This window comes from Lysinibacillus xylanilyticus (genome assembly GCF_001183605.1).
In the GTDB taxonomy this organism is placed as follows: domain Bacteria; phylum Bacillota; class Bacilli; order Bacillales_A; family Planococcaceae; genus Lysinibacillus; species Lysinibacillus xylanilyticus.
Genome location: NZ_LFXJ01000010.1, coordinates 634,386 through 728,312, shown reverse-complemented (window position 1 = coordinate 728,312; position 93,927 = coordinate 634,386). Strand labels below are relative to the sequence as shown.

General features: G+C 38.4%; 88 protein-coding genes and 1 pseudogene (1 of these 89 cut by a window edge). 8 read left to right on the top strand and 81 right to left on the bottom strand.

Going from position 1 to position 93,927, the window contains the following annotated elements; all coding sequences use genetic code 11:
• From ACZ11_RS20920 to ACZ11_RS20730, 39 genes and pseudogenes are all read right to left on the bottom strand, one after another.
• Window positions 1-722, bottom strand: a 722-nt coding sequence (locus ACZ11_RS20920; RefSeq protein ID WP_049668750.1) for an Hpt domain-containing protein, incomplete at its 3' end; no start/stop codon positions are given.
• A gap of 14 nt (window positions 723-736) precedes the next feature.
• On the bottom strand, window positions 737-1,891 hold the full coding sequence (locus ACZ11_RS20915) for a protein-glutamate methylesterase/protein-glutamine glutaminase (protein WP_082172855.1): 1,155 nt from the start codon (window positions 1,889-1,891) through the stop codon (window positions 737-739).
• Entirely contained in the window at window positions 1,892-2,767 is an 876-nt protein-coding gene (locus tag ACZ11_RS20910) for a MinD/ParA family protein (RefSeq protein WP_049668458.1), read from the bottom strand.
• A complete protein-coding gene (flhF, locus tag ACZ11_RS20905) occupies window positions 2,764-3,960 on the bottom strand; it encodes a flagellar biosynthesis protein FlhF (protein WP_049668457.1) in 1,197 nt (398 codons plus the stop codon). The genes ACZ11_RS20910 and flhF overlap by 4 nt, the downstream gene beginning before the upstream one ends.
• Window positions 3,957-5,990, bottom strand: coding sequence for a flagellar biosynthesis protein FlhA (gene flhA, locus ACZ11_RS20900; protein ID WP_049668456.1), 2,034 nt, complete (start codon window positions 5,988-5,990; stop codon window positions 3,957-3,959). The genes flhF and flhA overlap by 4 nt, the downstream gene beginning before the upstream one ends.
• A 23-nt stretch (window positions 5,991-6,013) precedes the next feature.
• Window positions 6,014-7,102: a flagellar biosynthesis protein FlhB gene (flhB, locus tag ACZ11_RS20895; RefSeq protein ID WP_049668455.1), complete on the bottom strand. Its 1,089-nt coding sequence runs from the start codon at window positions 7,100-7,102 to the stop codon at window positions 6,014-6,016.
• Between the two features lies 1 nt (window position 7,103).
• Complete coding sequence (gene fliR / locus ACZ11_RS20890) at window positions 7,104-7,880, bottom strand: flagellar biosynthetic protein FliR (RefSeq protein WP_049668454.1); 777 nt, start codon at window positions 7,878-7,880, stop codon at window positions 7,104-7,106.
• A gap of 4 nt (window positions 7,881-7,884) precedes the next feature.
• On the bottom strand, window positions 7,885-8,154 hold the full coding sequence (gene fliQ / locus ACZ11_RS20885) for a flagellar biosynthesis protein FliQ (RefSeq protein ID WP_049668453.1): 270 nt from the start codon (window positions 8,152-8,154) through the stop codon (window positions 7,885-7,887).
• 13 nt (window positions 8,155-8,167) lie between these two features.
• Entirely contained in the window at window positions 8,168-8,833 is a 666-nt protein-coding gene (gene fliP, locus ACZ11_RS20880; protein WP_049668452.1) for a flagellar type III secretion system pore protein FliP, read from the bottom strand.
• Window positions 8,830-9,504, bottom strand: a complete 675-nt coding sequence (locus ACZ11_RS20875) for a flagellar biosynthetic protein FliO (RefSeq protein ID WP_049668451.1) — start codon at window positions 9,502-9,504, stop codon at window positions 8,830-8,832. Before ACZ11_RS20875 ends, fliP begins: the two co-directional genes overlap by 4 nt.
• 4 nt (window positions 9,505-9,508) lie before the next feature.
• Window positions 9,509-9,871, bottom strand: a complete 363-nt coding sequence (locus tag ACZ11_RS20870; protein WP_049668450.1) for a response regulator — start codon at window positions 9,869-9,871, stop codon at window positions 9,509-9,511.
• A 21-nt stretch (window positions 9,872-9,892) separates the two neighbouring features.
• Window positions 9,893-11,131: pseudogene (gene fliY / locus ACZ11_RS20865) on the bottom strand (flagellar motor switch phosphatase FliY).
• Window positions 11,124-12,119 carry a flagellar motor switch protein FliM gene (fliM, locus tag ACZ11_RS20860; RefSeq protein ID WP_049668449.1) on the bottom strand — a complete coding sequence of 332 codons (996 nt, stop codon included), beginning with the start codon at window positions 12,117-12,119 and terminating at the stop codon, window positions 11,124-11,126. The pseudogene fliY and the gene fliM overlap by 8 nt, the downstream one beginning before the upstream one ends.
• Before the next feature lie 34 nt (window positions 12,120-12,153).
• Window positions 12,154-12,582: a flagellar basal body-associated protein FliL gene (gene fliL, locus ACZ11_RS20855; protein WP_049668448.1), complete on the bottom strand. Its 429-nt coding sequence runs from the start codon at window positions 12,580-12,582 to the stop codon at window positions 12,154-12,156.
• Complete coding sequence (locus ACZ11_RS20850) at window positions 12,572-12,793, bottom strand: flagellar FlbD family protein (RefSeq protein WP_049668748.1); 222 nt, start codon at window positions 12,791-12,793, stop codon at window positions 12,572-12,574. Before ACZ11_RS20850 ends, fliL begins: the two co-directional genes overlap by 11 nt.
• A 157-nt stretch (window positions 12,794-12,950) precedes the next feature.
• Window positions 12,951-13,919: a flagellar basal body rod protein FlgG gene (gene flgG, locus ACZ11_RS20845; RefSeq protein ID WP_049668447.1), complete on the bottom strand. Its 969-nt coding sequence runs from the start codon at window positions 13,917-13,919 to the stop codon at window positions 12,951-12,953.
• Between the two features lie 77 nt (window positions 13,920-13,996).
• Window positions 13,997-14,368: a TIGR02530 family flagellar biosynthesis protein gene (locus ACZ11_RS20840; protein WP_049668446.1), complete on the bottom strand. Its 372-nt coding sequence runs from the start codon at window positions 14,366-14,368 to the stop codon at window positions 13,997-13,999.
• A gap of 15 nt (window positions 14,369-14,383) precedes the next feature.
• On the bottom strand, window positions 14,384-15,085 hold the full coding sequence (gene flgD, locus ACZ11_RS20835) for a flagellar hook assembly protein FlgD (protein ID WP_049668445.1): 702 nt from the start codon (window positions 15,083-15,085) through the stop codon (window positions 14,384-14,386).
• A gap of 2 nt (window positions 15,086-15,087) precedes the next feature.
• The gene (locus ACZ11_RS20830) at window positions 15,088-16,359 is read right to left on the bottom strand and encodes a flagellar hook-length control protein FliK (protein WP_049668444.1); all 1,272 of its coding nucleotides are present in this window, start codon (window positions 16,357-16,359) and stop codon (window positions 15,088-15,090) included.
• Between the two features lie 24 nt (window positions 16,360-16,383).
• Complete coding sequence (locus tag ACZ11_RS20825; protein WP_049668443.1) at window positions 16,384-16,992, bottom strand: MotE family protein; 609 nt, start codon at window positions 16,990-16,992, stop codon at window positions 16,384-16,386.
• Between the two features lie 4 nt (window positions 16,993-16,996).
• Window positions 16,997-17,446, bottom strand: a complete 450-nt coding sequence (gene fliJ, locus ACZ11_RS20820; RefSeq protein WP_049668442.1) for a flagellar export protein FliJ — start codon at window positions 17,444-17,446, stop codon at window positions 16,997-16,999.
• Window position 17,447: 1 nt separating this feature from the next.
• Window positions 17,448-18,773 (bottom strand): flagellar protein export ATPase FliI, encoded by a 1,326-nt coding sequence (gene fliI / locus ACZ11_RS20815; RefSeq protein WP_049668441.1) that lies wholly within the window; start codon window positions 18,771-18,773, stop codon window positions 17,448-17,450.
• Between the two features lie 5 nt (window positions 18,774-18,778).
• Window positions 18,779-19,567, bottom strand: a complete 789-nt coding sequence (gene fliH, locus ACZ11_RS20810) for a flagellar assembly protein FliH (RefSeq protein ID WP_049668440.1) — start codon at window positions 19,565-19,567, stop codon at window positions 18,779-18,781.
• Window positions 19,560-20,573: a flagellar motor switch protein FliG gene (gene fliG / locus ACZ11_RS20805; protein WP_049668439.1), complete on the bottom strand. Its 1,014-nt coding sequence runs from the start codon at window positions 20,571-20,573 to the stop codon at window positions 19,560-19,562. Before fliG ends, fliH begins: the two co-directional genes overlap by 8 nt.
• Window positions 20,574-20,588: 15 nt before the next feature.
• Window positions 20,589-22,181, bottom strand: coding sequence for a flagellar basal-body MS-ring/collar protein FliF (gene fliF / locus ACZ11_RS20800; RefSeq protein ID WP_049668438.1), 1,593 nt, complete (start codon window positions 22,179-22,181; stop codon window positions 20,589-20,591).
• A gap of 356 nt (window positions 22,182-22,537) precedes the next feature.
• Window positions 22,538-22,843, bottom strand: a complete 306-nt coding sequence (gene fliE, locus ACZ11_RS20795) for a flagellar hook-basal body complex protein FliE (protein WP_049668437.1) — start codon at window positions 22,841-22,843, stop codon at window positions 22,538-22,540.
• Between the two features lie 23 nt (window positions 22,844-22,866).
• Window positions 22,867-23,328, bottom strand: coding sequence for a flagellar basal body rod protein FlgC (gene flgC / locus ACZ11_RS20790; RefSeq protein ID WP_049668436.1), 462 nt, complete (start codon window positions 23,326-23,328; stop codon window positions 22,867-22,869).
• Window positions 23,329-23,331: 3 nt separating this feature from the next.
• A complete protein-coding gene (gene flgB, locus ACZ11_RS20785; RefSeq protein ID WP_049668435.1) occupies window positions 23,332-23,724 on the bottom strand; it encodes a flagellar basal body rod protein FlgB in 393 nt (130 codons plus the stop codon).
• Window positions 23,725-25,131: 1,407 nt separating this feature from the next.
• Entirely contained in the window at window positions 25,132-25,911 is a 780-nt protein-coding gene (gene codY / locus ACZ11_RS20780) for a GTP-sensing pleiotropic transcriptional regulator CodY (RefSeq protein WP_049668434.1), read from the bottom strand.
• An 86-nt stretch (window positions 25,912-25,997) separates the two neighbouring features.
• A complete protein-coding gene (gene hslU, locus ACZ11_RS20775) occupies window positions 25,998-27,395 on the bottom strand; it encodes an ATP-dependent protease ATPase subunit HslU (RefSeq protein WP_049668433.1) in 1,398 nt (465 codons plus the stop codon).
• Window positions 27,395-27,940, bottom strand: a complete 546-nt coding sequence (gene hslV / locus ACZ11_RS20770) for an ATP-dependent protease subunit HslV (RefSeq protein WP_049668432.1) — start codon at window positions 27,938-27,940, stop codon at window positions 27,395-27,397. The genes hslU and hslV overlap by 1 nt, the downstream gene beginning before the upstream one ends.
• Before the next feature lie 20 nt (window positions 27,941-27,960).
• Window positions 27,961-28,860, bottom strand: coding sequence for a tyrosine recombinase XerC (gene xerC, locus ACZ11_RS20765; protein ID WP_049668431.1), 900 nt, complete (start codon window positions 28,858-28,860; stop codon window positions 27,961-27,963).
• Window positions 28,861-29,281: 421 nt separating this feature from the next.
• Window positions 29,282-30,595: an FADH(2)-oxidizing methylenetetrahydrofolate--tRNA-(uracil(54)-C(5))-methyltransferase TrmFO gene (gene trmFO, locus ACZ11_RS20760; RefSeq protein ID WP_049668430.1), complete on the bottom strand. Its 1,314-nt coding sequence runs from the start codon at window positions 30,593-30,595 to the stop codon at window positions 29,282-29,284.
• 18 nt (window positions 30,596-30,613) lie between these two features.
• Window positions 30,614-32,692 (bottom strand): type I DNA topoisomerase, encoded by a 2,079-nt coding sequence (gene topA / locus ACZ11_RS20755; RefSeq protein WP_049668429.1) that lies wholly within the window; start codon window positions 32,690-32,692, stop codon window positions 30,614-30,616.
• Between the two features lie 91 nt (window positions 32,693-32,783).
• Window positions 32,784-33,680, bottom strand: a complete 897-nt coding sequence (gene dprA / locus ACZ11_RS20750) for a DNA-processing protein DprA (RefSeq protein WP_049668428.1) — start codon at window positions 33,678-33,680, stop codon at window positions 32,784-32,786.
• 191 nt (window positions 33,681-33,871) lie between these two features.
• Complete coding sequence (gene sucD / locus ACZ11_RS20745) at window positions 33,872-34,774, bottom strand: succinate--CoA ligase subunit alpha (protein WP_049668427.1); 903 nt, start codon at window positions 34,772-34,774, stop codon at window positions 33,872-33,874.
• 17 nt (window positions 34,775-34,791) lie between these two features.
• Window positions 34,792-35,952, bottom strand: coding sequence for an ADP-forming succinate--CoA ligase subunit beta (gene sucC / locus ACZ11_RS20740; RefSeq protein ID WP_049668426.1), 1,161 nt, complete (start codon window positions 35,950-35,952; stop codon window positions 34,792-34,794).
• Window positions 35,953-36,120: 168 nt separating this feature from the next.
• Entirely contained in the window at window positions 36,121-36,417 is a 297-nt protein-coding gene (locus ACZ11_RS20735) for an EscU/YscU/HrcU family type III secretion system export apparatus switch protein (RefSeq protein WP_049668425.1), read from the bottom strand.
• Window positions 36,414-38,309 (bottom strand): hypothetical protein, encoded by a 1,896-nt coding sequence (locus tag ACZ11_RS20730; RefSeq protein ID WP_049668424.1) that lies wholly within the window; start codon window positions 38,307-38,309, stop codon window positions 36,414-36,416. The genes ACZ11_RS20735 and ACZ11_RS20730 overlap by 4 nt, the downstream gene beginning before the upstream one ends.
• 158 nt (window positions 38,310-38,467) lie before the next feature.
• Here ACZ11_RS20730 and ACZ11_RS20725 point away from each other — a divergent pair, with 158 nt between their 5' ends.
• A complete protein-coding gene (locus ACZ11_RS20725; protein ID WP_049668423.1) occupies window positions 38,468-38,677 on the top strand; it encodes a hypothetical protein in 210 nt (69 codons plus the stop codon).
• Between the two features lie 53 nt (window positions 38,678-38,730).
• Here ACZ11_RS20725 and ACZ11_RS20720 read toward each other — a convergent pair whose 3' ends face one another.
• The 19 genes from ACZ11_RS20720 to recG form a co-directional block, all read right to left on the bottom strand.
• Window positions 38,731-39,489 carry a ribonuclease HII gene (locus ACZ11_RS20720; protein ID WP_049668422.1) on the bottom strand — a complete coding sequence of 253 codons (759 nt, stop codon included), beginning with the start codon at window positions 39,487-39,489 and terminating at the stop codon, window positions 38,731-38,733.
• 470 nt (window positions 39,490-39,959) lie between these two features.
• On the bottom strand, window positions 39,960-40,832 hold the full coding sequence (ylqF, locus tag ACZ11_RS20715) for a ribosome biogenesis GTPase YlqF (protein WP_049668421.1): 873 nt from the start codon (window positions 40,830-40,832) through the stop codon (window positions 39,960-39,962).
• Window positions 40,833-40,888: 56 nt separating this feature from the next.
• A complete protein-coding gene (gene lepB / locus ACZ11_RS20710; protein ID WP_049668420.1) occupies window positions 40,889-41,452 on the bottom strand; it encodes a signal peptidase I in 564 nt (187 codons plus the stop codon).
• Window positions 41,453-41,558: 106 nt separating this feature from the next.
• Complete coding sequence (gene rplS, locus ACZ11_RS20705) at window positions 41,559-41,903, bottom strand: 50S ribosomal protein L19 (RefSeq protein ID WP_049668419.1); 345 nt, start codon at window positions 41,901-41,903, stop codon at window positions 41,559-41,561.
• Between the two features lie 116 nt (window positions 41,904-42,019).
• Window positions 42,020-42,757, bottom strand: a complete 738-nt coding sequence (gene trmD / locus ACZ11_RS20700; RefSeq protein ID WP_049668747.1) for a tRNA (guanosine(37)-N1)-methyltransferase TrmD — start codon at window positions 42,755-42,757, stop codon at window positions 42,020-42,022.
• The gene (gene rimM, locus ACZ11_RS20695) at window positions 42,757-43,272 is read right to left on the bottom strand and encodes a ribosome maturation factor RimM (RefSeq protein ID WP_049668418.1); all 516 of its coding nucleotides are present in this window, start codon (window positions 43,270-43,272) and stop codon (window positions 42,757-42,759) included. Before rimM ends, trmD begins: the two co-directional genes overlap by 1 nt.
• Window positions 43,273-44,190: 918 nt before the next feature.
• Window positions 44,191-44,424 (bottom strand): KH domain-containing protein, encoded by a 234-nt coding sequence (locus tag ACZ11_RS20690; protein ID WP_004269410.1) that lies wholly within the window; start codon window positions 44,422-44,424, stop codon window positions 44,191-44,193.
• A gap of 15 nt (window positions 44,425-44,439) precedes the next feature.
• Window positions 44,440-44,712: a 30S ribosomal protein S16 gene (gene rpsP / locus ACZ11_RS20685; protein WP_049668417.1), complete on the bottom strand. Its 273-nt coding sequence runs from the start codon at window positions 44,710-44,712 to the stop codon at window positions 44,440-44,442.
• A 94-nt stretch (window positions 44,713-44,806) separates the two neighbouring features.
• Window positions 44,807-46,165 carry a signal recognition particle protein gene (gene ffh, locus ACZ11_RS20680; protein WP_049668416.1) on the bottom strand — a complete coding sequence of 453 codons (1,359 nt, stop codon included), beginning with the start codon at window positions 46,163-46,165 and terminating at the stop codon, window positions 44,807-44,809.
• Window positions 46,166-46,177: 12 nt separating this feature from the next.
• Window positions 46,178-46,513: a putative DNA-binding protein gene (locus tag ACZ11_RS20675; protein ID WP_049668415.1), complete on the bottom strand. Its 336-nt coding sequence runs from the start codon at window positions 46,511-46,513 to the stop codon at window positions 46,178-46,180.
• Between the two features lie 191 nt (window positions 46,514-46,704).
• Window positions 46,705-47,982, bottom strand: a complete 1,278-nt coding sequence (gene ftsY, locus ACZ11_RS20670) for a signal recognition particle-docking protein FtsY (RefSeq protein WP_049668414.1) — start codon at window positions 47,980-47,982, stop codon at window positions 46,705-46,707.
• A complete protein-coding gene (smc, locus tag ACZ11_RS20665) occupies window positions 47,979-51,560 on the bottom strand; it encodes a chromosome segregation protein SMC (RefSeq protein WP_049668413.1) in 3,582 nt (1,193 codons plus the stop codon). Before smc ends, ftsY begins: the two co-directional genes overlap by 4 nt.
• A gap of 3 nt (window positions 51,561-51,563) precedes the next feature.
• Window positions 51,564-52,328, bottom strand: coding sequence for a ribonuclease III (gene rnc, locus ACZ11_RS20660; RefSeq protein WP_049668412.1), 765 nt, complete (start codon window positions 52,326-52,328; stop codon window positions 51,564-51,566).
• A 554-nt stretch (window positions 52,329-52,882) separates the two neighbouring features.
• Entirely contained in the window at window positions 52,883-53,119 is a 237-nt protein-coding gene (acpP, locus tag ACZ11_RS20655; protein WP_008181678.1) for an acyl carrier protein, read from the bottom strand.
• Between the two features lie 58 nt (window positions 53,120-53,177).
• Window positions 53,178-53,924: a 3-oxoacyl-[acyl-carrier-protein] reductase gene (gene fabG / locus ACZ11_RS20650; protein WP_049668411.1), complete on the bottom strand. Its 747-nt coding sequence runs from the start codon at window positions 53,922-53,924 to the stop codon at window positions 53,178-53,180.
• The gene (gene fabD / locus ACZ11_RS20645; protein WP_049668410.1) at window positions 53,917-54,870 is read right to left on the bottom strand and encodes an ACP S-malonyltransferase; all 954 of its coding nucleotides are present in this window, start codon (window positions 54,868-54,870) and stop codon (window positions 53,917-53,919) included. Before fabD ends, fabG begins: the two co-directional genes overlap by 8 nt.
• Window positions 54,871-55,252: 382 nt before the next feature.
• Entirely contained in the window at window positions 55,253-56,245 is a 993-nt protein-coding gene (gene plsX, locus ACZ11_RS20640) for a phosphate acyltransferase PlsX (protein WP_049668409.1), read from the bottom strand.
• Window positions 56,242-56,820, bottom strand: a complete 579-nt coding sequence (gene fapR, locus ACZ11_RS20635) for a transcription factor FapR (protein ID WP_049668746.1) — start codon at window positions 56,818-56,820, stop codon at window positions 56,242-56,244. The genes plsX and fapR overlap by 4 nt, the downstream gene beginning before the upstream one ends.
• A gap of 130 nt (window positions 56,821-56,950) precedes the next feature.
• Window positions 56,951-58,996, bottom strand: coding sequence for an ATP-dependent DNA helicase RecG (recG, locus tag ACZ11_RS20630; RefSeq protein ID WP_049668408.1), 2,046 nt, complete (start codon window positions 58,994-58,996; stop codon window positions 56,951-56,953).
• A gap of 608 nt (window positions 58,997-59,604) precedes the next feature.
• Between recG and ACZ11_RS20625 the strand changes: the two genes are divergently transcribed.
• Window positions 59,605-59,880 (top strand): transporter, encoded by a 276-nt coding sequence (locus ACZ11_RS20625; protein ID WP_236690915.1) that lies wholly within the window; start codon window positions 59,605-59,607, stop codon window positions 59,878-59,880.
• Window positions 59,881-60,183: 303 nt separating this feature from the next.
• Here ACZ11_RS20625 and sdaAA read toward each other — a convergent pair whose 3' ends face one another.
• The 8 genes from sdaAA to ACZ11_RS20585 form a co-directional block, all read right to left on the bottom strand.
• A complete protein-coding gene (gene sdaAA, locus ACZ11_RS20620) occupies window positions 60,184-61,095 on the bottom strand; it encodes an L-serine ammonia-lyase, iron-sulfur-dependent, subunit alpha (protein WP_049668407.1) in 912 nt (303 codons plus the stop codon).
• A 14-nt stretch (window positions 61,096-61,109) separates the two neighbouring features.
• Window positions 61,110-61,772 carry an L-serine ammonia-lyase, iron-sulfur-dependent subunit beta gene (sdaAB, locus tag ACZ11_RS20615; protein WP_049668406.1) on the bottom strand — a complete coding sequence of 221 codons (663 nt, stop codon included), beginning with the start codon at window positions 61,770-61,772 and terminating at the stop codon, window positions 61,110-61,112.
• Window positions 61,773-62,121: 349 nt separating this feature from the next.
• Window positions 62,122-63,771, bottom strand: a complete 1,650-nt coding sequence (locus ACZ11_RS20610) for a DAK2 domain-containing protein (RefSeq protein ID WP_049668405.1) — start codon at window positions 63,769-63,771, stop codon at window positions 62,122-62,124.
• Window positions 63,772-63,789: 18 nt separating this feature from the next.
• On the bottom strand, window positions 63,790-64,152 hold the full coding sequence (locus tag ACZ11_RS20605; protein ID WP_049668404.1) for an Asp23/Gls24 family envelope stress response protein: 363 nt from the start codon (window positions 64,150-64,152) through the stop codon (window positions 63,790-63,792).
• Between the two features lie 587 nt (window positions 64,153-64,739).
• Window positions 64,740-66,344, bottom strand: coding sequence for a M20/M25/M40 family metallo-hydrolase (locus ACZ11_RS20600; protein WP_049668403.1), 1,605 nt, complete (start codon window positions 66,342-66,344; stop codon window positions 64,740-64,742).
• Between the two features lie 42 nt (window positions 66,345-66,386).
• Window positions 66,387-67,820 (bottom strand): amino acid permease, encoded by a 1,434-nt coding sequence (locus ACZ11_RS20595; protein ID WP_049668402.1) that lies wholly within the window; start codon window positions 67,818-67,820, stop codon window positions 66,387-66,389.
• Window positions 67,821-67,984: 164 nt separating this feature from the next.
• On the bottom strand, window positions 67,985-68,746 hold the full coding sequence (locus ACZ11_RS20590) for a dimethylarginine dimethylaminohydrolase family protein (RefSeq protein ID WP_049668401.1): 762 nt from the start codon (window positions 68,744-68,746) through the stop codon (window positions 67,985-67,987).
• A gap of 16 nt (window positions 68,747-68,762) precedes the next feature.
• Window positions 68,763-69,635: a dimethylarginine dimethylaminohydrolase family protein gene (locus tag ACZ11_RS20585; RefSeq protein ID WP_049668400.1), complete on the bottom strand. Its 873-nt coding sequence runs from the start codon at window positions 69,633-69,635 to the stop codon at window positions 68,763-68,765.
• A 218-nt stretch (window positions 69,636-69,853) separates the two neighbouring features.
• Here ACZ11_RS20585 and ACZ11_RS20580 point away from each other — a divergent pair, with 218 nt between their 5' ends.
• Window positions 69,854-70,594: an IclR family transcriptional regulator gene (locus tag ACZ11_RS20580; protein ID WP_049668399.1), complete on the top strand. Its 741-nt coding sequence runs from the start codon at window positions 69,854-69,856 to the stop codon at window positions 70,592-70,594.
• 213 nt (window positions 70,595-70,807) lie between these two features.
• On the top strand, window positions 70,808-70,996 hold the full coding sequence (rpmB, locus tag ACZ11_RS20575) for a 50S ribosomal protein L28 (RefSeq protein WP_049668398.1): 189 nt from the start codon (window positions 70,808-70,810) through the stop codon (window positions 70,994-70,996).
• A gap of 655 nt (window positions 70,997-71,651) precedes the next feature.
• Here the strand turns inward: rpmB and spoVM are convergent.
• The 15 genes from spoVM to ACZ11_RS20505 all read right to left on the bottom strand — a co-directional run bounded on the left by spoVM (window position 71,652) and on the right by ACZ11_RS20505 (window position 86,665).
• Window positions 71,652-71,753, bottom strand: a complete 102-nt coding sequence (gene spoVM, locus ACZ11_RS26020) for a stage V sporulation protein SpoVM (protein ID WP_100544041.1) — start codon at window positions 71,751-71,753, stop codon at window positions 71,652-71,654.
• A gap of 18 nt (window positions 71,754-71,771) precedes the next feature.
• On the bottom strand, window positions 71,772-72,425 hold the full coding sequence (locus tag ACZ11_RS20570; protein WP_049668397.1) for a thiamine diphosphokinase: 654 nt from the start codon (window positions 72,423-72,425) through the stop codon (window positions 71,772-71,774).
• Window positions 72,422-73,090, bottom strand: coding sequence for a ribulose-phosphate 3-epimerase (gene rpe / locus ACZ11_RS20565; RefSeq protein ID WP_049668396.1), 669 nt, complete (start codon window positions 73,088-73,090; stop codon window positions 72,422-72,424). The genes ACZ11_RS20570 and rpe overlap by 4 nt, the downstream gene beginning before the upstream one ends.
• 2 nt (window positions 73,091-73,092) lie before the next feature.
• On the bottom strand, window positions 73,093-73,977 hold the full coding sequence (gene rsgA / locus ACZ11_RS20560) for a ribosome small subunit-dependent GTPase A (protein WP_049668395.1): 885 nt from the start codon (window positions 73,975-73,977) through the stop codon (window positions 73,093-73,095).
• Window positions 73,978-73,988: 11 nt separating this feature from the next.
• Window positions 73,989-75,974: a Stk1 family PASTA domain-containing Ser/Thr kinase gene (gene pknB, locus ACZ11_RS20555; RefSeq protein ID WP_049668394.1), complete on the bottom strand. Its 1,986-nt coding sequence runs from the start codon at window positions 75,972-75,974 to the stop codon at window positions 73,989-73,991.
• A 2-nt stretch (window positions 75,975-75,976) separates the two neighbouring features.
• On the bottom strand, window positions 75,977-76,726 hold the full coding sequence (locus ACZ11_RS20550; RefSeq protein ID WP_049668393.1) for a Stp1/IreP family PP2C-type Ser/Thr phosphatase: 750 nt from the start codon (window positions 76,724-76,726) through the stop codon (window positions 75,977-75,979).
• Window positions 76,727-76,732: 6 nt separating this feature from the next.
• Window positions 76,733-77,875 carry a 23S rRNA (adenine(2503)-C(2))-methyltransferase RlmN gene (gene rlmN / locus ACZ11_RS20545; RefSeq protein ID WP_049668392.1) on the bottom strand — a complete coding sequence of 381 codons (1,143 nt, stop codon included), beginning with the start codon at window positions 77,873-77,875 and terminating at the stop codon, window positions 76,733-76,735.
• The gene (gene rsmB / locus ACZ11_RS20540) at window positions 77,875-79,236 is read right to left on the bottom strand and encodes a 16S rRNA (cytosine(967)-C(5))-methyltransferase RsmB (RefSeq protein ID WP_049668391.1); all 1,362 of its coding nucleotides are present in this window, start codon (window positions 79,234-79,236) and stop codon (window positions 77,875-77,877) included. Before rsmB ends, rlmN begins: the two co-directional genes overlap by 1 nt.
• Entirely contained in the window at window positions 79,233-80,174 is a 942-nt protein-coding gene (gene fmt / locus ACZ11_RS20535; protein WP_049668390.1) for a methionyl-tRNA formyltransferase, read from the bottom strand. The genes rsmB and fmt overlap by 4 nt, the downstream gene beginning before the upstream one ends.
• Window position 80,175: 1 nt before the next feature.
• Entirely contained in the window at window positions 80,176-80,670 is a 495-nt protein-coding gene (gene def / locus ACZ11_RS20530) for a peptide deformylase (RefSeq protein ID WP_049668389.1), read from the bottom strand.
• A gap of 488 nt (window positions 80,671-81,158) precedes the next feature.
• Window positions 81,159-83,573: a primosomal protein N' gene (gene priA, locus ACZ11_RS20525; RefSeq protein WP_049668388.1), complete on the bottom strand. Its 2,415-nt coding sequence runs from the start codon at window positions 83,571-83,573 to the stop codon at window positions 81,159-81,161.
• Window positions 83,570-84,580 carry a bifunctional phosphopantothenoylcysteine decarboxylase/phosphopantothenate--cysteine ligase CoaBC gene (gene coaBC, locus ACZ11_RS20520; RefSeq protein WP_049668387.1) on the bottom strand — a complete coding sequence of 337 codons (1,011 nt, stop codon included), beginning with the start codon at window positions 84,578-84,580 and terminating at the stop codon, window positions 83,570-83,572. The genes priA and coaBC overlap by 4 nt, the downstream gene beginning before the upstream one ends.
• Before the next feature lie 316 nt (window positions 84,581-84,896).
• A complete protein-coding gene (gene rpoZ, locus ACZ11_RS20515; RefSeq protein WP_049668386.1) occupies window positions 84,897-85,124 on the bottom strand; it encodes a DNA-directed RNA polymerase subunit omega in 228 nt (75 codons plus the stop codon).
• A gap of 4 nt (window positions 85,125-85,128) precedes the next feature.
• The gene (gene gmk / locus ACZ11_RS20510; RefSeq protein WP_049668385.1) at window positions 85,129-85,746 is read right to left on the bottom strand and encodes a guanylate kinase; all 618 of its coding nucleotides are present in this window, start codon (window positions 85,744-85,746) and stop codon (window positions 85,129-85,131) included.
• A gap of 43 nt (window positions 85,747-85,789) precedes the next feature.
• Window positions 85,790-86,665: a YicC/YloC family endoribonuclease gene (locus ACZ11_RS20505; RefSeq protein ID WP_049668384.1), complete on the bottom strand. Its 876-nt coding sequence runs from the start codon at window positions 86,663-86,665 to the stop codon at window positions 85,790-85,792.
• A gap of 449 nt (window positions 86,666-87,114) precedes the next feature.
• Here ACZ11_RS20505 and ACZ11_RS20500 point away from each other — a divergent pair, with 449 nt between their 5' ends.
• The 4 genes from ACZ11_RS20500 to ACZ11_RS20485 form a co-directional block, all read left to right on the top strand.
• Window positions 87,115-88,812 carry an Rqc2 family fibronectin-binding protein gene (locus ACZ11_RS20500; RefSeq protein ID WP_049668383.1) on the top strand — a complete coding sequence of 566 codons (1,698 nt, stop codon included), beginning with the start codon at window positions 87,115-87,117 and terminating at the stop codon, window positions 88,810-88,812.
• A 426-nt stretch (window positions 88,813-89,238) separates the two neighbouring features.
• Complete coding sequence (locus ACZ11_RS20495) at window positions 89,239-90,924, top strand: methyl-accepting chemotaxis protein (protein ID WP_049668382.1); 1,686 nt, start codon at window positions 89,239-89,241, stop codon at window positions 90,922-90,924.
• A 980-nt stretch (window positions 90,925-91,904) separates the two neighbouring features.
• Window positions 91,905-93,557: a peptide ABC transporter substrate-binding protein gene (locus tag ACZ11_RS20490; RefSeq protein ID WP_049668381.1), complete on the top strand. Its 1,653-nt coding sequence runs from the start codon at window positions 91,905-91,907 to the stop codon at window positions 93,555-93,557.
• Between the two features lie 139 nt (window positions 93,558-93,696).
• On the top strand, window positions 93,697-93,927 hold the 5' portion of the coding sequence (locus ACZ11_RS20485; protein WP_049668380.1) for an ABC transporter permease. Its footprint extends 702 nt past the window's final position; only the first 231 of its 933 coding nucleotides appear in the window; the start codon lies at window positions 93,697-93,699; the stop codon falls past the right edge of the window.

Here is a 93,927-nt window from a genome sequence, read left to right as displayed (position 1 = left end):
ACTTCTGAAACTTTCATAATTTTTTTCTGCATATCTTCAGCAGATTCTTTTGTTACGAAAGCTACGTAAAATTGTTGATCGAACTGTTCGTCTTCAAGCTTTTCTACAGATGGATTTGATTTAATAACATCTCCATATTTCTCTAAAATCTCAAACACCATAAATACTCGTGCTGCTTTTAAAAGACAGTCCTCACGTAATTTCACTGAAATTTCGAATGCATTGAAACCTTGTTCAGCAGATTGTGAAATAACTGTTTGTTCAAAACCGTCATACTCTAACATACTTGCTACAGCAGCAACTGGTGTCTCAGTAGTTGCTACTACTTCAGGAATCGCATACTCACCTAATTCAATACGCTTTAATTGAGCAACAGTTGAAGATACATCACGTTTTCCATCTCCGCCATTCGCAATGTCCATCACCATTTCTTCTAGATGGTCTACAGACTCGAAGACAACATCTAGAATTTCAGGAGATACATGGATTTTCTCATTTCGGATCGCATCCAACACATTTTCCATTTTATGAGTTAAATCTGCTAAATCTTCAAAGCCCATTGTCGCAGACATACCTTTTAATGTATGTGCAGAGCGGAAAATTTCTCCAACAATCGCCAAATCGTCTGGATTTTTTTCTAGTTCTAATAAATGTTCACTACACGCTTGTAAATGGTCTTTACTTTCTTCAATAAACATTTCTAAATATTGATTGACTTCCATAAGAGGACACCCCTTTAAGGCAAATATTTCATTATTGTTTGTGCAATTTCATCTACATCTGCTACTTCATCGACAAGCTGGGTTTCCACCGCTGCTTTCGGCATACCATACACTATGCAAGTTTCAGCTGACTCAGCAATTGCAATCACATTACCAGTACTTTTTAGTGCTTTTAGTCCGTTTGTGCCATCATGGCCCATACCTGTCATAATCACTGCCACTTTATCAAAATCTTTAAATTGGCTCACATCTTCAAACATCACATCTACTGAAGGGCGATGTCCAGATCTAGGTGGTTCATTATTATCAAGGACTATGCCAAAGGAGGTACCTACTTTTCTAAGTTTTAAATGATACCCACCAGGTGCAATATACGCCACTCCATTTTGGAGAATATCTCCTTGCTCAGCTTCCTTTACGGTAATCTCACTCAATTGGTCCAAACGAGTAGCTAGAGATTTTGTAAATCCTGCTGGCATATGCTGGACTATTAAAATCGGTGCTTGAATTGATTTTGGGATTTTTGTTATTACTTCTTGTAATGCTCTAGGTCCGCCAGTGGAAGTCCCAATCAGTACAATTTTCCGACCTACATTATTCCATTCCACATGTGGCTTTGATAATTCTGCCCTTGTAGGGAAAGCATTGACAGGAGGAGTCACCCTGCCTTCACTAAATGATTCTCTTCTAATGGTACTCGCTATTAATGTATGTTCTTGTTGTCTTCTACTACCAGAAGGTTTCTTTAATTTTGAAATAGATACCAATGATGCTTGTTCAACCTTGTGGACAAGTTCGGTTTGGATTTTATGTAAATCAAGAGAAATTGTTCCGCTCGGCTTCGCGACAAAATCTACTGCCCCAAGTTCAATTGCTGACAAGGCATTTTCTGCTCCTCGTTGAGTTGTACTAGAGAGCATAACAACAGGTACTGGACATATAGTCATAATTTCTTTTAAAGCATCAAGCCCATTCATTTCAGGCATCTCAATATCCATTGTCACAACTGTTGGCTTCAATGATTGAATCTTTTTTATCGCATCTTTCCCATTTCGTGCTGTTCCAACTACTTCAACCTTCGAGTTGCCAACAAAAAAGTCACTAATTAGCTTTCTCATAAAAGCAGAATCATCAACAACTAATAGCTTGCTTTTATGTAAAAAGTCCAATTAATCACGTCCTTTCGAAAAAATATTTCTTAATTTAGTTAAGAATTTACCCGCTGACTGATCATGTGCATGGACTTCCTCCGCACGTTGTTCCATAAAACGCGCCACTATAAGATGAAGTGTCTTTGTAATAAGTGCGTCTGGATAGGCAAGTGAAAAAGGCACTTGTTCACGCACAGCCTTACGCACAACAGAATCTTCAGGCAATGAGCCTAATACCGTAACCTCTTTGTCCAAAAAACGTTTCATCGTACGCTTTAGTCGTTCATTGGTTTCCATTCCTTCTTCTTTACTATAAGCTCGATTACAGAGTATATAAAATTGCTTGTCTGCATCTCTCGTATGAATATATTTCATCATTGAATATGCATCTGTTATAGAAGTTGGCTCTGCTGTTGATAGAACAATGATTTCATCTATAGAAGCTAGTAAATCTAAAGACCAGCTAGTGGCTCCTGCTCCCATATCAAATAAGATGTAATCAAAGCTTTTTTGAAGCTGCTCAAATGCATGAATGAGTCGTTCAAACAGTACCTCTGACCATTCTAAGACGCCCGACATACCAGACCCACCTGAAATATACTTTAAATTGTAAGGTCCTTCAAATATTACCTCATCTAGCAACTTATTTCCTTCTAAGTAATCTTTTAAACTATAAGAAACATTTTTTCCAATTAAAATATTGATATTGCCCATACCAATATCCATATCAACGATGACAACTTTTTTCCCTTTATTGGCCAATGTAGTTGCAAAATTCGTCGTGAAGTTACTTTTACCAACCCCACCTTTACCGCTTACAACCGCAATTGCCCTACCTAATTCTCCCTGCTGGTTCAACATTTTCAAGCGTAATGTTTCAGCTTGGTCTCTCATTTTTCTTCACCTTGGAAAAATAAATTTAGTACTGCTTCTAGATCAGCTTCCTCAATATCTTCTGGTACTTCTTGACCATTCGTATAGTAAGCAAGTCCTTTATTATATTTAATCATTAAATTAATCATTGTGCCAATAGAATTTGTTTCATCCATCTTTGTAAAAATGAATTTTTCAATTGGTAGTTGCTTAAATTGCTCTACAATGTTTGCCATATCCTTTTCTTTCGTTGTCAAAGCAAGTACTAAGAAAGACTCAGCTTGTTCATCAAATTTTATGAGACGCTGTAAATCGTCTACATATTTTACCTCTTTATAATTGCGGCCTGCTGTATCTATAAACACTAAATCTAAATGGGCCAATCGATGGATTGCTTGTTCAAAATCTGTTGCATTATAGGCAATTTCGACAGGAGCTTGTAACAGTCCAGCATACGTTTTTAATTGCTCAATTGCGGCAATACGGTAAGTATCGGTCGTGATAAATCCTATTTTTTTCTTTTTTTCTAAAACTGCTCTAGCTGCCATTTTAGCAATTGTCGTAGTCTTTCCGACACCTGTTGGACCTAAAACATTTATATATTTTTTTTCATAGGATAAGCCCCCAACTGGGAGATTCTCTAGATCTTTGCGCAATAAATTTTTCGTAACCATCTTACATTGAGAAAAATTGATTTCCGACGCCTCTTTGAAATGAGTAAAAAGCTCATCACCAATCGTTGTGATGAGCTCCTCACTAAGCTCCTGCTGTCTTAAGTATTCAATGAAGGGTAAGAGTTCATCGGGATATTGATCTTGGATAGTCTTCTTATGCATAGAATGCATTAAAGATTTTAAATCTGCAATTTCCTTCCTCAAATCTTCAGAAATACTAGTTTCCTCATGTAAGGGCGCATCATTCTGCGGCTGTACTTGGTGCATTTTAGCTTGCACAGCATTCGTAATCTCTTGTAACCTTACATTTTCTTTTTTAGCTGTTGTTATAGGTAAAGCTGCAGGAGTTGGAGCCACATTACTCGGCTCCATTGAGTCAATCCCTGCAACAACCTCAAAGCTTTTCTTTTTAATGATTCCAAAAAACTTTTTTGTAACTACTACTTTTGAATTCAAAATGACAGCGTCCTCACCTAATTCAGCACGTACATGCTTCATCGCTTCTGGTATGGAGGATGCATAATATTTTTTCATTTTCATTCAACATTCACCACCCCAACACTTTGAATTTCAACCGTAGCATCAAGTTCATTGTATGATAGAACTGGTATTTGCGGGAAATAACGCTCCGTTAGTTGACGTAAATACATACGAACTGCTGGAGAGCATAAGATAATAGCAGATTGTTCCATAAAGGAAACGCGTTCTACTTCAGCAGCAATGATTTCTAAGATAGTTTGAGAATCTTGTGGGTCCATCGCTAAGTAATTTCCGTGATCAGTTTGTTGAATACTATCAGCAATCATTTTCTCTACTTTACCCGAAACAGTTATAACTTTTAACGACGAGCTGTCTCCTACGTATTGAGAAGTAATCTGACGTGCCAATGATTGACGTACATATTCAGTTAGTATATCGGTATCGCTCGTTAACTTTGCATAGTCTGCTAGAGTCTCAAAAATAATTGGTAAGTTTCGAACTGAAACATTTTCTCGTAGGAGTTTACCCAATACTTTTTGAATTTCCCCAGTCGATAACGGTGTAGGCGTCAACTCTTCGACTAAAATTGGATGTGTTTCACGTAAATGATCAATTAACTGCTTCGTCTCTTGACGTCCAAGTAATTCATAAGCATTTGCACGAATCATTTCCGTTAAGTGAGTCGACACAACGCTCGGTGGGTCAACAACTGTGTAGCCGAACATTTCGGCATCCTCTTTAACTTGCTCAGTAATCCATTTTGCAGGTAGGCCAAATGACGGTTCAACTGTATCAATTCCATCGATGGAATCATCATCTCCTGGACTCATTGCTAAATAATGATCAAGTAGAAGTTCACCTCGTGCCATTTCATTACCCTTTATTTTAATTCGATATTCATTTGGTTGTAATTGAATATTATCGCGAATACGGACAACCGGAATGACAATCCCTAATTCTAATGCTAGCTGTCGACGTATCATAATGACTCGATCTAATAAATCGCCGCCTTGAGCAGCATCTACTAATGGTATTAAACCATAGCCAAACTCAAACTCGATTGGGTCCACATTTAATAAATTCACAACGTTTTCAGGGCTCTTCATGCCGTCTGTTGCGACTTCTTCCTCGATTTCAAGTAATTCTTCTTCATCTTCTGGTTTCTTACGATCCATCATATAAGCACCAGCAATTAGTGAACCACCAATTGGAATTGTTATCCATAAAGGTATAGGTGTGAAAAATCCAAGTAAAAGTATTGTTCCACCAGCTACATAAAGCAGTTTCGCTTGAGCAAAAAGCTGCCCTGTAATATCTTCTCCGAGACTTCCCTTAGAAGATGCACGTGTTACGACAATCCCTGTCGCTGTAGAAATAAGTAGCGCAGGAATTTGTGAGACAATACCATCTCCGACTGTTAACTTAGAAAAATGGTTTGCTGCATCTGCAAATGAAAGACCCATCTGCGCAACACCGATGATGATACCAAATAATAAGTTGATAATAACCATGACCATTGAGGCAATGGCATCCCCTTTTACGAATTTTGTGGCACCATCCATCGCTCCGTAGAAGTCCGCTTCACCCGCTACTTTATCGCGTCGTTCACGTGCTTCCCGTTCAGAAATAACTCCTGCATTTAAGTCAGCATCAATACTCATTTGTTTACCGGGCATCGCATCAAGTGTAAAACGTGCTGCTACTTCTGCTACACGCTCCGCTCCTTTTGTAATAACGATAAACTGAATTAACACAAGAATTAAGAATACAACTAAACCAACTAGTACATTCCCGCCGACTACAAAGTCACCAAATGTTTCAACAACTGCACCAGCATCACCTTTTGCTAAAATGGCACGTGTTGTAGAAACGCTTAGTCCGAGTCGGAACAAAGTTAACAATAAAATAACTGAGGGAAAGATAGAAAAGTCTAACGCTTCCTTCATACTCATTGCTGTTAACAATACTATTAATCCTAATGTAATATTAATGACGATTAAGAAACTTAACATCCACGGAGGAAGAGGGATGATGAGCATCGCAACGATTAAAATAACCGCACCTAATACCCCTATATCGCGAACTTTCATTTGTGTCCCTCCTACAAAAAGCTTTAAATTTTCCGCTTAATTCGATAAACATAAGCAAGCACTTCTGCTATTGCTTTGAAAAACTCTTCTGGTACTTGATCACCGATTTCTACTTGATCGTACATTGCTCGTGCTAATGGCCTGTTTTCAACCATAATCACATCATGTTCTTTCGCAATCAGTTTAATTTTTTGAGCGATAAAGTCTGTACCCTTGGCAACAATGCGTGGGGCATCCATACTTCCCTCATCATACTTGAGGGCAATCGCATAGTGAGTTGGGTTTGTTATAACAACGTCGGCGTTAGGAATCTCTGACATCATTCGGCGCATCGCCATTTCGCGTTGGCGTTGCTTGATTTTCGATTTTATCAGCGGATCGCCCTCACTATTTTTATATTCATCTTTAATATCTTGCTTAGACATTTTAAGATTTTTTTCGTAATCATGTTTTTGATACATCCAGTCTAAAAGGGATACACAAAGTAAGACGAGAGAAGCAGCAATCCCCATGATACCGACCAGCTTACCCACTGTAATAAGAGTTATCCATGGGCTTTTAAAAGATAACGACAAAACTTCTGGCAAATTCGTCCAAACTATAATTGTCGTAACGCCACCGATGAAGCCAATCTTTAATACTGACTTTAGAAGCTCTATAATGGCTTTAACAGAAAATATTTTTTTCAACCCTTTTATCGGGTCCATTTTTTTTAAATCAAACTTCATCGGCTCTAATGTAAATAGAAAACCGAACTGTAGAAAGTTACCTACCAATGCTCCGACAAACGCAATTCCCATAATTGGAACAATGATGAAAGCCATTTGCGCTAACGTTTCTGTAAATAAGCGCATCACACTATCAATTGTTAGTGTTTCTACGCGTATGTTATGAATAAAAGTTTGCCTGAAAAAAGCTAAAAGATCGTCACGCAGTGAACCTGCAAAGAAGAATAAAAAGATAAATACCATGAGCATAACAATCGCACTGGAAATATCCTGACTTTTGACGACCTGACCTTTTTTTCGAGCATCTTGTCGTTTTTTGGGCGTCGCCTTTTCCGTTTTTTCTCCCGCAAAATACTGTAAATCTAGATCCAGCAGTAGCAACATTTTACCCACCACCTAAAATAGCCATTAAATCACGCATCGCATAAATCATGATTGTAATAAGCTTTTGTATCACCTGAACCATTACAGCCATCATTGTGAATAACACTAGAAAACTAACACCGATTTTAATAGGAAAACCAACAACAAAAATATTTAATTGTGGTACAGTTTTCGCTGTGATTCCTAGTGCCAAGTCGACTAAAAATAAAGTTGCTATAACAGGAGCAGCCATTTGAAAGGCAATCGCAAAAACAGCCGTAAATGTTGTGATAATAAACTCTATATAATTGGCATTTGCGAAATTAGGGAATCCTTGATCCATCGGTAAGAATTGATAACTATAATAAATTCCATCGAGAATCATATGATGTCCATTGATAGCTAGTAGAAATAATAATGCTAGCGTATTAAAAAATTGTCCTATTAAAGGACTTTGTGCACCTGTTTGCGGGTCAATAATATTGGCGATGGCAAAACCCATTTGAAAATCTATAAAGCTTCCGGCAATTTGAATTGCCGACATGATGATATAAGCAACTAGACCGAGTAACAGTCCAATGAGCGCTTCTTTCATCACTAAAAGTATGTAATCACCATTAAATACAAATGGTTCGACGTCAATTGTGTAATACATCATCCAAGCTAAAACTAACGCGAGAGTTATTTTAACCTGTGGCGGAATCGTTCTGTACGAGAAAAAAGGCACAGTGACAAAAAATGCCGATACGCGCACAAGCACTAATAAGAAAACCGTAAAATGCGGGATTAATTCATTCATCTACTCACCCTATATAACGCGTTAAATTCTCAAAAATGTCTCTCGCATAGCTAGTCACTTGTGATAACATCCAAGGACCGAAAAATACGATGGCTGCAAATACAGCGACGATTTTTGGAACGAATGCTAAAGTTTGCTCTTGGATCGATGTTGTTGCCTGAAAAATACTTACCGCTAAACCAGTGATTAAAGCAACTAATAGTAGCGGACCGCTTGTTAGAAGGATAATCATAATGGCACGCTCTGCAATTGAAATAACCAATTCACCTGTCATACTGTATCATCCCCTAAAAACTTTGTAGTAATGATTTCATCACAAGATACCAGCCATCAACGAGTACAAATAATAAAATCTTAAACGGCAATGAAATCATAACCGGTGGTAACATCATCATCCCCATCGACATTAGAGTACTTGCAACAATCATGTCGATTACTAGGAATGGAATAAAAATCATAAAGCCAATTTGGAACGCTGTTTTAATCTCACTCAATGCGAAAGCAGGTACGAGCATTGTAAGAGGAATTTCTTCTACAGATGCTGGCTTTTCTGCTTTATTGTAGGTTAAAAATAAATCAAGATCCTTTTGCCTTGTATGCTTACTCATAAACTCTTTAAACGGCACACTAGCACGATCATATGCTTCTTCAATTCCAATTTCCTCAGAAAACAACGGCTGCAATGCCTCTTTATTGACCTCTTGAAATGTCGGGGCCATGATAAAGAAAGTTAAGAACAAGGCAAGGCCCACAATGACCTGGTTCGGTGGCATTTGCTGTGTCGCCAACGCCGTACGGACAAACGATAACACTATAACTATTCGTGTAAACGATGTCATCAATATTAAAATACTTGGTGCCAATGATAAAACTGTTAACATTAAAAGGAGTTTAATAGAAGTTGAGACATTTGTCGGATCGCTGTTGGAAAAAGTATTGATTACATCATTCATTTATCTTTATTCTCCTTTTGCTTCCATTTCTCCAGTTCTTCACTGCGCACCTGTTTAATTTCGGAAATCTTTTTTTCAAATTGCACACCAAAGGATTCTTGTTTTTGCTGTGCTGATAAACTCTCATTATTTTTTCTCTTAAACTTAGATAATACTTCTGCAATATACGGTGATGTTGCTGCAAGTTCTTGTCGTTCATTATATAGTGCTAAAAGTGTTGCAACTTCGTCAGGATCAGTAATTTCACGTAATAGTTGGACATCCTCACCGACACCAACTAAATAGAGTGTTTTCCCTACTTGTAATAGTTGTACCGACTTTTGAGCACCTAACGATAAACCGCCTAAATTTTGTACTAATTGATTACGTTGAAAGTTCAAATTTCTTTTATTTAAAAACTTCATTAATCCATAAAATAAAGCTACAACAAAAATAAGCGCCAAAACCATTTTTATGTATTCCCACGCAGATATGTCTCCAGCCGCTTGTACATCTGAATCTTTCTTAGCAGCTGGAGTACTATCTTCTTTACAATCTCCATTATTGATGCAGTCGCTTACAAAATTTGTGTTAGATTCTGCATACACAGGAGTCGTTGTAGGGTACAAAAACAGGAAGGATACAAGAAATGCGAAAATCATCGTAAGACGAAATGATTTTAACATTTGCATTCAATCAACCTAAAGCTTTTTGAATCGCTTCAATTACACGATCAGCTTGGAATGGTTTAACAATAAAGTCTTTCGCACCAGCTTGAATTGCATCGATTACCATAGCTTGTTGTCCCATTGCAGAACACATGATTACAGTTGCATTTGGATCTGAACCTTTAATTGCTTTAAGAGCAGCAATACCGTCCATTTCTGGCATCGTAATATCCATTGTTACTAAATCTGGCTTTAATTCGTTGTACTTTTCAACAGCCTGTAAACCATCAGCAGCCTCTCCAACAACTTCAAATCCATTTTTCGATAAAATATCCTTGATCATCATGCGCATGAATGCGGCATCGTCTACAATCAAAATTCTTTTAGACATGGTTAACTCCTCCAATTGAAACTATCTTAAATTATTTAAACGCTCTGCTTGACTTAAAACATCCGTAATGCGGACACCGAAGTTTTCATCAATAACAACGACTTCACCTTTAGCGATTAAACGACTATTAACTAAAATATCAACTGGTTCACCAGCTAACTTATCTAGTTCAATAATCGAACCACTTGATAGTTCTAAAATCTCTTTTACAGAACGCTTTGTACGTCCTAACTATACAGTAACTTGCAATGGAATATCAAGTAGCATATTTAAATTTCTAGCTTCAGATTGCGAGATAACATTTGTATCAAAACTAGCAAACTGTGCTTGTTGAACATTGACCGGTTGAATAGGTCTTGTTGCTTGAGGAATCTGTTGTTGCTCTTGATACACTGGTTGCTGCACCGGCGCTGCCTGCTGTTGATATACCGGCTGCGCAGGCGGTGGTGTTACAGGTGCTTGTGGTTGCATGAACGCTTCTGGTTGTACAGGCGACGGTGCTACTGGCGCTTCAGGTGCTATTGTTGCAGCCACAGGTTCCTCGATTGATTCTGTTTCTCCTAGTAGAGATTTTACAATGTTTTGACTAAATTTCAGCGGTAATAATTGCATTAGATTCGAATCAATTAAATTACCAATTTTCAATCTGAAGGATACTTTTACGAGTAAATCATCTTCAGGAATATTTTCTCTTCCTTCGTTTTTAGAAATATTCATTAAATCAATAGAAGGTGGAGAAATATCCACTTTTTTATTAAATACTGTCGACATTGAAGTAGCCGCTGAGCCCATCATTTGATTCATAGCTTCTTGCACGGCACTTAGCTGAATTTCACCTAAATCTGGTTTCGGATTTAAGCCATCTCCACCTAACATTAAATCAGCAATAATCGCTGCATCTGATTGCTTAATAACAAGTAAATTCATACCTGTTAGCCCGATTGTATATTCAACCTGTACGGCTACATAAGGATGAGGAAATTCCTCTTCTAATTTATTTCGGTTAATCATTGAAATACTTGGGGTAGTAATATCTACTTTTTGACCTAATAAGGCTGAAAGCGCCGTGGCAGAGCTACCAAAAGATATATTTCCTACCTCACCTAACGCATCTTGCGCAAACGAATCGAGGTAATCCTCTACTTTTAAATCATTAATTTCCTCATTTGTAGAAGCTTCAGTGCCGCTGTTTTTATCTTCCAACGTTTCGCCCCTTAATAACGCTTCAATTTCTTCTTGGGAGAGCATTTCATCACTCATCTTCGTCTCCTCCTTTCAAAGGGTCGATAATCTGGATTGCTAATTTTTTGCCTTGCTTTCCTGGTTGAACAGTAAATTTCGGTAATGTCCCTACTTTTAACAGTAGTGGATCTTCAATTTTTTGTTCTAATTGAATAACATCACCAACTTGCATTGTGAGGAAGTCCTCAATGGTAATGTCTGTAATACCTAGTTCAACGGAAACAGGTAATTGTGCTTGTTTCACACGTGTTTCAAGCATTTTTGTTTGCTCTGGAGACATCTCTTTTGTATTAGTCTGCATCCAGTAACGGACAGAAAGATTTGGAACAATTGGCTCCAATACAACATGCGGAATACAAATATTAATCATACCGCTTGTCTCACCGATGATCGTATTCAAGGAAATAACGACAACCGTTTCATTTGGTGAAATCATTTGTAAAAACTGAGGATTGACCTCAAGTTCTACTAAAATCGGATCAATTTCCGCCACATTTTCCCATGCCTCGCGTAAATTGTCGAATGAACGTTCAAAAAGGTTTGTCATAATTTTAGTTTCAATTTCTGTTAAATTATCAACATTACTATGACTCGCCCCACTACCGCCCATTAAACGATCTAACATCGAGTAGGCAATGTTTGGGTTTATTTCCATCAATATATTACCATCTAATGGCGGCACTTCAAACACATTAATGAGTGTCATATTCGGAATCGAACGTACAAACTCTTCAAATGGTATTTGGTCCACTGATGCAACAGTAATCTGCACATAGCTTCTAAGCTGTGCAGAAAAGAAGGTTGTCAGTAATCGTGCAAAATTTTCATGTATTCGGGTCAAACTTCGGATTTGATCTTTCGAGAAACGCAACGCTCGTTTAAAGTCATACACTTTAACCTTGCGACCCTCGTCCTCTTTTTTCATGTCATCAGCTGACATTTCCCCAGTTGATATAGCGGAAAGCAGCGCATCTATCTCTGATTGAGATAACACATCTCCTGCCATTTGCCCACCTCCATTTCAAGCAGTTTCTTTATTATTATGTTGTGATGAAGGAGGTAAGATAAATTTCCTGAACTTCTCCCTCTTGCATCAATTCATTTAATCGTGTTTTTAATGCTTTTTGGAAAATTTGTTTACCTTGTTTACCTTCTAAATCTTTTTGCTCCATTTCAGAAAGCTCTTGAATAACGATGTTTTTCACTTGGAAATCACGCTTCGTTAACTCAGCAGCCGCATCTTTATTCGTTGTTTGAATTTTTAACGACAAACGTACAACTTTGTTATCAGCTAAATTTGTTGTAATTTCCGGAATTTCAACAGAAGCTTCTACAATTTCATCAATGGTTGGCTCAAGAGACTTTGCCGGCTTATTAAATTGGTTAAACAATACAAAGCAAATTCCACCGATAAGTATAATTGCTACTAGTACGATGATAATCATCGTTAACACTTTGTTATTCTTCATCTTCTTCACCTCGTAGATGCGGGTTTGATAGTATTTGTATATTTTTATAAAAGGCTGTTACCTTTTGTCGCACCTCATCTTCACTCTGTAAAACAATGATTTTGGTTCCAGTCGTTAATGTAATGGTCGTATCTGGAAAAGATTCGACCGTTTCTATGTATAAAGCATTCAATGTAAATGCTTTGCCATTTAAACGTGTTAGTTCAATCATTGAAATAGGGCCGGGTCTAGCACGAGAGCCGGCCCGACCCTCCCTCATATGAAATTATGTTTTTAGTTTTGAGCACTTCGTAATCTTAAGTGGTATTTTCTTTACCTGTATGATCATATTAAGAATATATCTCATACTAAAATCTACTTATTAAAACCTAGCGTTTTAAATTTACAAGCTCTTGAAGAATTTCATCAGAAGTTGTGATAATACGTGTATTTGCTTGGAAACCACGTTGCGCCACAATCATCTCAGTAAATTCTTCAGATAAGTCAACGTTAGACATTTCTACCTTTCCTGCAGCAATACTACCCATACCTGCCACAGTACCTACTTGTGCATAAGCTACGCCTGAGTTTGTTGTTTGTTGATAGTAATTGCCGCCAACTTTAGCAAGACCACCAGCATTCGGGAATTTAGCCATAATCAATTGACCAGCCCACTGTAAATCACCATTTAAATCTATATAATTAACCGTACCATCAGCTCCAATGCTTACTTCTTTAGCTGTTGGCGGAATACGAATAGGTCCTACAGTACCATCAGCAGGTGTTAACTCTCCAGCATCATCAAATAAATTAGCACCTTCATCACCAGATGCTTTTGGTCCATCTGCCGCTAAAATACCTGTATCATCCTTCTCGATAACAAGTTCGTCTCCAGCTGTAATACCTACCAAATATTTACCATCACCATTTACTAAGTAGCCATTATTGTCCATGTAGAAAATACCGTTACGAGTAAATAACGTGTTATTGAAACCTTCTTCATCAATAAATCCAGAAGTTTCGTCTGGAGCGCCATTGGCATCAGCCACCATAAAGAAGCCTTCACCTTCAATACCTAAATCTAATCCACGTCCTGTTTGCTGTAAAGATCCGCCACCATGGATAGTATCGATAGTAGCTAATTGTGAACCTAAACCTACTTGTTGTGGGTTTACACCCCCACGCGTCGCTGTAGACCCAGTTGCGCCTGCCTGTGTTTGAGACATTAAATCTTTAAAATTAACACGCCCCTTTTTAAAACCAACTGTATTAACGTTAGCAATATTATTACCAATAACGTCTAACTTTGTTTGGAAGTTTTTAAGACCTGAAATACCTGAATACATAGAACGTAACATAATGTCGTTCTCCCTTCATTTATATTGTGTGCCTCTATCAATCAGCACACATAGGCTTCCTTTCAAAGGTCCAGCCCTTATAGCACTATTGTGCCGTCAATATTTGTAAATATTTGTTGTTTTGCTTCCGTGCGATCCATTGCTGTAATGACAGTTGCGTTTTTAGCACTGACAATTAGAGCTGCTTGATCCATCAAGACTAATGGTTGTTTTACACCTTTTGAGTGTGCTTCAAATACCTTGTCCGATACAGCCTGCCATTCTTGTTCAGATATCGCTATCTTACGCTCCATAATACGTTCATGGGCATGCTTACTCACTTTTAACTCTTGTTGATTGGTAGCCTCCTGTAAATGAGCTTTAAACGATTGCTGTGATTTTATTGGCGTAGGTTGTGTCTGGCGAATAGATGGATGCAATGGTACACGATGTATTGAAAACTTATCCATCTTTTTTCTCCACCTTTATTCGCTTATTACGGTAAAATCTTTATCTGTTAATTTTTTGTCATTGTCTAAGACATAATGAGTTACGCCATCTTTAGTTGTTACAGAAACGATACGTCCTTGTAATTCTTTCTCGCCGTCCATATACGTAACATTTTTACCAATTAGTTTGCTTGCTTGTACAAGTGGAGATTCTGATTCTGTTACTACATTATCACTCGAACCGCCTAAAATAGCTGAAATATTACCAGGAGTTAATTCCTTACCATCAGCTAGTACAAACACCGCATCACCGTCTACAAACTTCACAGATTTAATTGTGCCTGTTCCTTCATTAATAACAGGTTTGCCTTTTTCATCTAGCTTATCTGTTAGCTCATGCCATTTTACTTCCTTACCAACAAATGATGTATAATTCATAAGCTGTGTTTGCTGCTGTGAGGCAAGTAATGATTCCACCGCTTTTGTCATATTTTGCATTTGTTCTAAAGAAGAGAATTGTGCCATTTGAGAAATGAATTCTCGGTCGTCCATTGGATTTGTTGGATCTTGGTGTTGTAGTTGAGTAATTAATAATTTTAAGAAAGCATCCTTTCCAAGATCACTATTACCCGTCTGCTTCGTTGGCTTCTTATAATTGGAATAATAAAGTTCATCCGTTACATTTGTATTTACTGGTTTTGTATTTACTGGTTTTGTATTAGTCGTTGCATCTGCCATCTTTACACCTCCTCATTTATTAAATAGTCACTAAATGATTTACCTTCATCGTCCTCGTCGCTTTTTTGCTCTTGCTCTTCTTGCTGTTGTTGCTTGAAGAAATTATTGAAGAAGCTTTGGTCGCGTTGTTGGCGATCTGCGTCTTGCAATGATTGAGCAATATCGAGTCGATCAACTTGAATATTTTGCTGTACAAAGGCTTGCTTTAATTGATGTGCCTGACTATCAAGTAATTCACGTCCATGAGCTGTTGAAGCTAATAGACGGGCTGTGAGGACACCGTCATTTTGCACAAGCTCGATACGTATTGTTCCTAGATTTTCCGGATACAATTTCAAAGATAAGCGTGTAATACCTTGTGCATTCGAGATTTGGGCTCTATTGATGATTGCTTGCATCTCTTTCAAAAATGCCTCAGACTGCGCTGGTTTTGCAGCTGGCAGTGTCACTTGGAACGTGTCTGCTTTTGTTTGGACTGTATTAGAAGTCACCATTTCATTAGCACTTGTGTCTGTCTGCTTTGTAACCTGAACTTGTTGAACTACTTTCTGGAAGCCTTGCAACGGAAGCGTTACTGTTGTTTTAGTTGTTACTTGCTGTTCAGATAGAGTTGTTTCTACTTGTGTTTGAATCGTTGTCAAAAGACTTTTTATGTCAGTTAGTAAGTTTTCTTGTGATGCTATTAAGTCCGTTTTTTGCCCAACTAATTGTGCTAACTTTAACACTTGAAGTAATGGCGCTGCTTCCTTTGGAGTCACTTGCCCTTCGCCTTGTAAAGCTGCTACGATTTGCGTTTGAAGCATTGGTGCCTGAGCGTCTACTATTGCTAAAAGCTCCCATACATCTTTTGCTTCTTTATCTTCTCCTAGCAACTGTTGTACTAATTGTTGAAGTTGCTCGGTATCAATCCCCAATGCATCCATTAGGTTATCAAGATTTAACATTTCATCTATTGCAACAGCTTTGCCTTCATCACCAATTTGAAGCATTAACAAGCCATCGTCGTGTGGAATACCTAGTACATCTAGTACGTCTTCTATAGAATCAGCATTTAAGACTGCTTCTAAATCAGAGGTATCTTTTGCGTCTGTTGACTGTGTAGGCTGCTTTGTTTGATTTGAAGATGAAATAACTTTTCCAAAAACAAAACCAAATGTAGCCGAATTTGCTTTGTTCAACGTTCCATTTTCTTTAACATTTGAAGCGCCTGATGTTGAAGGTTTTGTAGCCGCTGTTTTAGTCTTAGACATCATTTGCATCATTGCCACATCCATTTTTTCACCTCCTTTCAGATTTCCTTATTGTTTAGCCATCATTTCTGTATATTTTGCTGCATCTTGTGGATCCATTTTTTCTAAAATTGCAGCCAATTTATCTGGTTTTAAGTTTGTTAAAATACGAAGAGCTTCAGTATCGCTCATTTTAATAAGAACTGGCGCTGCTGCTTTAGGGGACATTTTATCAAATGTTTTTAAAATATCATTAAAGTCACGCTTTACGTCACTTTGCTCCCTATTTAATTTTTCAACTTCAAATTTTAGCTGTTCATTTTCTGTCGTTATCTTTTCTTTTTCAGTTGTTGCCGTATCCATCTTCTTTTGAAGCTGTACGATTTCTGCTTCTTTTTCTTTTATTTCGGCCTGTAAATTTACAACCTTTGAATCATTATTAACTACAGCTTCTTTTGCTTGTTGTTCTTCTGAAGGAACGAATGGTAAGCTTTGAACTGCCTTCTTCCCTAAATCAAAGACATTCGTATTCATAAGGGTTGCAACAACAAGTAGTACTGCCGCTACAAACATGATAGGTATTACAAACCAAGTAAAAAACTTACGAAGGCCACCTGATTTACGTTTAGGCAGTTGTTCTTCTAATTCTGCTTTAAGTCGATTGTCTGTTTTTGCCATGAAATCACCTGATTTCTCTCTTGTTATATGTAAGTGATGAAATCTCATCTAAAAAAATGCTTTCGATACGATCCTGTTCCTGCTGAAATACTTTAAAATCTTTTTCTCGCATTTTTTCAAATTTACGTACTTCCAAGTTTTTTTCTAATAATTTTTCTTCGTGCCAATTCATTTTTGCACGAGCTTGAACCACTTTCTGCTGTACATCAGCAATTGTTTTTTCGAGGCTATCAATAAATCGTGCATAGTGATGAACTTCCTCTATTGATGAACCTACAGCTAAACGTTCCTGCTGAAACTCTATTAAATCTTCTTTCTTTTTTAACAACTCAAATAGCTTAGTTGCTATTTCTTCAAAAGAACGTACAGATTCTTTATAGGCAATTTCTGTTTCATTTTTTTCCTGCTCTCGAATGGTTAACACTTTTTCAAAACGATATATATAGCTTACCATCCTATTTTCCACCACCGTTCGATAATGAAATTAATTCATTCTTACTTTCCTCAAGGGTTACCTTATCTAAATAGCCCTGCTTTAAATAAGCGGTAATGAGAGGTTCATAGTAAATGGCTTCATCAATTTCCTTCGATGTTCCTGTCTTATAGGCACCGATATTAATTAAATCCTCTGACTTGTCATATGTATAATAGAGCTCTCTTAATCGTTCTGCAGCCTTTTTGTGCTCTGGCTCTGCCACATGATTCATCAAACGGCTGACACTTTTTAATACATTAATAGCTGGATATTGACCTTTATTGGCAAGGTTTCGATCAAGGACTATATGTCCATCTAAAATCCCTCGCACCGTATCTGCTATTGGCTCATTCATATCATCACCATCTACTAACACTGTATAAAAGGCAGTAATAGAGCCTTTCTCATTAGTACCTGTGCGTTCTAATAGTTTAGGTAAAATTGCAAATACAGATGGTGTATATCCTTTTTGAGCTGGTGGTTCACCTGTCGCAAGACCGATTTCACGTTGCGCCATAGCAATACGAGTCACAGAATCCATCATCAACATGACATTTAAGCCGCGATTTCTAAAATATTCGGCAATTGCTGTTGCGGTAAAGGCCCCTTTAATTCGCATTAGTGCAGGCTGATCAGAAGTAGCAGCTACTACTATTGATCGACTTAAACCCTCTGGTCCTAAATCACGTTCTATAAACTCACGTACCTCACGACCACGTTCTCCAATTAGCGCGATTACGTTTAAATCCGCTTGGGTATTTCGAGCAATCATACCGAGCAATGTACTTTTCCCGACCCCAGAACCAGCGAAAATACCAACACGTTGTCCATTCCCCACTGTTAGCATGCCATCAATTGCTTTAACACCTACTTCAAGTCTTTCATTAATAGGTGGGCGCGTTAGTGGATTGGGTGGGTCCTGCTCTGTCGGAACTGTCATTAATCCTTTCGGTAATACAGTTCCATCTATTGGATTTCCCATAGAATCAAGTACTTTACCGATTAGCTCAGGGCCCACTTTTACCTCAAGTGGCGCCCCTGTCCCTTCGACTAGGCAGCCAATTGATATTTCTCTAAGAGAAGTAAAAGGCATTAAGACGACAATTTCATCTTTGAAGCCTACAACCTCTGCTAAGATGATTTGATGGCCGTTTTTAGAAGTTTCCACATGAATTTTACAGACATCACCAATGGAACTATCTGGACCTTGTGACTCAATCATCAAGCCGACAACTCTAGTTACTCTACCAAATTTTTTAAAGGTTGGTATTTGAGGAATTTGTTCGATTAATTGAGCCGTTTTCATCTAGATCATTCCTTACTTTCTAATATTTCATGTAGCTTCAATCTTAGTTCGTTCAATTGCTCATCAATACTTACAACGATACGGCCATGATTTGTTTCAATAAAACAATCTGTTTCATTTTCTAACTCCTCATTTACAAAAATCATAAACGGTACGTCAGTTGGGAACATTTCAGCTAGTTCATCACGATTAGCAGTAATTAAAGCGTAGTAGGTAGGCGAAACGTAAATTTTTATTTCTTTCATTTCTCTCGCTTCTTTAAGTCCTCTACGAACAATCGAAACAAATAATTCGTTATCTCGCTCTAAAGATGCATCAATTATTCGTTCTGCAGCAGTTAAGCCTAGCTCTAAAATAACGGATTCCTGATCTTCAATATATTTTCGAGCATTTTCCCTCGCATGAATGATTATTTCATTGGCCGTTTGAAGAGATTGTGCCATCGCTTCATTAGCTTTGTTCATCCCATCCTCATAGCCTTGACCAAATCCTTCATCATAAGCTTCTTGCACTCGATTAGGTCGTTCTTCTTCCCAACCTTGCTTTAAATGTTCTATTTCTTGAAAGAACATTTGCTTTTCTTCTTCAAAAGCCTCACGTTCAGCCTGTAAAATAGCTCTAGCCTCTGCAAGCAAACGTTCGCGCTCTTCTAGTACTTCTTCAATAGTAATTTGTTTTTGAGGTAGAATTTCTCCATCTACTATATCTTGCATCTCAAACATGTCACGAATTTGAATCTTTTTGACATGATCGCCATTGGACTGTGTGTATACAGAACGGATGATTCTAGACAATGACGTCATCTCCTCCACCACGTGCAATAATAATCTCACCAGCATCCTCTAAGCGACGAATAACCGCAACAATTCGAGATTGCGCTTCTTCTACATCACGCAAACGTACAGGTCCCATAATTTCCATTTCTTCTTTAAATGTCTCAGCCATACGTTGTGACATATTGCGGAAAATAATATCTTTTACTTCTTCACTTGAAACTTTCATTGAAAGCAGTAAGTCTTCATTTTCACAATCACGAATAACACGTTGAATTGAGCGGTTGTCGAGCGTAACAATATCCTCGAATACAAACATACGTTTTTTGATTTCTTCTGCAAGCTCTGGATCTTGGATTTCGAGTGCATCGAGAATCGTTTTTTCCGTTTGTCGGTCTACACCATTTAACACTTCAACAACTGCGTCAATGCCACCCGTTTCCGTGTAATCCTGTGTAACAGTTGATGATAATTTACGCTCTAAAACAGATTCAATTTCACTAATAACTTCTGGTGAAGTTGATTCCATTACGGCTATACGTTTAGCAATATCAGCTTGTACTTCTTGTGGTAATGAAGATAAAATAACACCCGCTTGCCCTGCCTCTAAATAAGAGAGAATAAGGGCAATTGTTTGTGGATGTTCATTTTGAATAAAGTTAAAAATTTGTGATGGATCAGCTCTACGTGCAAAGTCGAATGGACGCACTTGTAAAGAAGATGTTAGACGATTAATAATTGTTTGCGCCTGTTCTACACCAAGTGCTTTTTCCAATACTGTCTTCGCGTAACCAATACCACCCTGTGTAATATAATCTTGAGCAAGTGCAATATTGTGGAATTCTTCAATAATTTCCTCTTTAACATTTGCTTCTACTTTTTTCACGCTTGAAATCTCTAATGTTAAACGTTCAATTTCTTCTTCTGTTAAGTGTTTATAGACAGAAGCTGAAACCTCAGGCCCTAATGAAATTAACAAGAGAGCGGCCTTTTGTTTTCCGGTTAATTCCTTATCTTTCTTGGACACAGCCTAACCTCCTAGTTAGTCTTCCGCAATCCAACTACGCAGTAACTTCGCAAAATCGTCTGGCTTTTCTTTTGCCATTTTTTCAAGCTGCTTACGACGCATTGTAGCTTCCGTTTCAATTTCTTCATTTATATCTTCAATCATTAGTTCTTCTTGTTCATCTAGGATACTAAGTTCTTCTTCTTCCTGCGCACGTTTACGTGAACGGATAATGAAGAATGCAAGCAATAATATTACAGCTAGTAATATTCCGCCGATTACCCAAACCCACCATGGAATAACAGATTTTTCGCTAGCTGTCTCTGTCGCTTTACCATTTAAAGGATGCACTGATACAGCTACTTTTTCATCGATTTGATCTTGAGTAAGTTCAGCTGCAACATCTTTAGAAATCGTCGTACGAACAATAGTACTTAAAATTTTCTGGATATCCTCTTGGACCCCATTTGGTAACGTTCCCGCGTCAGTGGCTGTCGGTGGTTCAACAATTACTTGGATACCCATATCTTGAATTTTATATGGTGCCTCTTGAATTTCTTTGTTTATACGGTTTACTTCATTATTAATTGTCTCTTCAGTTTTTTCGTAATCCCCATTACCATTTGCACCTTCGTTATACGTTGTGAAGTTATCTGTCGTCGTTTCAGCTTCAGGTGTACCAGTAGCTGCAGCTCCTGTACCAGAGTATTGCTCTGAAATACGTTGAGCACTTATAGCTATTCCTGCCATATTCTCTACATCAACCGGCGTAACTAGTTTTTCTTCACGATTTTCTTTTTTGAAATCGACGTCAGTTGTCACAGAGACTACTACTTTGTCTTGTCCCATAAGTGTACCTAGCATACTTTGAACTTGTCGTTGTAGGTCACGCTCAATCAATTTCTTCGCTTGTAACTGACCTTCTGCTGTCGTTGTTGAAGTTCCATCAGTAGTCGCTGCATGTAGATCAAAGTAATCTGAAAATTGGTTAGAAATAACAATATTATCCGTACTTAAATTCGGAACACTTTTTGACACTAAATTGTACATAGTGGCAATTTGTTGTTCTGTAAATTTATAGCCAGGATCAGTATTCAAAACAATAGATGCTGTCGCTGCTTCTTTAACATCCTTTAAGAAAACTCCCTCTTCCGGAATGTTGATCATTACCTTTGCATCTTTTACACCATCTAGATTTTTAATGAGCTTTGCAATTTCTGTTTCAGTCGCTGCTTTTTTCAATAGATTAAACTCATTATCTGTCATACCAAACCCAGAGCTATTTGCAAAAGAGTAATCAATCGATCCTGATTGCGGATATCCTTCCGATGCCAACTGCACTAACAATGAATCTACTTGGTCTTCAGGTACTGAAATCGATGTCCCACCTGGTTCAATTTCATACTTTACACCTTGAGTGTCTAGTGCTTCCTTCACTTGTCCGATTTCTCTTGTCGATAAATCCTTATAAAGTGGTACATATGTAGTTTTTGTAGCAAAAATTGTAATAACGGTAGCAAGCGCTATAATCCCTAATACTGAACCAATCATCACAATTTTTTGTTTTTTACTGCGACTTGTCCAAAATTGGCTGGTGTCGTTTTTTATTTTCGTCAATCGTTCATTCATTATGAATCCTCCGGTTATAGTGAATAACCTATCCATCTAATAATTCGCGAAAACAGTGATATCCCATAACATTTAATCATTATCATCACCATAACAGTTTGATTTCCGTTTCGATTAGGTTTTTTCCTAGGAGCGTCCGATGAGCCACTTGGGACAATCCGGATGTTGGTCACGAAGGCATCACCACAAGACGTGATGCTATTAACCTTCGTTCCCTACTGTCTCGCTCCAGTTTATTATCTGTAACGTAATCCCTAAGGAATCGTCTATCCTCCACATCAATCATTCATTAAAAAAACTTTAAATTATAGGATATATTCTTTACTTCAATAGTGAATGCATCACTTGAAATAAAGTTAGACACTCATTCGCATTATTTCTTGGTAAGCTTCAATCACCTTATTGCGAACTTCAATTGTTGCATTTAATGTAATGCTCGCTTTTTGTGATGCAATCATCACTTCGTGCAACTCTACATCTCCACCATTAATTAACTTTTGAGTAAGATTATCAGAAGTAATTTGTTGATCATTAACTTTTGATATTGCTTCTTTTAACGAGTTCGCAAAGCTCTGTTGTGCTTCATAAGGTGTCGTATTAAGTTTATTTGTTTCATTTACAACCTGAGTAGGTGTCATTTGTGAAACGGACGAAATTGTCATTATGTATCTTCCTTTCTTCTTATTTATCTTCCAATCTCTAAAGCCTTTGTCAGCATGGATTTATTTGCATTCAATACAGTTACGTTTGCCTCGTATGAACGAGTGGCTGACATTAAATCTACCATTTCTTTTAATGGATCTACATTCGGCATATTTACATAGCCCTCTGCATTCGCATCGGGATGAGTTGGATCATACACAAGTTTGAAAGGTGTTTCTGTATCTTCTTTTATTTGTGTAACTTTTACACCGTTACCAACGCCACTTTTTGCGTTTTTACCAAGTGCGACATTAAAGTACTTTGAAAACTGTCCCTCTTGCGCTGTAAATGTCACAGACTTTCTACGGTATGGTTCCCACTCCCCATTCACTTGTCTAGCACGCGTTGTATCCGTATTTGCCATATTCGAAGAAATGACATCCATTCGCAAACGCTGTGCTGTTAAAGCTGAGGCAGTGGTATTCATTCCATGAAAAATAGACATTTATTACTTACCTCCTTTAATAACAGTATTTAATGTATTTAACTTACCGTTCATACGTTCAATTAATGCGTTGTAATAAATTTGATTTTCCGCTAGTTTCGCCTGTTCAGCATCCATATCCACGGCATTACCGTTATTTCGATAACGTAAGCCATCAACATTATTCACACCAGGTGTTGATTGTCGAATCTCGAAATCATAATGTCTACTATCAGTACGATATGCCGAAATTGACATTTGTTGTTCTTTCTCCAACATATCCTTAAAACTTACATTTTTCGCCTTATAATTCGGCGTATCGACATTCGCAATGTTATTAGCGATTGTTTTATGATTCAAAGTTGCATAGGAAAGTCCGTTTTCCAGGCTACTAATAGTTCCTCCAAACAAATCCAAAACATTCACCTCATTTATGTATTTCATTTTTTATCCAATATCACAATTGTAATTAATATGATACGTAGTGTCTATTGTCTTTTGTCACTTTCTAGTAGTGAATACGACCTATTTTTATTTACAAATAACCAGGACAATACTTCCGCACCCCTTACTACGACAGGCTTCACGGAGCACGACATATATCTAGTCAATTTACACTATTTCGACAGTGTTTACGGTTATAGAATTGAATTTCCCCCTTTTTTTAACAAAATAACGGTAGACACAATGTCTATATTAGAGTTCCTTTTTACTATTTAAGTACAAGTTGGTAATATTACACAAAATTCAGAATAGTAGTTCTATACTGGCTTATAAGTAACCAATGGAGTATTTGTTTTTTTCACTTATGCAAAAAGTAATTCGCATTCAAAAAAACTAATTTAGGGAGAAAGCAATGATAATTGCGTCTACGAGGGTTAAAAACTTACCTATGGAGATGAGGAAAAGGATTAAAACATAGATGATTCCTCCCCCCTATTTAGTACTATATCATAGTTCGACTTAATTAGAGTATTGTAAACCAGCTGAAAATTTCGTCGAATCCTTGTCGAATTACGAAAAAGTTCGAAAAGGCATCTGAAACATAATTATTTCAGATGCCTTTCATGTTACTAATGAAATTTAGGTGTGAAAATCAATTATGCCTCTGCATAATTGCGTCCGAAATCGGAAAGGAGGCTTTAACTTTTTGCTGAAAAGTGACTTAAAACCGCATTCATCTCGCCACATATAGAGGTGGGAGACTTCGAGCTGAAAGGAAGTTAAATAAATTATGGCTCATTTGGCAAAACTAGCGGTTGATTTCAGTTCCTGCTGGATGCTTTGTAGCTGTCGCTTTGCTTTCGCTACAGAAAACATTTGTTGCTGACGCTTCGCTTTCGCGCAGATAAAACATTTGTCGCTGACGCTTCGCTTTCGCGCAGATAAAACATTTGTTGCTGTAGCTTAGCTTTCACACAGAGTAAAGCTTCCTGGGGCGTCCAATGAGCCGCTTCGCTTCGCTACAGGGTCTCGGGCCAACAAATGTTTTTTGCGCGAAAGCGTAGTGCTAACGCAGCGACAGCAACGTGTTTTTGTCTGTTCGAAAGCGAAGCAGCAGCGGCAACAGCACGAAGTTGGTCACTCAGTCGTTGCCACAGGTTGTGCCGTTCTTAGACTGAGTTCCTCTATTTCAGCAGGGTGTTTGGACACCCTCCGAAAAGTAACTTAAATCCACATTCATCCTAACTCTTATAGGAGTGGGAGACTTCTGTAACTGCCGCTTCGCTTTCGCTACAAAAAACACTTGCTGAAAGAAATTAAAAGGCATCTGGAAAACTTCATTCCAGATGCCTTAAACCGTTCCCAAAGAACGTTTTATTATTATTTCATTTTAATTTCAGCTAATGCATTTAAGAATTTATCGTTTAGTACTTTAATGTAAGTACCTTTCATACCTAAAGAGCGAGATTCGATTACACCTGCAGATTCTAGTTTACGTAATGCGTTTACGATTACTGAACGTGTAATACCAACTCGGTCTGCAATTTTTGAAGCAACAAGTAAGCCTTCGTGGCCGTCAAGCTCTTCAAAGATATGTTCAATTGCCTCTAACTCACTGTATGAAAGAGAATTAATTGCCATTTGTACAACAGCTTTGCTACGAGCTTCCTCTTCAATTTCCTCAGATTTTTCACGTAAAATTTCCATACCAACTACTGTTGCACCATACTCAGCTAAAATTAAATCATCATCCTCGAATTGTGAAGATAAACGAGCAAGAATTAATGTACCAAGACGCTCACCACCACCAACAATCGGAACAATCGTTGTTAATGCATTTTGGAATAGCTCTTTGTTTTCAACTGGGAAAGCAGTATGTTCGTCATTGATATCTAAGTTTGAAGAAGTTTCTGAAATTGTAAATAAGCTATGTGTATATTCTTCTGGGAATTGACGCTCTTCGAACATCTTTTTCATACGTTCATTTTCAATTTGTTGGTGAATTGAAATGCCTAAAAGCTTCCCTTTACGGCTTACAATATAAACATTGCTGTCTATAATATCTCCTAATGTATCTGCCATTTCTTTAAAGTTTACTGGCTTACCAGCAGATGCTTGGAGCATCGAGTTAATTTTACGCGTTTTTTCTAATAAATTCATTATATGTTCCTCCTATAAATATTCCGAAGAGTATTTACTTAATATTCTAAAGTTTTTTACAACTGAACAAAAACCATTCAGCCTTCTTACAATATAAACTGTGACAAATCTTTGTTTTTTACTATACCCGCAAGTTTTCTATCTACATATGCAGCATTGATCGGAATACTAGCAGGAGCAATTTCTGCAGCTTCAAAGGATAGTTCTTCCAACAAACGTTCTAAAATTGTGTGTAAACGTCGAGCCCCAATATTATCAGTCTCTTGATTGACCTCTGTTGCAATTTCTGCAATTCGTTCAATCGCGTCTTCCGTAAAGTTTATTTCCACGCCTTCTGTTTCTAATAATGCCTTGTATTGCAAAATAAGTGATTGGTCTGGTTCTTTCAAAATACGCACAAAATCTTGTTTTGTTAGTTTTTCTAGCTCTACTCGAATCGGGAATCGACCTTGCAATTCAGGAATTAGATCTGATGGCTTCGACATATGAAACGCTCCAGCAGCAACGAACAGCATAAAGTCCGTTTTTACAGCACCGTACTTCGTCGTTACAGTAGAACCTTCAACGATAGGCAGAATATCACGTTGCACACCCTCACGTGATACATTCGCAGAAGAGTTACTATCCTTACTAGCGATTTTATCAATTTCATCAATAAAAATAATACCTGACTGTTCAGCTCTTAAAACAGCTTCTTGGGCAACTTCATCTGCATCTATCAGCTTATTCGCTTCCTCGATTGTTAAAATACGGCGCGCATCTTTCACTTGTACACGGCGTTTCTTTTGCTTTTTAGGCATCAAACTAGATAACATATCCTGCATGCCATTGTTTGCAGACATATCCATGCCCGTTCCTTGTAACGCATCAAAAATAGAATGATTTTGTTCAGTTACTTCAACTGTAACCCATTCATTCTCTAATTTACCATTACGTAAATCAATAGCGATTTGCGCACGTTTGGAGCGTACTTCAGTTTCTTCAGAGGAATCGTCATTGGCCTGCTGTTCTTTCCCACCAAATAACATTTCAAATGGATTTTGCATAGACTGTTTTTTTCGTAAGGAAGGAACTAATAACTTAACGATGGCTTCGTTTGCTAATTCTTCTGCTTGGTCCTTCACAGACTCCATCATTTCTTCTTTCACAAGACGATGAGAAGCTTCTACTACATCACGTACCATTGACTCGACGTCGCGTCCAACGTACCCTACTTCTGTAAACTTTGTTGCTTCTACCTTCACAAATGGTGCATTCGTAAGTTTTGCAATTCTTCGTGCAATTTCTGTTTTTCCGACACCTGTAGGTCCAATCATCAAAATATTTTTCGGAATTACCTCAGCCTTCATCTCATCACTTAATAATGAGCGACGATATCGATTACGAAGTGCAATAGCTACCGCTCGCTTCGCTTCATTTTGTCCAACGATATAACGATCCAAATGCTCAGTAATTTGTCTTGGCGTTAAATTATTTTTTGTCATTAGTTAAGCGCCTCCACGATAATATTATGATTCGTAAACACACAGATTTCAGCAGCGGTTTCTAATGCCGCTTCTGCAATTTCGCGAGCAGACATTGTATCACCCGCATATTTTTTCAGAGCACGACCTGCTGATAATGCATAATTACCCCCAGAACCAATTGCCAAAACCCCATCATCCGGTTCAATTACTTCTCCTGTACCCGAAACAAGAAGGAGCGTACTTTTATCCATTACAAGTAGCATGGCCTCTAATTGACGTAGCATTTTATCACCGCGCCATTGCTTAGCCACTTCAACCGCTGCACGTTGTAAGTTGCCATTGTATTCATTTAACTTTCCTTCAAACATTTCAAAAAGTGTAAAAGCATCGGCAACCGATCCGGCAAATCCGGCTAACACCTGCCCATTAAACAGACGTCTGACCTTCCTTGCTGTACCCTTCATCACAACCGCATTCCCTAGGGTTACTTGACCATCACCTGCCATAGCGCAACCTCCATTATGATGAACTGCAAATATCGTAGTCGCATGAATTTGTCCCATTTGCCTTCCTCCTTAGCTTATTATGCCCTTGGATGAGCATTCATATAGGTTTGACGAAGATGCTCTTTTGTTACATGTGTGTAAACTTGTGTAGAAGTTAAATGAGCGTGGCCTAATAACTCCTGCACCGTACGTAAATCTGCGCCATTATTCAATAAATGTGTGGCAAAAGTATGGCGAAGCATATGTGGATATATTTTCGTATGGAGCGAGGCATTGTCAATCATTTCTGTTAAAATATGACGTACACCTCGTGGAGTAAGTTCCCCACCGCGCATGTTGACAAACAATTGCTGATGACTTGTGTTTTTCATCAATCGTGGACGAGCTTGTTCTATGTAATCCTGCATAGCTAAACTCGCAAATTGCCCGAATGGAATAATACGTTCTTTTCGCCCTTTTCCCATTACTCTAATAATTGAATAATGAAAATCAACATCTCCTACTTGAATAGAGGTGAGCTCACTTACACGAATACCGGTTGCATATAACAGCTCTAATATAGCTGTATTTCTTAATGATTTCAAATCATCGCCAACATTCGCATCAAATAGCTGCTTCAATTCTTCTTCGTAGAAAAAACTAGGTAAGCGTGATTCTTTTTTCGGATGATAAAGTGATCGAAACGCCCCATCATCTAATCCGTACTGTCTATTTAGAAAGCGATAGAAAGAGCGTATTGAGGATATTTTCCTTGATACCGATGATCTTGCTCTCTTTTCATCGTACAACTTCGTTACATAAAGACGTGCATGTATATACTCAACACTAGCTAAATCATTTACGCCTTCCACCTGCAAAAACGCTAAAAAATCTAGTAGATCCGATTCATATTCTCGCACTGTATGAACAGAGAAGTTTTTTTCAATTTGGATATAAAGCATAAACTGCTCAAGTGCATCTTGGGACGAAACTAACATTAAAAGATTCACCACCAACGAATTATTATAAACCTTCTCAAAATTACGGCTCATTACCATAACGTGGGGTTGGTTTCCGTTCCGGCTGGTCGCTTTCCCAGGGGCATCCAGTCGGAACGGAAACCAACATATATACATAGCATACGTTTCAATGCCATCGCTAATGTTTGGTAATTCGCCCAAATACTCACACCTAAAGAATGTACAATTTCGTTTATCTCTTTAGGTTTGTCACTTTGGGTATCGAAAAGTAGAAAACATACATATTGACACTATACCTATCTTCATCATATAGCAAGTGGAAATGTTTATATTTTGAGAAAATCTCCATACAAAATAATAAAATACGTGTAAATTAGCATTTTACCTACAAAAAGAAAAAGCCTCTAAGAGTATATCAACTTTTAGAGGCTTTTTGCAATCAAATTGTTTGTGAATTCACAAAATTACGAATTGTGCTTATTGCACGTGTTGCATGCATCTCTGCACGCTCTGGTTTTGAACGACGGCCTGGTGGTAGTTCAGGGAAAATTCCGAAGTTGACGTTCATTGGCTGGAAGTTTTTAGATTGTGCTTCTGTTATATAACGCGCCATACTTCCTAACGCCGTTTCGAATGGGAAGATAATTGTTTCTTGCCCCATTGCTACTCGAGCTGCATTTATACCAGCAATTAATCCACTACCAGCAGATTCAACATATCCTTCGACACCTGTCATTTGACCTGCAAAGAAAATATTTTTTCGCTCGCGAAGCTGATAAGTTTTCTCTAGAACCTTTGGTGAATTAATGAACGTATTTCTATGCATAACCCCATAACGAACGATTTCAACATTCTCTAATCCCGGGATTAATTGCAGTACTTCTTTCTGTGGTCCCCATTTTAAATGTGTTTGGAAGCCAACAATATTGTAAAGAGTTCCTGCTGCATCATCTTGACGTAATTGAACAACAGCATAAGGTCGTTTCCCTGTTTTTGGATCTTCTAAACCTACTGGCTTCATCGGTCCAAATAACATTGTTTTCTCCCCGCGAGCAGCCATTACTTCGATAGGCATACAGCCTTCAAAGTAAATTTCCTTTTCAAATTCTTTTAATGGCACAACCTCTGCTTCGATTAACGCTTGACGGAAACGATCAAATTCTTCCTTTGTCATAGGACAGTTTAAATAAGCTGCTTCCCCTTTATCGTAACGAGATTTTAAATAAACTTTTTCCATATCGATGCTATCTTTTTCAATAATTGGTGCTGCTGCATCATAGAAATATAGATAATCTAAACCTGTTAAGCCCTGAATTTTTTCAGCTAAATCTTTCGATGTTAGTGGTCCTGTTGCGATTACAGTAATACCTTCTGGAATTTCAGTGACTTCTTCATGAATTACTTCAACAAGAGGATGATTTTTCACTGATTCTGTCACATAGCCCGCAAATTCATGACGATCCACCGCTAATGCACCGCCTGCTGGTACTGAGCATGCATCTGCTGCCTTCATAATAACAGAATCTAAAATACGCATTTCTTCTTTAATCACACCTACTGCATTTGTTAATCCATTTGCACGTAGTGAATTCGAACAAACAAGCTCTGCAAATTTATCAGTATGGTGAGCTGGTGTTTGCTTTACCGGACGCATTTCATAAAGTTTAACTTTCACACCACGTTGAGCAATTTGCCAAGCAGCCTCACTGCCCGCAAGACCTGCGCCTATTACATTTACTACTTGTTCAGTCATGTTCTTACCATCTTTCTATCATTGAGTAGGTGTCTCTTCATAGTCACATTTCGTACACTGAATTTGCACACCTTTTTTAATTTTTTTCTCTACTAATAATGCACTACATTTCGGGCATGGTCTACTAATTGGCTTGTCCCAAGAAACAAATTCACACTCTGGGTACTGATTGCAACCATAGAATAAACGCTTTGTTTTACTCTTTCGTTCTACAATTTCGCCTGTTTCACAGGAAGGACATTTTACGCCAATAGGTTTCATAATAGCTTTTGTATTGCGGCAATCCGGGAAGTTTGAACAAGCCATAAATTTCCCATATCGTCCAAGCTTAAAGACCATTGGAGATCCACAAAGCTCACAATCCTCGCCGGCAGGTTCATCTTTAATAACAACCTTTTCCATAGCCTCATCTGCATGTTTTACATGGACCTCAAAATCCTTATAAAACTCATGTACAACTTCTTTCCACTGACGATCGCCTTCTTCAATATGATCCAAATTTTGCTCCATTTGTGCTGTGAATTCGATATTTATGATATCAGGGAAAAACTCTAATACGAGTTGGTGTACGATTTCTCCTAGCTCTGTCGGCATAAATCGTTTTGCATCTAATACGACATAACCACGGCGCTGAATTGTATCGAGGGTCGGTGCATAAGTGGACGGGCGCCCTATACCTAACTCTTCCATTGTCTTTACAAGACGCGCCTCTGAATAGCGTGGTGGTGGCTGTGTAAAATGTTGCTTCGGCTCAATTTCAAGCGATTTTACTTGATCGCCAACTTCCATTTCAGGTAGAAGCTTTGTTGTTTCTTCAGTTTGATCATCTGTACCCTCAATATATAACTTCATAAAGCCAGCAAATTTAACTTGTGAACCGTTTGCACGGAATAAAACATCCCCATTTTGAAGATCAACAGCAACTGTATCAAGTACAGCTGGTGCCATCTGACTCGCGATAAAGCGCTCCCAAATTAAACGATATAAGCGCAATTGGTCACGACTAAGCACCGCTTTTAATTCATCCGGAGTTCTCATCGTGCTAGTTGGACGAATAGCCTCATGGGCATCTTGTGCATTAGATGCTTTTTTAGCCTGCTTCGATTCTGTAGAGATGAATTCTTTGCCGTATTTGGATTCAATGTAGGCATTAGCCTCTGTTTTTGCCGTATCCGAAATACGTGTTGAATCGGTACGCATATAAGTGATTAAACCGACTGTACCCTCTTTTTTACCAACATCAATACCTTCATATAATTGTTGCGCAAGCATCATCGTTTTCTTAGCACGGAAATTTAACTTACGTGCGGCCTCTTGCTGTAATGAAGATGTTGTAAAAGCAGGTGCTGCGTTTCGTTTACGTTCTTTTTTAGATACATTGACAACTTCAAAACTTGTACCTTTAACATTTTTTAAAATAGATTTTACTTGTTCTTCATTTGTTAATTTAATTTTTTCTTTGCCATCGCCATAATAAAGCGCATCGAACGTTTTCTTACCTTTTTCAAAAGAACCTTCAATTGTCCAATATTCTTCCGGTTGGAAGTTTTTAATTTCATTTTCACGATCAATAATCATACGTAGTGCTACAGATTGAACTCGTCCTGCTGATAATCCCTTTTTAACCTTTTTCCAAAGAATCGGACTAATGTTATAACCAACAAGTCTGTCCAATATACGACGTGTTTGCTGTGCATCTACTAAATCCATATTAATAGGACGTGGACTTTTAAAAGATTCTACAATCGCATCTTTAGTAATTTCATTAAAAACGACACGACAATCTGAATGAATATCAATATTTAACGCAGTCGCAAGGTGCCAAGCAATCGCTTCTCCCTCGCGGTCTGGATCGGCCGCTAGAAATACTTTCTTCACTTTTTTAGCCGCAGACTTTAATTCCTGTAAAACAGGCCCTTTACCACGAATCGTAATATATTTAGGTTCATAATTATTTTCAGGACTAACGCCCATTTGGCTACGTGGTAAATCACGAACATGCCCGATAGACGCCTTTACTTTATATTTTTTCCCTAAATATCGTTCAATTGTTTTTGCTTTTGCTGGTGATTCTACAATCACTAAATAATCCGCCATCTATGTCTCCCCCTTAGAGAGGTCTATTGCTAATTTTTTAAGTTACCTGTTGCAAAATGTATAACAGATTTTAAGATAATGCAACTTTTTTTCAATTTTTGTTAGAAAAGAGAGTAAGTGTTTCAACGATTTCATGACCATTGCACACCGGAATAGCCCCTTCTAATAGTAGTTTATTTGTGCCTTTTGATTGCTCTGCATTAATTGGACCCGGTACAACAAATACATCTTTTCCTTGATCTAATGCATATTCTGTTGTAATAAGCGTTCCACTTCTTAATGCTGCTTCGGTTACAACTAAAGCTTTGGACAATCCGCTAATTATTCGGTTACGCATTGGAAAATGCCATTTTTCAGGCTTCATATACGGAGGGTACTCTGTGACAAGTAACTGATGCTCCGCCATATGCTCAGCGAGAGACTGGTTTTCCTTAGGGTATATATAATTAAACCCGTGCCCAAGCACTGCAATTGTGGAACCGCCAACTTTTATGGTTGTCTCATGAGCTATCGTATCTGCCCCTCTTGCAAGCCCGCTTACGACTGTATATTCGTGTTCAACAAGTGGCGGGACAATTAGGTCCATCGCAGTCTTTGTATAAGCTGTAGCCTTTCTAGAGCCTATAATAGCTACTTGTTTTTCTTTCGTTAATAGAGAATACCGACCTTTCACATACAATACCGTAGGTGGACTGGATATTTCAAATAATTGCGCCGGGTAAACAGGATGATGAAAAGGGATAGGGGAAATATTGGCCCGTTCATAAGCTTCCTCAAATGGAAATGTCACATTTTGTCGGAAAATCCGGGATATTTCCAATGCTCTTTGAGATGATATTTGCAGTGCTTTGGCAATCTCGTTGGGGGGCGCTTCTTCAAAATAACTTAGTATATCCACCGGGGACAATAATTGCTGAAGTTTTTGAAGTGGTAATGGGTATATATAATGTAAAGCTAGTAATCTCTGTGTATCGACTGAAAAAATCATTTAAAAACCTCCTTTTAATAGAAGAAATTAAATGACCGCACCTTAAATGACATAGCTTTTTTAGGAAAGGTCCTTTTATAGTAAGTAGGGAGTTAGCCATTTCATCTCTTGAACACAATTCCATTAAAAGCATTTAAAGCCATATCAAAATAAAGAAAAAGATGTAGCCACAACGTGCTACATCTTCCATTTTAATGGGTTTTACACTTTTCGTATAGCCCTTTTTCTTTGATTACTTTAATAAGTGTGTCACCAATGACAGATGGCGTTTCTGCTACTTCAATACCAGCAGCATTCATTGCCTTAATTTTCTCTGCTGCTGTTCCTTTACCACCTGAAATAATAGCACCTGCGTGACCCATACGTTTACCTGGAGGTGCTGTTTGTCCACCGATAAAGCCAACGACAGGTTTTGTCATATTTGCTTTAATCCACTCAGCCGCTTCTTCTTCAGCTGTACCCCCAATTTCCCCAATCATTACAACTGCATATGTTTCTGGATCGTTGTTAAACGCTTCCAAAACATCGATAAAGTTTGTACCGTTGACAGGGTCTCCACCGATACCTACAGCTGTAGTTTGACCAATACCAGCTTGTGTTAATTGGTGTACGGCTTCGTATGTTAACGTACCAGAGCGAGAAACAACTCCTACATGACCTTTCGTATGGATATAACCTGGCATAATGCCAATCTTACATTCATCTGCCGTAATAACACCCGGACAGTTCGGACCTACTAGACGTGTCTTTTTACCTTCCATATAACGTTTAACCTTAACCATATCAAGGACAGGAATATGTTCAGTAATACAGATTGTTAATTCTAATTCAGCATCTACAGCCTCTAAAATAGCATCCGCCGCGAATGGAGCAGGTACATAAATAACTGAAGTTGTTGCGCCTGTTGCTGCTACAGCTTCCGCCACAGTGTTAAATACAGGTACTCCTTCGATTTCAAGTCCACCTTTACCCGGTGTTACACCAGCTACAATTTTAGTGCCATAATCAAGCATTTGCTTCGTATGGAAAAGTGCAGTTTCGCCCGTAATCCCTTGTACAATTACCTTAGTATCTTTATTAATAAATACAGCCATTGTTCTCCCTGCCTTCCTTAGCCTACTAGTCCCACAATTTTTTGTGCACCGTCAGCCATTGAATCCGCTGCAACGATGTTTAAACCAGATGCATTTAAAATCTCTTTTCCAAGTTCTACATTTGTACCTTCTAAACGTACAACTAACGGCACAGCTAAGCCAATTTCTTTGGCAGCTGTCACAACACCCTCGGCAATAATGTTACACTTCATAATTCCGCCAAAAATGTTTACGAAAATGCCTTTTACTTGTGGATCAGAAAGAATAATTTTGAAAGCTTCTGTTACTTTTTCTGCCGTTGCACCGCCACCTACATCTAGGAAGTTAGCGGGGCTTCCGCCATAATAGCTAATTGTGTCCATTGTAGCCATTGCAAGACCAGCTCCATTAACCATACAGCCAATGTTACCATCTAGCGAAATATAACTAAGGTCATATTTTGATGCTTCGATTTCCTTAGGATCTTCTTCATCGAAATCGCGTAATTCGACAATATCTTTATGACGATATAACGCATTTGCATCGAAATTAAATTTAGCATCTAATGCCAAAACTTCTCCTTGTCCTGTTATAACAAGTGGATTAATTTCTACAATAGAAGCATCTTTGTCGATAAATGCTTGATACAAGCCTAACATTAATTTAACAGCTTTCCCTACTAGGTTAGCTGGAATATTCATTTTAAACGCCATGCGACGTGCCTGGAAACCTGTTAATCCAACAACAGGATCCACAACTTCTTTGAAGATTTTTTCTGGATTTGATTCCGCTACTTCTTCAATATCCATGCCACCCTCTTCAGACCCCATCATTGTTACACGGGATGTTGCACGGTCTAATACTAGACTTAAATAGTATTCTTTTTGAATATCAGAACCCTCTTCAATATATAAGCGTTTTACTTCTTTTCCCTCTGGACCTGTTTGATGAGTTACTAAAATTTTACCTATTAATTCTTTTGCGTATGTACGCACCTCGTCAAGGTTTTTAGCGATTTTTACGCCCCCTGCTTTACCGCGCCCACCTGCATGAATTTGCGCCTTGACTACTGTCACATTAGAGCCAAGTTCTTTCGCTACTTTCACTGCTTCATCAGGGGAAAAAGCTACTTTTCCGTTTGGTACAGCTACACCATATTTTCTTAGAATCTCTTTCCCTTGATATTCATGGATATTCATAATACATCCTCCCATCAAACATTTGCATAAAATTGTTTTACTAACATAATCTATTCTAACGAAAGATTCTGATAAAGTCTATACCTTGTCTCTTATTCATTTTTTGTCTTTTAATATGACGCATTCTTCTATTTAGTGTACTAAAACAGAGTTTTATGAAAATCAGAATTATCTATTTTTTCTATATTTTCGATCATGTTGTTGGTCTAATCGATAAATAAATGCAAAAACCTCAGCAACAGCTTCATATAATTCTTCTGGGATTGACTCATTTAGATCTAATTGTCCAAGTAGTTGGACAAGGTTTGGATCCTCATAAATCGGGACATCGTGCTCATTCGCGCGCGCTAATATATTTTCCGCTATTTTCCCTTTTCCTTTTGCTACTACTGTTGGACTATCAAAACGTCCTAACTTATACGTGAGAGCGATGGCCTCTTTTCGAGTAAATTTTTCTTCACTCATACGCGAAAATCCACCCCACTATGTTCCTCCTGCTGTTCTACTACAGGGGTTGTTTTTGCAGGTTGGGCCTTTTCAAATTGCTTAATAAAAACGCCTGAAAGTTGATATTCTTTTTCAGCTAGTCCTATTTTTAACGCTGCTTTCAGTGGTTCTGCAAGCGGAATAATATCATCATTTTCATTAAATACTGTCACAGAAACTACACGATTTTGAACCTGCATATCAATAACCGTTTCTTTCATAGATTCCATTTGTAAATAAAATAATATACGCGCATAATTGGCATCAATTTTACCGTCTTCCTTCATGCGCCCATTCCACTGCAATGTCGCATCCATTTTCTTTCCAAAAAATTCTAATGGTACTTGCATAATAAGCTGATGCTGATGGCCATTCTCCCCTGATGCTAGCTGCATGCCGTTCATTCGTGTCATTAACATTTCTGCGGCTTCCTTCAGTTGCGGAGAAATATGTGTTTCCTGCAATAATGTATGTAGCTGAGGTTTTAATTGATGCGCAATCTGCTGTAAATCTGCTGACTTATTATTAAGTGTCGCTTCATAGCTAACCCCTAGATTTTTTAATACCGTTTTAAGCGCATGTTCCATCGCTTTACTGTCCATAGAATTTTGTACATGGGCATCTGCTTGCGTAACAATCTGCTGAATCATTGATTGCGGGGATTCAACACTATTTTTCATAAGACTTCGCATGAATGCTTCATTTTGTAGCGGAGTAGTAGCTTCATGCTTTAAAAGCGATAATAAATGGTCCTTTACTGAAAGAGCATTGGCATCTTGTGTAAATAAACGCTCCGAAGAATTTTCTGCAAACGCTTTTATAAGTTGTTCTTGCATCTGTTTTGCAAAAATCTCTAGAGTTTGTTTAGTTGCTGGTAGCTGATTAAATCTATCGATAAGCTGATTTAATGACTGCTTTTGTTCATCGGTTAGCAAGCTTTGATTTGCTGTCCAAGATTTAAGCTGGTCAACAAGATGATTTATATTGTCAGATTTTGTCGTTAAAATTGCTTGAATAACTTCTCCTGCCTGTTGAAACTGATTTGACTGTATAGACTTTACACCGCTAAGGCTTGACCAGTTTTGCAAGGTTGCCTGCTGAGGAAGTATCCCTGCCTCCTTTAAGATATTCATGGCTTGAATCTTTTCACTCATAGAAGCAGCATTATTCGTTAATATTTGTATCGACTTGGCAAGTACTAAACTACCAGTTTCTACTTCAAAAGGCTTTGCAATAGCCTGTACCTGTTGCATTAGATTTTGCTTAAGGTTTTCTGGCAAAGCGATTTCTTTCGTTAAAAGCTGTGTAAAGTTTTCCATTACAGAAATCATGCCATTAGTCTTTTGTCCACTAATAAGAGCTTGAAAAACATCATTTGTCATTGGCATTTTAAACTCTACCATTTTTTGAATGGCTTGCAGGGCATCCATCTTAGTAACGTCCTCTGGTAATCCTTTTAACCACATTTCTGCCTGCATCAGCTGCTCTTTTGAAATCGGGAGTTGCGCTTTCATAAAATGAGTTAGAAGTTGCTGCATCTCAGCCGTTTTTGGCAAATTCATTGATTCAAGTAACTGATTAATTTGTTGACTTTGGGAAGTCGTTTGCTCCATAGGGCCCGTAACAACTTTTAGTTCTGTTTGTGGGCTTGTACCAGTTACTTGGAAGAAATGGGCATCTCCTGCTTTTAGTGGCACTTCGAGTTTAGCAACAAATTTTTGATGACCAACTTGAATTTCTGCCATTTGATCTGGATATAATTGTTTAATTGTTCCTTGAAATACTTGTCCTTGTTTTAAAGTGAGTGGCTGATTAGCTGAGGTTAAAGTAGCTTGTTGTATTTGAATCGGATTAAAAGATGTGGCTGTCATATACATACTCCTTTCATCAATTACTCCTTGGCGTAATTGGCTTCTATTTTTATTTGGCTCATCACCATAGCGTAGGTTTGATTTCCGCTCCGACTGCGCGCTTTGTAGTTGCTGTCGCTTTGCTTTCGCTACAGAGCAAAGCTTCCTGGGGGCGTCCGATGAGCCGCTTGGGGCAACAGGTGGTTTTTGCGCGAAAGCGTAGTGCAGCGAAGCTACAGCAACAGCAGGATGTTGGTAACGAAGGCGTTATCACAGGACGTGATGGTTTTAGCCTTCGTTCCTCTATTGCTGATCCCCAAGGAGTCGCCCAGTCTCCGCTCCAATCAACTTATCCACATAATATACGTTATAGCAAATATCCTTCCTAACTTTTGGTGATGTGCCTTTTATTTTTTGTATGCTATTATGTTTTCAAAATGCCTTAAAGCATTGATTTTATCGGCTCAAACGACTTACGATGATGGATGGTTGGACCGAACTCTTCAAGTGCTTTTAAATGCTGTTTTGTACCATATCCTGCATGCTGGGCAAAACCATACATAGGGAATTCCTCGTTCAATTGATCCATATAATCATCTCGAGCCGTTTTTGCCAATATGGATGCGGCTGCAATAGCTAAGCTTTTCGCATCCCCTTTAATTATTGAATCCTGTGGAATAGAGATTGGCAGCGTCATAGCATCAACTAACACATAATTAGGTTTAATAGATAACGATTCTACACTTATCTTCATCGATTGCTTCGTCGCTTCGTAAATATTTAATTCATCAATTTGTTGTGCTGATTGGAAATGGATAAAATAATATAATGCATGCTCTTTTACTAAAGCGGCATAAGCATTGCGTTTATCTTTTGATAATTGCTTTGAATCATTTAATCCGACTAGAGCCTCACAGTTTGCTGGTAAAATAACAGCAGCTGTTACTACCGGTCCTGCTAACGGTCCACGCCCTGCTTCATCTACCCCAGCAATTAAAGTATTTTCTCCTCCGTAACTTTGATCGAAATCAACTTTCGCTTGATGTTCCTGCAGTAACTGTTGCTTCTTCTCTTGGCGCTTTTTCCAGCCTTGCCAAGCCTTTTGCACACCTGCACGTTCATCGGTTGCTATCCCTGTCATCCAGTCCTGCCATTCCTCCGCTTCTTTTAATGCTGTAGTAATTTCTTTAATCGTTTTCATATATTTACTCCCTTTTGGTTCTTAACAGTTATTCGCTAATCTTACTTTTTAGAGGGCTAATCATTCACCCTAACGTTTTGGCGTTTTTCACAATATATATCCTTTTTTGTAATATGTACTTGAATACACAATCACTCTTCATTCCGCACGTGTGCAGTCTGAGTCTTCTCGCCCATACTTTTATACTAACAATACTTTTTTATAAAGAACAGGTTTGGAATCATCACTAATATTCCGGGATGATATTTAATGGTATTTCATGTATTTTAATTGATTGTAGTGGAGGCTGGGCGACGAAAGCGTCCAGCCGAAACGGAAATCAATCCCCACGTTATAACGAAAAGCTCCGAATTGATTCAAAAATATTTATTTCTTTTTTTCTCGCTCTATATCATTTATCGGCAAGATGAAGTATTCCTAAAAGAAAAACTGTCACACTCACGATACAAAGCGTGAGTATGACAGTTTTATTACTGTTCTGTTTCTTTTTCAAGTTGTTCGTCAACAAAGTCAAATGTTAGTTTGCCTAATAGTAACCCACGAATATCTCGAACGATCAGTTGAGCTACTTGATCATAATCGATTTCTCCTCCAGGACCGAAAACACGACGAAGTTTACCGATATGGTCGAAGGTATCCACTAAATCTTCATGGATAAACTGGAAGCCATAGCGTTCTTCCATTCGTGTCGGGTAATGAACGGATAAAAAGCGTAGACCATATACAGCTAAATCCTCCATATTCGTTATAGTATCCTTTATAGCACCTGTTAAGGCTAATTTATAACCTACTTCTTGATCTTCAAATTTCGGCCATAAAATACCTGGTGTATCGAGTAATTCAAGCTCCTTGCCTACCTTTATCCATTGCTGTGCCTTAGTGACCCCTGGAGTATTCCCTGTTTTCGCTATATTTTTCTTTGCTAGGCGATTAATTAGCGTCGATTTCCCTACGTTAGGAATCCCAACGATCATTGCTCGAATGGCCCTTGGCTTCATCCCACGGGACTTCATACGGTCAAATTTTTCTTTTAATATTTCTTGAGCAGCCTTTGTAACCTGCTGTAATCCTTTGCCTTCCAGAGAATTGATCGCTACTGCCTTATGACCCCTCCGTGCAAAGTATTCAACCCATTTACGTGTTTCCTGCTCATCTGCCATATCTGACTTATTTAAGATAAGGAGACGCGGTTTTTGATTAATTACTTCGTCTATCATCGGATTTCGAGAAGATAGCGGTAAACGTGCATCTATTAATTCAAATATAATATCAACTAGCTTTAATTTTTCTGTTACTTCTCTGCGGGCCTTTGCCATATGCCCTGGAAACCATTGTATAGTCATATCTATACCTCCTAAACTAAAAGAAAAAGGGAGTGTTTAGCCCTCCCTTTCAAGAATTACTTTACAATTTTAATATCACTAAACGGCCAGAAAATCAGACTTGTATTACCAATAATCTCTTTCTGATCGACGACTCCAATAATACGACTGTCCTTACTGTAACGACGATTATCTCCCATAACGAAAACATAGCCTTCTGGAATTACATCTAGATTTACGTCAATGTCTTTTAATGTAAAATCCTCTGTTAATGTACCTTCTGTAATTTTTGATTTGTAGGCATCTAAATAAGGCTCATCTATAGGTTCACCGTTAATGTATAATTGATCATCTTTATATTCCAATGTGTCTCCTGGAAGCCCAATAACACGTTTAATATAGTTTTTCTTTTCAGGAGCATGGAATACAACAATATCAAAGCGTTTTGGTTCACCTATTTTGTAACCAATTTTATTCACAATCATACGGTCGCCATCTTCAAGGGTTGGAATCATGGATTGGCCATCTACTGCAATGGGTGTAAATAAAAAATAACGAATAATCGCTGCAATCGCAAATGCAATCAGAAGTGCCTTTGTCCATTCCCATAGTTCATTCTTTTCCTTTATCTGTTTTTCCATCGAGATTTGCCCCCTTGTCTATCCTCATTTTAGTTGATAGCTATTTAAGATGACAAGCAAAAAGAAAAGGGGCTTGTTGTACAAGCCCCTCACTTTTAAGTCATAATTATCGAATTTCTTTAATACGAGCAGCTTTACCACGTAGGTTACGTAGGTAGTAAAGTTTAGCACGACGTACTTTACCACGACGTACAACTTCTAAGTTAGCGATTTTTGGTGTGTGTACAGGGAATGTACGTTCAACACCTACACCGTAAGAAATTTTACGAACTGTGAAAGTTTCGCTAATACCGCCACCACGACGTTTAATTACCACACCTTCGTATACTTGTACACGTTCACGAGTACCCTCTACTACTTTCACGTGTACCTTAACAGTATCACCAGGACGGAAAGTTGGTAGATCAGTACGAAGCTGAGCTTTTGTAATCTCTGTAATAATGTTTGACATTGTTTTCTCTCCTTAGACAGATGCTCTTGCACGCAATCTATGCCACAGCGGAACACCGTAATTCAGTACTCCACATAGAAGTACATAATAGATGTTATCATAAATATAGATAGCAATCAAGCATCTTTATTGTTGTTTTTAAGTTTTTCTAAATACAATTTTTGCTTGTCTGTTAATGGATAATTCTCGAGTAAATCAGGACGACGCTCAAATGTTCTTTTCAAAGATTCCTCCATACGCCATTGCTCAATCTTTGCGTGATTGCCCGATAGTAAAACATCCGGTACTTTCATTCCGCGAAATTCAGCAGGGCGTGTATAATGTGGGTGCTCTAGAAGACCCGTTGAGAACGAATCTTGTATGTGGGAATCCTCTTGTCCTAAAACCCCCGGCAGAAGTCGTACAACGCTATCTATAACCGTCATAGCCCCTAACTCTCCACCAGTTAACACGAAATCTCCAATTGAAATCTCGTCTGTGACAAGATGCTGACGAATGCGTTCATCATAACCTTCATAATGACCACATAAAAATACTAGCTCTTTTTCTTGCGCTAGCTCTTCTGCCTTTTTTTGAGTAAAGCGCTCACCTTGTGGACACATCAAAATGATACGAGGATTTTTTCCTTCAGTAATGGCCTCGACAGCGCTAAACATCGGTTCCGGTTTCAACACCATTCCCGCACCACCACCATACGGATAATCGTCTACTTGATTATGCTTGTTACCCGAAAATCCACGGAGATCAGTTACTTCCAGATTTACTGCACCTTTTTCCTGTGCTTTATTTAATATGGATGCACCAAAGACGCCTGTAAACATATCAGGAAATAAACTTAACACATGAATATTTATCATAGTAGACCTTCCATTACATGTATCACTATTTTCTTCTCATCAACATCAATTTCCTTGACGATATCCTCGATATACGGAATGTAATGCTCTTTTTTAGTGCCTTTGACTACCCACACATCGTTTGCACCTGTTTGAAGAATGTCGGTCACTGCTCCGATTGTTTCGCCTTCCTCAGATACAATTGTACAGCCAATTATTTCATGGAAGAAATATTCATTTTCCTTTAATAAATCATCTGTCAGTTGATCTTTCGTAATTTTGAGCATTCCTTCTTTGAAAGGCTCAACCAAGTTGATGTTATTCATTCCCTCAAAGGTTAACAAAATAAAGTTTTTATGACGACGCATTGATTCAATTGTTACCCATGTTGGCTTTTTATCATCTTTTTTAAACGCCGCAAGCTTTATTCCTACTGCGAAACGCTCTTCCTCAAAATCTGTTGTTGATAACACACGCACCTCACCACGAATACCGTGTGTATTTACAATACGCCCTACATTAAACCATTCCATTTAAATCTCACCTCATATCAATTTCGCCTTGGCGTAATTGTAGCTGTCGCTTTGCTTTCGCTACATAAAACATTTTGCCGCTGACGCTTCACTTTCGCGCAGATAAATTGCCATAGGACGTGGCGTTCTTAGACTGAGTTCCTTTATATCAGCAGGTGTTTGACATCCACTGAAAAGGAATCACATCCTCGTTCATCTCACCACCTTAAGAGGCGGGAGTCTTATGCTGAATGAAGATAAAAGCGCTAAAACATACTCATCCCCGTCAAGCTACTTGCTAGCTAGATCAAAAAGAACCTTTCACCTACAAAAGCAGTTTAACTTTTGGTGGACAGTGTTATAGCTTAGACGTTGACCAGTCTTCCTCAATGTCATTATGTTCAATTATCTCTCAATGTAACTAGGAAAATGAATCAATTTCGCCTTGGCGTAATTGCGTCCGGATTTTGAATTGTGCCCAGGCCTGCACGAGGGCCGACACGATGTCGGTCATTTCGTTAATGCCACAGGACGTGGCGTTTTTACCGATGCAGGTCAGTTAGCCTTTTTCGCAGGATGCGAAGGTTTTAGGCTAACATCCTTTATTCATTCCTCTCAAAATCCGTGACATCCGCCGTAGGTTTTAGCCAACACGATGTTGGTCACTCAGTCGTGTGTTGTTGTTGCTGCCGCTGCGCTTTCGCACAGATAAATTGCCACAGGACGTGGCGTTTTTAACTGAGTTCCTCTATTTCAGTGGGTGTTTGGACATCCACTGAATGAAGATAAAAAAAGGAAGGAACCGGCAAGCTCCTTCCTTTTAAGTCCAGATTTTACGCTTTACCTCAAGGCCACTTTGAATTCCTAAGCGTATGTAAACATACCTGTCAGGACTCTCCAGTGCTTGTTGCATATAAAAGAGCGTGAAAATCTTTTCTTTCAATCCAATATATCGACGTAGGTCTTTTTTTGATGGTGACTACCCGCCGCTGAATAAACAATTGTACGAATCGCTTTCGCTACTCGCCCTTGCTTGCCTATGACTTTCCCTCGATCCTCTGGATGAACAAAAAGTTTATAAACAATTCGATTTGCATTTTCATCCGTCTCTATACGAACTTCTTCTGGATAATCGACTAACGGTAAAACGATTGCTTCAATCAGCTGCTTCAAAGACGTCGCCCCCGATTATTTACTGAATTTTTGGTTATGGAATTTTTCCATGATACCTTGTTCTGAGAACAAGTTACGTACTGTATCTGATGGTTTTGCACCGTCAGTTAACCATTTAAGAGCTTTCTCTTCATCAATGTTTACAGTAGCTGGTTTAGTTAGTGGGTTGTAAGTACCAACTGTTTCGATTGAACGACCGTCACGTGGTGAACGAGCGTCTGCAACTACGATACGATAGAAAGGAGATTTTTTAGCTCCCATACGTTTTAAGCGAATTTTAACTGCCATTTTAATAGCACCTCCGAATAAGTTTCACACAAGATAGTATATTATCAATGTTTAGGTTGTTTGTAAAGTGTTTTTTCTTAACACCTAAAAAATATTATTTAAACAATGAATCGAAGCCTGGTAGTTTCATCTTTTTCTTTCCTTTGCCACTCGCCATGCCTGTCATTTGTTTCATCATTTTTTTCATTTCTTCAAATTGCTTCAATAGGCGATTTACCTCTTGAATTGATGTCCCAGAACCCTTCGCTATACGCTTTTTACGGCTACCGTTAATAATGTCTGGATTCGTCTTTTCAGCAGGTGTCATCGAGTAAATAATCGCTTCTACGCGACCCATTTGCTTATCATCAACTTTAACATTGTCTAGGCCTTTGATTTTGCCTGCACCTGGTAACATTTTCAAAATTTCGTCAAGTGGACCCATTTTCTTTACTTGTTGCAATTGTTCAACGAAATCATCGAACGTAAAGGTCTGGGTTTTAAATTTTTCCTCTAGTTCTTTAGCCTTTGCTTCGTCAACATTTGCCTGAGCCTTTTCAATAAGTGATAAAACATCACCCATTCCTAATATACGAGACGCCATACGCTCTGGATGGAAAGGTTCCAGCGCATCCAGCTTCTCACCCATACCAACAAACTTAATAGGCTTCTGTGTAACGGAACGAATTGATAGCGCTGCACCACCACGTGTATCACCATCGAGCTTTGTTAAAACAACTCCTGTAATACCGACCGCTTCATTAAAGCTTTCTGCCACGTTGACAGCATCCTGACCTGTCATAGCATCTACAACTAGGAATACTTCATCCGGCTCTTTTAACGCACGAATATCTTTTAATTCTTGCATTAAATCTTCATCGATATGCAAGCGACCAGCTGTATCGATAATAACGACATCATGATGTTCTTCTTTTGCCAATTCAATTGCCTGACGTGCAATTTCTACTGGAGATACATCAGTTCCTAACGCAAAAACAGGTAGGGATAACTGCTTTCCTAATGTTTGTAACTGCTGAACAGCTGCTGGACGATAAACGTCTGCAGCAACAAGTAATGGCTTACGATTATATTTTTTACGTAACACATTTGCCAATTTACCTGTAGTTGTCGTTTTACCTGCACCTTGTAAGCCGACCATCATAATAACAGTTGGTGGCTTTGTATTAAATTTAATTGGGCTTTGCTCGCCACCCATTAAATCTGTTAATTCTTCTTGTACGATTTTAATAACTTGCTGACCTGGTGTTAAGCTTTGCATAACATCTACACCGACAGCACGTTCACTGACCTTTTTAACGAATTCTTTGACTACTTTTAAGTTAACATCCGCCTCGATTAAAGCGAATCGGACTTCACGCATCATTTCTTTAACGTCTTGTTCCGATACTTTACCTTTACCTTTAATCTTTTGGATCGTTCCTTGGAGTCGTTCCGCTAATCCTTCAAAAGCCATTGCTTTCGCCTCCTAATCCCATTCTTTCAACTGTTCTATAAGCGTTAGCTGCTCTTCAACTGCCATACTTTGTTCTGTAATCCCTGTTGTTAGTTGCGCAAGCATTTGTGTACGTTGTTGAAATTTTTCAAGTAAACATAATTTTTCTTCATATTCTTCAAGCATCGCTTCTGTTCGACGAATATTATCATAAACAGCTTGGCGTGAAATTCCATACGATTCAGCGATTTCTCCAAGTGAGTGATCATCTAAATAATAGAGTTCCATATAACTTCGTTGCTTATCTGTTAATAATGCTTGATAAAAGTCGAAGAGAAAGTTCATGCGTGTTGTTTTTTCAAGTAGCATCGAATATTTCTCCTCCCGTTATTAGTCATTTGTATCATAACGAAAAGCGCCCGTCTGTGTCAAGGTAATCTCCTTGTCTAAAAGCTTTAATTAACTGCTTTTTAGGCGTTTTTCACCTATAGCTAGTATTTCTCTTTTAAACAATGCGATTCCCTGTTTACAGACGAGCGCTTTAAATTGCTTGTGAGCTATTAGTCCTCACTATTTTGTAATTCTTTATCTAAACCATCAGCAAATAAGCCATACACATAGCGCTCTGCATCGAATGGTTGTAAATCATCCATTTTTTCACCAAGACCAACAAACTTCACAGGAATGTGTAATTTATTACGAATAGCGAGAACAATACCACCTTTTGCAGTGCCGTCAAGCTTTGTTAAAACGATCCCTGTTACATTTGTAGCTTCTTTAAATGTTTGCGCTTGAACAAGTGCATTTTGACCTGTTGTTGCATCTAATGCTAAAAGTACTTCATGCGGAGCATTTGGAACCTCTCGAGAGATTACTCGATGAACTTTTTCAAGCTCATTCATTAAGTTTACTTTGTTTTGTAAGCGCCCTGCTGTATCACAAATTAACACATCTGCATTACGGTTTTTCGCTGCACGAATTGCATCATACATAACCGCCGCTGGATCTGAACCTTCCGATTGTTTAATCACTTCACAGCCCACACGGTCTCCCCAAACTTGCAATTGGTCGATGGCACCAGCACGGAAAGTATCACCTGCCGCTAAAACAACTGTTTTACCTTGTGATTTTAAACGATGGGCAAGTTTACCGATTGTCGTCGTTTTCCCAACACCGTTTACCCCAACGAATAAAATTACCGTAAGCTCACCTTTAGGCTGCATATTTAGCTCGATTAAATCCTCTTCTCCTTGCTCATAAATTTCCACAAGTTTTTCAGAAATAATCGTTTGAATACCGCTTGTATCTTTTATATTTTTACGCTGAACCTCAAAGCGTAATTTGTCCATTAGCTCCATTACTGTTTCAAAGCCAACGTCCGCCTGTAATAATAAGTCTTCTAATTCTTCAAAGAAATCTTCATCCACTTTTCGATAACGAGCAACTAGGTCGTTTACTTTAGAAGTAAATGAATTACGTGTTTTTTCAAGTCCAGTCTTGAACTTTTGTGTAATGGACCAAGCAGAAGGTTTTTTCTCCTTTACGGGTTCTTCTACTATTGCGACCTCTTGAACTTCTTCTTGTTGCTCTTGTTGCTCTTGTTGTTCTTGTTGTTCTTGATCTTCACTTGCTACAGGAATTTCTGTTTCACTTGTTGCTTCCGTTACAGAAACTTCCTCAGCTTTTTCATTTTCATCCACAATTGCTTCAATTTGAGCAGGCTCTGTAGCTTCATCTTGTTTCTGTTCAGCAGCTTCTTCTTCAATAATCTCTGCTACTTTTTCTTCCTCGGTGGGATTGCCAATCAATTTATCTTTTAAACGTTTAAAAAAACTCATGCTTGTTCGCTCCTTTGCTCCGCAAGTACGGGTTCCTCTTCTAATTTTACTGATACAAGTTTAGATACGCCAGATTCCTGCATTGTAATACCATACAAGACATCCGCTCCCTCCATCGTTCCTTTACGATGTGTAATCACAATAAATTGGGTATTTCGGCTAAACTTCTTCAAATATTGGCTATATCGAACGACATTCGCCTCATCTAAAGCTGCCTCTACTTCATCGAGAATACAAAATGGTACAGGTCGAATATTTAGGATGGAGAATAATAAAGCGATTGCAGTTAGTGCACGTTCGCCACCTGAAAGCAAGCTTAGGTTTTGTAATTTTTTCCCTGGAGGTTGTGCTACAATTTCTATACCTGTTTCTAGCAGATTTTGAGTGTCCAATAACACTAAATCCGCCTGTCCTCCACCAAACAATTCACGGAACACACGTTTAAATTGCTCTCGAATGGCATAGAAGGTTTCGCTAAATCTTAGCGTCATTTCTTCATCCATTTCTTTAATAGCCTCATGTAATGTTTCCTGTGCAGCAAGTAAATCCTCACGCTGCTCTGTTAAAAACGAATGGCGTTCAAGGACACGATCGTATTCCTCAATGGAACTCAAATTAACAGGACCTAGCTCCTCTATAGATTTCTTCAGTAATTTCACTCGACGTCGCATATGCTCTTCATCTTCAATTGCAAGGGCTAACTCCTCAGCTTCCTCGAATGTTAGCTGATAGTTTTCTTCTAGCTGTTCATTGAAATTATTGATTTCAAAATCTACGCGACTTCGCTTCAATTCATTTGCACGTATCGCTTCAACGTAGCCTTTATGTGTACGTTGCAATTCCTTCAGCTGTTCTTCTAAAGTAGTAAGCTCTTGTTGTTGTGCTACTTTTTCATCTTTTTTCTGTGAAATAGTATCCTGCAGCGAATCTCTTCTAGCTTTCCACGTAGCAACTTGCTCATCCACTTCTTCATCACTTAAAAGTTTTGTCGATTCATCAGATTCAAGCCAGATTATTTCCTGAGAAATATTGTCGACTTTTTGACGACCTTTGTTTAATTGTAGGGCTAACTCGGCTGTAGCAATTTGTACTTGTGACATTTGCTCCTGCATAACCGCTAACTGCGAGCGTTTTTCTGCTGACTGCTCACGAAGTACATCTTTCTCCGATTCACTTTGTAGCTTCACCTTACTTAGTTGCTCCACTGTTTCATTTATCTCTAACAGTTCTGTTGCTAATGCCGTTAAACGCTCCGTAGCCGCTTCCTTTTGAGTTAACGATGCTTCTTCGCGTGTTTTTACATCTTGTGTTTCATTAGAAGCAAAAGATACTCGTGCAGATAAGCTTTTCTCGACAACCTCTAGCTCGCGTATACGACTCGCCTGTTGCATTTCATCTTTTCTTAGCTGATCACCGTCAAGCTTCAATTGTTCTACTTTGTCTCGCAATGTTGCAAGCTTCTCTTTTTCAGTCGAGACAGCCTGTTCAGCACCAAAAATAGATGCTTCCAATGATTCTAGCTTTACTATTAAACCATCTAATTCCGCTTTTCTTGTAAAGAGTGAAGATTGTTGCTTCGTTGCACCACCTGTCAATGAACCGCCTGCATTGACGATATCACCTTCAAGTGTTACAACACGATATCTAAACCCACATAATCGAGCAATTTGGCTTGCACCTTCTAAACTCGATGCAACGATGACATTACCTAGGAGGTTCTCGACAATTGTGCGGTTGTTTTCATCGAACGTTACAAGTGCGTCAGCCATTCGGACAAATGCTGGATGCTCAGTGGCTAGCTGTATCATAGATAGATTGATTTTCCGAGACTTGATAACTGTTTTAGGTAAAAATGTTGCGCGTCCAGCTCTCTTTTGTTTTAACCAATGAATTGCCTGTTGAGCATATTGTTCATTAGTTGTCACAATATGCTGAGAGGCTGCCCCTAACGCTGTTTCGATAGCTTGAGAATATTTTCCATCTACTTGGATTAACTCAGCAACGGCTCCTTCAATCCCAGCTAGTTCACCTTTATCACGTGCTAATAATACTTCTTTTACTCCATGGAAGAACCCAGAGAAATCTGCTTCAAGCTCAGCTAGCGTATCTTTTCTAGCTTTTAGTTGTTGCTGATGCTGGTAAGCTTTATAAAGCATATCCTGCTTTTCATTAAATGATGCATTGACGTTTTTAAGCTGTATTTGCAATGCTTCATATTGCTCAAGTTTTTCCTGCAATTCGTTAGATGTTGTAGTATGAGCAACATCTAGCTTCTCCTTTTCAGCTAGAATTTGCGCAAGTTCTTGCCCGATTTCATCAGTTTGATCTGACATTCGTGTCGCCATCGCTTTTTGCTGCGCTAACTGTTGCTCGATATTTTTCAATTCATTTTTAACTGTTGCTTCTTCGTTTAAGGAGTCGATATATCGGTTTTTTTGTTCTTCTATTTCTTGTTCAATTTCAGAAACAGAGCGATTTAAAGATTGTTCTAATTGCTTAATGCTTTGTTTCAGCGCTGCAACCTCTTGTTGTTTTTCAATGAACAATTCTTTTTTCTCTTGCTCTTGAGCTATAAGAGCCTCAACCTCATCTTTTGCTTCTTGTAATGCCGTATTCAATTGAAGTAGTTGATTAGAAGCATTTTGACGCTTTTCAGCCATTAACGCTTTACGACCATCCCAACGCTCTACTTCCATCGTTGCATTAACAAACTCAGCCTGAGTCGTATCTAAATAATCATCTAACTCTTTTAAAAACTTACGAATACTTGCAGTTTGCTTTTCTATCGAAGAAATATGATGAGCTTGTTTTTGCTCCATTTCATATAGCTCTGTATACTCTGCTTTCAGAGCATGCAAAGATTGTGCACAATTTTTTAAATCGTGCACAAGGATAGCGATATCAAAATCCTTTAACTCTGTTGACATTTGCACATAATCTCTTGCACTTGATGCCTGAATTTCTAACGGCTCCAGACGACTATCTAGCTCATGTAAAATATCTAAAACACGATACAAATTTTCATCTGTTTCAACAAGCTTATGCTCTGCCTTTTTCTTTCTTAGCTTATACTTTAATACGCCAGCTGCCTCTTCAAAAATTGAGCGACGGTCATCAGGTCGGCTATTTAAAATTTCATCGACACGGCCTTGTGAAATAATGGAGAAGGCCTCTTTCCCAAGTCCTGAGTCCATAAACAAGTCCGTAATATCCTTCAGGCGACACTGCTGGTTATTTAGTAAATATTCACTATCACCTGAACGGTATACGCGTCTTGTTACGCTGACTTCTGTATATGAAAAAGCAAGCTGTTCATCTGTATTATCTAAAATTAATGTTACCTCTGCAAAGTTTAGTGGCTTACGTGAGTCACTTCCAGCAAAAATAATATCCTCCATCTTTGCCCCACGTAACGACTTTGCCGATTGCTCCCCAAGTACCCAACGAATGGCATCAGTGACATTACTTTTCCCACTACCATTTGGTCCAACCACCGCTGTAACACCGGGTACAAAATCAATTCCAATGCGCTCCGCAAAAGATTTAAAGCCAATCACTTCGAGTCGTTTTAGGAACATCTATTAAGCCTCCTCTTTTGCAGTTTGCTCACGCATAGAACGCATCGCACATTGCGCAGCTTGCTGCTCGGCTTCTTTTTTTGATTTCCCACGACCAATACCAAGTTCCTGTCCATTTAATAGTACGCTCGATATAAAGGTACGGTTATGTGCAGGACCCTTTTCATCAATAATTTCATAATGAAGAAGGCCGTTATTTGTTTGCTGTACCATTTCTTGCAATTGGCTTTTGAAATCCATCACATGCGAAAAAGCACCGACTTCTACTTTCGGGAATACGATTCGTTCTAAAAAGCACACAACCGTTTGTAAGCCTTGATCTAAATAAAGGGCACCTACAAATGACTCAAATACATCTGCAAGTAGCGCTGGGCGTTCCCGTCCACCTGTTAATTCTTCACCTTTTCCAAGTAATACAAAGCGACCAAAGCCTAATTCATTTGCAAAGATAACAAGTGACGGCTCACATACTATGGATGCTCGTAGCTTTGTCAGCTCACCCTCACTCATATGAGGGTATTTCTCAAAAAGGTATTTAGAAACAGACAGTTCAAGTACTGCGTCTCCTAAAAATTCAAGACGCTCATTATCCGTAAACAATTTACGGCGATGCTCATTCACATAAGATGAATGTGTGAATGCTTGATACAATAAATTTTTATTAATAAATGTGATATTTAATTCATGCTGTAACAGCTCGAATTGATTGCGTACTTTTTCAGGAAGTACGCCAGATTTCTGCATAGTTCCTTTTCTTTTCATAGCCATTGAACAATCTGCCTTCCTAATAGTTTCTACCGTTTAAGTGTACCTTTTTCAAGGCATTTATGCAAAAGTATTTCGGCTTAAATACAATGTTTTGGAAATTAATTATTTTTAAGGTCAATTTCGCCTTGGCGTAATTGTAGCTGTCGCTTCGCTTTCGCGCAGAAAAACAATGCGTCCGGATTTTGAATTGTGCCTGCGCAATTCGTTCCTTTCAAAATCCGTGACATCCGCCGGAAGCTTTAGGCCAACGTGATGTTGGTCACTCAGTCTAAGAAAGAACGACTCTTGTATTCTTCTTACCACCTTCATAAGTGAGTGTCTTCTACTGAATGAAGATAAAAAAAAGAGGACGATCACAGTTCGCTAAACGAACCATTTCGTCCCCTTTTTAAATATGCCTCAGCATAGTATCTACTCTTCACACCGAAGAAAAGCATGAGTAATTTCTGCCAAAGGCTTTAACTTTATTCAATCATAAACATTTATTGTATAATGACCGCATCCATGTCAGCACCAGTAGAGGTGATTAATCTCTGCTATATAAAGTTAAACGATTAGTTTATTTTACTTTCGATGTATGAAATTGCAGAACCAACTGTTGAGATTTTTTCAGCATCTTCATCAGAAATTTCCATATCGAATTCGTCTTCAAGCTCCATTACAAGCTCAACTACGTCTAATGAGTCAGCACCTAAATCATCACGGAAAGAAGCTTCTAGAGTTACTTCACTTTCTTCAACACCTAAACGGTCCACGATTACTTTTGTTACGCGTTCTAATACTGTAGACAAAACATTCACCTCCCCTCAAATGATTATACAAAAAATCATAATTTATGACTAATTGAAATTACATTACCATACCGCCATCTATATGTAACGTTTGACCTGTCATATAGTTAGCATCTTCTGAAGCTAGAAAAGCTACGGCCTTTGCAATATCCTCAGGCTGCCCAAGTTTTGCTAGAGGAATTTGTGTAAGCATGCCTTGCTTTATATCTTCTGGTAGTTGCTCAGTCATTTCAGTTTCTATAAAGCCTGGTGCAACTGCATTTACTAAAATATTACGTGATGCTAATTCCTTTGCAGTTGTTTTAGTTAGCCCAATAACCCCTGCTTTTGCAGCTACGTAGTTAGCTTGCCCTGGATTACCAGCTACACCGACAATCGATGAAATATTGATGATACGGCCTGCACGTTGCTTCATCATTTGACGTGTTACTGCTTTCGTACAAAGGAAAACACCTTTTAGGTTCGTATTTAGCACATCGTCCCATTCATCTTCTTTCATACGCATTAATAAGTTATCACGAGTAATACCCGCATTATTTACTAAAATATCAAGCGAGCCGAATGTTTTCACCGCTGCATCCATTAATGCTGAAACTTCCTCTGTTTTTGAAACACTCGCTTGTACAGCAATAGCCTCGCCGCCATTCTCTTGAATCGTAGCGACAACTTCTTCTGCCTTTGCCTGTGAACCGCTGTAGTTAACGACAACTTTAGCACCCTCGTCAGCAAGCTTTAATGCAATAGATCGTCCTATTCCACGTGAAGCACCAGTTACAACAGCTACTTTACCCTCTAATTTACGCATTTATTGTCCACTCCTTCGCCGCTTCTAGTACAGCCTCTAATGATGCTTCATCATAAACACAGTATGTCGCAACAGATCGATCAATTTTCTTCACTAATCCACTTAATACTTTGCCTGGTCCACACTCAATAAAGACATCTACACCTCGTGCAATCATTTCACGCACAGATGCTTCCCATTGCACAGCGCTATATACTTGTTCTACTAACTCATGTTGAATAGCTGGAACATCCTCTAATTCTTTCGCCATGACATTGCCGATTATCGGGATTTGTGGAACTGATAATGATATATCAGCCAACGTTGCTCCTAATTTTTCAGAAGATGGTCGCATTAGCTCTGAATGGAATGGACCACTAACAACTAAAGGAATTGCTCGTTTTGCACCAGCTTCCTTTGCCGCTAAAGAAGCCTTTTCAACGCCTTCTTTTGTACCAGAAATAACGATTTGCCCTGGACAGTTTACATTCGCTACCTGAACTGGATCACCTGCTGCAGAAACTTTTTCAGTTACTTCATGCAGTGCCTCAAGCTCCATCCCTAGAATAGCTGCCATAGCACCTTGCCCTGCAGGTACAGCTTCATTCATATAAAGCCCACGCTTATGCACAACTGAAACTGCATCTTCAAACGATAGTACACCAGCGATTACTAATGCTCCATATTCTCCAAGTGAATGTCCGGCTGCGCAATTCGGCTTAATACCCGCTGCAAGTAATTTTTCTGCAACCATCACACCAGTAGTTAACAATGCCGGCTGTGCATGGTAAGTCAATGTTAACTCCTCGGCTGGCCCTTCTAACATAAGCTTAGAAAGCTCAAAGCCAAGCGATTGATTTGCACGCTCATAAAATGCTTTACTTTCTGCCGCATTCTCGATAAACTCTTGCCCCATCCCAACTACTTGAGAACCTTGGCCTGGAAAAATAAATGCTATTTTCGTCATTTTTCATTAATCCCCTTTTTAATCAATTACGCCTCGGCATAATTGCGTCCGGAATCGGCTTTGTGCTTAGGCCTGCACGAGGGCCGACACGATGTCGGTCATTTCGGTAATGCCACAGGACGTGGCGTTTTTACCGGTGCAGGTCAGTTAGCCGTTATCGCATGGATGCAATGGTTTTAGGCTAACATCCCCTAAGAACTCCTTTTCGATTCCGTGACATCCGCCGGAGGCTTTAGGCCAACAGATGTTTTTTGTGCGAAAGCGCAGTGCTCACGTAGCGTCAGCAACATGATGTTGGTCAGTCAGTCGTTGCCACAGGACGTGGCGTTCTGAGACTGAGTTCCTCTATTTCAGCGGGTGTTTGGACACCCGCTGAAAGAAGTTAATCAATTTCTAAGTGACGTACTGTATCTGTAATTGTCGAGATGACTGTATGCTCAACCATCGTATTTGCTTGGCGAATTGCACTGTATATTGCTTTGGCATTCGATGAGCCATGTGCCTTAATCACAGGTGCTTGTAAACCAAACAAGCCTGCACCACCGTACTCTGTGTAGTCCATTTTATTTTTTAGGTCACGCAAATTATTTTTCATAAGTGCTGCCGAAATTTTTGTTTTTGTTGAAGACATGAAAGCCTCTTTTAGCATTGAAAATAACGCGCTAGCAGTACCTTCTATCGATTTCAACACCATATTACCTGTAAAGCCGTCTGTTACAACAACGTCCGCTACCCCTTCAAGTAAATCTCGAGCTTCAACATTACCGATAAAGTTTAAATCTGCTTCTTTTAATAATCCAAAAGCTGCCTTCGTTAATTCATTTCCTTTTTTATCCTCAGTACCGATATTTAACAAGCCGATACGTGGCTTTTGTAAGCCGCCTACCTTTTTCGCATAAATATCGCCCATAATTGCATATTGCAATAAATGCTCAGGTCGCGCGTCTGCATTTGCCCCTAAATCAAGCATTAAAAAGCCCTTACCATCTAAAGTAGGAAGTGTAGTGGCTAGAGCAGGTCTAGCAATCCCTTCAATACGCCCTACTTTAAATAAGCCTCCTGCCATTAAAGCACCTGTATTACCTGCCGAAAGACAAGCATCTGCCTTTCCTTCTTCAACTGCATCCATCATTCTTGCCATTGATGAATCCTTTTTACGACGAACAGCGCGTGCTGGATCGTCTGTTCCTTCAACAACTTCATCACAATGTACTACAGTTAATCGATCATGTATTTTTAAAAATGGTTCAAGCTTTTGCTGCTGACCATATAATTGAATTTCTAAATTTTGGATTTGCTCTAATGCTAATAAAGCACCTTCAACAACTGATTTTGGTGCGTTGTCTCCACCCATTCCATCAAGCGCTAATTTCATTGTTGTTCACCTTTACCTTTCGTGCGGTACATATCAAATTCACCAACAAAAACTGTTTCACCGTTAACAGTGGACGTTAACTCTACTTTTGTACGATGACTTTTTTCATCACGTCCGATAACGATTGCTTTTGTAATAACACGATCTCCAGCTCTAACAGGTTTCACAAAGGTAATGTTAGAATGTACTGTTAATGCTAGTTCGTCGTCAATAACTGCTACCGCTAATGAGTTTGCCTGCGCAAACAAATGATGTCCACGTGCGATGCCATTGCGCTGAAAAACATGTTCTTCTTTTACATCAAAAATAGATAATGCACGATTATCCAATTCAATATCAATTATTTCTCCGATCACTTCATCGATCGGTAGAGATTTCACTTCATTTTCATAGGTTTTCGAAGCAACATCTTTAATTCGTTCTCGTAATTCTGGAATCGCTAATTCCATACGATCTAAACGAATTGTTTGGACACTAACCTGAAACTGTGTTGCTAGCTGTTCATCTGTGACGAATGGATTATCAGCTATCGTTTCGGATAATAGTCGCTGTCGCTCTTTTTTCGTTCGTCTCAACATCATTCGCCACCTTTTTAGTTGTTATTAGCACTTGGTACTAATATCAGTATATAGAGTATAAAAAAAGAATGCAAGACTTGTTTTAAAAACAAGCGCTCACATTCCTAATTGAGCATCAAAAATTCAGTTAATCAAAGCGTTCCCCTTGTAAAACACCTGAATTTTCAAGCATTTCACGTAAATATTTGTACTCATCATCATGCCAAAAAGCATCAGTCTTAAGCATATCCGTTGCATCTTTTCTCGCAGTTTCAAGTATTCGATAATCGTGCACTAAATCCGCTACTTTAAAATCGGGCAATCCACTTTGTTTACGCCCAAAGAAATCACCCGGACCACGTAGTTCCAAATCCTTTTCAGCTAGGCGGAAGCCATCATTCGTTTCCGTCATCGATTGCATTCGCTCTTTACCTTCATCCGATTTTGGATCGGCTAGCAACACACAATATGACTGATGTTCACCTCGTCCAACACGCCCGCGAAGCTGATGCAACTGAGCTAAACCAAAGCGTTCAGCATCATAAATAATCATAAAAGTTGCATTCGGTACGTTAACCCCAACCTCAACAACTGTTGTAGACACAAGTACGTGAATAGTTCCCTCACTAAAAGCTCGCATGACAGCGTCTTTTTCATCCGCGGATAAGCGACCATGCATTAATCCGACATTGTAACGGCCATTAAAATATGCTGCAAGCTGCTCATAGATTTCTACAGCATTTTGTACATCCAGCTTGTCTGATTCCTCGATCAGTGGACAAATAGCATAAGCCTGTCTACCAGCAGCAAGCTCTAATTCTAGCTTTGACATAACAGAGCCAAATTGCTCTTTTTTCATCCAATGTGTTTCAATTTGCTTACGTCCTGCTGGCATTTCATCAATCATTGAAACATCCATTTCTCCAAATGCTGTAATCGCCAGTGTACGTGGTATTGGTGTCGCCGTCATAAAGAGCACATCTGGATTTTCTCCTTTATCACGTAATATTCTACGCTGCTCTACACCAAAACGATGCTGTTCATCTGTTATAACAAAACCAAGCTTGTGAAAAACGACATCAGGCTGAATTAGCGCATGTGTACCAATTAAAATATCTATGTTTCCGTTTGCCAATTCTTCTAAAAGCAAACGACGCTCCTTTGCTTTCGTCGAGCCCGATAGTAAAGCTACACGTACGCCAAATGGCTCAAACCATTCCATCAAATTTTCTGCATGTTGCTCAGCTAAAATTTCCGTCGGCGCCATTAAAGCCCCCTGAAAACCAGCAGTTACAGCTGCATATAAACATATTGCCGCAACAACGGTTTTCCCCGACCCTACATCACCTTGAAGTAAGCGGTTCATACGATGAGGTTCTTTCAAATCTTTGCAAATTTCATTAACGACGCGTTTTTGTGCACCTGTTAATTCATATGGTAACGATGCAATAAAGACACGTAACTTTTGCAAATCAAACTGTATAACTGTACCGTGCTCACTGTCCTTTCGGATTTTACGCAACGCTTGAATACGTAGTTGAAAGTTTAGTAACTCTTCGTAGGCAAAGCGTCTTCTAGCCTGTTTAGCATGTCCTGCATCAACAGGGAAATGAATTCCCTCAAGCCCATCACGCATTGAAGCAAGCTTATAATCTGCCTGTAATTGCTGCGGAACAGCATCTGGTATCTCTGCACCAAACTCATCTAGCACTTGGCGCATATATTTACGAAAACGTTTTTGCGGAATCAAACCTTTTAAACTATAAACAGGTTCAAAGTCGACCTGATCTGTCTTAGGACCAAACGTTACAGACGTTCCATTGATTACTTGTCTACCTCTATCCCATTTCCCTGTAATGGTAATAATAGCTCCTGGTACAAGCTTCTGCTTCAAATAGCCTTGGTTAAAAAAAACAACCTTAACTAAATGTCGACCTGCTAGTACCGTGACTTGTAATCGTGATTTGTTGCGACCTAAAAACAATACTGTCGGCTCACGTTCAACTTTACACTCAACAGTGACACGTTCATTATGTGGTGTTTGTGCCAAATCCTTTAAACGAAAATCCTCATGTCGATGCGGAAACGTCCATAACAAATCCGCGATTGTCTCGATGCCTATTGCCTCTAAATGTCCTGCTGTTTCTTTCCCGATTCCCTTTAATTCAGAAACGGGACTCTTTAAATCAGTCACCTTGCACGACAGCTCCTCCAAAGTTTTTCACCACAAGTACTTTACCTACAGTCATCCGTTTAACCATACTATTTTTCAGCATTTGAGTTTTCCCCTTTCTTACGATTACTCTTAGCTTTCATAATATTGTTGTTTGCGTTTAACACTTTTTGAACAAATACTAAACATTATTATATATTCATTAATCATTATATAACTTTTCATTTTCACTAAGATAGCAATTCTATTCATTACTAATTGATTTATAGTTAACAGGTGTATTTATTAACCATTTTTATCCACCTTATTAAATAGAAGACTCTTCTTTCCGTTTCGGGCGAGGTCTCGTCTGTCTCGCTTTCCCGCGGGAGTCGAGTAGCCACTACGCAAATAGCAACAAAAAAATCCTTTTATCGTTCAATAATAAACCTATTTTTTTCTTACTCAACATGCCTGGATAGTTATATCTTTAAGTAGGTGTACATAAAGAACATAAACTTATTTAGCTTCAAACAAAGCCCACCTTCAGTAGAAATACATAGCTTTACAATCCTTAGGTTTTAAAAGTTCTGTTAAATAAAAGCATTAATTTCTTCTCAGCATATAATGTTGAAAAGGAGTGAAATCACTTGGGATTTTTTCCACCTCAAGGAACAATGAGACCACAATCACCTCCACCAAACTTCAGACCAACAAAACCTTCTGTGTCCTATGTCATTGATTGTGTATATCAAAATACTTATGTATGGCTTAGAAACGGGAGAGAGTTTTGGTTTTATCCTACTCGTATAGAAATGGGTGAAGTATCTGGATATAGATGGAACGGTGCCTACTGGGCGTTCTACGGATTTGATGAAGGATTGATTGATGCCGTTGCCTGTTACCCTACCCCTACCCTTTACTAAAATTCCAAAAGGCTTTTTCTTGATAGGGCTCATCACCAAAAGTAAGGGATGACATTTATTCAAACGTATGCCATATATATAATTTGATTGTAGCTTCACAGATGAAGCCCGGGAGCACAAGCAAAGCAGCTCATCATCTACACGTTACGGTGATGAGTGTATCACCAGGAAAATATATCCACCCCGTCCGAACTTCCATACTAATTCACCAATATGTTTTTTATTTTCCCTATAAAAACACCTATACCATGTAGAACCTCAAAAAAACACGCCTTCCACTTAGGAAAAGCGTGTTGAATATTTTTATTTTTGAAGTGACTTGATACTTTCTAAATTGCCGTTATCAAAGATGGCTTTGCTAATAGCTTTACCTGTTGGCGTTGCAGCAAGGCCTCCACGTGCAGTTTCTTTTAAATTCGGACTCATAGATTGTCCAATTCGATACATCGCGCCAATCACTTCGTCACATGGGATGCGACTTGTGACCCCCGCAAGTGCCATATCCGCTGCCACAAGGGAATTTGCCGCTCCCATAGCATTCCGCTTAACACAAGGAACCTCTACTAAGCCAGCTACCGGGTCACAAACAAGCCCTAGCATATTTTTCAGTGTAATGGCAAATGCTTCTGAACATTGCTGTGGAGTACCACCAGCCATCTCTACAATCGCTGCCGCTGCCATACCAGCAGCTGAGCCAACCTCTGCTTGACAGCCACCAGCAGCACCTGAAATCGAAGCATTATTAGCAACAACAAAGCCGAAAGCACCCGATGTAAATAAATAACGAATCATTTGCTCACGTGTCGGATTTAGCTTGTTCTTCACTGCAAACAGTGTCCCTGGTACAACCCCAGCTGAACCTGCAGTTGGGGTAGCACAAATTGTACCCATAGCCGCATTAACTTCATTTGTAGCAACCGCTTTACTCACTGCGTCTAGTAATAAATCACCCGACAGCGAATTTCCTTGTGATATATAATTTTGAAGTAATACTGCGTCACCGCCTGTTAAGCCTGTTACAGATTTTACACCTTTCAAGCCTCTTTCAACAGCTTCCTCCATCACCGTTAAATTATTGTCCATTTGCTGTATAATTTCTTCTCTTGTGCGTCCAGTTATTAACATTTCTTGCTCAATCATAATTTCAGAAATTAGCTTTCCTTCTTGCTCCGCTCGTTCAACTAGTTCACGAACATTATGAAACAATACATCCATATTGGTGCGCCTCCTTAGTTATTAATTTTAGAAACCTTCGAAATATGTGGTATTAAAGAAATTTGTTGCAATATTTTATCCTCGATATTTTGATCGACTTCTATCACCATAAGGGCCGTTAAACCACGTTCAATACGTGAAACCTCCATATGGCCAATGTTGACTGCATGCATCGCTAAGCAATTTGCCACATTGGCAATACAGCCAGCGCGATCATCATGAACAACAAGGATTGCTGGCATGCCACCTGTTAGACGTAGCTTGAAGCCATTAACCTCACTCACTTCAATTTTACCGCCACCGATAGAGATACCAACGACAGACATCTCTCCTTCATCATCGCCAATCACAAGGCGAGCTGTATTTGGATGCTCCATATTTGCTGTTTCAGGGATAAACTCATAATCTAAGCCCGCCTTTTCTGCATCGGCAAAAGCTGTTTTAATCCGTTCATCGAATGTATCGTAATTTAATAGGCCCCCTACCAAAGCTACATCTGTTCCATGCCCTTTATACGTTTCAGCAAACGAACCATATAAGTGGATTTTAGCCCATTTTGGTTGTCTTCCAAATAAATCTCTAGCAACGCGTCCAATTCGTGCGGCACCTGCCGTATGAGAAGAAGAAGGCCCAATCATCACTGGTCCAATAATATCAAATACTGAAGTAAACTTCATAATAACACCCCTCTATTCTATCCATATAATAATATCGATTTTTTATTTATATCATGCTTGATAGTTACTATAAAAGTAAAGCACTTCTTTATCAACTTTCAGAAAATTTACACGACTATAATTTCACAACGGAAATATTGATTAATTTTTGTCTACTCCGTATACACAATGATTTCAAAATGCCGAAATCCCAATATTTCCAAGTTCGTTGTCCTCTGGAAACATACATCAGATCATTAATTCTTAGCTGATTTTATAGTTTATTAATTCCTACTCTCCTTGTACCATAAACAAAAGCAGTACACGGCTTGTGCACTGCTTTGTCTACTTATACGCAAAGTAGATTGAATTATTCTACTGAAATAATATACGGATATAATCCTTGTTTACCATTAAATAACTCTACCTCAACCTCTGGATAATTCTCTTCAATAAATTTCACTAATTCTGAGGCGTTTTCTTCCGTTGTATCCTCACCATAGATGACTGTTACAATTTCTGCATCTTCATCTACTAAATCAGTAATTACCTTCTGAGCAGCATCTTTTAATGCCGGAGTAGATAATACAATCTTTCCTTCAGCAAGAGCCATGAAATCATCCTTATGAATTTCCACACCATCAATAGATGTATCGCGAACTGCATAAGTTACTTGGCCTGTTTTAACATTTGCAAAGGCTTCTGTCATTGTTGATTGGTTCAATTCAACTGCCGCCTCTGGATTAAACGATAGAATCGCCGCCATACCTTGAGGGATTGTTTTCGTTGGAACTACAGCCGCTTCTATATCTAAAAGCTCTACTGCTTGTTCTGCTGCCATGACGATATTTTTGTTATTTGGTAAAATCAATACTTTTTCAGCACCAATTTCTTGTACTGCCTTCACGATATCTTCAGTTGAAGGGTTCATTGTTTGACCGCCTTCAATAACGTAAGAAGCACCAATTGAACGAAGTAATTCAGCAACTCCCTCGCCCATTGCAATCGTTACAATTGCATATGGGTGCTTTTCTGCTTTTTTAGCTGAAGAAGGTGCTTTATGCTCCTCACCAACAATGGCAGAATGCTGTTCACGCATATTGTCGACTTTAATTTTAATGAGACTACCATATTTTTGGCCCATTGCTAAAACAGCGCCTGGTTGCTCAGAATGAATATGCACTTTTGCAATTTCTTCATCTGAAATAACGAGTAAAGAATCACCTAGAGGGCTTAATTCATTGCGGAATTGTTCTTCACTAAATGGCTCTTTTCCTTCTTCAAAACGAACCATGATTTCTGTACAATAACCAAATTCAATATCCGCAGTATCCATGAAATCTTGTGCTCTATGATGTTCTGCATTAATTAAATCATTTAAAGTTGCTTCATTTTTCACCGGTAATGGCTCGCCTTTTAAGGATGCTAAAAATCCTTCATACACAAATAGAAGACCCTGACCGCCACTATCTACAACACCGACTTCTTTTAGAACAGGTAGAAGTTCAGGTGTACGTTGCAACGAAGCCTGTGCTTCAGCAGTAAATGCTTCCATTACCGCAATGATATCGGTTTCAGTTTCTGCCACTTCTACACCTTTTTTCGCAGCTTCACGTGCAACCGTTAAAATTGTTCCTTCAACTGGCTTCATTACTGCTTTATAAGCAGTTTCTACGCCTGCTTGGAAGGCACCCGCAAAGCCCTTAGCATCAATTGTCTCTTCTTTTTCGATAGATTTACCAAAACCACGGAATAACTGCGATAAAATAACGCCTGAATTTCCGCGTGCTCCCATAAGTAAACCTTTTGATAAAGCTTGAGCTGTTTTGCCGATATGTTCTGACGCATATTGCTCTGTTTCTTTTGCCCCAGATGTCATCGATAGGTTCATATTCGTTCCTGTATCACCATCTGGTACTGGAAATACATTTAATGAATCAACATAATTTGCATTTTGGAATAGGTGATGGGCACCCATTTGCACCATTTCTGCAAACTTTATTCCGTCTAAAGACTGCATTAGAATTAGTTCCTCCTCTTAATCATTCGCTACACGAACGCCCTGTACAAAGATATTGACAGATTTCACGCTCATACCTAATGTTTTATCCACTGTATATTTCACTTTCGATTGTACTTGATAAGCAACTTCCGAAATTTTTGTCCCGTAACTAACAATAATGTACATATCAATATGTAAATTGTCGTCCTGTTTTCGAATAACAACACCTTTTGCAAAATTTTCTTTACGTAAAATATCAGTTAGACCATCACGAATTTGATGTTTAGATGCCATGCCAACAATACCGTAGCATTCTACAGCAGCGCCACCAGCTATTTGTGCAAGTACATCTGTTGAAATATCAATTTGGCCGAATTCATTGTTTAATTCAATTGACATAGAAATGCCCCCTTGGCTCTTTTTGACTAAATGATATTGTAACACTTTCGTTATACATTAAGCAACCTTGGAAGGCATGAAAGCGCATTGTATCAACGTTTTACTAACATTACAAAGGTAAACATACACCTTCACCAAAATTTCCACTTTTTCTGTAAAAGTTGTTACGAACGTTCGTTTTGCTGTGTATAGTGCTTGATCAGCTAATTCACAGCATGTTTTCAATTGCTCGCTATTTGAGATTTTGGCATGGCACATCCCGATCCTGATTGTTACAATATCAGTACTTTTGAATGTTCATGACGAATGTTTAAGTGGCGTACTTCCTCTAAAATCTCCTCACACACATTGAAAAACTAGATTGGCCCCACCTTAAAAAAGCACAAAAAACCTACATATTGCTAGGCAGGTTTCCGTAGTCAAAAACAAAACTTTATAGCAGGCATTTCATTTCGTTGCATAAAATATTCTCAAAAAATAATAAAGCTAATTCTTATTCAACGCCTTACTTATAACAGCAAAAAATCAAGAACCTCACAAGGTCCTTGATTTAATTATCATCAATATTATTGAACAAAGTCATTCAATTAAAATAAGCTTTTAATAAGCGTATCAATCATCACTGGCATTTCCTTAAATGCGCTATCCACATGTAGTCTTTCCGTCTTTTGGTGGGCATCTTTCCCAAAAGGTCCTACGTTTAAAACAGGGCCCTGTAATGCGGACATCGCTTCAAAAGGAATACTGTACGTGTCACCCCATACAGGTGTATTGTGCTCGAATGCTGTCCATTCATTTGAGTCATCTGAATAATTGACATAGCTCAAATCACAAATACCATTAAAATAATGAATTTGCTCTACTTCAATATCAAATGTTTTGGCCGTTTTCTTCATCAATTCAATCGATTGAATGATAAGGGGGTGATTGGATGAATTGATCGCCGGATAATATGGTGGTGCATATAACAACACTGTCGCTGGTGCTAGTTCCTGGCAGCGAATCATTAGCTGATCCACGATGCGAATAGATTTCTCTCGATCATCCCATGCACTATTTTCAAGAACTTGATTTTTTATTAAACTTACTTCCACAGCGCCTAATTTCTTTATCGCATACTCTAAAAGTGCCTCATAACGAAGTACCTTTACTTCACCCACGCCATGTACTTTTTCGCGCTCACAAATTCGCTTATATTGTTCATTACAAGCTGACATTGCTTCTAATGCAACTTGTTCAAAAATATCCATTACTTCAGATGCTGTGCGCTTTAATAAAAACACATTATAAAGGGCTGCTGCTCGATATGGTGTTTGTGTAGAATACTCCATTTTCAAATCTTTTAATTGTAAAGATACAGGTAATGGCGTACTTTCGCCTAGATCAGTTTCACGGAAAATTGGATTCCACTCCATATGCTGCGTCATGTATGAGGCAATAAAATTCGCTGTCATTCCTTTTAATGGCTCACCTACATGAGTCTCTTTTCCGTAAAATAAAGCTGCTGGCATAATTTTTCCAATAGTTCCTGAATATATATATTCGTTGATATCAGCCGGGCCTTGTGAAAAAGAAGGCTCACTATTTAAAAATAGTTTATAAGAGAGTCCATGCAGTTCACGGAGTCTGACAAGCTCTACAACTGCTGCACGCATCCCAGCAGAATTCACTTCTTCATCTGGCACGGCCGTTAAAATAAGATTGATTGGCCATTCTTCGATACTTGCCTTTTCAATCAACTGCATATGTAAAGCAAGCCCCATTTTCATATCCATCGTCCCACGACCGAATAAGTAGTTGCCTGATTCCAAATCAATTCTTGCGGCTTCCGGTAAATCTTTTTTGTATCTAGATTCCATTAGCTTTTTTGTAAGCTCTTCAGGGAAGAAGGCTAATGGTTCAAGCTCACCATATTCTTCTGTATGGACAGTATCAAAATGACTAATTAACACAACCGTTTCTACTGCAGATGGATGCTTATACAAAGCAGTCACAGCATTGCGTTCGAGACCCGCATCATGCAATTCAATAAGTTCTGGGTTTTTCTGAAAATAAGAAAGCGTTTGCAATTTATTTTTTAATTTATAGGCAAATTCATGTTCACCTTTTGTTAAAGTTCTACTTTCCCAACTGACAATTTCACATAATAATGCACGTAGTTTTTCAGGGGTATTCCAAAGATAAACATTCATAAAAACTCTCCTTTATCCGATCTTCTCAACACAGAATACATATCAGTGTATATCAAGTGATTCCTCATTTTTTATTTCAAACTCAGAAGAAACTGTATTTGTTTTACTCAATTTTAATTTATAGAAAATCATGCAAGCGATAAAGAATCCAATCCCATAAAGTAAACCAACTCTTTGTGTTGGATCGAATGCTAAAAAGACAAGGATTAGCATGCAAAAAACAATGCAGAACACTGGAATCAATGGATAAAACGGTGTTTTAAATTTTAATTCAGCCACATCTCCTCCTGCTTTGACATATCGATATCGGAACATCAATTGAGATGCACATATTCCCATCCATGAAATTGTTACAGAAATCCCTGCAATAGACATGAGTAAAACAAATACTGCATCTGCTTCCATCACGCTCGTTAATAAAGAAAGCAGCGAGAAAAGCATCGTGAAAATGAGTGCATTTAATGGCACTTTATTTTTCGTTAATCGCCCAAATAATTTAGGAGCCATTCCCTCTTTTGACATCGACCATAATAAACGTGTTGAAGCATATAAACATGAATTACCTACTGATAATATCGCTGTTAAAATAACAAAGTTCATAATGCCAGCAGCATATGGAACGCCAGCTAATTTCATCAATGTGACAAAAGGACTTTCTAGTAGTCCAAGCTCCGATGAAGGGAATATAGCAGATAAAACAATAATAGAAGCAATATAAAAAACTATAATTCTAAAAAGAATTGTCTTTATTGCCCGAGGAATATTTTTCTCTGGATTTTCAGTTTCTCCTGCTGCAATCCCGACAAGTTCAGAACCTTGATAAGAAAAGATAACATTCATCATTGTGACAAATATAATCGCAATACCTGCTGGGAATAAACCAGACGGTGCTAAATTCGTAAAATGTGGTGTTGGACGATCAGCTAGCGGAATCAATCCAAAGATTGCGGCAACTCCTATAACAATAAACGCAATCACCGCAATAACTTTAATGCTTGCAAACCAAAATTCTGCTTCTGCAAAGCCTCTAGTTGTTAATGCATTTAAAGTAAATAACAGTACCATAAATACAGCACACCAAATCCAAATAGGGACATTAGGGAACCAATGTTGCATCAGAATCCCCGCTGCAGTAAATTCTACGCCCGCTGTGGCAGCTGACCCTACAAAATACATCCACCCTAAAGAAAATCCTGCTGAAGGACCGATAAAACGTGTTGCATAGGTTTGGAAAGAACCAGTTACAGGCATGTAAACAGCTAATTCTCCAAGACAATTCATTACCATATACAATATTAAACCACCAAATAAATAACCAATTAATGCGCCTCCAGGACCCGCTTGATTAATTGTGTAGCCAACATTTAAAAAGAGTCCTGTTCCAATAACGCCACCGAGCGAAAGCATTAATAAATGACGACTTTTCATTGAACGGTTTAATTGATTATCATGCCGTTGTTCCCCTTTACTCAACATCCATCCCCACTCTCTAGTTGCTATTAATATATCGAATATTCTGTTATTATTTCTACTAAAGTACCCAATCAATTTATCTCCTAAATTGATTGGGTATTTTTACATTGAAATCAATTACGCCTCGGCATACTTGCCGCAGATGTTTGTACACCCGCTGCAAGAAGTTAAAAACGTAATGACAAGCAGCTTAGTCCACCATCATGTTTTCTAAATTCAGACATTTCAAGCTCAATTGTTTGGTAGCCTAAATCATTTAATTTACGATTTGTTTCTGGATAGCCTGCAGGAATAATGACATAATCATTTACTTGAATACAGTTTGCTGAATACTCATCCTCTTTTGGAATAATAATTTTTTCATAGGATTCGAATGCAGGATGGTCGATAAACTCTCCTGCTAGCACCATACGATTTTCACCAACATATGCGATGCCCGTTTTTAAATGGAAAAATTCTTTTAACGGAATAATCGTTGCCTCATAGCCTTCTTTTTCAACGATTTCTTTAAATTGTCGAGCCCCTTCTTCATTAGTACGGTCAGAGATGCCTACATAAAATTTCTTTTCTGCCTGCAATACATCTCCTCCATCAAGTGTTCCTGTGCCTTCGATATAATATAAATTTTCATAGAACTTTTTAACAGCTGGTTCGATTTCCTCAATCTCACGATTACGAGCCTCTGCCCCTGGATTTGAAATAATGGAAAATTCAGGTGTTAAAACAGCTGTATCCTCTACGAATGTTGAATCTGGGAAGGCCTCATTTGCTGGGAGATGTGTAACCTCTACGCCACATTTCTTTAAAGCTTCTATATATCTTTCATGCTGCTCAAATAATTTTTCTAAAATCGGTTTTCCTAAGTCACTAGTCGTTAAACCATTTAAATAACTATTTCCTGGATTTTTTACAATAACATTTTTAAACATTTTACGACATCTCCTTTTATCTTCTTACTACTGGGCAAGTTAGACATGTTGGTCCACCTGTTCCTTTTAGCGAAATTTCATTTCCTTTATATTCATAAACTGTTACGCCTGCATTAAGTAATCGTTGCTTTGTAATTGGATTTCCATTGGGAATAATACATACCCTCGGTGCAAGTGTCAAAACGTTACAGCCTAGCGCATCATACTCATCTTTCGGGACTTCAATTAATTGAATACCTCGGTTGATTAGAAGCTGACGAAAAAATACCGGCATTAATCGTGAATGTACAACGGCTAAATCTTTGTCCACCATACTAATGAAGGACATTAGGTGTAAACATTCAGCTTCACCTAAATCATGCGGTAGCTGTACAACAATGAATTCGTCGACTATATCCTCCGTCATGTCCTTTAGCTGACGAATAGCTTCATCATTCGTTCGATAACCTCTACCTACAACAAGAGTACGATCATCAAGCCAAACTATATCGCCACCATCTGATACAGCCTCTCCAGTCAATTCTCCGATAACCGGAATGCCCTTTTCCTGTAAAAATGCTTTATACACAGCTGCTTCTGGCTGTCTTAATGTTTTGCCAGATTTCAGGATAATGGCACCATTTGGTGTGAACTTTACAGGATCATGTGCATACAACGAATCCAACCCTACTTCATCTGATTCTGGTAAAAAATCAATTTTTTCAACATACTTTTCTAGAATACTCATAAATTCAGCGTATTCTATAAGAGCCTCATTATAGTTAGGTTCTGATAAGTAGTTAAATGTTTTCCATTCATCGCTAAGATGCTCTTGGTTTCGGAAAGCATCTTTTGGATGTTTTACTATTACGTGTTTCAAAGGTGCATACATTGACGAACAATAATGCATTCCCTTCACCCCTTTTTTCCGTTTAGTGGAAAACGTTTCCGCATAGAGGAAAGTTTATATGAAAAATATATGTGTTTTAAGGTATAATGTCAATATATTTAGAAAAATTTCTATATTCATTCTTTTTGAATAGCGTAACAAAATGGATGTCCACAATTATGTAGCTAGACGTAGACAAAGAATAAAAATAAAATAAATGAAGGAGAGGTGGGACATGAATGCAATTATTAGAACGAGCTATGACAATCGCTAAAGTTTTGGCCTCTGAAGCAAGTGAAAATAGCTTGTCCATTTCAGAGCTTTCGGCAAAATGCAATTTACCACTTAGTACATTACATAGAATTTTAAAAGCGATGATCAAGGAAGGAATGATTGAACAAGACGATCAAACTAAACAATATCGACTCGGAACAATTTGGATGGAACTCGGCTTACAAGTGTATGATACGATGGACTACATTAGTAAAATTAGGCCCGAATTAGAGCGTTTAGCAAGAGAAGTCGAGGAAAGCGTCTATTTAAGTAAGCCCGCTGGTTTAGATACAATTATTATCGAAAGAATAGACAGTGCAGCTAATCCCATTCGTATTTATGATCAGCTAGGTATTCGTATACCAATGCATATTGGAGCTGCAAATAAAGCCATTTTAGCCACAATGCCCGTTTCTCAAGCAATGGAAATTATTGAACAACTTATTCCTCATGAAGAAATCGCTGAATTAGAGGCACAGCTTGAACAAATAAGACTACAAGGATTTGCCATTAGTCATGGGGAAAGAACTGCAGGAACATCTTCAATTGCAGTTTCCATTTTAAATGGTTTCAATGAAGTAGTCGGTGCAGTAAGTATAGGTTTTGTTAGCTTTAACGTTTCAGCAGAACATATTAATACCCTTACAGAGCGTTTAATGGAAACTGGGAAACGTGTTTCTATGAAGCTTGGTTATCGAGGAAAATAATATTGAAAACTATTTAATTAGCCTAGATTTGCTGTATCCAGAAAATGATTCCCTCTTATCTGACAATTATTTATGTCTGTAAAGGTTTTTTTCTTGAAAGGTTAAGTGAAAACTATTGCACTGAACGTCATGGTATGTTAAATTATTATGGTATGTGAAATACCGAACTGAAATAATAATCTTTCAGCATTAACAGTAAGGAGGGAATACAACATGCCAAAACAATGTGTAATCACTGGACGTAAAGCTCGTACTGGTAACAACCGTTCCCACGCTATGAACGCTAGCAAACGTACATGGGGTGCTAACCTTCAAAAAGTTCGTATCTTAGTAGACGGTAAACCAAAACGTGTATGGGTTTCTGCTCGTGCATTAAAATCAGGTAAAATCGAGCGCGTTTAATCGTCGCTTCCAAAAAATCGATTTCGCATTTGGCGCAAATCGATTTTTTTCTGTCTCAATAACTGGACTAATAAAGAAAGCCGCAAGCAATTACATCTCATAGTAATTCCTAGCGGCTTTCATTACATATAGCAGCACAACAAAACGCCTATGCAGAATGGCAGTTACGATATAATAAAGTATAGTTCTTTAGCAAAGCTAGAGGTTGATTTCCGTTCCGACTGGGCGCTTTCCTGGGGGCGTCCGATGAGCCCCAAGGAGTCGCCCAGTCTCCACTCCAATCAACCACTTCTCATAGTATGTACCCCTTTCGCGAAAGCGTAGTGTTAACGTAGCGTCAGCAAGATCAGGTGTACAAAAGCATTATTGTTATAAGTTTCTTCTGTTTGATTATATTGAGTAGCCATAGCGTTCACTTTTGAAATACATAAAATTAATAAAAGTTCTACGCTATCGCTGATTGGAGTGGAAGGCTACTCGACTCCCGTGGGAAAGCGAGACAGGCGAGACCCTGCACGGAGCGCAGCGGAGGAAGCGGCTCGACGCTCGCCCACAGGAAAGCGAGTAGCCTTGAACGGAAATCACCCACCACAATATTCACAAAGAATTCCTTGACCATTTTGTTATTCAACACCAGAAAAAAATCCGACTAGTGTTAGTCGGATTTTTTTACTTTCTTTTCTTTTTTAAAAATGTTGATACATGTACGCGTAATACTACTTACAAATTTCGGCAGCTGGAACGTATATACTTTCAGGACTCTCTCCCCCTTACGCTAATCTATGCTTCTTATCATTAAACATATGCCTTGCGTGAAAGATATAGACCCTGAATTGCCTATTATTTCATTACTTGTAAAGCGAGATGTACCAAGAGAGATTTCTTCATTTGTTGTTTCATACTTTACTTGCCTTAATGTCACATCTTTAATCGGCTCTTCATGCGCAAAGAAAGACAAATAACGGTATTGCTCGTTTGCTTCAATGATGTGTGTGCCTGGCATTAAAAATTGCATCATATTTACATGATTAATAATCTTCAATACTACCTGCGGATGCTCTTTTTGTAAACGATAAATCGAACGAACCGCTGCCTCATAATGATCTAAACGACCACCTGTAACACCTGTAAGCACAATTTCTAGCGGTGTATAGGTCAATGCTTTTAATAACGCTAAGTCTGTATCTGTTTCATCTTTTTCTTCCTGAAATCGTTGTCTATCATTTGTATGTGCCATCACCAGCTCGTATTCCTCTTGCGATAGTGAGTCAAAATCTCCTACTATGGCATGTGGTGTGATTCCTTGCTCGATTAAATATAGCGCTCCTCGGTCTGCTCCTATAAATAACACATCACTTTGCTCTTTATACGGGCTAAATGAACAGAGTTCCGCTCTTGGCCCGCCTGCACAAACAACGACTACTGTCATCCTTGAATCGCTGCCTCACCAGCAGCCAAAATTTCCTGTAGGGCCGCAGAACGATCTTCTTTACTATAAATAGCGGAACCAGCTACAAAAATTGTTGCGCCTGCTTTAGCACAAGGAATAATAGTCTCTGCATTAATACCACCGTCAATCTCAATTGCAATATCAAGATTACGTTCTTTTATAATAGCTGCTAATGCTTCAATTTTTGGGACAACAGAATGAATGAATTTTTGCCCCCCAAACCCTGGATTCACTGTCATAAACAACACCATATCAATATCTTCTAAAACGTGTTGAATAGATTCTATTGGTGTATGTGGATTTAATACAACACCAGGTTTGACTCCATATGAACGAATTAATTGAATTGTACGGTGTAAATGGCGGCAAGCTTCTACATGCACCGTAATATAGTCCGCTCCTGCTTTGGCGAATTGTTCAATATATTGATCAGGATTTTCAATCATTAAATGAACGTCTAGCGGTAAATCAGTTAAAGGACGAATGGCGTCTAATACAATAGAGCCAAAAGAAATATTTGGCACAAAATGACCATCCATAACATCGATATGAATAAGCTGTGCCCCAGCCTTTTCTACTTCTTTTACTTCTTCTCCTAATTTAGCAAAATTAGCTGCTAAAATTGATGGTGCTATTTGTATCATCATTAATACCTCGGCTTTCGATCCATAATCTCTTGCATAAATTGTTCGTAGTGTTTATAACGGTAGTCACGAATTTCCCCCGTCTCAACTGCTGCCTTTACAGCACATTTGGGTTCCTTTAAGTGTAAACAGCCTCTAAATTTACAATCATCTGCAATACGGGCCATCTCAGGGAAGCATGCGCCTAATTCTTCTTTTTCTATTTCATCAAAATCAAATGAACTAAATCCTGGAGTATCTGCTAATAAGCCGTTACATACTTCTATTAATTCGACATGGCGCGTCGTATGTTTTCCACGCCCTAAGCTTTGTGAAATAATTCCAGTTTTTAAATTTAAATCTGGAATCAATGTATTTAGTAATGTGGATTTCCCAACTCCAGATTGCCCTGCTAATACAGAAGTTTTTTCCTTTAAAATAGGCTGTAGACGATCAACTAGCTCTTCCTCACCCTTATAGGTTTGTAGCACGGTATAACCCATGTTTTCATAATCTGCTATATAGCATTGCAATTCCTCACGTTCATGATCTTCTAGCAAATCCATCTTTGTTAAACAAATAATCGGATGAACATGAAATGACTCTAAAACAACTAAGAAACGATCCAGTAAAATTGTATTAAAATTAGGTTCTTTTACAGAAAATACAAGAATACCTTGATCAATATTGGCTATCGGAGGACGCACTAATTCATTTTGACGTTCCATAATTTTTTGAATAGTACCGTCTGATCCCTTTGTTTCTAGTGTGTATTCTACAATGTCGCCGACAAGTGGGGATTCCCCGCGATTACGAAATACCCCACGTCCTCGACATTGTATTAGTTGTTCTCCATCATATACATAGTAAAAACCGCTTAATGCTTTACGTATTTGGCCTTGAGCCATCCAATTCCCCCTTATTTGACATCGTCGTAGTTGAATCTGTCTTCAGCAATAATTTCTGAATCACGAATAATTCTATATGCGCCTACTTCGCCCTCTTCAATGACAAGCTGTATTTTATAATCTTTATCAGCCGTAATAGTAAATTTATCGGCTACTGATGACATTGTATGGTTTTTATCTTGAATTTCAATACGAATAGTTTGCTCTATACCTTCCTCAGCTGGTTCATATGGTATTTTCACAGCCACAGTTTTCACCAAAGTTTTTTTAGGTTTTTCGGCAGGTCCTTTACTTATAACAACCGCTATTGTAGATCCTACTTCAACTGGAGTCCCGACTTTTGTCAATTGTGAAATAACATTTCCAGCAGCCACTGTATCATTAAAGTCTTCAGAAGCAATACGCCATTTTAAGCCTTTTCTACTTACATACTCATCCATTTGTGCCTTCGTGTAATTCACAACATTATCTACGGTAACCATTTGTACACCTGCGCTTACCGTAAATTTCATCGTTGTATCTTTAGCGATTACCTCTTCTTGTGGTTTCGGCTCTTGATCAATAATTTGGCCTTCTGGCACTGTTGAATACACGTAGTTAATTTGTGGCTCTAAAAATTTACCCTTTAACATTGATTGAACTTGGCTAACTTGCTGTCCTCTATAATCTTCCACTTTCGTCGTCTCTACTCCAAGACTGACGATTAAGTCAATTTCCGCACCTTTTACACGCTCCGTCCCCTCCGCAGGGTCTGTTTCAATGACCTTATCCTTTTCAACGTTCTCATCATAACGCTCCTGATGTTCACCACCAACAGTAAAGCCTTCAGCCTCTAATTTCTTAGTAGCTTCCTCAATTGTCATATTAGCCACACTAGGTACAGATATCTTTTTTGGGCTAAATAAATCTGTGGCAAAGAAAACGAATAGGAAAATGGCGATAGCTGCTATTACTAGTCCAGCAACATATATTGGCCATTTTTTCTTTTTCTTTACAGGTGTCGTTTTTTCAACAGGCTTCTTAGCCTCAGGTTTCGGCTTTGCTTGAACAATTGGTTCGATTGCTCTTGTCTCCGTTAAATCTTCGTCTTTACGTATAACTGACTCTTTTATAATCGGAATAGCTTTTGTCACATCATTATCTACCGGTATGACAAACTTCGGTTCATTGATACGATTAGGCGATAAAACTGTCTCTAAATCTGCTTGCATTTCTTCTACAGTTGAATAACGATGAGAAGCATCTTTCGCTGTAGCTTTTAGTACGACATTTTCCAAGCTTTGTGGAATTGTAGCATCGAATGCACGAACTGACGGTGTCTCAGATTGTAAATGTTTAAGCGCGATAGAAACAGCTGACTCACCTGAAAATGGCAATTCCCCTGTTAATAATTCATATAAAACAATGCCAAGTGCATAAATATCAGATTTGTTTGTTGCCGTACCACCACGAGCCTGCTCTGGTGATAAATAATGCACCGTTCCAAGCACGGAGTTCGTTTGTGTAAATGACGTTGCACTAAGTGTCATCGCTATGCCAAAATCAGTTATTTTCACATTGCCTTCTGCATCCATTAAAATATTTTGAGGTTTAACGTCACGATGGATAATATGATTTTCATGAGCATTGGCAATTGCTGATGTTAACTGCTTCATAATATGCACACTTCTAGCAGGAGAAATTGGTGCAAATTCCTGTATGTACTGCTTTAATGTTTTTCCTTGGACATACTCCATCACAATATAATGTAGATCACCATCATCACCTACATCATAAATACTAACGATATTTGGATGTGTAAGGCTTGTAGCAGAAAGTGCTTCACGTTGAAAACGGCGATGCAATTCATCCTCATTGGTAAAATCATAGCGTAATATTTTGATCGCTACATCACGGTTTAAAATCATGTCATGTGCTAAATAAACATTGGACATACCACCGCCACCAATAAGCTCTATAATTTTATAACGGTCACTAATTCGTTTACCTACAAGCATACTTACACCTCCTCATCTTGCCTTGTGAGTAGCACGAGGGAGATATTGTCTTCTCCCCCGCTTGCATTTGCTAATTCCACAAGTTTTCGTCCTTTTTCTTCTATTGAATCTGGATACGTAATAATTGATGCCATTTCATATACTGTAAGTTTATTGCTTAAACCGTCAGAGCAAATGAGTAAATACGATTCTGATGCTAAATCAATTTCGTAAAAGTCTGGTTCAATCGTTTCTTCTGTACCAACCGCTTTTAAGATGAAATTTTTCTTCGGATGCGTCAACGCTTCCTCTTCACTAATTTCACCATTTTCAACCAGAACATTTACATAGGAGTGATCTCTTGTTATTTGTTGTGCACCATCATCAAAGAAATAATACACACGACTATCACCAACATGGGCGATAAAGCAATGATTTTTTTCAATTAACACTGCAATAAACGTCGTGCCCATTCCTTTACAGTCTTCATGTGATAAAGAATAGTCATATATACTTTTATTCAATTGCTTGACTGCTTGTAATAACCACTCTTTTTTTGATGTTGTTGATGCAAAATGATGTGCCTCTGCCTGTAAAAAAACGGATTCTATTTGTTCCATCGCCATATCACTCGCTACATCGCCAGCATTATGACCACCCATGCCGTCCGCTACAAGTGCTAGTGCAAGTCCGCCTGGACGTTGAAAAAATGCCGCACGGTCTTCATTGATTGCTCGTTTTAACCCAATATCACTTTCGACTGTGTATTCCAACACTGGTCACCTCGTCTCTTCAGATCTCTCTTGCGCACGTAATTGACCACACGCAGCAGCAATATCAGAACCTTGCTCTCGGCGGATTGTTACGTTAATACCATTCTTCTTTAATGTTTTTTCAAAGGCAAAAATTTGACTACGGGATGTGCGAACATAATCACGTTCTGGTACGTAGTTTACAGGAATTAAGTTAACGTGGCATTTAAGTCCTTTTATTAATGCAGATAATTCTTCTGCAATTTCAACTGAATCATTTTCACCAGACATTAAACCATACTCAAAAGTAACACGTCGGCCAGTTTTATCCGTATAGTAACGGACAGCTTCCATTAATTCATCCAATTTGTAAGCACGTGCAATTGGCATCAGTTTTTGACGATCCTCTTGGTTAGGTGCGTGTAATGATACTGCAAAGTTGATTTGTAGCTGTTCATCAGCAAATTCGTAAATTTTCGGAACAATCCCTGATGTTGAAACAGTGATGTGACGAGCACCAATATTTAACCCTTTTTCATGGTTGATGACTTTTAAGAAGTTCATCATCGCATCATAATTATCGAAAGGTTCTCCAATACCCATAATGACGATATGTGAAACACGCTCGCCCAGTTCATCTAAAGTTTGTTGTACTTTTACAACTTGCTCCACGATTTCTCCTGCTAGTAAGTGACGTTTTAATCCACCTAAAGTTGACGCACAAAACGTACAGCCAATTCGGCAACCTACTTGTGTTGTCACACAAACAGAGTTCCCATATTCATGACGCATTAATACAGTTTCAATAGAATAGCCATCTTGTAATTGGAATAAAAACTTAATAGTACCATCTTTTGATTCCTGTTGAATAATTGTTGACAATGTCGTCAATGCAAAACTTGCTTCAAGCTTTTCACGTAACCCCTTTGAAAGGTTAGACATTTCTTCAAATGTTTTCACACGTTTATTATAAAGCCAATCAAAGATTTGTGCTGCACGGAATGGTTTTTCACCATTTTCCTTTAACCATTCTTCTAACTGTTTCGGCTGTAATGAATATACCGATTCCTTTAAATCTGGTTTTTCTTTTTTCGCGCGTCGAACAGGCTTGTCTTCTGCCTCTTCAACTAAGTCGCTAATGCGCTCATTAAATTTCTCTTGCTCCACCATTAGTTGGATTCTCCTTTTTTACGAAAAGCGGCAACGAAGAAACCGTCACTGCCAAAGTCTTGCGGAAAGACTTGAAGCATGCCATTTGCTTGCTTTTTCGCTAATTTTGTTGGTAAAGATTCTAGTTGTATAGCTTCCATTTCTGGATGCGTTGATAAAAAGGCCTCTACAGTGCCTTCATTTTCTTTTTTATCGACTGTACATGTACTGTACACAAGCTTGCCATCTATTTTCAATACTTTTGTTGCAGCATCTAATAACGCCAATTGTATTTTTTGGAGGTTTTCTAAATCTTCTTCTCGTTTTGTATATTTAATATCTGGCTTGCGGCGCATAACTCCTAAACCACTACAAGGCGCATCGACTAAAATAGCGTCGAATGATTCTGCTTGTAGAAAATCAGGTGCCTTACGTCCATCGATTGGAGCAGTCTCTACTATATCAATCCCTAGACGATCAGTATTATGGTCGATTAAATCTAATTTATGAGGGTGAAGGTCAGTCGCTAAAATCGAACCTTCGTTTTTCATAATCTCGGCTATATGTGTTGTCTTTCCACCTGGAGCTGCACACATATCTAAGACGCGCATGCCAGGAGATGGATGCAAAACATTTGCTGGAATCATAGAGCTTTCATCCTGAATAGTAATAAGCCCATCTTGGAATGCCTTTGTTCGAGCCGGCTGACCATTTGTTACATGTAAACATTCAGGCATTAGCTCACTTCTTTTCGCTGATAAACCTTCCGCTTCTATGCTGGCAATCGCTTGCTCAACGCTTGCTTTCGTCGTATTTACACGTACAGTCTGCACTGGAGGTACATTGTTTTCATGTAGCATTTCAGCCGCTACTTCAATACCGTAGTTATCGACAAAGCGCTGCACTAACCATTCGGGATGACTTGTTTCAATAGCAAGACGCTCAATTGGATCTTTAATTTCATCAGTAGAAGCTACACCCTGACGTAAAATAGATCGTAAAATACCGTTGACCATTGAAGCAATACCTTGGTGACCTCGACGTTTAGCAATTTCTACAGCCTCATTTACCGCTGCATGTGGTGGGATACGCGTTAAATAATGCATTTGATATAAAGATAAACGTAAAAGCCAGCGCACCCAATGATCTACTGAACCACGAATAAATGGCTCTAAATAGTAGTCTAGTGTCATTTTATATTGTAAAGTGCCATACGTAATTTCTGTTAAAAGCGCACGATCCTTCGCTTCGATTTTATGTCGCTTTATCGTTTCATTTAAAAGCAAATTACTATAGGCTTGATTTTTATCTACTGCTAACAGAATAGAAAGTGCAGCATCACGCACATTTCCATCCCAAATTACTACGCTTTTTTTACTCATTTAAATTGGTCCCCAATCTGTAATTTAGAACCTGTACCACGCAAATATTCCACTGCTGTCATGCGTTTCTTACCAGCTGGTTGTACATCATACAGGGCAAGTGTTGTCCCATTTCCTGCAGCAACTTCAAAATGATCCTTTGAAATCGCAACAACCTCACCGGGTATAGCATCATGCTTCGTGTCACCGACCTGTGCCCACCAAATTTTAAAGTTGCCATCTTCAAATGTTGTATAGGCAACTGGCCACGGATGAAGACCACGCACTTGATTGTATAAAGTTGTAGCATCCTTTGTCCAATCGATACGTTCTTGTTCACGTGAAATATTGCTTGCAAAGGTTACTTGCGCTTCATCCTGCACTGCACGGTTATTTGTTCCATTTATAATAGAAGGAAGTGTAGCTTTTAATAAATCAGAGCCTACAGCACTTAGCTTATCAAATAGTCCACCTGTATGATCCTCCTCTTCAATTGGGATAGCCCTTTGAGATATGATATCACCGGCATCTAGCTTTGGCTCCATATACATAATAGTTACACCAGTCTCTTTTTCACCATCAATAATGGCTTGGTGAATAGGTGCTCCACCGCGATATTTCGGTAAAAGTGACGCATGGACGTTAATGCAACCAAGCGGTGGTACATCTAGTAATTCTTTCGGCAAAATTTGGCCAAAAGCTGCTGTTACGATTAGGTCAGGTTGTAAATCAATAATTTGCTGTAATTCTTCTGAACCGCGTAGCTTTTCAGGCTGAATAACATGTAAACCTAACTCCATAGCTGCTACCTTTACAGGTGGTGGTGTTAGCACACGCTTACGCCCAACAGGACGATCTGGTGGTGTAACTACAGCTTTAATATCATAACCTTCATGATGTAGCATACGCAAAATAGGCGCGGAGAAATCAGGTGTTCCCATAAAAATTATTGAAGTCATGTTATTCCTCCTCTTCAGCGTACATTGCTTCTAGCTCTTCTTCAGTTAGAATACGTTTGATTTTCGAATCAAATAGCACGCCATCTAAATGATCGATTTCATGTAAAATTGCTCGTGCATCAAAGCCTCCCGCTTCTAGCTCATATACACGTCCTTCACGGTCACACGCTTCAATTTTCACATAGTCAGGTCGTTCAACCTCACCGTATAATCCCGGGAAGCTTAAGCATCCCTCAATATCTACTTCAGCGCCATCTGTTTCAATGACAGTTGGATTAATCATTTCTAAAATATCGCGTTCCTCGCCAAGCTCAACAATTGCAACACGTAATCCTACATTTATTTGTGGTGCTGCAATACCAACGCCATCGTATTCAACCATTGTGTCATATAAATCATCTAGTAATGTAATAATTTCTTCATTAATTTCTTTTACTTCCGCACACGGTGTTGATAGTACCTTCGCTGGATGTTCAACAACTTTTTTAATTGCCATCTTATGTTCCTCATTTCTATATTTAAGGCTTATACCTTGTCTAATTGTAACTCCATATGTGGATCTGATTTCAGTTCCGGCTGGGCGCTTTCCTGGGGGCGTTCGATGAGCCGCTTCGCTTCGCTGCAGGGTCTCATCTGTAACGCTAATCCCCGAGGAGTCGCCCAACCTCCACTCCAATCAACTTATATACATTGCATACGTTTTAGCAAAATGTCATCCCAAACTTTCGGTGATAGGACAAAGTCTATTAGAAATTCCACTTGAATGGCTCATCATTTTAACTTGGCCTTGATTTCAATTGCAACTGGGCGCGTTGTTGCTGACGCTTCGCTTTCGCACAGAAAACATTTGTTGCTGACGCTTCGCTGCAGGGCATCATCTGTAATGCTGATCCCCGAGGAGTCACCCAGCCTCCACTCCAATCAACTTATTCGCATGGCATAAATTCCAACAAAATGTCATGTCCAATCTGATGATGAACTATTTTATATAGTTGACGGGTCTAAATCTACCGTCATTAATATTCCCTGTTTAATCCATTCCGCTCGATACATCGCTAGAAGGCGCTGTAATACAGGAATGAGATTTGGTTCAATTTTATATTTTATCAAACATTGATAGCGATATCTATTTTGGAGACGACTAATGCTTGCAGTTGTTGGCCCAATAATTGCTACCTGGTTTGATAAGTTTCCCTTTAGCCAATCCGCTGCACGTCCAGCATACTCTGCCGCCATCATTACATCCTCATGAGATATTTGAATAAGTGCTACATAATAATATGGTGGATAGCTAGAGCGGCGGCGTAAAAACATTTCACGTTCGTAAAACGGCTCGTAATCTTGTAATTTTGCCAGTTCAATTGCATAATGCTCTGGTGTATACGATTGAATAATAACCTCACCATGCTTTTCATGACGTCCTGCCCTACCACTAACCTGCGTTAATAATTGGAATGTACGCTCCGCTGCACGGTAATCGGGTAGATGCAGTGATGTATCAGCACTAAGTACACCGACTAGCGTAATATTAGGAAAATCAAGACCTTTAGCAATCATTTGCGTCCCTAGCAAAATATCTGCCTGTCCTTCCCCAAATGCCTGCAAAATTTCTTCATGTGCACCCTTTTGCTTTGTTGTATCAACATCCATTCGGAGAACCCTTGCCTCAGGAAATAGCTTATAAATTTCTTCCTCAACTTTTTGTGTTCCCGTACCAAAATAACGAATATGCTCACTCTGGCATTGTGGACATATTTGAGGAACACGCTCCTCATAACCGCAATAATGACATTTTAATTTCTCTGTTGTTCGATGATACGTTAACGAGATGTCACAGTTCGGACATTGTACAACCGTCCCACAATCACGACAAAGCACAAAAGAAGAATAGCCACGACGATTTAAAAACAGCACCATCTGTTCTTTTTTCTCAAGCCTTATACGTATAGCATCAATAAGCTGCTCCGAAAACATAGAACGATTCCCTTTTTGAAGTTCTTCTCGCATATCAGCAATAAAAACAGTTGGTAACGGTTGATGCAAAGCACGTTGCTTTAAGGATAGCAAACTATATACACCCTTCTTTGCTCTCGCAAATGATTCAAGTGCAGGCGTTGCACTACCTAATATAACAGGACATTTGTAAAATTCACTTCGCCAAATCGCTACATCTCTAGCGTGATAACGCGGTGAATCCTCTTGCTTGTATGTTGACTCGTGCTCTTCATCTAAAATAATAAGACCTAAATTTGTAAAAGGTGCGAAAATTGCTGAACGAGCTCCAACAACAACGCTTACTTTTCCTTGCTGAATTTTACGCCATTCATCATACTTTTCACCGACAGATAAGCCACTATGCATCACAGCAACCATCTCACCAAAACGACTACGAAAACGCTCTGTCATTTGTGGTGTTAATGATATTTCCGGTACAAGCATAATGGCTTCCTTACCTTCACCTAACACCTTTTGTATCGCTTGCAAATATATTTCAGTTTTACCACTTCCAGTAACGCCGTGAAGTAAAAAAGTTTTCGCTGTCTGTTCTTCCATCGATCCAACAATAGCCTTTAGACCTACATGCTGCTCATCCGTCAACTGTAAAGATTGCGTACGGGAAACCTCTCTCGTAAAGGGATCACGATACACCTCTTCTTGTATAAAGTGAGCGGCTCCTTTTTCAATAACTGACTGTAATACCGCGGAAGATGCACCTGTTTCCTCATAGATTTTCTGTGGCAAAAGGACCTCTCCAAGATGTCTGCCCATCCATTCAATTAGCTGGCGTTGTTTAACTGCTCTCGCTGCACCTTCCATTGCTTTGTCGATCTCTTGCTGATTATCTGAAATTTTGACCATCCGTATTTCTTTCACATTGCCTTGCTGCTTCACAACATTTTCAATTTTTACAATTTTATTAGTGATAAGCTGTTTTAATAAAGGAAGTAATTCTGCACGTTCAAACTCTTTGAAATTAGCCTGTTGTCGCTTACCAAAAATAGCTTGAGCTTCAGCTGGCAAAGCGTCTTTCTCCACTAGTAGCGTTATGATTTTTTCATACTTCGCTCGAAGCGCTGATGGGAGCATGACCTGTAAGGCATCAATTTCATAGCAAATCGTTTCGTTTTTCAGCCACTTTGCCATTAACAGCATTTCTTCGGTTAATACAGGCTCTATATCTAAAATTTGCGCAATAGACTTTAATTTATTAGATGGTACATCTGTTTCATTTTTTAATCCGACCACAAAGCCTAAAACATTTCGTGGCCCGAACGGTACTTTTACACGACAGCCCATCTCTATAATATGTGCCCATTCTGTAGGTACTTCATAGTCAAATGGACGATCTACATGGTAAGTTGAAACATCCACTATAACCTCTGCAATTAACAAACTCATTGCTTCTCACCCTGTAATACATATGTCCATAATGCTTGCGCAAACTGCGTGGCAATTGCCGTATCCCACAATTGACCATTTACTTCTGCCGTATCACTAAAATCAATCCACGTGTCAGACATAATTGTTAACATTGGTTCACCAATAACCTTTTGTCCAAACGTTATTGCGCTAATTCCTTCTACGGATAGTATCGGTGCCCCTTCAATTGTAGGCGTATTTGCTGCATGGATAAAAAATGCAGATGGATATTGCTTTTTATAATCCTCAAGCAGTTCAAAGAGCTTATGCACGCTTGTTGCTTTCTCATCTATTAGGATTACATTTGCCCCAAGTGTTTTTGCCTCTTTTGCTATTGCCTGACCAATTTTACTATTCGACTGTGTACTAATAATATGGTGCTCGTCCAGTGGAACATAGAAAGCTCCAGCTGTAACCACTACCGTTTTACCAGCTAATGGCTTAAGCTTCTCTGAAAAAAATTCTTGCACAATCGCCGTTATTTTTTCTGGCTCCTCTAAACGACCTTTACCAACATAGCCACATGCCAAAAATCCTTCCGAAGGCTCAATAAATTGATAGCCATCAGATTGTAACTGAGCCAAATTTCGTTTTACCGCTGGATGGTCATACATATGTACATTCATCGCTGGTGCTAGCCATACAGGAGCAGTTGTTGCAAGCAAGGTCGTCGTTACCATATCGTCTGCAATTCCATTCGCCAGTTTTCCTATGACATTTGCGGTAGCTGGTGCAACTAAGATTAAATCAGCCCAATCTGCCAAATCAATATGGGCAATAACACTCGAATCCTTTTCATCAAAAGTATCGAAAAAAACATCATTTTTGGACATAACTTGAAAGCTCAGCGGATTCACAAATTGTCTTGCTGATGCCGTCATGATAACCTTTACATTTGCTCCTGCTTGAGATAGCTTGCTAACTAAAGCGACAGCCTTATAAACCGCTATACCACCTGAAACACAAAGTAAAATATTTTTATTCATGCACAATCGTCCTTTCAAATGATAAGCTCCCAAAGGAATATTCCTCGGGAGCTCTCGACATTCTGTATAATCAAAAATCCACTGCAGACGATCAATTATGCCCCGGCATAATTGCGTCCGGAATCGGCTTTGTGCTTGCACAAAGCACTCATTTCCGATTCCGTGACATCCGCCGGAGGCTTTAACTTCTTTCAGCGGGTGTTTGGACATCCGCTGAAAAGTAGCTTAAATCGGCATTCATCTCACCACCTATAGAGGTGGCAGACTTCTGCTGAAAGAAGTTAACATTAATTTGGCAAAAGCTTTTTTATCAATGTTAGATTTCGTCTTCGTACACAGTTGACTCATCCTGTGATACCTTCGTAAGTACACCTGCCGCTACTTCTTCAAGTGCTTTCCCTACGGATTTATGGGAAACATACTTGTGTAAACGTTCAGTGCCTTGTTCCTCTTGCATTTGACGAGCACGTTTAGATGCTAGACTTACTAAAGAGTATTTTGAATCGATTTCTTTTTTTAATGTATCTACTGATGGGTATAACATAGGTTTATTCTCCTCTCAACATTGACAAATATCTTTTTTCAACACGTTCTCTACGACAATGCTCAGCTTTAATAATCGCGTTTATACGATCACAAGCATTTGTCACTTCATCATTTTCAACTACATAATCATAAAGGCTCATCATTTCAAGTTCTTCACTTGCAGTTGCAATACGCTTCGCAATAACGTCTGCTGTTTCCGTCCCTCGACCTACTAAACGGTCTTTTAATTCCGTTAAACTTGGTGGGGCTAAGAAAATAAATAATGCATCTGGAGCCTTTTTGCGAATTTGTGCAGCACCTTGCACTTCGATTTCTAAAAACACATCACGTCCTGCATCAAGTGTTTCATTTACATAGGCTAACGGTGTTCCGTAATAATTCCCTACAAATTCAGCATGCTCTAATAAGCCACCCTGTTCAATCAACGTTTCAAATTCTTCACGTGTCTTGAAAAAATAGTCTACACCATCTACTTCACCTTCGCGAGGATTTCGTGTTGTCATCGAGATGGAATACTCATAATTCGTATTCGGCTGAGAAAATAATTCTTTTCGCACTGTCCCTTTACCTACACCAGATGGGCCAGACAGAACAATTAATAATCCACGTTCTTTTATCATTTATTCTCTATATCTCCCTTAATTTATAACAGATACAGGCAAGCTATTCGATATTTTGAACTTGCTCGCGCATCTTTTCTAAAATTGTTTTCGCCTGAACTACTGCAACAGCCGCCTCTGTCGATTGATTTTTAGAACCAATCGTATTGATTTCGCGGTGTATTTCCTGCATTAAAAAGTCTAATTTACGGCCAACTGAAATTGTTTCTTGTAATGTTTCTTCCAGTTGATTAAAGTGACTATCTAATCGGTCCAATTCTTCAGTGATGTCCACACGTTCTGCAAATATCGCTACTTCAGCAAGTAGGCGATCTTCTAACAACGCTCCATCCGTCACTTGATTAATTCTTTCCAATAATCGTGTACGATATTTTTCTACAGCAAGAGAGGCACATGAACAAATCTGGTTCACTTGTTCCATTAACTGTTCTTTATATTGTACAACAACATCATGCAATTCTTGCCCTTCACGCTCACGCATTTGAATGAGCTGTTCAAGTGCTTGTGAAATAGCCTTTTCAACAGCACAGAGTAAATCCTCTGGTGTAAGCTGTGGCTTTTCCTGTACAAGCGCTTGTTCAAGCGATAGTAACTCTTGCATTGTCCATTTTTCTTCTAGTGGTACTTTACTTGCTAATTGCTCTTTTGCCTTACGATACGCTTCAATTAATGACCAATTAATTTCAATAGATTGCTCGACGTTCTCTAAATCCTTAACATTAACCATCACATCAATTTTGCCACGTGACAAAGCTTGCGAAATTAATTTCTTTGCAAAAATTTCTGCTTCAAGCCATTCTTTCGGGAATTTTGCATTAATTTCTAAAAATCGATGGTTGACCGAGCGCATTTCTACAGTTAATTGAAAGTCTCTTGTTGTTGTGACACCTCTGCCAAAACCAGTCATACTACGCACCAAGGTTCGTCACACCTTTCTTTGCATACTGGGATTATTATAACATAAGCTCTGTCATTTATGACGTAAAAAATTACATAGAGCAAAAGCTAATTCTACCACAATTGAAGCTATATTTTAATATTCACCTAAAAAATGCTATGATAAACATAAGAAAGAACTCATCACCAAAAGAAAGAGATGACGGTCATAATAAGTGTATGCCATATCTAGAAGTTTATTGGAGTGAAGACTGGGCCACTTCAAGGTCACAATTGAGACCTTAACGACTCAACAGGCGCTCAAGAAAAGCGCCCAGCCGGAACGGAAATCAACCACACGCTATGGTGGAAAAGTACATTAGCCACTTTATAGTGATAACTACCACACAATAGAGTATGGAGCTAATGCACCATTAAAATAATAAATACGAAAGTACCAAGATGCTTATATCTTTGGAAAGAGGAATTCATATGGCATTTGATGGCTTATTTACTTACTCAATGACAGCCGACCTACAACAATTAGTAACAGGTCGAATTACCAAAATACATCAACCAAACGCTCAGGAAGTTGTTCTACATATCCGTGCGAACGGAAGCAATCATAAATTACTTTATTCGATTCACCCTTCTTACGCACGTGTTCACCTTACTGAGCAATCTATAGAAAATCCAGCAGAACCCCCTATGTTTTGTATGCTGTTGAGAAAACATATAGAGGGTGGTTTTATTTCTTCTATTAAACAGCACGATTTCGATCGAATTATAATAGTAGAAATTGAAAGTAAAAATGAAATTGGTGACCCTATTGTAAGGGAGCTACATGCTGAAATTATGGGCCGTCACAGTAACCTGTTGTTAATAGATAAAGAACAGGGAAAAATAGTCGACAGCTTAAAGCATTTGCCACCTTCCGTGAATAGTTTCCGTACAGTTTTACCTGGTCAGCCTTATATCGCACCGCCCGCACAGAATAAATGGCACCCTCTAGCAGTAACCGATGAACAGCTTACAGTTTTTTTCTCTGAACCAAAAACGGCTAAGGAAGTTGTTTCGCAATTTATTGGTTTCTCTCCTATACATGCAGAGGAATTATTATTCCGATTAACAGACACAGTTGATCGTGTAAATTGCTTTAAAAATTTTATAGCTTCATTTAATAATGGTGGAACAAAGCCGATGTATGTCATCGCAAACAATAAAACTTACTTCTCTCCAATCGCTCTAACGCATTTACAAGGAGATGTAACGATTTATCCAAATGTCCATGAGCTACTTGACCGCGTATTCTTTGCTCGAGCTGAGCGTGATCGTGTCAAACAGCAGGCAGGTGATTTGGAAAGATGGCTGCAAAATGAAATTGATAAGCTTATACTAAAAACTAAAAAGTTAAATAAAGACTACGAACGTGCATCTAAGCTAGATCAGTTCCAATTATACGGGGAATTACTGATGGCGAATATTTACACGTTTAAAAAAGGTGTAAAGGAAGTAACTGTCACTAACTATTATAGTGAAACTGGAGATGAAGAAATCACCATTCCAGTAAGCGAACGTAAAACACCTATTGAAAATGCTCAAAGCTATTACACAAAATACACAAAGGCAAAAAATGCCCTTATAATGGTTCAAGAACAGTTAGAAAAAACGAAGGAAGAAATAGCCTATTTTGAAATGCTTGCTCAGCAGGTACAACAAGCTGCTCCTGGAGATATAGAAGAAATTCGAGAAGAATTAGCAGAACAGGGTTATTTGAAATTACGTCATGCACGAAAAAAGAAAAAACAAATGAAACCTGAGCCTGAACGTTACGTCTCTTCTACTGGTGTAGCGATTTCTGTTGGGAAAAATAACAAACAAAATGACATACTTACATTTAAATTGGCTAAACGCACAGATATCTGGCTGCATACGAAGGATATTCCAGGCTCACATGTTGTCATCCATACAAGCGAACCTGATGAAACAACATTACGAGAAGCCGCAACACTTTCTGCCTATTTTTCAAAAGCACGAGACTCTTCCTCTGTTCCAGTAGATTACACAGAAATACGCCAGGTAAAAAAACCAAATGGCTCTAAGCCTGGTTTTGTTATTTACTTTGAACAAAAGACTTTATACATCGATCCAGATGAAGCTGTCATTTTACAATTAAAAAAACAATCTTAAAGGTTGAGGCTGAGACATAACTAATCAAAACCTTAAAAGCGCGAGAAATCAATTTTAGAAATGTTGATTTCTCGCGCTTTTCTGATGTAATTTTTTATTGTTAAAGTTATATAACGATTTAATCGTAACACTCCAACATTTAGTATTTTGTGGGGAGCTTCAATACGACTCGGCATCTTCATGGTGAGCTTACCTTGATGATGAAATGTAACGTTTTTTTAATGGCATGACCACGAAATCTGTACTATACTCTATTATATTCCCCTTTAACTTGATTGATTTTTGTATCTATTGTTCCTTTTTTTAATAACGCTGATAAACCCATGAATAATCCGAACTGATTATTACGAGGTTATTGACTTCTCCCCCTCTAAATGGCTAAATTTAAATAAAAAGTAAATGGCATTCCAGAAAGGACGTATCTTTATGTCTGTAGGCAAAAAATTAAGCTTTGGTTTTTTAACCATCATTCTGACCTTAATTATTTCATTGGTCATTATGTTTATCCAATTCTCAAACATTGACAAGAAAGTAGAAAATGCACTAGATAACCGTGTAGCTCTAGTAGAATTAGCAAATAATATTCAAACTGAACGAGCAATGCAAGGTCTTTACATTCGGGCAATACTCCTTGAAGACACAGCAACTAATAAAGATAACTTTACAAAGTATGCAAAAATGTTAGATGCGCATGTAATAGAGATCATGGAAAAATCTGATTCATCCGAAATGGAGACTTATGCAAAAGATCTAAATACATATAATGAAGCTTTTAACAAAGTGGCTGAAGAAGCACTAGCACTTCATGATGCTGGAAAATTAGAAAAAGCGATACAAAAAGTTAATGGCGATGTTCAAAAAGCAAATACAGATTTGTTAGCAGTATCAGAGAAAATTGTAAGTTATCAAAAAAATCAACTTGATATTGTCACGAAAGAGTCTAAACAAGCAGTATCAATTTCTCAAACAATCTCAATCATTGCTATCATTATTGGTGTAATACTTGGTATATCTCTGATGTATTATGTACAGCGTACAATTTCACGACCGTTAAAATCCGTAGTTATCGCTGCCAATAATATCGCTAATGGTGAATTATATCATCAAGATATCTCTCATCAATCTAAAGATGAAATCGGCCAGCTTTCTACAGCCTTTAACGTAATGAAAAGTAGCTTGAGAGGTTTATTAACACATATTCAAGGCAATGCGGAACATTTATCTGCTTCTGCTGAAGAGCTATCTGCCTCTATCGAAGAGATTTCTGCTTCTTCTGATGAAATTACTGTACGTATTAACGAGACAGCGAATGCGTCATCTACCGCTACGATCGCTGCCAATGAAAGTGCACATGCGATGGATGAAACAGCAATAGGTGTACAACGTATAGCAGAAGCAACTCAACAACTTCACCAAAGCGCTGTGACAACAACTGAATTGGCGAATAACGGTAATAGTACAGTCGATGAGGCTCAACAGCAAATGAATGTGATTTATGATTCGACTCAAATGATTAACAAGCTCGTTCAAAAATTAAGTAAGCAATCAGAAGAAATAGGTAATATAACTACAGTAATTACAGCCATCACAGATCAAACAAATTTATTAGCGCTCAACGCTGCAATCGAAGCTGCACGTGCAGGTGAACACGGCAAAGGCTTTGCTGTCGTAGCTGACGAAGTTCGTAAACTAGCAGAAGAATCAAAGCAATCAGCAAATCAAATCGTTACGTTAACACAAGAAATCCAAGAAGATACGCAAAATGTAGAGAAAGCTGTCGAAGATGGGCTCCAATCTGTCACAGATGGTGTGAAAATTATTGGCGATGCTGGCAACTCTTTTGAAGCGATCGTAAAAGCGATCAATACGATGACAGATCAAATAGAAGATATTTCATCTACTTCTGAAGAGATCTCTGCAAGCGCTGAACAAGTAGCAGCCTCCGTTGCGGAAATTGCTCATGGTGCTTCTTCTAGTGCAGCAAGTACACAGATCATTGCCGAAGCTAGTAAGGAACAGGCTGCGACAATGCAACAAGTAAATCATGTTGCTACAGATTTAAGCGAAAAATCCTCGGACTTACAAACCCAAATTAATCAATTTAAACTCTAAACATTTAAGCAGAGCATTTCTTTAATCGAAATGCTCTGCTTTATTTTTTTAACATTTTTGATAGTGAAAGCGTGAGTTTTGTAGAGCACAGCAGTCGAGACTACTCATGATGCCCTATGTAGCCGCTACTTGCTGTTTATTTTTAGGGAGACTACCACTCAACTAACCATATATGGTAAAATAAACCACATAAAGAATTTAAGTAATTCTCTACTCATTAAGTTCTACTTACACAAAGTTTTAGTAATTTTATGTAGGAGCCTTCCTCCTAAGCAAGACAAATGGATTTCTCCAAAAAACAATATCAAAAAGCACATGTTTTTTCCCATTTACTATATGCCAAATCCTACATTCATATAATTGATTCAATGCACCGTTTTTTTATACATCGTTGTATACTCAAGTAATGTGTAAATTATTTCAAAAAAATAAATTTCACTAAAATTCTGTGCATATATTCTTTAAGAAAGGCATATTTTACTCTAATTCTTCTTTTTTCTCTTTTATTTTGATTAATCTTAGATAAATACAAAACAAGTTTCTTATATATCATTAATAGATAAAAATATTCATTCTTTGAGATTATAAATTACAAAAAAATACCTGATCAAGAATCTAAATCACTCAGTTTTACATTGATTTTCTACAAATCTATACAAACTTCTTATATTATCTCCCCATGACTTTCGACTCATTTTTCAAACACCAATAATATTATCTAAAGAATATGAATTTTCTATATAGTTAGTTATTTTTTTATTTTTATTTTATTTTTGATATTCAGAACAAATAAATATCATTTTTTTACTACGAAAGCGCTTTCATTCTTTAATGTGGTGAATCGAAAAAAATTATTATCTTCTTAAATGTCAGATAATACTATATAAATTTGAATCTTTTTTATTTTGTACACAATGATTTTTTTGGTATATTAAATAAGAGCTTCATAGAAGGCTTAAAATTGTATAAGGGGGATTCACATGAATAAAAACAAAAAGTTTTTATTACTTACAGTCCTTGCAGTATTCTCATTAGTACTTGCTGCATGTGGCTTCGGTGGAGATTCGTCTGAAAAATCAAAAGACGATAAAAAAGAGTCTGGTTCAACAGCTTCTTCTTCTAAAGAGTTGAATGTAGTTGTAACTTCTGAACCACCATCTTTACATCCAGCACTTGCAACAGATACAACTTCTGGAGCAATACTTCAAAACGTATTTGAAGGTTTAATGGTTTTAGATCAAGATGGAAAACCATCAGCAGGTATGGCTGAAAAATGGGAAGTAAGTGATGATCAATTAACTTACACATTCAAATTACGTGATGCAAAATGGACTAACGGTGACCCAGTAGTAGCTGGTGATTTCGAATATGCTTGGAAATGGGCATTAAATGCTGAAAATTTATCTGAGTATGCTTCTTTACTTTACCCTATTAAAGGTGCTGAAGCTTACCACACAGGTAAAGGTTCTGCTGATGATGTAGCAGTTAAAGCTGAAGATGACAAAACTTTAGTAGTAACTTTAGAACAACCAACAGCTTACTTCTTAGAGTTAGTTGCATTTAAAACATATGCACCACTAAATCAAAAAGTTGTTGAAGCTAATAAAGAATGGTACACAGATGCTGGTGAAAACTTTGTAACAAATGGTCCATTCACTTTAGACACTTGGAAACACAGCGATTCTATCGTATTAAAGAAAAACCCAGAGTATTGGGATGCTGCAAATGTAGCTCTAGGTACTGTAAACATTGGTATGGTTGAAAATGAAGCAACAGCTGCAACAATGTTCAAAAAAGGAGAAATCGATTATTTAGGTTCTCCATATCAAACAGTAGCACTTGATGAAATCGATGGCTTTAAAGCTGATGGTTCATTAAAAATCGCTGACTATGCTGGTGTATACTGGTACAAATTCAATACTACTGACAAAATTACTGGAAACGCTAACATTCGTAAAGCTTTAACTTTAGCAATTAATCGTCAAGGTTTAATTGACAATGTTACTAAAGGTGAACAAAAACCTGCTTTAGGTATGGTTCCAATTGCAATTAGTGGTTTTGAACAAGACCGTGGATACTACAAAGATAACGATATTGAGGGTGCTAAAGCAGCACTTGAAGCTGGTATGAAAGAACTTGGTATTAAGGATCCAAAAGATATTAAACTTAACCTTTCATACAATACAAGTGAAGGTCATGCTTCAATTGCTCAGTATATCCAAGAAGGCTGGAGCAAAAACCTTGGTATTACTGTAGGTCTTGATAACTCTGAATGGCAAGTATATCTTGAAAAACTTAACCAATTAGATTACCAAATTGGGCGTATGGGCTGGATTGGTGACTACAACGATGCTTACACGTTCTTAGAAATGTTTGATACAGCTGCTAATGGTAACAACGATACTGGCTGGGAAAACCCAGAGTACAAAAAACTTTTAAAAGAATCTATTGTTGAAGCAGATCCTGCGAAACGTTTAGATTTATTAAAACAAGCTGAAGGAATTGCAGTTTCTGAATTACCAGTTGCACCAATCTACTACTACACTAACCTTTCAGTAGCTAATAAGAAGGTTAAAAATATGTCTCCAGATATTCTAGGAAACATTAAACTTAAATATGTTGATGTGGAATAATTTTCACAGCTAAATTTTTTATCTATTAAGCTCTATAGAGGAGAGCTGTCTCGTAGCCACTTCAGCGCGAGTCAGCTCTTTTTAAAATACGAAGGCATTTATTTGTCTGAAAATTGACAAATAGAAGGAGGAGTTTTATGTGATTAATTATATTCTGAAAAGGCTGATGTATATACTTCTCGCGCTTTTCGTCATCGTAACGGCTACGTTTTTCTTAATGCGTCTTGCTCCAGGTAGTCCATTTGCAAGTGAGCGTAATTTCCCTCCTCAAATTGAGGAAAAGTTAAACGAAACGTATGGATTAAATAACCCTTGGTATATTCAATATAAAGATTATTTAATCGATACGGCCTCTTTTAATTTCGGTGAG

Excerpts from the sequence above, each read along its gene's own strand:
- ACZ11_RS20910 (WP_049668458.1), bottom strand. The coding sequence starts at position 2,767 with ATGAGAGACCAAGCTGAAACATTACGCTTGAAAATGTTGAACCAGCAG.
- flhF (WP_049668457.1), bottom strand. The coding sequence starts at position 3,960 with ATGAAAATGAAAAAATATTATGCATCCTCCATACCAGAAGCGATGAAG.
- flhA (WP_049668456.1), bottom strand. The coding sequence starts at position 5,990 with ATGAAAGTTCGCGATATAGGGGTATTAGGTGCGGTTATTTTAATCGTT.
- flhB (WP_049668455.1), bottom strand. The coding sequence starts at position 7,102 with ATGTTGCTACTGCTGGATCTAGATTTACAGTATTTTGCGGGAGAAAAA.
- fliR (WP_049668454.1), bottom strand. The coding sequence starts at position 7,880 with ATGAATGAATTAATCCCGCATTTTACGGTTTTCTTATTAGTGCTTGTG.
- fliQ (WP_049668453.1), bottom strand. The coding sequence starts at position 8,154 with ATGACAGGTGAATTGGTTATTTCAATTGCAGAGCGTGCCATTATGATT.
- fliP (WP_049668452.1), bottom strand. The coding sequence starts at position 8,833 with ATGAATGATGTAATCAATACTTTTTCCAACAGCGATCCGACAAATGTC.
- ACZ11_RS20875 (WP_049668451.1), bottom strand. The coding sequence starts at position 9,504 with ATGCAAATGTTAAAATCATTTCGTCTTACGATGATTTTCGCATTTCTT.
- ACZ11_RS20870 (WP_049668450.1), bottom strand. The coding sequence starts at position 9,871 with ATGTCTAAAAGAATTTTGATTGTAGACGATGCCGCATTCATGCGCATG.
- fliM (WP_049668449.1), bottom strand. The coding sequence starts at position 12,119 with ATGGCAGGAGATGTGTTATCTCAATCAGAGATAGATGCGCTGCTTTCC.
- fliL (WP_049668448.1), bottom strand. The coding sequence starts at position 12,582 with ATGAAGAATAACAAAGTGTTAACGATGATTATCATCGTACTAGTAGCA.
- ACZ11_RS20850 (WP_049668748.1), bottom strand. The coding sequence starts at position 12,793 with ATGATTGAACTAACACGTTTAAATGGCAAAGCATTTACATTGAATGCT.
- flgG (WP_049668447.1), bottom strand. The coding sequence starts at position 13,919 with ATGTTACGTTCTATGTATTCAGGTATTTCAGGTCTTAAAAACTTCCAA.
- ACZ11_RS20840 (WP_049668446.1), bottom strand. The coding sequence starts at position 14,368 with ATGGATAAGTTTTCAATACATCGTGTACCATTGCATCCATCTATTCGC.
- flgD (WP_049668445.1), bottom strand. The coding sequence starts at position 15,085 with ATGGCAGATGCAACGACTAATACAAAACCAGTAAATACAAAACCAGTA.
- ACZ11_RS20830 (WP_049668444.1), bottom strand. The coding sequence starts at position 16,359 with ATGGATGTGGCAATGATGCAAATGATGTCTAAGACTAAAACAGCGGCT.
- ACZ11_RS20825 (WP_049668443.1), bottom strand. The coding sequence starts at position 16,992 with ATGGCAAAAACAGACAATCGACTTAAAGCAGAATTAGAAGAACAACTG.
- fliJ (WP_049668442.1), bottom strand. The coding sequence starts at position 17,446 with ATGGTAAGCTATATATATCGTTTTGAAAAAGTGTTAACCATTCGAGAG.
- fliI (WP_049668441.1), bottom strand. The coding sequence starts at position 18,773 with ATGAAAACGGCTCAATTAATCGAACAAATTCCTCAAATACCAACCTTT.
- fliF (WP_049668438.1), bottom strand. The coding sequence starts at position 22,181 with ATGAATGAACGATTGACGAAAATAAAAAACGACACCAGCCAATTTTGG.
- fliE (WP_049668437.1), bottom strand. The coding sequence starts at position 22,843 with ATGACAATTTCGTCCGTTTCACAAATGACACCTACTCAGGTTGTAAAT.
- flgC (WP_049668436.1), bottom strand. The coding sequence starts at position 23,328 with ATGTCTATTTTTCATGGAATGAATACCACTGCCTCAGCTTTAACAGCA.
- codY (WP_049668434.1), bottom strand. The coding sequence starts at position 25,911 with ATGAATTTATTAGAAAAAACGCGTAAAATTAACTCGATGCTCCAAGCA.
- hslU (WP_049668433.1), bottom strand. The coding sequence starts at position 27,395 with ATGACAAAAAATAATTTAACGCCAAGACAAATTACTGAGCATTTGGAT.
- hslV (WP_049668432.1), bottom strand. The coding sequence starts at position 27,940 with ATGGGACAAATTCATGCGACTACGATATTTGCAGTTCATCATAATGGA.
- xerC (WP_049668431.1), bottom strand. The coding sequence starts at position 28,860 with ATGTTAGTTTCGTCCCAAGATGCACTTGAGCAGTTTATGCTTTATATC.
- trmFO (WP_049668430.1), bottom strand. The coding sequence starts at position 30,595 with ATGACTGAACAAGTAGTAAATGTAATAGGCGCAGGTCTTGCGGGCAGT.
- topA (WP_049668429.1), bottom strand. The coding sequence starts at position 32,692 with ATGGCGGATTATTTAGTGATTGTAGAATCACCAGCAAAAGCAAAAACA.
- dprA (WP_049668428.1), bottom strand. The coding sequence starts at position 33,680 with ATGATTTTTTCAGTCGATACACAGAGATTACTAGCTTTACATTATATA.
- sucD (WP_049668427.1), bottom strand. The coding sequence starts at position 34,774 with ATGGCTGTATTTATTAATAAAGATACTAAGGTAATTGTACAAGGGATT.
- sucC (WP_049668426.1), bottom strand. The coding sequence starts at position 35,952 with ATGAATATCCATGAATATCAAGGGAAAGAGATTCTAAGAAAATATGGT.
- ACZ11_RS20735 (WP_049668425.1), bottom strand. The coding sequence starts at position 36,417 with ATGAGTGAAGAAAAATTTACTCGAAAAGAGGCCATCGCTCTCACGTAT.
- ACZ11_RS20730 (WP_049668424.1), bottom strand. The coding sequence starts at position 38,309 with ATGACAGCCACATCTTTTAATCCGATTCAAATACAACAAGCTACTTTA.
- ACZ11_RS20725 (WP_049668423.1), top strand. The coding sequence starts at position 38,468 with ATGAGCCGCTTGGGGCAACAGGTGGTTTTTGCGCGAAAGCGTAGTGCA.
- ACZ11_RS20720 (WP_049668422.1), bottom strand. The coding sequence starts at position 39,489 with ATGAAAACGATTAAAGAAATTACTACAGCATTAAAAGAAGCGGAGGAA.
- ylqF (WP_049668421.1), bottom strand. The coding sequence starts at position 40,832 with ATGACTATACAATGGTTTCCAGGGCATATGGCAAAGGCCCGCAGAGAA.
- lepB (WP_049668420.1), bottom strand. The coding sequence starts at position 41,452 with ATGGAAAAACAGATAAAGGAAAAGAATGAACTATGGGAATGGACAAAG.
- rplS (WP_049668419.1), bottom strand. The coding sequence starts at position 41,903 with ATGTCAAACATTATTACAGAGATTACAAAAGCTCAGCTTCGTACTGAT.
- rimM (WP_049668418.1), bottom strand. The coding sequence starts at position 43,272 with ATGGAATGGTTTAATGTAGGGCGTATTGTAAATACACACGGTATTCGT.
- rpsP (WP_049668417.1), bottom strand. The coding sequence starts at position 44,712 with ATGGCAGTTAAAATTCGCTTAAAACGTATGGGAGCTAAAAAATCTCCT.
- ffh (WP_049668416.1), bottom strand. The coding sequence starts at position 46,165 with ATGGCTTTTGAAGGATTAGCGGAACGACTCCAAGGAACGATCCAAAAG.
- ACZ11_RS20675 (WP_049668415.1), bottom strand. The coding sequence starts at position 46,513 with ATGCTACTTGAAAAAACAACACGCATGAACTTTCTCTTCGACTTTTAT.
- ftsY (WP_049668414.1), bottom strand. The coding sequence starts at position 47,982 with ATGAGTTTTTTTAAACGTTTAAAAGATAAATTGATTGGCAATCCCACC.
- smc (WP_049668413.1), bottom strand. The coding sequence starts at position 51,560 with ATGTTCCTAAAACGACTCGAAGTGATTGGCTTTAAATCTTTTGCGGAG.
- rnc (WP_049668412.1), bottom strand. The coding sequence starts at position 52,328 with ATGGCTATGAAAAGAAAAGGAACTATGCAGAAATCTGGCGTACTTCCT.
- fabG (WP_049668411.1), bottom strand. The coding sequence starts at position 53,924 with ATGCGTAAATTAGAGGGTAAAGTAGCTGTTGTAACTGGTGCTTCACGT.
- fabD (WP_049668410.1), bottom strand. The coding sequence starts at position 54,870 with ATGACGAAAATAGCATTTATTTTTCCAGGCCAAGGTTCTCAAGTAGTT.
- plsX (WP_049668409.1), bottom strand. The coding sequence starts at position 56,245 with ATGAAATTAGCGCTTGATGGAATGGGTGGAGACAACGCACCAAAATCA.
- sdaAA (WP_049668407.1), bottom strand. The coding sequence starts at position 61,095 with ATGGATGTATTGTTTCATAATGTTCGTGAACTAGTTGAACGAGCGGAG.
- sdaAB (WP_049668406.1), bottom strand. The coding sequence starts at position 61,772 with ATGAAGTTTACTTCAGTATTTGATATTATTGGACCAGTGATGATTGGG.
- ACZ11_RS20610 (WP_049668405.1), bottom strand. The coding sequence starts at position 63,771 with ATGCAGTCTTTAGACGGAATAAAGTTTGCAGAAATGGTGCAAATGGGT.
- ACZ11_RS20605 (WP_049668404.1), bottom strand. The coding sequence starts at position 64,152 with ATGTCAATTGAATTAAACAATGAATTCGGCCAAATTGATATTTCAACA.
- ACZ11_RS20600 (WP_049668403.1), bottom strand. The coding sequence starts at position 66,344 with ATGAATGTTTATCTTTGGAATACCCCTGAAAAACTACGTGCATTATTA.
- ACZ11_RS20595 (WP_049668402.1), bottom strand. The coding sequence starts at position 67,820 with ATGTTGAGTAAAGGGGAACAACGGCATGATAATCAATTAAACCGTTCA.
- ACZ11_RS20590 (WP_049668401.1), bottom strand. The coding sequence starts at position 68,746 with ATGTTTAAAAATGTTATTGTAAAAAATCCAGGAAATAGTTATTTAAAT.
- ACZ11_RS20585 (WP_049668400.1), bottom strand. The coding sequence starts at position 69,635 with ATGCATTATTGTTCGTCAATGTATGCACCTTTGAAACACGTAATAGTA.
- ACZ11_RS20580 (WP_049668399.1), top strand. The coding sequence starts at position 69,854 with ATGCAATTATTAGAACGAGCTATGACAATCGCTAAAGTTTTGGCCTCT.
- rpmB (WP_049668398.1), top strand. The coding sequence starts at position 70,808 with ATGCCAAAACAATGTGTAATCACTGGACGTAAAGCTCGTACTGGTAAC.
- ACZ11_RS20570 (WP_049668397.1), bottom strand. The coding sequence starts at position 72,425 with ATGACAGTAGTCGTTGTTTGTGCAGGCGGGCCAAGAGCGGAACTCTGT.
- rpe (WP_049668396.1), bottom strand. The coding sequence starts at position 73,090 with ATGATACAAATAGCACCATCAATTTTAGCAGCTAATTTTGCTAAATTA.
- rsgA (WP_049668395.1), bottom strand. The coding sequence starts at position 73,977 with ATGGCTCAAGGCCAAATACGTAAAGCATTAAGCGGTTTTTACTATGTA.
- pknB (WP_049668394.1), bottom strand. The coding sequence starts at position 75,974 with ATGCTTGTAGGTAAACGAATTAGTGACCGTTATAAAATTATAGAGCTT.
- rlmN (WP_049668392.1), bottom strand. The coding sequence starts at position 77,875 with ATGGTGGAGCAAGAGAAATTTAATGAGCGCATTAGCGACTTAGTTGAA.
- rsmB (WP_049668391.1), bottom strand. The coding sequence starts at position 79,236 with ATGAGTAAAAAAAGCGTAGTAATTTGGGATGGAAATGTGCGTGATGCT.
- fmt (WP_049668390.1), bottom strand. The coding sequence starts at position 80,174 with ATGACTTCAATAATTTTTATGGGAACACCTGATTTCTCCGCGCCTATT.
- def (WP_049668389.1), bottom strand. The coding sequence starts at position 80,670 with ATGGCAATTAAAAAAGTTGTTGAACATCCAGCGAAGGTACTATCAACA.
- priA (WP_049668388.1), bottom strand. The coding sequence starts at position 83,573 with ATGAGTTTGTTAATTGCAGAGGTTATAGTGGATGTTTCAACTTACCAT.
- coaBC (WP_049668387.1), bottom strand. The coding sequence starts at position 84,580 with ATGAATAAAAATATTTTACTTTGTGTTTCAGGTGGTATAGCGGTTTAT.
- rpoZ (WP_049668386.1), bottom strand. The coding sequence starts at position 85,124 with ATGTTATACCCATCAGTAGATACATTAAAAAAAGAAATCGATTCAAAA.
- gmk (WP_049668385.1), bottom strand. The coding sequence starts at position 85,746 with ATGATAAAAGAACGTGGATTATTAATTGTTCTGTCTGGCCCATCTGGT.
- ACZ11_RS20500 (WP_049668383.1), top strand. The coding sequence starts at position 87,115 with ATGGCATTTGATGGCTTATTTACTTACTCAATGACAGCCGACCTACAA.
- ACZ11_RS20495 (WP_049668382.1), top strand. The coding sequence starts at position 89,239 with ATGTCTGTAGGCAAAAAATTAAGCTTTGGTTTTTTAACCATCATTCTG.
- ACZ11_RS20490 (WP_049668381.1), top strand. The coding sequence starts at position 91,905 with ATGAATAAAAACAAAAAGTTTTTATTACTTACAGTCCTTGCAGTATTC.